Genomic DNA, 115,343 nt, shown 5'->3' on the forward strand with positions numbered 1-115,343 from the left:
CGCGGTGCGGACCGCCTGGTGATCGCCGGAATCGACGACCCGACCGGTATCGCGTTGGCCGGGCACGGGCCCGACCTGCCCGCCGCGCTGGACGGCGCCGATCCGGACGCACCCGTCGTACTGCTCGCCCATCAGCCGCGCCAGGTCGCCGATGCCGCGAAAGCCGGTGTGGCGCTACAGATCTCGGGGCATACGCACGGCGGTCAGATCTGGCCGTTCCACTATCTGGTCCGGTTGGAGCAGCCGGTGCTCGCCGGCCTGAGCAGGCACGGCGCGCACACCCAGCTCTACACCAGCCGCGGCACCGGCTTCTGGGGTCCGCAGTTGCGCCTCTTCGCGCCGAGTGAGATCACGGTATTGGTGTTGCGGACCGGGTAACCGGCTCGCGTAGGGTGGTCCGGTGATCCGAACAGCTGCGTTGGCACATGTCCGAAACCGCAGGCTGCTGCAGGCCCGGTCGATCGGCAAGCCGGTGTTCTATATGGCGGGCGGCAAGATCGATGCGGGCGAGACCCCGGAGCTCGCCCTGCGTCGCGAGGTGCGGGAGGAACTCGGCGTCGGCATCCTCGCCTTCGACCGGCTCGGTGTATTCGAGGCGCAGGCATACGGGCACGCGCCGGGAACACAGCTGCATATGACCTGTTTCACCGCCGAACTCGACGGCGATCCGCGGCCGTCGGCCGAGATCGCCGAACTGCGCTACTTCACCGGCGGCGAATACGCCGGGATGGACCATGTCGCGCCGGGATCGATGCTCGTCTTCCGTAAACTGCACGAACTCGGCCTGATCGACTGGTAGGCAGCGTTCTTCGGCGCGATCGCGCCGAAAGAGTCACCGGCCCCGGCGTTTATCTCGCCGGTCCATCCGGCGCGGCGGCGACGATTCCGGCGTTGACGCCGAATAGCGCCGGAATCGTCAGCGGTGTACCGCATTCCGGGCATGGATGGGCGCGGTAGAGCTCCCCCAGCGACCAGGCGAGCTCCGCCAGCCTGGCCCCGGCGGGGGTGTCGGCGCCGAGTGCGGCGGCGCACCGGCGGGCGGCGGTGATGAAGGCCTGGTCGGTATTCGAACTGATCAGGCCGACCCGCATCCATACATCGTCGCCGATTCGGAAGCGGTCGCGGCGGCCGTCGCGTTCGCGCAGGAGCAGGCCGACCTCCGTGAGGTAGCCCACCGCCTTCGAGATGGACGCGGGCGTAACCCGCAGTGCCGCGGCGAGTTCGGCGGCGGTGACGCTGTCGGCATCGGCGACGCAGAGCCGGGCGAATACGCGGGACGCCATGCGTGGCAGGCCCATTCGCATCAGGCGGGTGGAAAGCTCGGTCGTAAGTGCGGATATCGCGTCGTAGTGCTCGGCCGGGTCCGGGTGCCGGGTGTCGAGGTGCGGCGCGCGGCGGCGGGCCCGCTGACCGGTGGCCCGCTGCGCCGGTTCCGCGCGGTAGCTCCCCGGCCCGCCGTTGCGGGTGACCTCCCTGGTCACGGTCGAGGTCGGCCGATCGAGCTGACGGGCGATCTCGGCATAGCTGAGTCCCCGCGCGAGGCCGGCGCTGATCTGTCTGCGGTCGGCGTAAGCGAGGCGGCGTCCCGGCATGTTTGCTCCTGTCCTTCCGGACAAGAGTGGCATTCAACGACAGTCCATTGCAACAATTTCCGGGCCGAATTGCGTTAACCGACAACATCATTGCACCGATTCTCCGAGAAAAGCGCTGCCACCTGGATATTTGCAATCGGCTCACTTGCTGTGGAAATGAACGGTTCCTAGCGTGGTGTGATCAACCGCGAAGGGACTGCGAAATGACCGAATCATCCACCGACGCAATCGAATTGCCGGTTTCCCGGCGCACGGATCGCCCATTCGATCCACCCGAGGGGCTGGCCGAGATCCGTGAGCGAGCAACGCTCACCCGGATGCGCTTCCCGGACGGCCACCTCGGCTGGCTGGCCACCGGTCACGAGGTGGTGCGGGCCGTTGAGGTGGATGCGCGGTTCAGCGCCCGATACGAGCTGTTGCACGACCCGCTGCACGACGTCGACCTTTCGCAGGCCCCCGCCCCGCCGGGCGATTTCGGCGGAATGGACGCGCCGGAGCACACCCGGTTGCGGCGCATGCTGGCGATGAAGTTCACCGTCCGACGGATGCGATTGCTCACCGACCGGATCGAGCAGATCAGCACCGAATATCTGGATGCCATGGAAAAGCACGGTCCGCCAATCGATTTGGTGTCCGCCTTCGCTCAGCCGGTGCCCGCGCTGACGATCTGCGAGCTGTTGGGCGTACCCGTCGCCGATCAGGACTTCTTCCAGGAGCAGGTGAGCGCGGTGGTCGAACCGGAGTCGTTCGAGGCGATGGGCGCGGCCTGGAACCAGTTGGCCGCCTACATCGAGGCGCTGGTGGCCGCCAAGCGGGCCGCCCCCACCGACGATGTGCTGAGCGAGCTGGCCGCGCAGGATCTGACCGATGCCGAGCTCGGCGGCATCGGAACGTTCCTGCTCGGCGCCGGGCTGGACACCACCCGAAGCATGATCGCGCTGAGCACCTTTGCGCTGCTGGAGAATCCGGACCAGCTCGCGCTGTTGCGCGCCGAACCCGATATCGCCGACGCCGCGGTGGAGGAGCTGCTGCGCTACCTGACGATCGTGCACACCAGTGTGCGCGCCGCGCTGGTGGACGTCGAGCTGCACGGGCAGCTGATCAAGGCGGGGGAGTCCGTCGCGCTGTCATACAACGCCGCCAACCGCGACCCGAATCGGTTCCCGGATCCCGACACCCTCGACCTGCGCAGGCGGCCCGTCGGGCACCTCGCCTTCGGTCACGGCCCGCATCAGTGCCTCGGGCAGCAGCTGGCCCGGGTGGAGATGCGGGTCGCGTTGCCCGCCTTGGTATCCCGGTTCCCGACGCTGGCGCTGGCGTGTTCGCCCGCGGAGGTGCCGGTGCGCGAGGGAAATATCTTCGGGCTGCGCCGCCTGCCGGTCACCTGGTGAAGCGGGCGTTCACCCAGGCCAGGGCGTCGTCGAAGGAGGCATCGACGACGCCGCGGTGGTCGACGCCCGGATAGGTGCGGTATTCGACGGGCTGCCCGGTGGCCTTCAGTTGTGCCATCATGGCGTCGGTTCCCACCGGGAAGACGACGGTGTCGGCCCGGCCCTGGAGCACGAGCGCTGGAAGGCCGAATGTCAGTGTGCCAGGGTCGTTTTCATCGAGCACACGGAGTAGATCGGACATATCGGCATCCGGGGTGAATACCTCGCCGCCCGGCAGCCCGCCCCACTCGTCCGGCTCGCGCAACTGCCCGACGCAGCCGCGGTCGGCGAGCGGCAGCAGTGCCTGGGCGCGCGGGGTGAGGAAGCGGCCGGGGTCGAGGTCGGCGACGGTCTGCGCGCCGCGCACGAACAGCGGAACGAACGGTGTCGCGCCGCCGCCCGCGAGCGCGCCGAGCGCGCCGGAACTGCCGGCGGCGGTGGCCAATTGGCTCGCCCGCATGCCGAGCCCGATATGTGATGCGGGCGCCAGCGCCACCGCGCCGAGCAGGTGCATCCCCGGAACCCATTGCTGGGCACGGGCATCGGTGAAGATGGCGGCCTGCCCGCCCTGCGAATGGCCCATGGCGACCCAGCGGTCGCCGATATTCGGGTCGAGTTGCCTTGCGGCGGCGGCCATATCGGCGACCGCGCGCTGTTCGGTCTCGCCGATCAGGTAGCCGTGCGGTCCTGGGGTGCCCAGCCCCTGATAGTCCGTTTGGGCGACGGCGTATCCGGCGGCGATCCAGCGCGCCAGGGTCCGGCGCACCGGCGCGGTGTAATCGTGGGACGGAAAGTCGGGTCCGGTATCGCGCGACGGCGCGCAGATATCGGCGACCCCGGTGGTGCCGTGCGCCCAGGAGATCAGCGGCCAACCGCCCTCCGGCGCAACGCCTTCCGGCACCGCGACGGTGCCGGACACCGCGACCGTCCGGCCCTGCGCGTCCACGGATCGATACAGCACCAGGTAGTTTCGCGCACCCGGCAGCGCCGGATCACTGCTGAGGGGGCGTGACCAGATGATCGATCCATGGTCGCCCGCAACGAGATTCGCGGGCGGATCGTAGAACCCGTCGGCTGCCGGAGCCGCGCCCGGCGGCTCCGTGCCGGGTGCGGCTCCGGTCGGGGCGGCACAAACCAGCCCGGCGACTGTCGTCAGAGCGGCCGCTGCCGCCGTGCGCCTGGATTGCCGTCGTATCCGGCCCCGATCGTTCATCGTCGCAAGATACCCCGCGCGCGATGTTCCGGCGCGCGATGTCCCGGAGCTCAGGCCTGCGGGTGATGTCCCATGCGGTTCATCAGTTCGCGCATGTGCGCGTCGTAGTCGAACGGCTCGGTGCGTCGCCGCACATTCGTCAGCGTGCCGCGCACGACCGGCAGCGATGCGGTGGCGGGGTCGATGCCGAAGCCTGCGGCCCAGGTGATTTCGTCGTCGAAGGCGGCGTCGCCCGCCAGCTCGGCGGCAGCGAGTCCGGCGGGCACCGCGCCCCGGTCGCGCAACAGCCGCCACTGCGGCGCGGTCGCCACCAACATCCGCAAGGCGGGCAGTGTGGCGATCGACTCGAGGTCGGATACCTCGATCTTCGAGATATCCAGGCGTTGCAGCGACGGCAATGTCGCCAGCGGGCCGATGCGCACCGGCTCTTCCGTGCCGGAGGGGGTGATGTCCCACAGGGTCGGGTGGCCCGCCAGCGGCTCCAGCTCGATGCGCGGCCCGTGCATGACAACCCGTTCCAGCGGAACCGTGTGCGGTACGGACGACCGCACCGATTCGACGCGCAAGCGCAGCGCCCGCAGTAGGGGCAGCGCCGTCAGCTCGGCGGCGTCGAACGAGTCACCATCGACCGCGAGATCCTGCACGGCGGCCGGATCGGGAAGCCCGGCGACCGATTCGCCCGCGCGCAGGTACGCCTCATGCCGCCGATGGTAGGTGTGGTCGAAGTACGCTACCTCCGGCCCGCCAGGGCGCAGCGATTCGACTGTCCGCCGCAGCACCGCGAGAACGGATTCTTCCTGCCGGGAGGCGGGGTACCACCCATCGGGTTCGAACTTGATCACCTGCCCGGATACGCCCATCGGACCGGGGTCGAGGTCGACGGCCGCCACATCGCGGTCACGGCTGCCGATGATCACCCACTTCGGGCTGCGCGAGATCCGACGCACCACACCGTGCGGCCAGGATTCGAATACGACGTGATCGAACCCGGCGAACAGGGAATCCTTCCAAGCCCCGATGGTGCCGTAACCGTAATCCACGCCCGCCGTTTCGGTGTCGTCGTTCAGGTGGGCCGTGGCGACGGTAGCCAATGGCAGCAGCGCGGTGAATGTCAGCAGACCCCTGTCGTCGTATTCGTGGCTCACCACCCGATAAAGCGCGCGCAGGTCCTCCGGCAGTCGCAAACCGATCCGCGCCTCGGCCGCGGCGATCTCCGCTTCGGTGTTCCCGGTGCCCAGCTGGGGTGCGCTGCCCGATTGCCGAGTGCGCAGTTCCACGTACTCGCGGACCAGACCGGCCACGGTCGCGACCAACTCCGGATCGGTGGGCCGGTCGTCGGGGGCGGCGTCGGTGCTCGGGACCGGAATGGCGTGACCGGGATAGCGGTAGGTGGAGTCGAAGATCAGCTGCCGGGCGAAGTCCCACCCGAATTGGTTGTCGGAATGTGGTGTCTCGCAGCGGTATTGGAATTCGTAGCGGTCACCGGACAACCGCAGCCGCATCTGCGCCATATCGTTCGAACCCGCGCCCAGTTCGGCACGCACCGCAGCCGAAATGGCCGAGGTGTCCGGCAGCACCGGAGCCAGCGCGCCGACCACGTCGCGGTAGCTGACGCCGATACCGCTGTGCAGCTCCAGTGTTCCCGCTGTCGCGCCACTTTCCGCGAACTCGCGTGCCAGCTGCTCGACCTGTTCGGTCAATTCAGCCATGTTGTCCCACCCGTTGTATCGTGTCGCGGCCAACCCTAGCCACGACACCACGCAGACCGGGCTCCCTGCCATGGGAATACCGTTCGATGAATTTCGGTGCGGCACATCGTTTTATCGATACGAGGTCAGGTCGTGGCGCGGGTCGCCCGCCACGACGCGATCGATCCGAAGGTTTCCCGGTCTGCCAGGAAACCCTCCAGCGCGAAGGTCGCCGCGCCGAGGCTGGCCGGGTTGTGCGGCAGGGTGCACAGCTGCATGGTCACCGCCGCGAACGGATCGGTCATGGCGTGCCGGGCGGCGGCCCGGCGGGTCGCCGCCAGCAGCGGCTCGCCGAGCTGATTCGCGACGAGGTCGCCGAACACCATGGTGCGCGGGTTGAACAGGTTCACCAGATTAGCGACGGCCGCGCCCAGGTATTCGCCGGTCCGCTCGATCACCTCGCCCGCCACCGCGTCGTCGCGTGCCGCGGCCGTCGCGATGGCCGCGATGGTCAGCGCGTCGTCGCGGTCGAGCAGCGGGCTGGACGGCGCCACCTCGCGCAGGGTGCGCACGATACCCGGCGCGCCGACGTATGCCTCGACGCAACCTTTTCTGCCGCAACGGCATTCGCGCCCATCGAGGATCAGGTTGGTATGTCCCCATTCGCCCGCGCTGTTGGTGACGCCGCGATAGAGCCTGCCGTCGATGACGACGCCGATGCCGACACCCGCGCGCAGCGTGACGACGATCAGGTCGTCCACATCGCGGCCCGCGCCGAACCACAGCTGTGCGGCCGTGCTCGCCTTGAGCGGGTTGTCCAGATACAACGGATGCGAAACCCGTTGCTCCAGTAGCGTTTTGAATGGGACATTGCGCCAGTGCCAGTACGGCGAGAATACCGAGACGCCGCCCTCGGGCTCCACCAGGCCCGGCACGCTGAGCCCGATGCCGAGTACCCGGTCCGCCTCGGTGGCGGTGAGTTCGGCGGTGCCGCGCGCGATCAGGTCGGCGACATCCTCGGGTCGAGTCGCGGCCGGATCGATCGGGATCTCGACCGAGCGCAGCACCGACATCGCCAGGTCGTAGAGGTCGAAATGGATTGCGGTTTCGGCGATGTCGACGCCGAGCAGAGTGCCGCGGTCCGGATTGATGGCCAGCCGGGCGCGCGGCCTGCCGACGCCAGCCGCGTCGTGGCCGAGTTCGGCGAGCATCCCGACATCGAGCAGTTCGGCGATCATATTGCCGACCGTCGCGAACGAGAGCCCGGTGGTCCTGGTGATCTCCTGCCTGCTGGTGTGCCCGTCGGCGGCGTACACCGCCTGCAGCACGCTGAACCTGTTGCGCCTTCTGATATCCCGCGCGGTCAGCTGGTACACGGTCCGGCCAACTCCTTCCGCTGATCCTCGAGAACGCTACCGAGCGTATTTCTCCCAAGAGTATTTACAAGGGTTATCCGAAGTCATAATGTAACCCACGTCACTGCAATGCGCCGGAGGCCGCGGCCAGCGGAACAGGTGAACACACCCTGTTTGCCCGGCGAGAACGATGAGGAGCACGTCATGTCCTGGACCCACCGACGGCGTTGGACCAGCGCGGCCATTTGCGGAGTGTCGCTGGTGCTGGCCGCCACCGGCTGCTCATCGGGCAAGGATTCGGGCGGTCCGTCCACCGGGCCGCAGCACACCACCGGCAAGATCAGCCTCGTGTACGCCCAGAAGCAGGGCGACCAGGAGTACTTCATCGGCGAGGCCGATGGCGCCAAGGCCAAGGCGGCCGAACTCGGCGTCGACCTGAAGGTGGTGAACCTCGGCAACGACGCGAACAAGGCCGTCACCGAGGTGCAGAACGCGATCAACCAAAAGGCAAGCGGCGTAATCGTTGTCGTACCGGACCCGTCGGTGGGCCCGCAGGTCGCCCAGCTCACCAAGGCGGCGGGCGTCGCGCTGCTCACCTCCGATGACCAGGTCTGCACCAACGGTCCCGATCCGTCGTCCTGCGCCAAGGAGAATCTGGTGCCGCGCGTCGGATTCAGCGGCACCCAGATGGGCACCGAGGTCGGCACCCGCGCGGGCCAGGACTTCAAGAAGTACGGCTGGAAGCCGGAGGAGACGGCGATCGTGGACGCCTGGAAGCAGGACGTCACCGTCTGCACCGACCGAGTCAAGGCCAACGAGAAGGCATTTCGCGATGCCGCGGGCGTCGACGTGAGGGTGATCGAGGTCGGTACCGACAACACGCCGTCGGACGCGCAGAACAAGATCTCGGCCACCGTCGCGGGCAACCGGTCGGTGAAGAACTGGATCGTCATGGGCTGCAACGACGAAAACGTCAGCGGCGGCGTCTCCGCCATCCAGAACGCGGGCTACGGCGCGGACAATGTGCTCGGCGTCGGCCTCGGCGCCTACCTGGCCTGCAAGGAGTGGCGCGGCGGTAAGCCGACCGGCTTCAAGGCGGCACTGTTCATCAACGGCAAGGATGTCGGCGCGCTGTCGGTGCAGACCATCTACGACTACCTGAAGAACGGAAAAGCCATGCCGCAGGAGGCATTCGCGCCGACCAAGATGGTGGATGCGACGAACTGGCAGCAGGCGGGCGTGCAATGCAGCTGACCGGATTGCGGGTCGCCGGTCTGGACAAGAGCTTCGCGGGGGTGCCCGCGCTGCGCGAGGTGAGCCTGGAATTCCCGGCCGGCGCGGTGACCGCGCTGGTCGGGGAGAACGGTGCGGGTAAATCCACCCTCATCCGGATCATCGGCGGCGATCACCGCCCGGATGGCGGCCGGCTCGAACTCGACGGTGTGCCTTTCGAACCGGCCACTCCGGCCGACGCGCGCGCGGCCGGAGTGCGGGTGATCGCGCAGGAACCGGAGATCGTCCCGCACGTATCGGTGGCCGAGAACGTCTATATCGGCTCGCTGCCGCGGCGCGCCGGGCGCCTGCTCGACCGGGCGGCGCTGCGCGAGCGGATGCGCGCCGACCTGGCCCGCCTCGGCTTCGGCCGCGACCTGGACCCGGATACGATCGGCTCGAAACTCACTGCGGCGCGACGGCAATTGGTGGAAATCATGCGCGCGCTCAGCACCGACGCGCGGGTGATCGCATTCGACGAGCCGACCTCCTCGCTGTCCGACCACGAGACCGAATCGCTGTTCGCGCTGATCAACCGGCTGCGCGAACGCGGGGTCGCGGTGATCTACGTATCGCACCGGATGCGGGAGATCTTCCGCCTCGCGGACCGGGTCGCGGTGCTGCGCGACGGTGCGGTGGTCGGGGTGCGCGAAACCGCGGCGACCAGCGACCGGGAGATCGTGCGGATGATGGTCGGGCGCGATCTGTCGACCATGTTCGCGCGCAAGCAGACCGAGCCGGGCCGCGTCGTACTCGACGTCGACGGCGTCACCACCGACGATGTGCGCGATGTGAGCCTGCGGGTGCGCGCGGGCGAGGTGGTGGCGCTGGCCGGGCTGGTCGGCGCGGGCCGGTCGGAACTGGCCGGGGCGCTGGCTGGTGACCTGCCGATCCGGTCCGGTGAGGTGCGCGTCGACGGGAAACGGCTGCGGCTGCGCCAGCCGCGCGATGCGGTGCGGGCCGGTGTGGGTTACGCGCCGGAGGAGCGAAAGGCGCAGGCGCTGCTCATGTTTCGCGGCGTCCGCGACAACATCACGCTGGCCGTGCTCGACCGGCTGCGCCGCTGGCGGTTCGTGCGCCGCGGCGAGGAGCGCAGGCTGGCGGACGAATTCGTGCACACGCTGCGCATCCGCACGCCGTCGGTGGAACAGGAGGTGCGCAAACTGTCCGGCGGCAACCAGCAGAAGGTGGTGCTGGCCCGCTGGCTGGCCCGCAAACCCAAGGTGCTGATCCTCGATGAGCCGACCCGCGGCGTCGATATCGGCGCCAAGATCGAGATCTACCACGTCATCGAGGAATTGGCCGAAACGGGTATGGCGGTTCTGGTCATCTCCTCGGAACTGCCCGAAGTGCTCGGCCTCGCCGACCGGATCGTCGTCATGCAGGACGGCCGGGTCACCGGCGAGCTGGAGCGCGACCAGGCCAGCGAGGAGGCCATTCTCGCGCTGGCCATGGCCGGAGATCTGGCCGCCGCGACACCCGAAGGAAATCCATGACCGAGCAACAACTTTCGTTGACAACCAAGGCCGAACCCGTCGCGTCCCGGTCTGTGAACGCGCTGACGCCGCGGCGGGTGCTGCGGTTCATCGGCACCGGCAACCTGAGCCTGATCGGCGCGTTGGTGGTGATCGTCGCGATCTTCGCCTGGCTCAACGACGGCTACCTCGATCCGGCGAACCTGGCCGGAATCGGCGAGGCGGTCACCGTATTCGGACTGCTGGCCGTGGTGCAGACGGTGGTGATCATCTGTGGGGCACTGGATATTTCGGTCGGCTCGCAGGCCGGTGTCGCCTCGGTGATCAGCGCGATGGCGTTCACCGCCGGCGGGAGCAACGCCCTGCTCGGCATGCTGGCGGCGGTCGGCGTCGGGGTGGTGCTCGGCGCGGCGAACGGACTGGTCATCGTGTACGGGCGGGTGAATCCGGTGATCGCGACGCTGGCCACGCTGGCCGCGTACAAGGGTGTCGCGCAATTGATCTCGGGCGGTAAGGCGCAGGGCTTCGTCCTCGACAACGACGTATTCATCTTCCTGGCGCGCGGCAAGATCGCCGGGCTGCCGGTGCCGGTGGTGATACTCGCGGTGGTCGCGCTGGCCGTGCACGTGCTGCTGAAATACACCGACCTGGGCCGCAATATCTACGCGATCGGCGGTAACGACACCGCGGCCCGGCTGTCCGGTATCAACATCAACAAGTATCTGATCGCGGTGTACGTGCTGGCCGGTATCGTCGCGGCGATCGCCGGGATCATCCTGACCGCGCGCACCGGATCCGGCCAACCCGTCTCCGGCAGTGAGGGTTTGGAGCTGAAGTCGATCACCGCGGCCGCGCTCGGCGGTTGTGCGCTCAAGGGCGGCAAGGGGACGGTTGGTGGGACGCTGCTCGCGGTGGTGCTGCTCGGTGCGCTCGATAATGGGCTGAATGTTGTTGGTGTGAATACGTTTTGGCAGAACGTCGCACAGGGTGCGTTGCTGGTGGCCGCGGTGGTGATCCAGCAGCGGCGCAGCGGGGAGCGGGCGGTCGGGCTGCCGACGTAGGCGGTGGTGTCGTCGCACCCCCCGTCCAACTTATGTGCGGTTCCGGTGCGGGGCGCGAGGGCGGGTGTCCCACTTCGAAACGCCGCCCTGTGCCCGTCGAGCCGATCCGAGGAGCTATATGAAAGTACTTCGTGCACAACCATGTTCGCCGCTACCCGGGCGGCTCTGTGAGGGACCGGTCTGGGACGGTTCTCGGCTGCTGTGGGTCGATATCCGGGCAGGGCTGCTCCATCAGGGGATGCTCGACGGAGCCGATATACAGCTTGTCGAGACTCTGCGACTCGACGGGCCGGTGAGCGCGGTGCTGCCGTGCGTATCCGGATCGCTGCTCGTCATGGTGGGTGACCGGATCTGCCGCATTGTCGATGGTCTTGTGAAAGATATTGTGCCGCTGCCATTTCCGAATGACAGTGTCATCCGGCGGATGAACGACGCGAAGGTCGATCCGTGCGGACGGGTGTTCGCGGGTTCGATGTCCGAGGACGGAGTCATGGGCAGCGCGGCGCTCTATCGGCTGGATCCCGATGGGACGCTGAGCGTATCGCGGACGGGCGTGACGATATCCAACGGGCTCGGCTGGAGTCCGGACGGCGGCACCCTCTACTACACCGACAGCCCCACCCAGCGGGTCGAGGCATTCGACTACGACCTTGACAGTGGAACATTCGGCAACGGAAGGGTTTTCGCCGAATTCGCGGACGGCGATCCCGATGGGCTCACCGTCGACGCCGACGGCCGAGTCTGGGTCGCCGTCTGGGGTGCGGGACAGGTGCGCGCCTTCGATCCGGACGGTCGGCCGTATGCGGTGGTCGACGTCGGTCCGTCACAGGTGAGCAGCTGCACCTTCGCCGGACCGGACCTGGACAGGCTGGTAATCACCACGGCCGCGGAACAGAACGAACCGGAGGCCGGGCGTCTGTTCACCTGCCGACCGGGTAGCACCGGCCTGCCGATAACCCCATACGCCGACACAGGATTGGTGCCCGCCGATGACCGCTAGACCGATGGACCTGACCACACCGGTGATCGCGATCCTGCGCGCCGCCACCGCGAAGCGCTTCGCCGAGGCGACTGCGGCGCTGCACGAATCGGGCATCACCGCAGTCGAATTCACGCTGAACAGTCCGGGTGCACTCGACGCGCTGAAGGAATGTTCCGCAGCCGCCTACCCGGTCGGCGCGGGCACGGTGCTGACCGCGGCCGACGCCGGGCGTGCCGTCGACGCCGGTGCGGCCTTCCTGATCACGCCCGCCGTCATCGACGAGGTGATCGCGGAGGGCCGTCGCCTCGGTGTCCCGGTGATACCAGGTGCGTTGACCCCCACCGAGATTCACCACGCCTGGGTTGCCGGAGCCACCATGGTGAAAGTCTTCCCGGCCTCGGCCTTCGGGCCGAATTACCTGAAGGCGGTACGTGGGCCGCTGCCCGAAATCCCGCTCGTTCCCACCGGCGGCGTCGGAATCGCCGATGCCGGAACTTATCTCTCCGCCGGAGCCAGAGCGGTCGGCATGGGCTCCCCGCTCATCGGCGACGCGCTCGACGGCGGCGACCTGAATGCGTTGCGAGCCAGGGCATTCGAGCTGCGCGAGCGGCTGTAATGATTGCCGAATCATTTGTGCTGCAAGATATCTCGGTGTGCACCGCGACTATCCGTGATGCAGCGCCTCATGTCGGAGGCCGAGCACAATGAGCGCCGAACTGATTACGTTGGGAGAAGCGCTCGGTGTGGTCGCCGCGACCGAAGCGGGGCCGCTGGCTCCCGGTGCGGCGATGCGGATGGATTTCGCCGGAGCCGAGGCGACCGTCGCCATCGGAGTCAGCAGGCTCGGGCATACGAGCGCCTGGATCGGCCGGGTCGGTGCGGACGCCATAGGCACCATGGTGCTGGATCGGTTGCGTGCCGAGCGAGTTGATATTTCCGGCTGCCGGATCGAGCCCGATGTGCCGAGTGGGTTGATGCTGCGTGAGCGCCGCACCGCAGACCGGACCCGAGTCACCTACTACCGCAAGGGTTTCGCGGGATCACGCTTATCGCCGGACGATATCGATCCGGCCCGGATCGCCGCCGCGCGCGTGCTGCATCTGACCGGAATCACTCCGGCGCTCAGCGAAACCGCCCGATCGGCTGTGCATTTGGCGCTGGATGCGGCAGTGACCGCCGGTGTCACGGTTTCGCTCGATATCAACTATCGCGCCGCGCTGTGGTCGGCCGCCGACGCGTCGGCCGAACTCGGCGATCTTGTCGCCCACTCGAATATCGTCTTCGCCGGACCCGAGGAAGCCGCGCTGCTCGTACCCCGGCAGGCCCCAGCCGAGATGGCGAAAGCTCTTGCCGCACTGGGCCCTTCGCAAGTTGTGCTGAAGCTCGGCGCGGATGGCGCGCTCGCGTTGCCGGACGGCGAACCGATCGAGCAACCCGCCGTACCGGTCACCTGCGTCGACCCGGTCGGTGCGGGCGACGCCTTCGTCGCCGGATACCTCGCCGCTCTGCTGGACGGCGAATCCATAAGTGCGCGAATGCGTTCGGCGGCGACCTGCGGTGCGTTCGCGGTCGCGGGTGTCGGCGACTGGCAGGGTCTGCCGACCCGACAGGAATTCGGCCTGCTCGACGCGGCCGATATCGATCGATGAGAGGGGGCGCGATGGGTCGCCTGGCGGATCGGGTCGCGGTGGTCACCGGGGCCGCGTCGGGTATCGGCGCGGCGACGGCGCGCAGGCTGGCCGCCGAGGGCGCCGCGGTGGTGATCGCCGATATCGCCGAACCCGGCGGTAAAGAGGTCGCCGCGCAGATCAGGGCCGACGGGCTGCGCGCGGAATTCGTGCACTGCGACGTATCCGACGAGACGGCGTGGAGCGAGTTGCGGGACCGGGTGTCCGCCCTGTTCGGCCCGCTGGATCTGTTGTGCAGCAACGCATCCCGGCAGGCGACCGTGCCCGCGCACGCGCTGTCCACCCGGGCTTGGGACGACGGTATCGCGGTGAACCTGACCCCGCTGTTCCTCGGCGTGCGCACGTTCATCGACGATCTGCGCGTCCGGCGCGGCAATGTCGTGGCCATCTCCAGCGTGCACGCACAATTCGGGCTGCCCGGATATCCGGTGTACGCGGCGGCGAAGGGCGGTATCACCGCGCTCGTGCGGCAGCTGGCCGTCGAATACGGCCCGGAACGGGTGCGGTTCAACGCGATTCTGCCCGGGCCGATCCTCACCCCGGTCTGGGACGACGTGGACGCCGACGGCCGCGAACTCTCGGCGCGGGCCACCGCGCTGGACCGGCTCGGCAGGCCGGAGGAGGTGGCGGCCGCGGTCGCCTTCCTCGCCTCCGACGACGCCTCGTTCATCACCGGCGCGAATCTGGTCGTCGACGGCGGCTGGAGCGTGCGAAAGGAATCCAGATGAAAATCACCGCGCTCACCACGTATTTGGTCGCGCCGCGCTGGTGTTTCCTGCGTATCGATACCGACGAGGGCATCGCCGGTTGGGGCGAGCCGGTGATCGAGGGTCGCGCGCACACCGTCGCCGCGGCCGTCGACGAACTGGCCGATTACCTGGTCGGCCGGGATCCGCTGACCATCGAGGCGCACTGGCAGACGCTCACCAAGGGCGGTTTCTACCGGGGCGGTCCGATCCTGTCCAGTGCGGTCGCCGGCATCGATCAGGCGTTGTGGGATATCGCGGGCAAGGCGCTCGGCGTGCCGGTGTGGCAGCTGCTCGGCGGCGCGGTACGCGACCGGATCCGGGTGTACAGCTGGATCGGCGGCGACCGGCCGGACGCGGTCGCCGAGGCCGCGGTCGAGCGAAAACAGCAGGGCTTCACCGCGATCAAGATGAACGCGTCGGCCGAGCTGGAACCCATCGATACGCCACGCGCCACCCTCGGCATCGTCGAGCGGGTCGCCGCGGTGCGCGCGGCGGTCGGCGACGAATTCGATATCGCCGTAGATTTCCACGGCAGACTTTCGGTCGCGATGGCCCGCCGGGTGCTGCCGCTGCTCGAACCGTATCTGCCGTTCTTCGTCGAGGAACCGCTGGTGCCCGAGGTGAGTGAGCGGATCGGCGAAATAGCCTCGGCCACAAGCATTCCCATCGCCACGGGGGAGCGGCTGTATTCGCGGTGGGATTTCCGGCGGGTGCTCGACCAGGGCATCGCGGTGGTGCAGCCGGATCTTTCGCATGCGGGCGGCATCTCGGAGGTCCGCCGCATCGCCGCGGCGGCCGAGACCCGCGATATCGCGGTGGCCCCGCACTGCCCGCTCGGTCCGATCGCGCTGGCCGCCAGCCTGCAGGTGGGGTTCGCGACGCCCAATCTGCTCATTCAGGAGCAGAGCCTCGGCATCCACTACAACACCGGGTCCGACCTGCTGGACTATCTGGTCGACCCGGCCGTATTCGCCTACCGCGACGGTTATGTCGGGCTGCTGTCGGGTCCGGGTCTCGGGATCGAGATCGACGAGGACGCCGTGCGCCGGGCCGCTGGCCACCGCTGGCGCAATCCGGTGTGGCAGCGTCGGGACGGCTCGTTAGCCGAATGGTGATCAGCGGCAGTCCACGACATACGCGGTGGCGTTATCGGTACCGCCCGCGCTCAATGCGCTGTCCACCAACATATTCGCGGCGATGGCCGGGTTGACGGCGGTGGCGAGCACGGTTTTGATCTCGGCCATCGGGATGACCTTGGTGACCCCGTCGGTGCCGAGCAGGATGCGGCCGTGGCTGGAACCGGTGCTGGCCCGGCCGATGGTGTCCGGCCGGGCGGTGCGGGCCGAGGTGGTGACGAGATGGTTCATCCGGCGTCCCGCCGTGAGCCCGCGGGCGCGGAAGTATTCCGCGACAGTGTGATCCGTGGTGATCTGGTGCAGCACCCGGCCGTTCCAGCGGTAGGCGCGGCAGTCGCCGACCCAGGCGATATCGCAGGGTCCGTCCGGGCCGCCGGTCGCGGGCAGCACCGCGACCACCAGCACGCTGTCGGCCTCCGGCTGCGGGAACTCGCGCAGCAGTTCCCGTTGTGCGGCAAGGATTCCCGCATGCGCACCGGAATGCGCCGCCACCTCCGCCGCCACCGTCGCCGCGCTGCGCGCCGCTCTGGCCGAGAGCAGATGGTCGCCGACGCCGTCGGCGACCGCGAAGGCCGTGCGCCCGGTCCGCGGATCCGTCCGCGTCGCGGCCGCGTCGGCGTTGATGGCACGCATACCGCGTCGGCTCGCCGGTTCACCCGAGACGTGCGTGAGCATCAGCGGGTGCAGGATCAGGGTGGTTGCCGCGGTATGCACGCTGAACTCCTCTGGTCGAGCGCTGCCTGGTGCTGTTGATCAGCACGTGTTCAGTCAACCGCGAGTATCCGTGCACACCGGCAGAATTACCCGTGCGATTGCTGTGAACCCATCATCGGGCGAACTTCGCCACACCGTTCGGCATCCGAGTCCCAGCCGTGATCAAGCATTTGTTCTATATCGGCGGCGATACCCGCCAGATGCTCCGTTCTGCCGATGCTCGCGAACCAATCCCACAGCTCCAGCGCGTGATACAGCCGGTAGACGGCCACCCGGGCGGCCCAATCGGCGGGCAGTGGACCGTAACCCGCGAGCAGACCGGACCATTTCACCGGATCGCGGTGCATCGCATAGTAATCCGCCTTGGCCAGATCCATCAGCGGGTCGGCGGCCGTCGCGTTCTCCACATCGATCAGCCCGGTGAGCGCGGGTCCGTCCGGGCCGTCGACGACGAGCATATTGCCCTCGTGAACGTCGTTGTGGCACAGGCGCGGCGAATCGCAGGCCGCGAACACTCCGGCCCGCTCGTCCACGTACCGCCGCATGCGGTCGCGGATTCGCGCATCGCCGCCGAATTCGGCCAGCTTCTTGTCGAATTGGCGGGTCATGTACTCGGTGTTGGTCGGCACCGGATCGAGGATCCGGTCTGTGAGGTAGCCGTATCCGTCCTGCTCGATGGCGTGGATGGCCGACAGCACCGCGCCCAACTGTCGATATACCGCATATGTCGCGGTATCGCCGAATTCGCGACCGATCTCCGAGAACGGCTGTCCGGCAGCCAGTGTCAGCGCCAGCCGGGAGTGTTCGCGATCGACGTACAGCACCGAGGGAACCGAGGTGACGCCTCGACTTGCCAGCAGCCGGTACAGGTACACCTCTTTGGCGAGCCGATACCGCCACTGCGGCTCGTATGCCTTGACTATGAACGCCGGAAGTGGTCCGGTGCAGCGTATTTCGTAGACCGGACTCAAATCGCCTCCGGTCCGGGGCACGATCTCACGCAGGGTCTGCCCCGGCGACACCTGTTCGACGAGTTCCTGTGCGACGGCCGGATCCAGCATGTCGTCGAGGCTAGAACCGGGAAGTATGGTGCCGCCACGGAATTTTCGTGCCGCGTCCAGCACACGGCAAACCGATATCCGGCTCGGTGGCGGGCCGTGTTCAGCTGCTCGGTTGGTGAGTTTCGTTGGTGAGCAGCCGATTCCGCAGACGCTCGATAGTGGTGGGTGTGATGCCGACGGTCGAGGTGAGGTAGGCCGCGGCGGAACCGTATGTGGCGGTGAGGTCTTCGAGAACGAGCCGCATGACGGTCTCCGGTGCGCGGCCGTATCCCGGCCAGCGCAAGGTGCGGCCCGGATTGTTCGCCTTCCAGTTCGCGACGAAATGCGGTGCCGCCGCATCGGTCAGCGCGAAGTCGGCGATGATCTGATCCTCGGAGACGTCGAGCGCGGTGAGCACCAGCGCGGCGATCAGGCCGGTGCGGTCCTTGCCCGCCGCGCAGTGGAAGACGGTGGGGCCGTCGCCATCGGCGATGAGCTCGAACACCTTCCGTATCTCGACCACGCCGTCGGCGGCCACCTCGGCGAACCGGTCCGCGAGGTAGCGCCACGGATCGACCTCGGGATCGATTTCGGCCTGGTCGTATGGCCGGTGTTCGATGCTCAGATTGGCGTAGGTGAACAGTTCCGGCTGCGGCACCCGCCCCCTGGCCCCGATCTCCCACGGATACCGCAGATCGATCACGGTGCGAACGCCGAGCTTCCGGAACCGCTCCCAATCGTCACCGCGCAGCTTGCCGAGCGAATCGGACCGGTAGAGCTGCCCCCAGCGCACCGTCCGCCCGTCTCCGGCGCGATACCCGCCGAGATCACGGAAATTGTGCAGTCGCTCGAACTCGATGTGCCTGTTCATATTTCGCATAGCTTAGCTGGTGAGGATCGTTTTTCCGATTGCCGTGCGGGCCTCGAAGGCGCGATGCGCGGTCGCCGCCTCGGCCAACGGTAGAACCGCGCCGATGACGGGGGCGAGTTCGCCACGCACGGTCAATTCTTCGGCCAGGCGCGTCAGTTCGGGCCATCGTTGCGGGCGGTAGCCGAGGCTGAACGGGATCAGTGACGCACCTACCGGAAGCAGTTGCCGCGAGGTGATTTCGACCGGAGCGCCACTGGCCGAGCCGAAGATCACCATCCGCGCACGCGGGCCGGTGAGCAGGCTGTAGGCGTCGCGGGCGGTCTGCCCGCCGATGGTTTCGAACACCACCGACACCGGACCGACCTCTGCGGTCCAGCCCGGCTGTGTGTAGTCGACGGTCATATCGGCGCCGAGTTCGGCGGCCAGCTTCCGCTTCGCGGCGCCGCTCGCACCGGCCACGACTCGGGCGCCTGCCCGTTTTGCCAACTGCACCAACAGCGTTCCGATCCCGCCGCCTGCCGCCTCCACCAGAACCGTTTCCCCCGGTTCGATCTCGGCGGTTTCGATGACCCCGACCGCCGTCGCCCCCTGCCCGAGCAGTGCGAGTGCCTGGTGCTCGCCGATGCGGTCGTCCAGCGCGACAGCCGCCGCGGCCGGTACGACCACCAGTTCGGCATAGCTGCCGGAGCCGACGGTGCCGACGACCCGCTCGCCGATCCGATCCGGATCGACACCGGCGCCGACCGCGACCACCGTCCCGGCCACCTCGATACCCGGCGTATGCGGCAACGGCTGACCGAGCGGATCGGGAGCCACCCCGGCCCGCACCTGCACCTCGAAATAGTTGACGCCGGTGGCCACGGCCCGGACGAGGACCTCGCCCGCACCCGGCGCCGGATCGTCGACCTCCTCCACCTGCAGCACATCGGGGGCCCCGTACTTGTGATAGCGAACCGCGCGCACAACAACTCCTCCTCATGCGGACCGTTGGTCCGCTTAGTGTTCGCTATGATACGGACTATCAGTCCGCTTTTGTCAACTGGAGGGTCGCCGGAAATGCGCGCCGACGCAGAACGCAATCGCAATGCGATCCTCGCCGTCGCGGGACGCCTGATCTGCGACGACAAGCGCGACAACGTCTCGATGGACGACATCGCGGCGGCCGCCGGGGTCGGTAAGGGCACGCTGTTCCGGCGGTTCACCGATCGCGAGGGATTGATTCGTGCGCTGTTCGAGGACCGGACCGCTCGAGCCTGGGCGGCCGCGCGCGAACTCGCCGCGAACAAAGCCGTGCCGCCGGGGGAGCGGATATCGGCCTATGTGGCTGCGGTATTCGACCTCACCGCCGTCGAGTTGCGGCCGCTGATGCGCGCCCTGCCCGACGGCTGCCAGACGCAGACCTGGGCGCCGTGGCGCGCCTTGCTCGCGGACCTGATCGCCGAAGTCGACCCCGAGGCTGATGCCGAATTCCTCGCGCTGGCGATCTTCGCGGGCATGCGCCCCGAGATCACCGACACGGTCTCCCGGCAGCGCCACCGCGACGGTGTCCTGGCGCTGACCGCACGTGTCGTCGGCATCGAGCTGGGTTCCGTATCCCGATGAGGTGAATCGATCGGCCTCGCGTTCGGAGGCCGATCGAGCATCATGTCCGCCGTTGCTACTGCCCGAATCCGAAGGGCGCGTGGCCCGCTCGACCGGGGCAGGGTTTCATGGCAGCGGTTTGTAGGCGGCCGGGCGGGACAGCCAGGTGGCCTCGCCGCGAGTGAGGGTCGGCAGGAACTGCTGTGCCGCATGGACATTCCGGGCGGGCAGCGTGCCCCGGACCAGCCAGGTCGCCGACGTCGGCTGCGTGGTTTCGGTGATGGCCGCCGCCAGGGTGGTGAGGTGCGCGGTGACCGAAGCCAATGTGTCCGAGGGGATTTCGGTTTCGAAGGCGTGGTGCGGCTCCAGGATTCGGGTGCCCGCCAGATCGAGGGCGCGCAGCAGCACGATGCGGGTGAGGCCGCGGAAATCGGCGGCGGTGCTGACGGGCGGTGCGAAACCCGAATGGGTGAGGGTGACGAGGCAGTCGGTGACGGTGCGGCCGTGCGGGCCCGCGCGCAGGATGGCGTGCACGGTCTCCTCGATCGCGGTGTGGAAGGCGCGGGGCAGCGCGCCCAGTTCGGTCTCGTAGTCGAAACGGATGCCTTCGGCCGGTTCCACCCGCAGCCCGACGGTGGCCCAGAATCCGCACGGCCGCGGCGTGTGCCGATCCATCACCTCGGCGGCGGCGCCGACGCCGGTGACGCGCTCGATGTGTACCGGTTCGCTGAGTTCGAATTCGGCGGCTATCCCGAATTCGGCGGCGAGGGTGGCGGCGATGATCTGCTTCTGGATCTCGCCGTACAGCAGCACCGATGTCGTGCCGTCGGCTTCGGTGCGGATATGCAGCAGCGGATCCTGTTCGGACAGTTGCCGCAGCGCCAGGTGCAGCCGGGACGGCGTCCCCGTGCGCGGCCGGACCACCGTGCGCAGCGTCGGCTCGGCGAGATGTGCCACCGGCCTGCCCCGTTCGCCGTTCGATGCCAGTCGATCGCCGACCCGGACCTGCGGCCATCCGGTGATCTTGCCGATATTGCCCGCTGTCAGGCGTGTTCCGCCGCCGACGACTCGCAGCGAGGTGATGCGCCCCGCGTATTCGCCGCCGTCCGGGGCGGCCCGGCGCAGCGTCATCCGCTGACGGGCCGTCACGGTGCCCGAAAATAGCCGCAGATAAGCGATTTTCGCGCCGGACGCGGTGCGGTCGATCGCGAAGACCACCCCCTCCGGTGCCGCAGCCGGATCGTTCGGCCGTGGCAGCAGCAGGGTTTCGATGCCGTGCAGGAGTTCACGAATTCCGATGCCGTGCAGCGCGGAACCGAAGTAGACCGGGTACACCGCGCCGCGAGCGGTGAATTCGGCGGTTGCCGCGCCGAGTTCGGCGGCCGTCGGTGGAGGACCGTCGACCAGTCGGGACAGTAGCGAATCATCCAGCTCGGCAAGGGTTTCCGCGACTTCCAGTTGGAAGACTGTGTCGTCCGGCGACTTCGATCTCACCCTTACGTGTGCGGTGCCTGATTCGCGCACGGTTGTCAGCGGCAGCACGTGCCGGGTGAGTCCGGTCCGGATATCGTCGAGCAGACCGGTGACGCGCGCACCGGCCCGATCGATCTTGTTGACGAAAATCAGTACGGGCAAACCCATTTCGCGCAGCACCCGGAACAGCACCCGGGTGTGCGCCTGCACGCCCTCGACCGCCGAGATCACCAGCACCGCCGCGTCGAGCAACTCCAGCGCGCGATCCACCTCGGCGACGAAATCGGTATGCCCGGGTGTGTCGATCACATTCACCTGGGTTTCGCCGAGGCGGAACGAGGTGACCGCGGAGCGCACGGTGATGCCGCGCTGCCGCTCGATCGTCCCGGTATCAGTCTGTGTGGTACCCGCGTCGACACTGCCGAGCGCGGTGATCGCGCCGGTGTCGAACAGGAGTCGTTCGGTGAGACTGGTCTTACCCGCGTCCACGTGGGCCATGACGCCGATATTGAGCGTGCGCATAATTGTCGAATTCCTCGAAAATCACCATCCGATAAGGGATTTGGGGTGTTTCGAAGAATCGGCGCATCGGCTGCTCCACTCGTCAGGACAGGTCGCTGGCAGCCTGCCAGGGCATCGTCGTCATCCGCAACCGATTTTCGGGCCGCGTCCGACGGTCCGCTCGAGCCCGCTCGAACGGACCGTTCTGCCGGTCGGCCCAGATACCGCAGCAGCACCAACGTTTCGGGGTGCACGGCCAGCCTGGCCCCGGTCGGCGGCGATGAATCCGTCGTCCTGGAAGTCGAACAGCGGGCTGGTGAATCCGGGATCCGCCGCAGCGGCGAGCAGCCGAAACCTACGCGGGAACACCCATCAGTGCTGGCACGGCCCGGTGGGTACCGGTGTGCTGCCCTTCCAGCTCTCGCCCAACTGCTCCAGGACCTGGTGCACGTTCATCGCGTAGCCGATGTCTTTCTTGCTGTCGTCGGCGCCGAAGACCACGCCGAGCACCCGGCCATCGGTGTCGATGAGCGGCCCGCCCGAATTGCCTTGCCGGATAGCGCCGTTCACGGTGTAGATCTGGCGGGGCGCGGTGGCGCCGTGGTAGATGTCGGGCACATCCCTGATCTCGCGATCCCGGATCCGGGCCGCCGCCGCGGTGTAGGGCCCGCCCTCCGGATAGCCGAGCACCAGCGCGTCCGCAGCCGGGCCGAGCGGTGCGGATGCGATGGCGACCGGCGGCGCGGTGAGGCCGGGCACCGCGAGCACGGCGACATCGCGCTGCGGATCGAATACCACGACGGTCGCGGGGAGCGGACCGGCCGGGGTATCCACCGACGCCTCGGTCGCGCCCGCGACGACGTGTGCGTTGGTGAGCACCCGCTCCTGGCCGATGACGAATCCGGTGCCCGCCTGCCGCACGCCGCAGCCCGCCGCCAGGTCGCGCACCCGCAGCACACTGCCGCGCAGATCGGCCGCGGGCAACCGCAGCACCGATCCGTCGGGCGACAGCACGGAACGGGGCGTCTCGGCCGCCGACCACCCGTCCACCAGCCCGGATTCGCGCAGCGGACTCGCGAGCGCGTTCGGCAGCCCGGCCAGCCAGTACGGCGCGGCCTGGTCCACGGCCCGCACCGCGCGGGAACCGGTGAACGCGGCAACGACCGCCGGTTGCGCGGTGGTGATCAGCGATGCGGTGAGCAGCCACACGATGAGCGGAACGGCGACGGCGTAACCGCAGGCGCCGACGAGCGCGTTGAGGGTCCGTGCGCGGTGGTCGCGGACCAACTTGCTCAGGCGCATACCGAACCGGTCGCCGACGGCCTGCCCGATCGCGACGACCGCGATCATCAGCCCGAGCATGGTCAGCAAACGCCAGGTTCCCTGGGGTAGGTGCGGCAGCAGCGCCCTGGCGACGACCATGCCGATGAAGGCCCCGCCGAAGATGCCGAGCAGCCCGAGCGCGGCGCCGATCGCGCCACGCCGCCAGCCGAGGTATCCGGCGAATCCACTCGCCACCAGGATGGCGAGATCGAGCCAGTTCGCCGGTGTCACCGAGATTCTCCCGTCGCGAGATGGGCCGGACAACGTCCAGCGATCGAGATGCACAGCTCCGACCGCCAAGGTAGTTGCGGGTTCCGATCCCGGCAACATACCGGCGTAACGCATCGACCACCGCAGCCGGGCCCGATGGCGGAATCGGTGCGGCGTCGGCGTATTCGTGGCGGATTCGCCGCGGTGACGCTCGGTGGCTGTGACGACGGGGCGATGGTGGTTAGCGTGGGCGGTATGCGTACCGACTCAGACAACTGGGATATCAATTCCGGCGTCGGATCCACCGCCCTCTTCGTCGCCGCCGCCCGGGCGCTGGCCGCACGGCAGCCGGAACCGGTCGCCGTCGACCCGCTGGCCGACGTATTCCTGCACGCCGTCGGCGGGGAATGGGCCGAGTTGATCGACGCCCCCGAGCAGACGAGCGAACATCCGTTGCGCGGCAGCGAATTCGGCCGCAACTTCACCGACTATCAGGGCGCGCGCACCAGATATTTCGACGAGTACCTGCTCGCCGCGTGCGCCGACGGTATCCGTCAGGTGGTGATCCTGGCGGCGGGCCTCGATTCGCGCGCTTACCGGCTGCCGTGGCCGGACGGTGTGGTCGTCTACGAACTGGACCGGGCCGAGGTGCTCGATTTCAAGCGGCAGGTGCTCGACGCTGCGGGGCACAAGCCGCGCGCCGACCGCGTCGAGGTATCCGTCGATCTGCGCGGTGACTGGCTGTCCGCGTTGCGGGAGAACGGTTTCGACGCCGAACGGCCGACCGCCTGGCTGGTCGAGGGGCTGCTGATCTACGTGACGCCCGCGGCACAGGATCAGCTGTTCGAAACCATCGTCGCGGCCAGCGCGCCCGGCAGCCGCGCCGCCATCGAACAGATGGAGCCGCTGCCCGACGACGCCTACGCGACGATGCGGGACGCGGATCCGGTCGAAGGCGGCGGCGAGTGGGCAAGCCTGATCTACAACGAGCCCAGATCCGATGCGGCGCAATGGTTTCCCGAACACGGCTGGACCGCCGCCCGCACCGAGGTCGTCGACTATCTGCGGGCGGTCGGCAGGCCGGACGCGGCCGAGCCGTCCGAGGCCGGATTCGGCACGTCGCTGCTGAATCTGGTGACTGTTATCGCGCCCTGAGCCGGTGATGGCGGATGATCGACGGATGGTCACCGATATCGCCGCATTCGTCCGGGGACTGCCCAAGGCCGAATTGCATCTGCATTTGGAAGGGACGCTGGAGCCGGAGCTGAAATTCCGGCTCGCCGAGCGCAACGGGATGGAGCTGCCGGAGAAGTCGGTCGAGGAGGTGAAGGCCGCCTATCGCTTCCACGACCTGGCCTCGTTCCTGCGGGTCTACTATCCGGCCATGGCGGTGCTGCGGCGCGCACCGGATTTCCACGACCTGGCCTACGAATATCTGCTCCGGGCGCACACCAACGGCGTGCGGCATGTGGAGATGTTCTTCGATCCGCAGGCGCACACCGGCCGCGGCGTGCCGTTCGACACCGTGATCGGCGGCTACCGGTCGGCCATCGTGCGGGCGCGGCGCGAATTCGGGATATCCGCCGAACTGATCATGTGCTTTTTGCGGGATCATTCGGCCGAATACGCGATGGCGACGTTGCTGGAGGCATTGCCGTACCGGGATTGGATCGTCGGTGTCGGCCTGGATTCCGACGAACGCGGCAATCCGCCGCGCAAATTCGCGGCGGTTTTCGAACGGGCCAGGAGCGAGGGTTTCCTGCTGACGATGCACTGCGATATCGATCAACCCGATTCCATCGAACATATCCGGCAGGTGCTCACCGAAATCGAGGTGGACCGGATCGATCACGGCACCAATATCGTCGAGGACGACGAGCTGGTGGAATTGGCCAAGGCCAAGGGAATCGCGCTCACCTGCTGCCCGGTGTCGAATTCCTTCGTGACCGAACAGATGAAGGCCGCCGAGCTGGCCGATCTGCTGGATCGCGGCCTGACCGTCACCGTGAACAGCGACGATCCGGCCTACTTCGGCGCATACGTGAGCGACAACTATCTACGCCTGGCCGAGGCGGGCTTCGACCTCGACCAACTGATCGCGTTGGCGCGCAACTCGTTCCGCGCCGCCTGGCTCACTCCGGCGCGGCTGGACGGATATCTGCGCGAACTCGACGAGTACGTCAGCGCGAATCGCTGAGCGCGACCACGAGCTGATCGTGCTCGCCCGCCTCGGCGGCGGCCACCTGCTCGCCGCTGGGCAGCCACGCACCGCTGCGGCCGCAGCCGGGGCCGGACGGTCCCGGGCCCAAGCCGTTCGCGAGTACGACGAAAAGGCCGTTGTCGCGGGCCAATTGGCTATAGCGGGCGACCCGCTCCGCTGAGTCGTGGAACGAACTGGCCAGATACACGCGGCAGCCGTCGGCGGCCGCGCGGGCCGGGATGTCGGGGTGGCTGTTGTCGAAGCAGGTGGCCAGCGCGAAACGCACGCCGTCCAGCTCGAATCGGCCGTCGGCCGCACCCGCCACGAAGATATCGCCCTCGGCCTCGAACATATGCAATTTGTCGTACCGGGTGAGCAGGGCGCCGTCCGGGCCGTAGACGAATGTGCTTATGGTGCGGCCCGATTCGGCGACGGCCCGAGCCGGGGCGTTCACCGCCGCGGCAATACCCAACTCGCGGCAGGCGTTTCGCACACCGTCCAGCCGTGCGTCGTCGTGGTCGGCGATCAGCAGCGCCGGATCGGCGGCGATGGCCGCGAGGTCGTAATGGGTCAGCGCGAGCTCCGCGAAGACCACCAAATGGGTTCCGGTGTCGGCGGCCACGGTGAGCAGCGCGGCCATTCGGCCCGCGTTCGCCGCGATATCGCCCGGCACCGCTGCGAATTGTCCAGCGCCGATGAGCACAGCAAGATCATTTACTACCGCCGGGTGGTTGTCGAATCAGCGGGTTCAGCGCGGGCGGTGCGCCGACGCCGGAACATCGGGCCGGGTTTGCCACGGGTGCGGGCCGGTGAGTGGGCGATATTCGACGCCGAGCGCGTCGAGGCGCGGCAGGTGCTCGTCGCGCAGGCGGGGGAGGAATTCTTCGTAGTCGCGATTCTTTGGGCTCCAGGCTGTTTCGGCGACCGCGCACAGGCGGGGGAAGGCGGCGTAATCGATCCGGCGGACGGTGTCGAGGTGTTCACTCCAGATCTGGGCCTGGATGCCGAGGATGTGTGGACCGTCGAAAGCCGGTTCGTAGCGGTACATATCCTCGAGTGTGCGCAGGTACCCGACCGGGATCGGCTCGCCGGGATGGTCGGATTGCCGGTGGTCCAGATAGATTCGGTCCTCCGGGCACAGCACCACGTCGTGCCCGGCGGCCACGGCGCGGGCGGCGGCGGCCTCGTCCTGCCATGCGCCGATCACCATCGGCGGCAGCGCGCCGATCTCGAGCACCTCGTCCCAGCCGAGCGCGCGGCGGCCGCGTTCGGCCAGATACCGCGCGAGGTCGGCGACGAACAATCCGTGTTCGGTTGTCGCACCGGGCACTTCGTCACCGCCGATGCCGATGACCTCCGACGGGAAAATATCGAGCACATGATCGAAGACGCGACGGAAGAAGTCCCGCGCGTAATCGGTGGGCGCCAGCAGCGCGGTGCTGATCCCCCACGACGTCCAAACCTCCCACGGCTCTTCGGTTTCCGGACCGAGCTCCGGATACGCGGCGAGGGCGGCGCGGGCATGACCCGGCACATCGATCTCCGGGACGACGGTGACGGACCGTTCGGCCGCGTACGCGACGATCTCGCGCAGGTCGTCGGCGGTGTAGAAACCGCCGTGCGGGCGGCCGTCGCGTTGCGGGCCGTCGTGCCTGCCGACCATGGATTCGCGCCGCCACGAACCGATCTCGGTGAGCAGGGGCAGGCCGGGCACCTCGATGCGCCAGCCCTGGTCGTCGGTCAGGTGCAGGTGCAGCACGTTGAGCTTGTGCGCGCCGAGCAGGTCGACGAACCGCAACACCTCGGCCTTGGTGCGGAAGTTGCGCGCCACATCTAGCAGGCAGCCGCGCCAGCGGAAGCGCGGATGGTCATCGATCACACCGCACGGCAGCGTGCGTCGCGCGTCACGAATCGCGGCCGCGCGGAAGGCATCCGGGCCGATCAGCTGACGCAGGGTCTGGCGGGCGTAGTACTCGCCCGCGGCGTCGGCGGCGTCGATCGCGATACCTTCGGGGGTGAGCGTCAAACGGTACCCCTCTGCCGGAAGGGTTGTGTCGGTGCGTATTTCGGGTTCGACCGGCCACGGGCAGTCACCCGGCCGTCGCGTCACCGAAAACGGACGGGGGAGCAGTGTTTCGAAGCCCGGCATCAGCCCTTCACCGCCCCGTCCAGGCCGGACACCAGCTTTCGCTGCACCAGCACGAACAACACCAGCGCCGGAATGGTCATCAGCGTCGATGCCGCCATCACCGCGCCCCAGTCGGTGTCCTCGGGTTTGAAATAGACCAGGATCGCCTGTGGCAGCGTCTGATTCTCGGTTTTGGAGATGATGAACGTCTTGGCGAAAAGGAAGTCGTTCCAGGCGTGGATGAATGCGAGCACGCTCACCGACACCAGCCCGGGCAGCACCAGCGGCAGCAGGATCTGCCAGGTGAACCGAAGCCGGCTCGCCCCATCGAGTTTCGCCGCCTCCTCCAGTTCCACCGGCACCGCCGCGACGAATCCGCGCAGCAGCCAGATGGCAAGCGGCAGGCTGAACACCAAGTCCACCAGCATGATCGAACCGAGTTCGTTGAGCCCGAGCGCGGGCACGGCGCCGCCGATCGAGCGCATCAGGAAGAACAGCGGAATCGTCAGCGCCTCCACCGGAACCAGCTGCGCGACCAGGATCATCACCAGCAGCACCGTCCGGCCGCGGAACCGGAACCTGGTGAGCGCCACCGCGGACAGGAACGACAGCAGCAGCGACAGCGTCACCACCACCACGGCGACCAGCAGGCTGTTGAGGAAGTACCGGCCGAAGCCGTTCATCGAGAGCACCCGGCCGAAGCTGTCCCAGCTCGGGGCGAACGTCCACGGTTTCGGGTCGGCGGATTGGATCTCGCCCGCGGGTTTCACCGCCGAGAGCACCATCCAGTAGAGCGGGAAGGCCACCAGGCCGGCGATCACCACCGTGACGGCCTCGGTGATGAGGCGTCTCGACTTGTGCCGCACCGATTTACGAGTCGATATCAGGCCCATTTGGTACTCCTGCGCTGAGACCGGATGTAGAGGCCGGTGACGGACAACAGCAGCAGCGTCATCAAGACGCCGATCGCCGAGCCGAGCCCGTATTCCTGTCCGGCGAAGGCTTTTTGGTAGGCGTAGACGTTGAGCACCAGATTGCGCCCGGCGACGCCGCCGCCATTGGTCATCACATAGATCTGGGTGAAGACCTTGAAATCCCAGATGATCGACTGGATCGTCGCGATGAGCAGCAGCGGCCGCAGTATCGGCAGGATCACCGACCACGCGGTGCGCCACATCGACGCGCCGTCGAGCGCCGCGGCCTCCAGCACCTCCTCCGGAATCGCCTTGATACCCGCGTACATGGTGACCATGACGAACGGGAAGGAGCACCAGATCACCTCGGCCGCAACGACTCCGAACGCGCTGACGGTGCCGAACGTCCAGGAGTGCCCGCTCATCGACCCGAAGCCGAGCCCGGACAGTGCGGCGTTCACGACGCCGAAATCGGTGTCGAACAGGAAGAGCCAGACGTAGGAGCCCGCCATCGCCGGGGTGGCCCACGCGCCGAGCGCGGCGAGGAACAGCAGCATCCGCGGCAGCGGCCGCACCCTGGTGGCCAGCACCGCCAGCCCGGTCCCGACGACCAGCGAACCCAGCACGCACACCGCGCCGAAGACGAAGGTGTTGCCGACAACGGTCCAGAATTGCCGATCGCCCAAGAGCTCTCGGTAATTGCCGAGGCCGACGAATTCCAGCGGCGCGACGCCGACGGCCTGCTGCTGCCCGTAGTCGTAGAACGAGATGAGCACGATCTGGTAGATCGGATAGGCGAGCACGGCCACCAGCAGCAGCCCGGCCGGGGCCAGGTAGAGCCAGGCGGTGGCGGTGTCGCGGCTCGGCCTGCGCGGAATGAAATCGCGAATCGTCATGTGCGCCTACCGGAATGCCTTGTTCATCGCGGCGGCCGCGACCGAGAGCGCCGTCGCCGGATCCTTGGCCCCGGTGGCGATCTGCTGCACCGCGGTCGGCAGCACGTTCTGGCTGTCGATCCTGGACCACGCGGGCGTGCTCGGCACGAATTTCGTTCCGGCGCGCAGCGTTTCGACGAATGGCTGGAGGAACGGGTCGTGTTCGGCCAGCTTGTGCTGCACGCCCGCCAGCGTCGGCAGATTACCCATCGCCACGTACATTTTCTCCTGGTATTTCGCGCTCGCGAGCAGTTCGGCGAATTCGCGGGCCAGCCCGCGGTGTTTACTCGCCCGGAACACCCCGAGCAGGTTGCCGCCCGCGAAAGCCGGTGCGACCGAGCCGGGTTGGATTCCCGGCAGCGGGATAACCGCGTACTTGCCCTTGGCCGCGCCCTGATCGACGGCCTTGCGGTTGAAATCGCCGCCGATGGTCATGGCGGCCTTACCGCCCGCGAAAGCCTGCACGCTCTGTGTTCCGGTGAAATCGGCGCACTGTGCGGGCGGGCAGATATCGGGCCGGATCAGGTTGGTGTACTGGGTGATTCCGGCGGCGGCCCGGTCGGAGTTCACCCCCGCCTCCCACATGGTGCCGTCGTAGGTGGCCAGTTCGCCGCCGTGGGCCCAGAGGAACGGCAGCATCGCGTAGGTGTACTTGCCGCCCACCGAGATTCCGTACATATCCGGCTTGGCGGCGTGGATGCGATGCGCGATATCGGCCAGTTCGGCGAGCGTGGTCGGCGGCCGCAGACCCAGTTCGGCGAAGATATCGGTGCGGTAGTAGAGCGCGCGCACTCCGGTGTACCAGGGCAGGCCGTAGACCTTGCCGCCGAACTTCGCGGTGTCGAGCACCGAGGGGATGAGGTCGGAACCGTCTGGCCATGCCGCGATTTCGGTGCCCAGCTCGGCGAAGGCGCCCGTCGCCGCGTAGCCCGCGACGTCGGTGTTGCCGAATTCGGCGACATCGGGCGCGCTGGCCGGATCGATGAACGCCCCGGAGAACTTGTCCGCGCGCCCGGCCACCGGCACCCACTGCACGTCGACCTTGACATCGGGCCGGGTGGCGACGAATTCGGCCACGGCCTCCGCCAGCACCGCCTCCTTCGGGGCGCGATTGGCCTCGTCGAACAGCCAGACCCGGACGGTGCCGGTGCGTTCGTCGGCGCCCGCGCCCGTCGGATTCGATTGCACCGGAGCGCATCCGGTGAACAGGAAGAGCGCTGCGGCGGCCGCGAGCGCCTGTCGTCCGGCCCGGCGGAGCCGAAAACCTCGGTGCGGCATACCATTCCTCTGTATTGCAAAATATGCAATGCTAGTTGCGTTGTGTGCCACTGTGTTTAGCATCAAGACGGATCACATTCAAGGGGTGGGTGTGACGCACGGCGCATCCGATCCCGATCGACATAGCGAAATACCGCCACAAGAAATAGTTTCGACCGCAATACTTCCCGGTGAAGCTTCGGCTTCGATCCGAATCAGCAGCGAAGAGCGAGACCGATACATGACCGACCTGCAATTATTCGATCTGGGCGCGTTCACGACCCAGCACGGGGCCACGCTCCGCGACGCCTTCCTGGCCTACACCACCTACGGTGAACTGAACGCGGACAAGAGCAATGCCATCGTCTACCCGACCTGGTACTCCGGGCGGCACTGGGATAACGAATGGCTGATCGGCCCCGGCATGGCGCTGGATCCGGCACGGTACTTCATCATCGTGCCCAATATGCTCGGCAACGGGCTGTCGAGCTCGCCGAGCAATACGCCGGCGCCCTACGATCGCGCGCGCTTCCCCCAGATCACCGTCTACGACCAGGTCGCGGCCCAATACCGTTTGGTCACCGAGAAATTCGGCATCGAGCGGCTCGCGCTGGTGACCGGATGGTCGATGGGGGCTGGGCAGACGTATCAGTGGGCGGTGAGCCATCCGGAGATGGTCGAGCGGATCGCGCCGTTCTGTGGATCGGCGCGAACCAGCCTGCACAACAAGGTCTTTCTGGAGGGCGTCAAGGCCGCGCTGACCGCCGACGGCGCGTTCCAGAACGGTTGGTACCGGGACCTGCCGACCACCGGTCTGCGCGCCATGGCCCGGGTGTACGCGGGATGGGGCTTCTCCCAAGCCTTTTACTGGGAGCGGGAATACGAGAAGCTGGGTTACACGTCGCTGGAGGACTTCCTGATCGGCTTCTGGGAAGGCTTCTTCCTCGACGGACGCGATCCGAACAACCTGCTCACCATGTTGTGGACCTGGCAGAACGGCGATGTCGGCCGGACGCCCGGCTTCGACGGCGATACCGAGGCGGCGCTGGCGTCCATCCGGGCCACCGCGCTGGTGCTGCCCGCCGAGAAGGATCTGTACTTCCCGCCGGAGGACGAGGCGTGGGCGGTGAGCCATATGACGAATGCCGAACTTCGTGTGATTCCGGGTATTTGGGGGCACTTCGCCGGACACGGCAGCAACCCGGACGACACCGCCTTCATCGATTCCGGTCTGCGTGAGCTGCTCGACAAGCCGGGCGGGCTATCCTGAGCCGCGTCCGGCACCGCGCGCCGTGGTAGGCGATCCGCCTGCCACGGCGGCCGAAATCCAAGGGAGCGCCCATGTGTCGCCTGTTCGGTCTGTCCGCCGCACCGCACCGGGTGCGGGCCACCTTCTGGCTGCTGGACGCGCCGGACAGCCTGGAGACGCAGAGCCACAAGCAACCCGACGGCACCGGGCTCGGCACCTACCGCGCCGATGGGTCGGCGCGAGTGGAGAAGCAGCCGATCGCCGCGTACGAGGACGCCGCGTTCGCCCGGGAGGCCCGCTACCGGGAGTCGGCCACCTTCCTCGCACACGTCCGGCACGCCTCCACCGGCGGTCTCGACGTCCGTAACACCCATCCGTTCGAACAGCACGGCCGCCTCTTCGCGCACAACGGCGTGGTGCACGGGCTGGACGCGCTCGACGCCGAGCTGGGTGATTACCGGAAACTCGTTGGCGGCGAGACGGATTCGGAGCGAATCTTCGCCCTGATCACCCAGCGGGTGGATCGCAACAACGGGGATGTCACCACCGGGCTGGTCGACGCGGTGCGCTGGATCGCCGACAATATCCCGGTATACGCGTTGAACGTGCTGCTCATCACGCCGACCGACCTGTGGGCGCTGCGCTACCCGCAGACTCATCACCTGTATGTGCTGCAACGTCATTCGGGCGGCCACCACGGCGGCAGGCACCTCGACCACGCGAGCCGGACGCTGCGGGTGCGCAGCGCCGAGCTGGCGCAGCGCCATTCGGTGATCGTGGCCAGCGAACGGATGGACGAGAACCCGGCCTGGCGGGAACTGGCGCCCGGCGAACTGCTGCACGTCGACGGGCAGCTGCGGGTGGAATCCCGGATCGTGCTGGATTCCGCACCGCGCCATCTGCTTTCGCACGCCGACCTGAGCCCGCGGGCCGCGGCGTCGCAGGCGGCCGAGTAATCCCCGGCCGCCCTGCCCGGCTCAGCCGTTGGTCGGGAGCGCGATTATGGTGCGCAGCACGTCGATTCCCGCGGTGACGGCGGAACCGCCTGCGGCCCAGGTGGTGTCGGCGGGCTGCGTGGTCATCAGGACGACTACGTAGCGCAGCGGGTCGTTCTGCGGGCCGACGAGGCCGGTGGTGTCCAGCGTGGTGGACGAACCCAGCGTCATCCAGCCCTGTTTGACCGCCCAGGCAGTACCCGGCAATCCGTCCGGGATACCGAAGTACTGGTCGGTGCCGTCGGCGGCGATCTGGTCGGCGCCGGTGAGCGCGCCCACCAGTAGATCGCGGGACGGCTGCGGCACCGAGGTGGCGATGTAGCGGTAGATGTTCACCACATCGCTTGGGGTGGTGCGTGTTTCACCCCACTGCGTATCGTCGTCGGGCGCCTGGGTTCCGGTCAGGCCCATCAGATCGATCATCCGGTGCACGATATCGTCCGCACCGTTGGCATCCCACAGTTCGTCGGCGATATCGTCGTCGCTGGCCGCGAGCATCTGCCGCAGCTGCGCCGCGGTATCCGGATCCGGCTGCCACCCTTGGCTTTTCAGTACGTCGACGGCGATGAGCAGCTTGACCACCGACGCGGTGTAGAACTGCTGGTCCGTATTGAGCCCGGCGAGCGAGGCGCCCGTCTCCAGGTTCACCACGTCGACACCCACCTGCGTATTCGGTGAGGCGGCGGTGATCGCCGTCGCGATCTGCTGCCCGAGCGCATCCGGGGCTACCGAGGTCGCCGCGGACGCCGGGGTGGCGTCGGCGGCGACCGGAACGGCCGAAGGAACCGTGACGGCGCGTTGCGCGACCGCACCCGCGGGGCGATGCCCCTGCGCCATAGCCGTCGGAACCCCGATCACCATCGCGGTCGCGGCACCCGCCGCGATCGCACCCACCACCATCGGCCGCACCCGAAATCGCGCCGTGGGCGGCCGATTTCGCCGAACAAACGAACTCATACCTTATTTGATCGTCAGCAGTCTGTGAGTATCTCGAGAGGGGGATGCCAATTAGCTGTCGAACCGTGGCAGTTAGCTGTTGCCCGGCGTGTCATCCGGCGAGTCGCGGGCGAACTCAGGACAGTGGATTGTCGTAATCCGAGAGCTCGAAAGCCTTTTCGCCGCCGACGAAGTCGGTCTCGCGGTGGCGATCACGGCGGCCGGGGTGGTGCGCGTGGTCGTGTTCATCGGGCCAAGACTGTAGTGCGGCAGCGACATTGGCGCCAGCGATCGGCGAACGACCGAGGATGGCTACGTGAACGACCAGCCCGTGATCCGGTGGATCGTCACCGCGACGACGGGGCCCTGCGGCAGCTGCGCGCGATATTGCTCGTATTTTGCCGCGAGCAGGTTCAGCGCCTCGGTCCGTTGCACATGGTCGACGAGGATCTCGGCGCTGCCGTCGGCGCGGACCCACCACAGCCGCCGCCAGTCGTCGCTGTATTCGTCGGCCAGCACCGATACCGCCGGATTCGCCGCGATATTTCGCAGCCTGCGCAGGTCGGTGCCGCGTTTCGGCTTGTGGTCGACCGCGAAGTACAGCCGCTCGCCGTGTATCGCGAACACGATCGGGACCAGATGCGGTACGCCGTCGGCCGATGCGGTGGCCAGCCGGGCCACCCGGGCGGCGGCCAAGCGGGTACGGGCTGCTGCGGCGTCCACCCCGGCCACGTTAGCCGGTGATCAGAGCGCGATCCCCACCAAATGCCCGACGAAATAGGTGACGGCCATCGCGGCCGCGCCGCCGAGGGCGACCCGCACGGTGGCCCGCAGCACCGGCGCCCCACCCAGCCGCGCGCCGAGGCTGCCGGTGAGCAGCAGCGCGACCAGTACCGCAGCGACGGCGATCGGAATGCGGAACCCGGTGGGCGGCAACACGATTGCCAGCAGCGGTAGCAGCGCGCCGAGGGTGAAGGAGAGCGCCGAGGAGATCGCGGCATGCCAGGGGTTGGTGAGCTCGTTGGGGTCGATGCCGAGTTCGGCCTCGGCGTGCGCGGCGAAGGCATCGTGTTCGGTCAGCTCCTCGGCGACCAGGCGCGCGGTTTCGGCGGACAAGCCCTTGGCCTGGTAGATGGCGGCCAGCTCGGCCAGCTCCGCCTCGGGCTGTTCGCGTAGCTCGCGGCATTCGGTGGCGAGCAGGGCGCGCTCACTGTCGCGCTGGGTGCTGACCGACACGTATTCGCCGAGCGCCATCGACACCGCGCCCGCCACCAGCCCCGCGATGCCCGCGGTCAGGATCGGGCCGCGGGCGGTGGTGGCCGCGGCCACACCCACCACGATGCCCGCGACGGAAACGATGCCGTCGTTGGCGCCGAGCACCGCCGCGCGCAGCCAGTTGAGCCGTGTCGCCAGACCCGTCGCATGCGGTTCGTTGGGATGGATGGCTTCGGTTTGCGGTGCCATCGCGGTCAGGTCTGCGCTCATAAACCTAGAAAGTAACGAACTATCCAGCGCATCGCCAGCAATGAAAGGCTCACCGAAGTGAGGTAATGCGTTGCATAGGAAGGTATTTCGAACCTAACCTAATCGGTGCCGTTCAGGTAGGCCAGGACGGCGAGCACCCTGCGGTTGGTCTCGTCGGACTGCCCGATGCCGAGCTTGCCGAATATGTTGGCTATGTGTTTGCCGACCGCGCCCTCGCTGACATATAACCGGCCTGCGATCGCGGCATTGGAACAGCCCTCGGCCATCAGCGCGAGCACCTCGCGCTCGCGCGGCGTCAGCGCGGCCAGCGGTTCGTTACGCGCCGTGCTGGCAAGGAGTTTCGCGATCACCTCGGGATCCATCGCGGTGCCGCCCGCGGCGACCCGGCGCACCGCGTCGACGAACTGGTCGGCGTCGAAAACCCGATCCTTGAGCAAATAGCCGACACCGCCGGTGCCATCGGCCAGCAGCTCCCTGGCATAGAGCTGCTCGACATGCTGCGAGAGCACCAGCACCGGCAGGCCCGGCCGCTCCCGCCTGGCTCGCAGCGCGGCCTGCAGGCCCTCGTCGGTGAATGTCGGCGGCAGCCGCACGTCGACGACGGCCACATCCGGATTCGCGGTGCGCAGTGCGTGCTGCAACTCCGGCCCGGTGGCGACGGCCGCCGCGATCTCGAAGCCGTGCGCGGTGAGCAGATGGGTCAGGCCGTCGCGGAGGAGGAAGAGGTCCTCGGCGAGGACAACACGCACGGCACCTCCAGTGTCACCATCGTCGGCCCGCCGGCCGGGCTATCGATGGCCACCCTACCGTCGAAGCCGCCCAGCCTGCGCTCGAGCCCGCGCAGGCCGCTGCCTCGATTCGGATCCGCGCCGCCGCTGCCGTCGTCTGCGACGGTGACCCGCAGTCCGGAGCCGCTGTGCCGCATCGTGATCCGGATATGTCGCGGGTCGGCGTGGCGCACGGCATTGGTCAGCAGTTCGGCTACCGCGAAGTAGACGGCCGAATCGACCGGCGGATCGACGGTTCCATCCAGCGCCGCGTCGACCGTGACGGGCACCGGACAGTCGAGCGCCTGCGCCCGGATCGCGTCGACCAGACCGCGCTCGGCCAGCACCGGCGGATGGATGCCGCGCACCAGCCCGCGCAGTTCGGCCAGCGCCGCCACCGACGCGTTCCTGGCCTGTGCGACAAGGTTTTTCGCGGCATTCGGATCGCGGTAGATGAGCGCCTCCGCCGCGCCGAGGGTCATCCCGAGCGCGACCAGTCTGGCCTGCGCGCCGTCGTGCAGATCCCGCTCGATGCGGCGCAGTTCGGCGCCGAGCCGGGCGACCGCGTCGGCCCTGGTCTCGGTGAGCCGCTCCACTCGCGCGGTGAGCTGTTCGCGTTCGATGAGCAGCCGGGCGCGTGCGGTCGGCCGCAGCAGCAGCGTCAGCCAGCGGCCGTGCAGCCGTAGCAGTTTCGGCGCGATCGTCAGCCCGGCCGCCGCGAGCAGCAGCCCGGCGGGCACCGCGAGCCATACCGCGCCGAACAGTTCGCCGTAGCCGGGCGAGGGCGTCATGCCGAAGGGCACCTGGAGGGCGGGTAGCGCCAAACCCCAGATGCCGTAACCGATCAGCGCGGCGGGCAGCAGCGTCAGCGTGCCGACCAGCGGTTGGGCGGCCAGCCACAGCAGGTCGCGCCAGGTCGACGGGTCGTGCCAGAGTGCGCGGCCGCCGGCGGAGAATGCGGCCCACCACGCCGAAGTCGATTGGCGCGCCACGGATTCCCGCTCCGGCAGCCGCGGGGTGGTCAGATAGGGCGCGGGCAATTCGACGCCCGACCAGTGACCGCCCAACCGCCGGAACAGGTTCGGCAACCAGCGAGCCCAGGACACCACCCACATCGCGACCACCGGTCCGGTGAACACCGCCGCCAGCACGCAGATCAGCAACTGCGGCAACGCGATCAGCGAAAGCCCGCTCAGGACGACGCCACGGAACACCGAGAGCAGTCCCGCGCCGAACCAGCGCCGCCAAGCGCGGCCGCGGGCCAGCCCGGCCGGTGTCGGCGGGGCGAGCAGTAGCGCGCTCCAACGGCCGTGCCAGCGCAGGGTTCTCGGCGCGATGAACCAGCCGATCGCGACGCAGGCTACGGCGAGCGGGCCGAATATCAACGGCAACAGCATGATTGCGCCGATCCCGCAGGCGATCAGCGCGGCGGGCGACACCGCGAGCGCGCCGCCGACCACCGGGTCGGCGATGGTCCAGAGCAGGTCGCGCCAGGTCGCGGGATCGGTCCAGATCCGGCGCGACCGGGCGGCGAATGCGGCGGTGCGCCGCTCGAAATAGACGTGTTGGCTGCCCGCCACCCGGTAGAAGCCGTCGTCGTCCTGCTCGATCGGCTCCGGGGGCTGGTAGGGCGACGGGATCGGCACACCGGACCAATTCCGCGCGAGCCGCCGGGCCGATTCGGTCAGCCGCCTGCTGGTCGAGACAACCGGTGGCATGAGAAAGATCAGGCCGACACAGGCCCCGGCGATCGCCAGCGCATGCGCCACGAATGCCAGGAGCGCCAGCGGGCCGCGCGCGAACAGCGCGATACCGCGCGCTATCGCGATGAAATTGCCGCGCCCATGCCGCATCGTGTTGTCTCCTGGTCTGCCGGAAGTCCAGTCTGGACTACCCGATGGGTGCGGCACACTGGCCCTCGGTCCCGCGTGCGGGTAGGGCTGGCACCACCCCTAGGTCGGGCGGGTGCTCGGCAGCGCCGTCTTCATGTTGAGTTGCCGAGGGATCGGTACGTCAATGGTTGCGCGGCTACGGCCGCTGGATCGGTCCAGCTACGTGGATGCTTTGGCGTGTGCCCGGATGGGAGGAATCGGTGCGTCGGTTGGTGGTCGCGTCGCTACGACGACGGAATCGCCCCAGGTAGGCGCGTGGTGCGTCGGCAAGGGGTGTTCCGTTTCCGCGCTCTGGATACGCGTTGTTCCCGCGTAGGTTTCAGTTTCTCGCGCATGCAATAGCTTGCGCGGGACGCTGGTTGCTGTGCGTGAGCCGATTACTTACGTGTTCAAAGGTGAACAGAGCTTTCCGCACCCTGGCTTCGAACCGCGCATTCGTTGTACGGGGTGTGCCGCTGACAGAGATCGACTACACCCGGCTCCCGGATTGTGTCTTCTGCTGAAGTCTCTCATACGGAGTCTGGCCGTCGAGTCCGCCGTGGGGCCGGTGGTAGTTGTAATAGTCTTGCCACTCTTTGAGTTTCGCGTTGAAGATGTTCACGTCATCGATGACGACGCCGTCGAGTAGCCGGTAGAACTCTTCGGCATCGATGCGATGGGAGCGCTCCACCTTGCCGTTCAGGCGGGGCGTTCGGGGCTTGATGTAGACGTGGTTGATGCCCTTGTCCAGCACGTGCCAATGGAATCCTGACTGAAACTCCGCGCCGTTATCGGTTTGGATGGTCTCGACCACGAAGGGCAGCTGCGCCAGGACGTAGTCCAGGAACTGGATCGCGGTCTTCTGGTTGTTGCGCGGGTAGATCTTCAGAATCCGCAGGCGGGTGCAGTCGTCGATCGCGGTGAACTGGTAGAACTTTCCGCGCCGGCCAACCGGTTTCGCGGCGGCGGTGGTGCCGGTCTTGCCGGGCAGGGCCTCGACGAACTTGACGTCGATCTGAACGTGATGGCCGGGCCGCTGCTTCTCGTAGCGCTTCCAGCGACGGTCGTGCCGTTTATACCGTTGCGAGGCAGGCAGTCTGCCCATATCCAGGCGTTTGAGGATGCGCCAGACACCAGACTTGCTGATCTCGATGTCGTGGTAGCGCTGGAGGTACATCCGGATCTTCTCCGGCCCGAAGTGGTAGTTCTGCCGCAGGTGAATGATCTTCTCGACGACCTCGGCGCGGGTCGCGGTCGGGCTGGTCCGCGGCCGTCGCGACCGCTCACGCAGCCCGTCGACACCCTCGGTCTCGTAGCGATGCAGCCACGTGTAATACGTGGGTCGGCTGATCCCGAAGTACCGGCACGTCATCGCGACGTTGCCGGTGACCTCCTCGACATGACGAAGGACCGCCAGGCGCCTCCGCACCTCACGGTCCACCACAGGCTCACTCACCCGAATCTCCTTACGGCTCAAGGGATCCGGGTGTCAAGCATCTTCGTCAGTTTTATATTCGGTGTACGGGGTGTTCGGTTCGCGCCCGGGGTGCGGCTCGCTGTCTTAGCTTCTCGCGCTGGCTACTACGCGCGCGGGACGCTGAAACCTACTCGGCTAGCGTTGCTAGTTCGGCGGCGAGGGCTGGTCCGATCGGGACCACCAGGTCGGCGTTGCGGTCCGCCGGGGTGCCCGCGGAGTGTGGTCCGCCGACTCGGGTGGGCTCGTTGTAGGCCAGTTCGCGGTGCAGGCTCGCGAGTTGCCAGAGATCCCAATCGGGTTCGGGGTGTGCGGGCGCCGCGTGATCGATCATGGTCGACCGGATGACCAGACGGTCGCTCTCGGCGGGGAGTAGTAGCTCCAATGTCCTTGCCTGGCAGGGCCATTCGCACAGACCCGAGGTGATGACGTGCCAGTAGCCGCCGGTCGGTCCCGGACGCGGTACGGCCGAATTGCGGTGTTCGTGCCCGGCCAGCCACAGTACGACATTGCCGAAGCGGTGCAGGATCGCCTCGATATCGGCGGCCAAGTAGCGGGTTTCGTGACCTGGGGTGGCGTTGTCCAGCATGGCGATACCGTGATGGGAGGCGAGGATCACCACACGGTCCGGGTTGCCGGTGCGGACCGTCGCGCCGTCGGGGTCCAGATGCGCGGAATGGACCTCGGTGAGCCGGTCGATCAACCAATCCCGCTGCCGCGCACCGATACTGCCGGTGACGCCGCCTGCGGAATTGGTGGTGTCGAGCACGATCACCCGGATTCCGGGGATATCGTCGTAGCAGTAGTACGCCGTGACATCGGCGAGATTGTCCGGTGTGAAGCCGTGGCCGGGTGGCAAGGCCGGGCTGTCCAGGTGGGCGCGAATGTATTCCGCCGGGCTCACCAAGCGGCGATCGGCGCGGGCTTCGATGGGTAGTGCGGGGCCGCCGGACAGCGCGGTGGGGTCGGCAAGGTAGCGCGCCATCGGATCGTCTGGCAACTCTCCGGCAATATCGATCGGCCGCCGGTTTCCGGTCACCAGGCGCTGGAATTCCGGCGTCACCGGTGCGCGTCCCTGCGCCAGACAGTCGTGGTTGCCGAAGCAGGCCAGCCAGGGGATACCGAGACCGCGGGTCGGAAACGGAAGTGCCGCCGCCGCAAGCGCTCCCGGCGCGTCCGGGAACCCGTGCTCGCGTTTGTAGCGGTCGCGGGATTCCGGCTCCGGATTGTAGAAGTCGCCCGAGACCGTATGCGACGGATGGGTTTTCGGTTCGGCGGCGCCGAAGAGCGGATCGAATTCGGCGTCGCCGTCGAGCAGGGTGAGATATGCCAGCAGCTCGTTGTATTGAGCGTTGTCGGTGTTGTCGCCGGTGGTGATGACGAATGCCGTATCCGCGGCGGCGGTTTCGCGGATGGTCCGGATCATCGCCTCGAACGCCTGCGGCGCGACCAGCTCCTGCGGCCGGTACGCGGGGAACATCCCGTCCCAGCCGGGACGGCCGGCCAGCCGCTGCAGAAAGTCCAGGCGGCCAGGCGAAATCGGGTCGGCGAGTTGGAAATCGGTGAGATGGACGAAGCGCAGCAGCGTCGCGGCGGTACCGCGTTCCGGTGCCGCCGCCAGTTCGGTGCGCGGCACGTGCGCCTCGCCCGGACCGGTCGTCAGCTCACGGTAACCGCTGCCATCGGCCGGTGTCACGGTTCGGTCGCTGGTGGACATGCCGGTCAGCTCACCACCTTTTCCGGTGCGGCGGTGCGGGTTTCGGTGAGCTCCTCCAGCGTGCGGCCCTTGGTCTCCGGGGCCAGCGTTATCGCGATGGTCAGCCCGATCGCACCCGCGGCGACGAAGATCCAGAGCACATTGTGCAGGCCCCAGGCGTTGATGAGCGTCGGCAGCAGCAGGGTTCCGGTGATCGCGCCGATGCGCGAAACGGCGGTGCCGAGCCCGTTCGCGGTGGCGCGCACGGCGGTTGGGAACACCTCGCTCGGGTAGACCAGGTTCACTATGCCCGGACCGGAATTGGCGAACAGCACCGCGATCCCGAGCAGGATCACCAGCGCGGCGAGTCCGGGCGAGCGCAGCAGCGCCAGAATGGTGAGCGCGGTGAGCATGCCCGCGAATCCGGTGATGAGCAGCGGCCTGCGGCCGACCCGATCCACCAGCGCCACACCGGTGAACGCGCCCGCGACGCCGACCAACGCGATGATCAGCGATCCGGTGTAGCTGCCAGCGGTACTCGTGGTGACCTGCTTCAGAATGGTCGGCGTGTACAGCGTGATGCCGTAGTAGGCCAGTGTGTACATGAACCAGAATCCGCAGCAGAACAACGTCATTCGCAGCAGCGGCAGGGTGAGCAGCGTGCGCCACGTTGAATTGTGTTGTGCCGCTGCGTTGTCGGCGATGGTCGCCGCCGTTGCGGTGTCGCCGAGTTCGGTGAGTACCGCGCGAGCCTGGTCCGTATGTCCCCGCGCGGCAAGCCAGCGCGGCGATTCCGGGATGCTGCGCCGCATCCACAGCACGATCAGCGCGAAGATCGCACCGAGCAACAGCATTGCGCGCCAGGTGTATTCGCCGAGCGGCAGCAGCAGCAAAGCGAACAGATAGGTGCATGCCGCGCCGACGAACCAGGTGGCGCCGAGCCGGCACATGAGGCTGCCGCGGCGACGCGCGGGTGCGTATTCGGCGAGCAGTGAGGTGGAGATCGTGTAGTCCGCGCCGAGCGCGAGCCCGAGCAGGAACCGGCATACCAGCAACTGCCAGGCATCCTGGGTGAACGCGGCGAGCACCGCGAACGCGACGAAGCCGATCAGGTTCACCAGGTACATCTTCTTGCGGCCGAGCCGGTCGGTGAGCCTGCCGAAGACCAGCGCGCCGACGAACATGCCGATCACCGCCGACGCGGTGAGCGCGCCGGACATCAGCGAGGAGAGATGCCACTGCTTGGTGACGGTGGGCAAGGCGACCGCGATCACGGTGATGTCGTAGCCGTCGAGGAACATGCCGGCGGCCGAGAGCACGGTGACGCGGCGGTGGAAGGCGGTCAGATCCGTCGAGTCGAGGACGGAGAAGGCATCGCGCGACACGATGGCTGGTCCTAATCGTTCGTAGAAGTGGTACTAAAACGTTTTAGCAATGGCAGTGGCGTTGAGCCAGAGGGTAGCGCCCGATGTCGTCGAGTGTTCGGTACACGGTCATCTCGGTTCAGATTCCGTTCGCTAAGGTGTCCATTCGTGATAGCCGGGCGGGAACCGATCACCCAGCGAGATGTCGCGGCCTCGCTCGGCGTCTCCATCTCCGCGGTGAGCCTGGCGCTGTCCGGGCGGGCCGGGGTCAGCGACCGGCTGCGCGCGCAGATCCTCGCCCGCGCCGCCGAATTGGGCTATCGCCCCAACGTTTCCGCGGTTGCGCTGCGCACCAAGCGCACGAAGGTGCTCGGTCTGCTCATCCGCAATCTGCGCAACCCGCACTTCCTGGATGTGATCGACGGCTTCGACGAGACCTGCGCGCGCGCCGGATACGACGTGATGGTCGGTTCGTCGCGCTACGACCCGGATCGAGAACGCGAACTGCTCGACGCCTTCCAGGACCGCGCGGTGGACGGGCTGGCGGTGGCCCCGATCGGCGCGAGTCCGCAAGTGCGCGAATGGCATTCGGCGACCAAACGGCCGGTGGTGTTGCTCAACGCCGCCGAGCGCGGCGAGCGCGCGCCGATGAGCGTGCGCGCGGATCACCGCGCCGCCGTCGATTTCGCGGTGCGGCACCTGATCGGGCTGGGCCACCGGCGGCTGGCCATGCTGGTGGCGCCGCCGGACAAAGCACCGGATCCCGAACGCTGGCAACGCTTCCGGGAGCTGAGCGCGGAGTTGGGTTTCCGGGCGGACGCGGTGATCACCGAACTATCCGCTGCGGCAGCGCGTTCCGCCGCCGTGGCGGAGCTACGCCGCCCGCCGGGGGAGCGGCCCACCGCGTTCATCGCCAACAGCGACTACCTCGCGCACGCCGTCTACCTGGCCGCCGCCGATCTCGATTTGACCGTGCCGCACGATATTTCGGTGATCGGACACGACGACCTGCCGACCTCGGCGTCGCTCGCTCCGCCGCTGACCACCGTCGCGGTGAACCGCAGGGAGATCGGCGAGCGCGCGGCGACGCTGCTCATCGATGCGCTCGATGGGCGGACGCCGGAGACCACCGAGGTGATCGTCCCGGTCCGGCTGCGGGTCCGCTCGTCGACCGCGCCGCCCGCGGTGTGATCGTCAATTCTTCGGCAGCAGAGCGGGATCCGCGCCGAGCCCGCGCAACCGAGCCAGCACCGCGGTCCGCGCCAGCGCGAAGGTGTCTTCGTCGAGCAGGTGGGACCGCACGACCACCGCGCCGGTGAGCGCGTCTATTTCGTAGGAGAGCAATGCCGGATCGGTCTCGCTGTTCAGTTCGCCCGCCTGGATCGCCTGGCGAATCAGGTTGCGCGTCAACTCATCCCAGGTCCGCAGGTGGGTGCGCAGGCGGTCGCGCACCGGGCCGGGATGATCGTCGAATTCGGCCTGTGTCGTGACGAAGAAGCAGCGGCCGGGCAGCACCGGTTTCCGATAGAAGTCGAGCCGGTGCTCGGCCAGCGCCCACAGCGCGCGCACCCCGGTGCGGTCCGCGAGCGCGGGGCGGACCACCTGCTCGGCCCACTGCTCGGCGGCGTGGTCGACGGCGGCCAGCTGTAGTGCCTGCTTATCCGGCCAGTGCGTGAACAGCGCCGATTTGCTCACCGTCAGCCCGGACGCGAGCTGCGCCAGGCTGAGGCCGCCGAGTCCGTCGGTCGAGGCCAGGCGGACGGCCGCGTCCAGTACGGCGGTCCGGGTGCGTTCGCCGCGGATTCGGCGGCCGTCGGTCGGAGTGGGATCGGGCATGAGAGTAACCTAACATAAACTATCCGACTGGTCGGTCATATTCTTTGGCTATTCGATAACCGCATGATTGGAGGGCGACCGTGCCGACCATCCCGCCAACTACCACGCCGGAGTCGTGGTGGACAGTCTGGAACAGGCGATGTCGGAGCTGGCCGAGATGCTGGGCGGCCGCCGTTGTGCTGAGCGGCGACGCCGACCCCGGCGTTTTCTATCACCGGACGAGCGAGGGGCTGTATTTGGAGCTCGTCGAGATGGGCCGGGGCGGTCCGGGACTCGCGCACTATCTCAATTCTCCGAGCGCGGATCAGCTGCCGCTGAGATATTTGGTCAGAAGGGTAACTGCCGGTTGGCAGAAAATTGCAAAAAGGCCATGGGCGGTTGAGTCGCTTACGCTATCGTAGGTAACTCGATTACCCTTGACTTTCTCTTTACTTTCGAACGACGCGCGATCTGCGACTAACTCGATTCGAAGCTGTGATAATTGCGGCGTACGCCACATCGGGCGGCGTAAATCCTGGAATATTGCGAGCGTCTGTCAATTCGGATGGGTGCTCATAATCGCCTGTCGGACCGCCTTTTCGGCGATGTGGACGTGGCAATTCTCGAACTCGAATCCACTGTGTACGTAGCACTTTCGCGGCATCGGAACATATTTCATGCCGGATATCGCATGTATGCGAATAGTCCATTGTTAGCGAAAAGTTTGCTGGAAATCGACGGCCGAGAATGGCACGGAACGGGATTAATCGGACACCTGACCGGTATTGCGCAGAACGAGCACAAGTCTGGACGTTTGTTTCCAGCTGGCAGTACCGTCTCTGTTCCGCGGGGGATACCTGAAAACCGTCCAACGGCCTGTTTCATCCATTTTTGGATGACCGGGCGACACCTCGAAGCCGAACTATTCGGATAACGGGTGAGCAATTCGGATAAACAAGCGTGAAATGGAGTTCTCCGTGAAGGCCTTTTGCGTCATCGGGCTGATATATCTCGCTGCGCTCGAGCCGTGGCTGGAGGCGCGGGCGGTCCGCACCTTCATGGGTGAGTACGCGATACGGGACGACGCGCGCGTCCGGCTGTACCGCGAAGGCGTATTCCGCACCTGGTTCATTCTGGCGGTGATCGTCATCGCATTCGCCATCAACGGCACCTCGCTCACCCGGCTCGGGCTGGGCGGCTTCGACACCACGCTGTTCCACGAGCGCAGCCGTGGCGAACAGGTGCTCGGGCTGGTGCTCATCGCGGCATACATCTGCTATCTGCTCGGTCCCGTCGTACTTCCGCTGACCGGGCGCCGGGGACGGGATTTCATCGCCCGCAATATCGAATACGTCGTATTCATCACCCCCGCGACCGCGAAGGAACGGGTGTGGTGGGTGACGAACTCGTTCTCCACGCCCGCGGAGGAAATCATCTATCGCGGGTTCACCCTGTACGCGGTCGAAGTGCTGTGGCCGGGCGTGCCGTTCTGGTGGCTGGTGGTGCTCGGCGGCGGCGTGATCGAGGGTGCGCGCCACATTGTGCGGCCCGCGGTGGCGGCGCAGGTGGTGCTCGGCGCGACTTCCCTTGCGGTGCTGTACAAATTCACCGGTGCGCTGTGGCCGGTGTTGGCGGTCAAGCTGTTCCATGATCTGCGGGTGCTCGCCTTCCCGCTGACGCTGGCCAGGAAGAATATGGCGGCGCGCGGGCTGTCCGAGATCCCGGGCAAAACGTTGGACGACGAGCGGACCGAACGCGCCCTCGCCCAGGCGGGCGGCCCGGTCGAGGCGCGTCCATGACCACCGCGTCCGTCGAGCGGGGTGCGCCCAGCGCCGACGAGATCAGCGCCTTCCTCGCTCGCACCATCGCCGAACTGGCCGGAGTGCCGCCGGAGCAGGTGAGCGTTCGGGAAACCTTTGCCGCGCTGGGTCTTTCGTCGGCGTCCGCGGTCACCATGGTGGAGCGGGTCGGCGGTTGGCTCGGCCGCACCCTGCCACCGGATCTGGCCTGGCAGTACCCGACCATCAGGGAGATGGCCGAAGGTCTTGCCGCACAGCGGGATACGCCGGTCGGCCAGCACACCCGGGCGGCGTCGGGGGCCGCCCAGGAGCCGGTCGCGGTGATCGGCATCGGCTGCGTTGTCGCGGATCTGCGTGGGCCGCAACAGCTCTGGCAGGCGCTGTGCGACGGAACGGAACTGGTCGGCGCGACGCCGCCGTGGCGGGGCGGACCCGGCGGGTTCGGCTCCTTCCTGCCCGATCCGTACGCGTTCGACGCCAACCACTTCGGCATCTCCGCGGCAGAGGCGGCGCAGATGGATCCGCAGCAGCGCATCCTGCTGGAAACCGTCGCCGACGCATTCGACGACGCGGGCCTGCCCACCGAGCGGTTGGCGGGCAGCGCCACCGGGACGTTCGTCGGTATCGGCGCGGGCGATTACGGCCGCGAGCTGGCGGGCGCCGACGGCGCGGATATCAACGCGGTGACCGGCAACGCGGGCAGCATCGCCGCGAATCGCCTTGCCTACCTTTACGATCTGCGCGGGCCCAGCCTGAGCGTCGACACCGCCTGCTCGTCCTCGCTGGTCGCCGTGCATCTTGCGCTGCGCAGCCTGCACGACGGCGACTGCGAACTCGCCGTCGCGGCGGGGGTGAATCTCACCCTCGACCCCCGGGTCACCGATTCGCTCGCCGCGGCGGGCATGCTCGCGCCCGACGGCCGGTGCAAGACCTTCGATCGCCGCGCGGACGGCTATGTGCGCGGCGAAGGTTGCCTGGCAGTCGTTTTGAAGCCGCTGGCCGCGGCCGAGCGCGACGGCGACCGGGTGTACGCGGTGCTGCTCGGCAGCGCGGTGAACCAGGACGGCCGCACCAACGGGCTCACCGCGCCGAACTACCGCGCGCAGGTCGATGTGCTGCGGCGCGCCTACGAGCGGGCCGGTGTCGCGCCGGGCGCGGTCCAGTACATCGAGGCGCACGGCACCGGCACCGCGCTGGGCGATGCCATCGAGGCGCGGGCACTCGGCGCGGTGCTCACCGACGGACGCACGGAAGCCGATCGGGCACTGGTCGGTTCGGTGAAGACCATCTTCGGGCACCTCGAGGCGGCGGCGGGCATCGCCGGGCTGGTGAAGACGGTGCTCGCACTGCACCACGGTCAGGTGCCCGGCAATCGGAACTTCGAATCACCCAGCGCGCACATCGCTTTCGCGGATCTGCCGTTCGAGGTGCCGACCGCTCCGACGCCATGGCCCGGCGACGGTCCGGCGCTGGCCGGGGTGAGCTCGTTCGGATTCGGCGGCACCAACGCACATGTCGTCGCGACGGGCGTGGCGCGGCGGGAGCCGAAACGGTCGTCCGTCGCATCCGGTGGGCCGCACCTGTTCGCGCTGTCCGGCCGCAGCGAGACCGCCGCGCTCGCGGTCGCCGAATCGTGGCGTGAAATGCTGGACGACACAACGGATCTGGCCGAGTTGTCGGATACCTCGCTGGCGCACCGCACCCACCATCCGTTCCGGATCGCGGTGGTCGCGAGTGAACCCGCCGAATTGGACGACAAGCTGGCGGCGCTCACCGCAGGCGCGCTGCCGCCGGGCTGCGCGGCGGGGCGGGTGCCGCGCAGCGGGGCCGGACCCGTCGGATTCGTCTTCACCGGGCAGGGCAATCAGTGGATCGGCATGGGGCGCACGCTGATCCGGCGGCAGGCCGTCTTCCGTGACGCGCTGCTCGAGGTGGACAAGGAACTGCGGCCGCTGCTCGGGTGGTCGCCGTTCACCGTCCTGGACCGCGGTCGCGACGCCGACGAGCTCACCGATACCGGTGTGGCGCAACCCGTTCTGTTCGCGTTGCAGGTCGCGCTCGCGGCGCTGTGGCGCTCGCTCGGTATCGAACCGGCCGCGGTGGCCGGGCACAGCATGGGCGAGGTGGCCGCCGCGTATATGGCGGGTGCGCTCGACTTGCCCGCGGCGGCGGCGATAATCGCCGCGCGGGCGAAGGCGACCGCGTCCGCCCGCGGCAACGGCCGCATGGCCGTGGTGAATTGCCCGCTCGCCGAGCTGGATCCGCTGCCGGAGGGTGTGCACCTCGCGGGCGTGAACGCGGCGCGCTGGACGGTGCTCGCCGGTACGGATACCGCGATCGCCGCGCTGCTGGCCGGGTTGGAGCAGCGGCAGATCCTGGCCAGGCCGCTGCCGGGGCCGTACGCCTTCCATTCGCCGCTGATGCGGGACTGCGCGGCCGCTTTCGCCGCGGCGATGCCCGCGTTCACCGCGACGGCGAGCGCCGTCCCGTTCTATTCGACGGCGACCGGCGCGCTGCTGGACGGCGCGGCGCTGGACGGCCGGTACTGGGCCGACCAGGTGACCATGCCGGTGGCCTTCGCCGCGGCGATCGGCTCGATGATCGAGGCGGGCGTCACCGACTTCATCGAGATCGGGCCGCATCCGGTGCTCAGCGGCATGCTGAAGAATCTGCTGCGCCAACATGATCGGGCCGGGATCGCGGTGCCGTCGCTCACCAGGGATGTGGACGACCAGGCCGTGCTGCACGCCGCGCTCGGCGAGCTGCATGTGCGCGGACACGAGCTGCGCTGGTCCGCACTGCACCGCAGGGCGCCGCGCCGAGTGCCCCTTCCGCTGTATCCGTATGAGCGGTCGTCCTTCCGAATTGTGCAGGGACGCACCGAAATCGGACCCGCTCCCGAGCGTGCCGCGCGCACCGGGCTGTTCGCCGACGACGCCGATCTGGTGGCGCCGCGCAACGAATACGAGCAGGTGGTCGCCGAGATGTGGGCCGAAATGCTCGGCCTGGACCGGGTCGGCGTCTTCGAGAACTTCTTCCGGCTCGGCGGACATTCGTTGCTGGCAACGCAATTCGTGCGCACCATCCGCGAACGGTTCGAGATCGATATGCCACTGCGGCGCATGCTCACCGAGCCGACGGTCGCCCAGGTCGCGGCCACGCTCGAGCAGCTGATGGTCGAACAAGCGCAAGCCCTATTGGAGACCACCGATGAACTCACCGGCTAGCGAACTCGCCCTGGCCCGACTGCGCCAGCGCCGGGCCGCGGGCCCGGCGATCGCCACCATTGCGGCACGGACCGAATCCGGTCCGTATCCGGCCACCGCGGCCCAGCGCGGCATCCGGCTACACGAGCAACTGGCCGACAACCCGGCGCTCTACCACGTGCCCTTCGGCATTCGGATCTCCGGTCCGCTGGATGTCGTGGCGTTGAAAGCCGCGGCCGCCGACCTGATTCGGCAGCAGCACGCGTTGCGGACGGTCTTCGCCGACACCCCGGCCGGGCTGCGCGCGACCGTGGCGGACGTAGTGGATCCGGACTGGCGCGACCACGATCTGCGGCTGGTCCCGGAGTCGGCACGGCATGACGCCGTTGCCGAGCAACTGTCCGAATTCGCCCGCGCGCCTTTCGATCTCGCGGTCGGTCCGCCGGTGCGATGGACGCTGCTCCGGGTCGGCGGGCAGGAATGGGTGCTCGGCATCGTCGCCCATCACCTGGTGCTGGACGGAATCTCGATCGGACTGTTGATCGACCGGCTGTGGTCGGCGTACGACGCGCGGCGGGCCGGTACCGAACCCGAGATCGCGCCGCGCCGCCAATATGCGGACTACGCCACCTGGCTGGCCGAGAACCCCAGCGCCACACCCGCTCCGGCCTCCGTGCGGCGGCGCGCCGCACTCGTCGACGGTGTGCCCGCATTGGATGTGGCGACCAGGCCCCGGCCGCGGCGGGTGCGCAACGACGGTGCCCGGGTGCACACGGACTTCCCGCACGATCTCGCCGAATCGGTGCGAAAGTGCGCCGCCGCCAACGAGGTTCCGCCGTTCGTCTTCCTGCTGGCCTGCTACGAACTGGTGCTCGCCGCGCATACCGGACAGGACGAGTTCTGCGTCGGCATCCCGATGGCGGGGCGGCCGTACACCGAACTCGCCGACACCATCGGGCATTTCGTGAACACCGTGCCGATCCGGTCGGACCTCGCCGCGGCGCGGTCCTTCCGCGACCTGCTGCACCGCACCAGGGATACCGCGCTGGCCGCGTACGCCGACGAGACCATCCCGTTCGAGCGGGTCGTCGAAACAATCGGCGGGCCTTGGGATCCCGCGTTCAGCCCGGTGTTCCAGGTGCTGTTCGTGCAGCAGCGGTTGGACCGGCCCGCCCCGACCGGCGACGGGCTCACACTGGACTGGCAGCCCATCGAGACCGGGGCGACGCTGTACGACCTGGTGTTCCATCTGGCCGAAACCGGAAGCGGCTTCGCCTGCGAACTCACCTACAACACCGCGGTATTGGACGAGCCGGTCGCCATCGGACTGGTGCGCGACGTGCTGACCGTGGCACGCGCCGCGGCATGGGATCCGACCGCGGCGATCACCGAACTGACGGCCGAACTGCCGCGCCGGTACCTGTCCATTCATGTGCTCGAATCGCCGGACGGCACTGTCGCCGCGGGCATCGCGGCCGCGTTGGCCCGCGGCTCGGTACCCGCCCGGGTGACCGGCGGGTCCACCGCCGAGCTGCCGGACGACCAGGTCGACCTGCTGGTGGTGCGGGACGGCCGTGCCGACGTGGCCGAGCTGGTAAAGCGGTGCGCCGACGGCGGAATCGTCTGCCTGCTCGTGGGGCCGGCCGGTCAGGTGCGCACCCGGGGTGCGATGGCGGATACCAGGGTTGTCGAACTCGACGAGCGCACGGCGGCCGACGATTTCGCGACCGGCTGGCTGGTCGGGCGGCGGGTCGCCGAGCTGTCCGTCGGCGACAACCGGCTGGCGACCTGGGGTTTCGATCGATCGAACAACCGTGCCGCACAACCGATTCCGGAGGAACCGGAGCGCCAGGACGGGTTCGGTGCGCAGGCGGGTGGCTCGGAGGCGCCCGTCGGACCGCTGGAGCAGCGCCTCGCGGAGCTGTTCGCGCAGGCGCTCGACCTGCCCGAGGTCGGCAGGCACGACGATTTCTTCCTGCTCGGCGGCACCTCGCTGGGCGCGACCAGGGTGCTGGCCCAGCTGCTCGACGAATTCGCCGTCGCCGTCTCGCTGCGCGAGCTGTTCGAGCATCCGACGGTCGCGCAGGCCGCGCAGCTGCTGGAATCGGCTCCCGCGCAGAAGAATTCGCTGCCCGCGCTGCGTCCGGCGGTCCGGGCCGACGGCGATCTGCTTCCGGTGTCCTACGCCCAGGAGCGGCTCTGGTTCCTCGAGGCGCTGGATCCGGGCAACAGCACCCACATCATGCCGGGTGGGCTGCGGCTGCGGGGCGCGGTCGATATCGACGCGCTGGAGCTGGCGCTGTCCAGGGTGGAGAAGCGGCACGAGGTGCTACGCACCGTATATCGCACGACCGAGGATGGCGAGCTGCGCCAGCTGGTGCGGCCCGCGACGCCACGTCCGCTGCCGCACACCGATATCGGCGGGCTGCCCGCCGAGCGGGCCGCGCGCATCCAGGCCGACCTCACCGCCGCGGTCTACGCCGCGCCGTTCGATCTCGCCGAGGGCCCGGTGTGGCGGTATCACCTGCTGACCACCGGACCCGGCGCTCATCTGCTGCTCATCGCGCTGCACCACATCGCCTGCGACGGTTGGTCATTGGCGGTGCTGAGCCAAGAGGTCGCGGCGGTCTACCGGGCGGCGACGACGGGCGGCGAACTCGAATTGCCGCCGCTGCCGGTGCAATACCCGGATTACGCGGTGTGGCAGCGGGATATCGCTGGTCGGCTGGAGAACCAGCTGGACTATTGGCGCACCGAGCTCGCCGACCCGCCGGTGACCGAGCTGCCCGGTGACCGGCCGCGCCCGCCGCGCCGCAGCGGCCGGGGCGCGGTGGCGCGACGCACCATCGATCCCGCGGTGCAGGCCCAGGTGCGCGCACTCGCGGCCGAACTAGGCGTCACCGCTTTCGCGGTGCTGCTCGCCACCTTCTACCTGGTGCTGAATCGCTATACCCGGCAACGGGATCTGATCGTCGCCGCGCCGATCGCCGGGCGCACCAGGGCCGCGACCGAACCGCTCGTCGGCTGCTTCCTCAATACGCTGGCGCTGCGCGGCCGGGTGGATCCCGAGCGCAGCTGCCGGGACCTGATCGCCGAGGTGGGTCAGGTGGTGCTGGCGGCGCACGCCAACCAGGACGCGCCGTTCGAGAAGGTGATCGAGGCGCTGGTGCCCGACCGGGATCCGAGCCGGACACCGTTGGCGCAGATCATGTTCAACTATCTGAACACCCCGCCGCCCACCTACGACATGGCCGGGCTCGACGTCGAATTCGTCGACGCCCCGCGCAGTACGGCCAGGATGGACCTGGACCTCACCGTCGACGAGACCGGTGCCGCGGCCCGGCTGGAGCTCGAATACAGCACCGATATCTACGACGCGGCAACCGCTGACCGTCTGCTGCGGCACTACGCCGAGGCGTTGGCGCGGGTGGTCGCTCAGCCCGATCTGTTGGTCGGCGAGGTCGCGCTGGAGCAGCCGAATTCTGTCGCGGTGACACCGGATTGGCCGCTGCCCGGCACGCCGTCGGTGCCCGAACGCGGATCGGGCGAGCGGCTCACCGGCCGGCTGGCGCGGCACATCGCCGAACGGCCCGACGCCATCGCGCTGAGCGCGGGCGAGAACACCATCACCTACGCGGAACTCGGCGCACGCAGTGCGAATATGGCGGCGGCGCTGGCGAACGCGGTCGCACCCGGCGCCCGAGTCGCGCTGCTGTTCGACCACACGCCGGACAGTTTCGTCGCGGTCTGGGCGGTCCTGCGGGCCGGGCTGACCTATGTGCCGCTCGACCCGAGGGCGCCGCTCGCGCGGTTGCGAGAGATCATCGGTGAGGCGAAAGTCGCCGCGTTGCTGTGCGATCCGGCGCTTACGGAGCTCGCCGCCGCAGTGGCCGGTGAGTCCATCGCGGTGATCGCGGCGGTGCCCGCCGCGGCAACGGTTCCACCGGTGGTGCCCGAGGACGCCGAGATCGCCTACATCCTGCACACCTCCGGATCCACCGGCCGCCCGAAAGGCGTTGCGCAGAGCCGGGACAACGCGCTGTTCCACGCCGTCCGGTATGCGCGGCGATTGCGGCTCGGCCCGGACGACGTGATCGCGGGCAGCTCCCGCTACACCTTCGACGCCGGTGCGTTGCACTCGTTCGGCGCGGCCGTCGCGGGTGCGCGGCTGCATGTGCTAGATCCGCACGAGCACGATCCGGCCGGGCTGCGCGCCGCGATCGAGGCGGCGGGCATCACAGTATTGCACTGCACGCCAACGCTTTTCCGGTATCTGCTGAGCGATATCGACGAACCTTGGCTGCCCGCGACACTGCGCCTGGTCGCCTTCGGCGGCGAGGAGGTGGTGCGCGGCGACCTCCGCGATTTCGCCCGGCACTTCCCGGCCGAATGCCGATTGGTGAGCCTCTACGGGCCGTCCGAATGCTCTGTCGCGCTGCAACATCTGATCACGGCGGCGGACGCGGAACGCGACGGCGTGCCGATCGGTCATCCGGTGGCCGGTGTCGGCGTCGAGCTGGTGGACGAGAATGGCCGCCCCACCGAGGTTTACGGTGAGATCGCGCTGCGCGGCGAACATGTCGCGCTCGGCTACTGGCGGCGGCCGGAGCTGACCGAGGCGGCATTCGGCACCGGCCCGGACGGTGTGCGGTACTACCGCACCGGCGATCTCGCGCGGCGGCTGCCCGACGGCGAACTGGTATTCGCCGGACGCAAGGACCGGCAGGTCAAGATTCGCGGTCACCGGGTGGAACCCGGTGAGGCCGAGACCTTCCTGCGGTCGCATCCCACAGTGGGTGAGGCGGCCGTCGTACTGGACACCGCGGCGCCGGAACCGCGTCTGGTCGCGTACCTGACCCAGGACGGACCGCTCACCCCCGATCCGCGCGAGCTGTCGGCGTATCTGCGAACCCGGTTGCCGGACTACATGATTCCCTCGGCTTATCTGGTGCTCGACACCCTGCCGCGCGGGATGACCGGCAAACTCGACCGATCCGCGCTGCCGCCGATCGCGCCGCCCGAACCGCCCGTATGGTCGCCGCCGGGAACCGAATTGGAAAAGGCGGTGGCCGAGATCTGGGCTCAGGTGCTCGGCCGCGAGGTGGGGCTCGGCCAGAACTTCTTCGACCTCGGCGGGCATTCGCTGGCCCTGGCCAGGGTGCGTGGGCTGCTGGAGCGGCGGCTGAATGTCGAACTGGCGCTGACCGATCTGTTCGCCGCGCCGACCGTCGACGATCTCGCACGGCTGCTGTCCGGGCGGCTCGCACCCGCCGCGGAATCCGACCGCGGCCGGGAGCGCCGCGCCGCCATGGCCCGGCGCACCGCCGACCGCCGTCCGCGCGGCCGGGCCGATCGTGAAGGGAGCAGGCCATGACGGACGAACACGCATTCCGGATCGCCGTGGTCGGCATGGCCTGCCACTTCCCGGAGGCGGATACCGTCGAGCAGTACTGGCGGAACCTGTGCGCGGGCCGGGAGTCGTTGCGGCCCTTGGCCGCCGAGACCCGCCCGGTGCGGCCGCCCGCCGGCTACGTGCACGTCGGTGCGACGCTGTCCGATGTCGACCGCTTCGACGCCGATTTCTTCGGGATGAGCCCGCGCGAGGCGCAGCTGACCGATCCGCAGCACCGACTGTTCCTGCGCTGCGCCTGGGAGGCTTTCGAGGACGCGGGCTTCGTGCCCGGCGAAAATCCGTACCCCGTAGGCGTTTTCGCGGGCGCCGGCGTCAGCACCTATCTGCTGAACAACCTCATCGGGCACGGCGGGCTGTTCGAGACGCCGAGCACGCAGCTGCCCGTGCTGCACGGGAACGCATCGGATTACCTGGCCAGCAAGGTGTCCTACAAGCTGGACCTGACCGGGCCGAGCGTCGCGGTGCAGACCGCCTGCTCGACCTCGCTGGTCGCCATCCATCAGGCGGTGCAGGCGCTGCTCGACTTCCACTGCGATCTCGCCCTGGCGGGCGGGGCCAGCGTGCAGGTGCCGCACGAGACGGGATACGTCTACGAGGAAGGTTCGATCCTGTCCCCGGACGGACACTGCCGCGCATTCGACGCGGCGGCGGCCGGGACGGTGTTCGGTTCCGGCGCCGGTGCGGTGGTGCTGAAACGGCTCGACGACGCGCTCGCCGACGGGAACAACATCCACGCGGTGATCATCGGTTCGGCGGTGAACAACGACGGCGGCCGCAAGGTCGGCTATACCGCGCCGGGAATCACCGGGCAGCGCAACGTGATCCGGGAGGCGCTCGATGTCGCGGGTATCGCGGCGGAGAGCATCGGCTACGTCGAGGCGCACGGCACCGGCACCCGGCTCGGCGACCCGATCGAGATCGCCGCGCTCACCTCGGCCTACCGCGAGCACACCGAGGCCCGGCAGTTCTGCGCCATCGGCTCGGTGAAAACCAATGTCGGACACCTCAATTCGGCGGCGGGCGTGGCCGGATTCATCAAGGCGGTGCTGGCCGTGCGGGACGGAAAGATCCCGGCCAGCCTGCATTTCACCAGACCGAACCCGGAGATCGACTTCGCGAACAGCCCGTTCTTCGTCAATACCGAACTGCGGGACTGGCCCGACGAGCAGCGTCGCGCGGCGGTGAGCGCCTTCGGGATCGGCGGCACCAATGCGCATGTGATCCTGGAACGGCCGCCCGCGCGGGCGAATTCGGCCGACGCGGCCGGACCGCAGGCACTGCTCGTTTCCGCCCGTACCGCCGCCGAGGCGGACCGGCTCGCCGCCGACCTGGCCACCCACCTCCGCGATACGAAGCAGGAATTGCCGTCGATCGCGGACACTTTGGCCTACGGCCGACGCCGCTTCACGCATCGGCGGGTCGCCGTCGGCGCGACGGTTGCCGCGGCCGCGCAGGCATTGACCGAACCGATCGCGGGGCAGGCGCAGCCCGCGCCGGAACTGGTGTGGTTGTTCCCCGGACAGGGCATCACGCTCGGGGCGGGCTGGAACGAACTGGCCACCGCGGTGCCCGCATTCGGCGCGGGCCTACGCGAATGCGCCGAATTGCTGCGCGCGGAATCGGATTTCGATCTAGCGCGGGCGATCGGTGACGGCGGCGATACGGCGCGGGCTCAGGTCGCGCTGTTCGCGGTGGAATACGCCCTGGCCCACATGTGGCGCGAATTCGGTATCGCACCAAAGGAATTGATCGGTCACAGCCTGGGCGAACTGGTCTGCGCAACGGTCGCCGGTGTTTTCACACTGCCGGATGCGCTGCGGCTGGTGGTGGCGCGCGGCAGGCTCATGGCCGCCAGTCAGGACGGCGCGATGCTGACGGTGTCGCTCGGCGCGGCCGATATCGAAGACCGACTGCCGGAAGGCGTTTGGCTGGCCGCGGACAACTCGGCCACCAGGTGCGTCGTCGCCGGATCGCCCGAGGCGGTACAGCGGCTGGCGGGCGAGCTGGCGACGGAAAATGTCGCGACGGCCCTGCTTCCGGTGCGGCACGCCTTCCACACCCCGTATCTGCGGGATGCGGCGGCGCGCTTCGCCGAACTCGTCGCGTCCGTCCCCCGGCAGGCGCCGCGGATACCGTTCTGGTCCAACCACACCGGCGCGCCGATCACCGCCGATCAGGCCACCGATCCCGGCTATTGGGCCGCACAGATGACCGGCCCGGTGCGGTTCCGCGCCGCCGCGGCGGCGCTCGGCGCGCGACAGTCGGCCACCGTCGGACTCGAGGTGGGCCCGGGACGCACGCTGATCTCGTTCCTGCGCACCGCCGATCGATCGGCGACGACCGTTGCCAGCGGTACGGGTACCGGCGAGGCGGTGGTGGCGGCGGCCGGACGGCTGTGGGTCTGCGGCATAGACGTCGATTTCGCCGCCGTACACGGCCGCCCGCGCGCCGGATTCGTCAGCCTGCCGACGTATCCGTTCGCGCGGCAGCGGCACTGGATCGAGCCGCCGGACGCGCCGCGCCCGATAAACGCCGAATCGATTCCGGAGCCGATTGTCGAGGCGGCCGAGGCATTCGACGACTTCCCGCCGGAAGACGAACTGACGGAATCGATCCGGAGCGGCGTCGCCGAGGTGTGGCGCACCGCGTTGGGTGTCGACGATATCGACGAGCACGCGAATTTCTTCGAGGCGGGCGGGGATTCGCTGCTCGCCGTGCAGGTCGCGACCCGGTTGCGGGCCGTATTCCCGCTGGAACTGCCGCTCGGCGAGCTGTTCGCCAAGCCGACCATCGCCGCGATGACCGAGCGCATCGGCGATCACCTGATGCAGCGGCTGGAAGCAATGTCCGACGGCGAGGTCGAGCTGCTGCTCGCCGAGCCCGCGGAGGAACGGAACGACAATGGTTGAGCACGTGGACGCGCGGGCCTCCCGCCGAGAACTGTTGCGGCGCTGGGCGACCGGGATGATCGCCCGGCCCACCATCCCGCAGCGCCCGGACCGCTCGGTCGCCGATCTCTCGGCGGCGCAGCAGCGAATCTGGTTCCTGGAACAGCTGTTTCCGAATCGGGCCACCTACACCATGCCGCTGGCGCTGCGGCTGAAGGGCAGGCTCGACCTCAACGCGTTCCGGTGCGCGCTGACGCTGGTCGCGGGCGGGCAGGAGGCGCTGCGCACCGGCATCGAGTTGCGCGACGGTGTGCCGGTACAGGTGATAAACCCGGCAGGCCCGGTGCCGCTCACGGTGGTCGAGCCGTCCGAGCTGGATCCGGAACGGCCGGAGGCGGATGCGCTGGCCCGGGTGGAGGCATTCGGCCGCACCGTCTTCGAGCTGTCGGGCCCGCTGTTCGCGACGCTGCTCGTGCGCCTCGACGAGCACGACGCCTACTTCGCGGTGGCCATGCACCACATCATCTCCGACGGCTGGTCGCTCGGCGTCTTCGCCACCGAGCTGATGTCGGCATATGCCGACTATGTCGACGACCGGCCCCCGAGGGTGCGCGAATTGCCGGTGCAGTACGGCGATTTCACCACCTGGCTGCGCGAACGCGAACAGCGCGACCGCTTCGCGGGCGAGCTGGACTACTGGCGCGGCGTGCTCGGCGACGAACCGCCGCTGGTGACCTTCCATCCCGACCGGCCGCGGGCGGCCGAACCGCAGAACCGCGGCGCCCGAGTGCCGTTCACGATTCCGGCGGAGCTGCACCGTGATCTGGCGCGGCTGGCCGGATCGGTGCGGGCGGACGACCGGCCCGCGACCCTGTTCGTCGCGCTGCTGGCCGGATTCAAGGCCCTGCTGCGGTATTACACCGGCGCCGAGGACATCACCGTCGGCACCGCGATCGCGAATCGCACCGTGCCCGAGGTGGAATCGCTGATCGGTTTCTTCGTCAACGCGCTCGCGCTGCGCACCGATCTGTCCGGCGCGCCGACCTTCCGCGAGCTGCTCGCCCGCGAATTGCGGGTGGTATCGGCGGCTTTCGATCACCAGGAGGTGCCGTTCGACCTGGTGGTCGAGCAGGTGCGGCCGGATCGCGAGCTGAGCCACTCGCCGCTGTTCCGCACCGCGCTCGTCCTGCAGAACACCGGAATGCCGGAGCTGCGGGTGCCGGGTGTGCGCGCGGAATTCCTGGACGTGCATTCGGGGACAACGAAATTCGACGTGCTGGTGACGCTGCGGGCGGTGGACGACGAACTCGTCGGCGGCATCGAATACGACGTCGACCTCTACGACGAGTCGACGGTCACCGGGATCGCCCGGCATTTCCAGGCCCTGCTCGCCGCGGTGGTGGCCGAGCCGGATACACCGCTGCCGCGGCTCGATATCCTCGCGCCCGAGGAGCGGGAGCGGGCCGTCGCGGCCGCGCTACCGGTCGCAGAGGCGGCGGAACCGGCCGCGACGCTGCCCGAACTCTTCGCGGCGCAGGTGGCGCGGACGCCCGATGCGATCGCCCTCACGGATCGCGACCTGCGATTCAGCTACGCCGAACTCGACGCGGCGGCGGCTCGGCTCGCCGGGGCGTTGGTCGAAAACGGTGTCGTGCGCGGGGATTTCGTCGGCATCCACCTCGATCGGTCGGCCGATGTCGTGATCGCGATACTCGCGGTGCTGCGAGTCGGCGCGGCGTATGTGCCGCTGGATCCGATGTATCCGGCGGAGCGGGTCGAGTTCATGATCGCCGACTCCGGAGCCCGACTGATCATCACCGACGGCTCGTCGGCGCTGGAGGGGCGGCGGCTGCTGTTGATCGACGAAATCGACGAAGCCGTCGCGCCGCGGGAATTTTCGCCGCCTCGGCCCTCGGACGCCGCATACGTCATCTACACCTCCGGCTCGACCGGCGTGCCGAAAGGCGTTGTCATCGAGCACGCCAACGTGGTTCGGCTGTTCTCGAGCACTGCGGAACTGTTCGACTTCGGCCCGGACGACGTGTGGACGATGTTCCACTCCTACTCCTTCGACTTCTCGGTCTGGGAGCTGTGGGGCGCGCTGCTGCACGGCGGCAGGCTGGTCCTGGTACCCGGCGAAATAGGCCGCGCCACCGAACAATTCGCCGAACTGCTGATCCGTGAGCGGGTCACCGTGCTGAACCAGACGCCGTCGGCCTTCGTCCAGCTGCTGCGGACGTTGGACGGTGCGGCGGATCCGGCGATCCGGTGGGTGATCTTCGGCGGCGAGGCGCTGGACCCGGCGACCCTGCGGCCGTGGTTCGACCGCTACGGCGACCGCGCCCGGCTGGTGAATATGTACGGCATCACCGAAACCACGGTGCACGTCACCTATCGCGAGCTCACCCGAGCGGAGGTGGCCGAGGGCGTCGGCAGCTTGATCGGCGCGCCGCTGCCGGATCTCGGTGTGCTGCTGCTGGATTCGGCGGGCAACCCGGTGCCCGACGGCGTCGCGGGTGAAATGTACGTATGCGGCGCCGGTGTCGGCCGCGGCTATCTCGGCCGCGATGAGTTGACGGCCGAAAGATTCCTGCCCAGCCCGGTATTGGACGGTCGGCGGGTGTATCGGACCGGTGATCTCGCCCGCCGCCGCGCCGACGGCGAACTCGAATACCTGGGCCGGATCGATCAGCAGGTGAAGGTGCGCGGTTTCCGGATCGAACTCGGCGAGATCGAGGCCGCCATCGCGGCGCAGCCGGGTGTCGGCGAGGCGGTGGTGCTCGCCCGCACCGAGGGCGACAATGTCGCGCTCACCGCGTATCTCACGCCCGACGCGGCGTCGGTGGCCGCGCCGGAGGCGGATCAGGTCGCCGACTGGGCCGCCGTCTTCGACAGCACCTACGGACAGGAACGCGCCGAACTGGACGCCGATTTCAACATCACCGGCTGGAACAGCTCCTACACCAACGCCGAGATCCCGGAAGAACATATGCGGGAATGGGTGGAGGCGACCGTGGCCGCCGTGCGCGGCTTCGCGCCGCCGGACGCCCGCGCGCCCCGCCGGATCCTCGAAATCGGCTGCGGCACCGGCCTGCTGCTCTCCCGTCTGGCCCCGGACGCGGAGCACTACGACGCCACCGATCTGTCCGCATCAGCGGTCGAACAGGTGCGGACGAAGATCGTCGAACCCGCTGGGCTCGGCCACGTCCGCCTGTTCCAGTGCGCCGCGGACGAACTGCCCGACCTGGGCGCCCATTACGATCTGGTGCTGATCAATTCGGTGGTGCAGTACTTCCCGAGCGCCGAATACCTCACCCGCGTACTGGAATCCGCGGCCGACCTGCTGGCGCCCGGCGGTGTGCTGTACGTCGGCGACGTGCGGGACCTGACGCTGAACGCGGCCTTCCACGCCTCGGTGGCGGCGGCCGCCGCCCCGAACGCGCACTCCGCCGAATTGGCGGCCGCGACCAAGGCCGGTGTCGAGAATGATGCGGAATTGGTGTTGTCGCCCAAGTATTTCCACGATTTCGCCGCGGCACACGCCCGGTTCGCCTGCTGCCGGATCCGGCTCAAGCGCGGTGTGCATCTCAACGAGATGTCGCGGTTCCGCTACGACGCGGTGCTGCACGCCGACCTCGGGCGGTTGCCGGTGCGGCCGCAGGCGCTGAACGCCGGCACCAGCCCGGAGCTGCTCGCCGAACTGCTGGAGCGGGAGGCACCGGCGGCGGTGATCGTTCCGGATGTGATGGACGGCCGGGTGGCCGGACCCGTCGCGCTGGTCGAGGAATTCGGCCGCGGCCGCGTGAACGCCGCCCGGATCCGCGCCGTGCTGGCCGAATCCGGCGGCCGGAATCCGGAAGACTATCTGCGGCTCGCCGATCGGCTGCCGTATCGGGTGGAAGCGCTGCGCCGTCCCAGTGGCCGCTACGACGTCGTCGCCGCGCGCGCCGACAGCGGACCGGTGGCGATCCCGCGGCGGGAGACGGACTGGCTGCACGAGCCGGTGGTCTCGGATCCGTTGCGGGTCAAGGCGCGTGCCGATCTGGCGGTCGCGGTGCGGGCCCGGCTGGCCCGGCGACTGCCCCAGCACATGGTGCCATCGGCCGTGGTGGTTCTCGACGGTTTCCCGTTGACCCCCAATGGAAAACTGGACCGGCGCGCGCTGCCCGCGCCCACGGTGCGGCGGACGACGCTGGAGTACGAGCCGCCGCGTACCCCGCTGGAGCAGCGAGTGGCCGGTGTCTTCGCGCAGGTGCTCGGCGTGCCCCGGGTCGGGCGCACCGACAATTTCTTCGATCTCGGCGGGCATTCACTGTTGGCGGCCCAGTTGATCCTGCGGCTGAAAGAGACGTTCGCCGAGGATATTCCGCTCGGATCGGTATTCGCGCGGCCGACCGTCGCCGGTGTGGTCGCGCTGCTGTCCGGAACGGCGGAGGAGGCCGCCGCCATCGATCTGGCGGCGCAGGTGCGCGCCGGAATCGCGGCCTGGCCGGACGTCCCGATCCCGGCCGCCCGGGCGCGGACGGGCGAGGTGCTGCTCACCGGCGCGACCGGCTTCGTCGGCGCCTTCCTGCTGCGTGAGCTGTTGCGGCGCACCGATTCCCGGGTGCACTGCCTGGTGCGCGCGGAGACCGCGGACGCGGCGCTGGCGCGGCTTGTCGCGGCCTTCGAGGCATACGAACTGCCCATCGACGGCCTGGACCGGGTCATCCCGGTACTCGGCGAGCTCGGCGCACCGCGACTCGGCCTGTCCGAGAAGGAATTCCTGCTGCTCGGCCGCCGCGTCGACGGTATCTACCACAACGGCGCGCAGGTGAATTTCGCGCTGCCATACGATTCGCTGGCCGCGGCCAATGTCGCGGGTACGCAGGAGATCATCGCGCTGGCCCGGATCGCGGGTACGCCACTGCATTTCGTGTCCTCGCTGTACGTGCTCGGCCCCGGCGACGCGGCGGCGGGCGAGATCGGTGCGCCCGCGCTCGCCCGAGATCCGTCCCGGCTGGCGCTCGGCTACCTGCAGACGAAGTGGGTGGCCGAACGCCTGGTCTGCGCGGCCGGGGAGCGCGGGCTGCCGGTGAGCGTCTTCCGGCTCGGCCGCATCGCCGGGGACAGCGTCACCGGCGCCTGCCAGACCAGCGATTTCTTCTGGTTGCTGGTGAAGGCGAGCCAGGAGGCCGGGCTGGCGCCGGACGTCGACTTCGTCGTCGATCTGGCCCCGGCCGATTTCGCCGCCGCCGCCATGGTGGAGCTGGCCCGCGAAACCGAGCCGGGCGCCCACATCTACCACATCCGCAACCACGCGCCGGGTGCGTTCGCCGACGCGGTGGAATGGCTGCGCGCCGCGGGCTGGGAGCTGCGCACCGCCGACATCCCGGAATGGCGCGCGGCGATCACCGAATACGCCGCCACCGCACCGGATTCCGCCGCGCACCGGGTGCTGAGCCTGCTCGGCGGGCACGACGGCCTCGCTCCCGCACTGCGATTCGCGCCCGATCCGGCGCTGGCCCGGCTCGATGTGGCGTGCCCGCCCGTATCGCGAGAGCTGTTCGAGCGCTACCTGACCTACTTCCGCAAGATCGGATTTCTCGCGGAGCCGGCCCGACAGGAGGTCGAGGCATGACAACCCTGGTCGACGCGCTGCGCGAGCGCTGCGAGCGGAATCCGGGCGGTGAGGCGTACAGCTTCGTGAGTTATCCGGATTCGCGCGACACGCACGGACAGGTCGATTCGCTGACCTTCGCCGAAACCGACCGTGCCGCGCGGGCGTTCGCCGTGACGTTGAGCCAGCTCGCCCGGCCGGGGGATCGGGCGGTGCTGCTGCTGCCACCCGGACTGGATTACGTCACCGCGTTCTTCGGCTGCCTGTACGCCGGAGTCGTTGCCGTGCCGCTCTTTCCGCCGAGCGCGCACCAGAGCAACGATCGGCTCGACGCGGTATGTCTCGACGCGGACCCGGTCTGCCTGATCACCGCCGATGCCGACCTGCCCACGGTGTCCGCGTGGCTGGACGACGCGCCATCCGAGATCACCCGGCTGGTGCTGAATATCGCCGAGGTGGATCCCGGATTCGCCGACTCGTGGGCCCGGCCCGAACTCGGCGCGGAGGATATCGCCCTGCTGCAGTACACCTCCGGCTCCACCCGCACGCCCGCGGGTGTGATGGTGCCGCACCGTGGACTGCTGGCCAACGGCAGGCAGATCTATGAAATGTTCGACAGCGTCGGCATTTCGGCGGACGAGCCGCTCGCCTTCGTCAGCTGGCTGCCGCTGTTCCACGATATGGGCCTGATGGTCGGGGTGACGCTGCCCGTCGTCGGCGACGATCCGGTACTGCAGATGTCGCCGATGTCGTTCCTGCGCAGGCCGGAACGGTGGCTGCGGGCTATCGGCGGCCGGCCCGAGCAGACCATGTCGGCGGCGCCGAATATGGCCTACGAGCTGTGCACGCAGCGGATCAAGCCGGAGCAGCTCGAGGGCGTCGACCTGAGCCGCTGGCGATTCGGTCTGTGTGGTGCGGAACCGGTGCGCGCGAGCACGATTCGCCGGTTCCAGGAGACGTTCGCCGGAAACGGCCTGCCCGCCTCGACGGTGATCGCCGGATACGGGCTGGCCGAGGCGACGTTGATCGTCTCGGCGAACTGGCGCACCGAATCCGGGATCCGCATCCGCACCGTCGACCGGGACGCGCTCGCGAAAGGCATTGCCACCGAGGCCGTCAGCGGTGTGGAGGTGGTCGGCGCCGGATCGGTCGTACCCGATACCGACATGCTGATCGTCGATCCGGCCACCCACGAGCGGTTGCCGGAGGACCGGATCGGCGAGGTGTGGGTGCACGGACCCGCCGTCGCCGCAGGGTATTTCAATCGGCCCGCGGAAACGGCGCAGACCTTCCACGCCGAGCTCACGCCGCCCGACGGCAAACACTATATGCGCACCGGCGATCTCGGTTTCCTGCACGACGGCGAGCTGTATCCGACGAGCAGGCTGAAGGATCTGATCATCGTCGACGGCCGCAACCTGTATCCGCCGGATCTGGAAACCACGGCCGAGCAGGCGCATCCGCAGGTGCTGCCCGGACGCTGCTCGATCTTCTCGATCGAACAGGACGCGCAGGAGAAGGTGGTGGTGCTGGTGGAAACCCAGCGCGGCAGATCCGCCGAGGACGCGGCGGCGCAACTGCGTGATTCGGTGCGGCAGGCCATCTTCGATACGCATGCGGTGAGCGTGCACGAGGTGGTGCTGCTGGCACCCGGCGCCATTCCGCGTACCTCCAGCGGCAAGATCCAGCGGTCCGCGTCGCGCACCGCCTATCTCGACGGCACGTTGCGGAATGCGAGGGCGCGATGAACGGTACGGATCCCGCCGGACACGGCGACAAACTCACCTGCTTCACCGCGGCGCTGGCCAGCGCCCTGGTCGCGAGCGGCGAAAGCCGCTGGTGGCGGCCGCTGCTCGTGGACGGCCCGGCGCTCGCGGTGCGCCCGGCCGAGGAGGATCTGCTGCTGTTCGAGCATCACGCGGTGCCGCCGCTGCCCGCGCTCGGCTTCCGGATCGCGGGCTCGGACGACTGGGATATCGCCTACCCGGCGATCAGCGAGCAGGTGGACAGCTACGGCGCCGCCGTGCTGCTCGCCGACATCCATCATCTGCCGTGGCAGCGAGCGCACGGCAAATGGCATGCGCCGCACTGGCTTTCGGTGGTGGACAACGGGCAGATCCTGGTACTGGACGACCCGCTGAGCATGACAACCGAACTGGGACCGCAACTCGGCACCCGGGTACCCGTGCCGACCCCCGCCGACCTGCGTGAGTGGGCGGTGAGCATCGAACGCGCGGATACCGTTTCGCGGCTGCGGGAGCAGGCCGTCGCCGGCACGGCGGAGATCTACTCGGAGTGCCGCTACCGCTGGCTGGAGGCGGTCCCGGATATCGTCGCGCCCGCGCCGGACCCGGATCGCCTCGTCGGGCCCGACGCGCTAACCGCGCTGGCCGCCCGCTTCCGATTCGCCCGCACCGCAGCGGATTTCGCGCAGGTGGACGATCTGTGGCAGGCGCTGCGCCAGCGCGAACTGCTGGTCTGGGCGGCGGGTATCGACGACGCGGTGCTGGACGCGGCGGGGCGCGAGCACTGGCAGCGGGCCACCGACGAATGGCGCAAACTGCCGCCGCTGCTGTTGCACGCGCGGATGCGGGCCGCATCGGGCGGCACGGTCGATACCGGCCGCATCGTCGAAACACTCACGGCCCTGGCCGAATTCGAGGGAAGGCATCAGGCGTTCGCCGACCGACCGGAGGAGATGGGACATCATGCACTCCCGCTTGGCCACTGAGCTACGCGCCGACGCGGGCTATCCGGCCTGGGCCGAACGCGCGAAAGCCTTCGAGCGGCAACCGGATCCGGACGCGGCCGGGCGGCCACCGGTGCGGATCGCGCTGCTGGCCACCTTCGCCGCGGAATTCCTGGCCGATCTGCTGCCGCTGGCGGCGGCCCGCGCCGGATTGACCGCGCAGCTGCGCACCTTCCCCTTCGGGCAGCTGGAGCAGGTGCTGTTCGACAGCGAAAACGATTTGCGCGAGGGCGATTACGTGGTGCTCGCGGGCAGTCACCACGATCTCGTCGATACGGCGGAGGACAGTGTGCGCCGCTGGGTCGGTCTGTGGGAGGCCGCGGCCAGGCTCGGTGTGCGGGTGGTGCAGCTGGGTTTCGCGCCGCCGGTGCTCGACCCGTACCGGGGCGCGGCGCTGCGCACCCCGAGGTCGCGGTCCGCGCTGGTGCGTGAGGTGAACCGGCAGCTGGCCGAATATGCCGCGGGCCGTGTGCTTTTCGTCGATGTCGAACAGCTCGCCGCCCAGGTCGGCCTGCGCAACTGGGAGGACAGTCGTGGTTGGTATGCGATGCGCCAACCGTTCGCGGCCGACAGCCTGCCGTGGCTGGCCACCGCGATCGCGGACACGATCGCGGCCGACCGTGGGCTGTCGGCCCGCTGCGTGGTCGTCGATCTGGACGGCACGCTGTGGGGCGGTGTGCTCGGTGACGACGGCATCGCCGGTATCCGCGTCGGCGTCGGCGCGGAAGGTGAGGCGTTCGCCGACTTCCAGCGCTACCTGCGCGGGCTCACCGAACGCGGCGTACTGCTCGCGGTGGCCAGCAAGAACGATCGCGAGCTCGCGCTGGAGGCGCTCGCCGAGACGCCGGGGATGGTGTTGCGCCCGTCGGACTTCGCCTGCGTTGTCGCCGACTGGCGGCCGAAATCCGAACAGTTGAAGGAGATTTCGAGCAAGCTGCGACTGGGCCTGGCCAGCATGGTTTTCGTCGACGACAACCGGGCCGAATGTGAGCAGGTGGTGGCGGCGCATCCGCAGGTGCGTGCCATCTGCCTGCCGGTCGCGCCGTCGAAATTCCCGGCCGCGCTGGCCGCGGTGCCGTGGTTGCAGCCGGGCACGCTGTCGGCGGAGGATTTCGCTCGGCAACGCTCCTACCAGGCGCTGGCCGCCGCGGAAGAGCTGTCGGTCGGCAATTCGCTCGACGAATTCCTGGACGGTCTGGAGATGACCGCGGTGATCGAACCGATCGACGCCCGCACCCTGGACCGCGCCGCACAACTGATCGCGAAGACCAACCAGTTCAACCTGACCACCCGCAGGCACACCCAGGCCGAGGTGGGCCAATTGCGCACGGACGAGCGATGGTTCACCGCGACGCTGCGGCTGCGCGACCGCTTCGCCGACCACGGCATCGTCGGGGTGCTGCTCGCCGAACACATCGGCGACGGCGTCGAGATCGACACGCTGCTGTTGAGCTGCCGGGTGATCGGGCGCACAGCCGAGTCGAATCTACTTGCTGCCGTGTCACATTGGGCGATCGAGCGGGGCGCGCGCCACCTGACCGGCCGCTACGTGCCGACCGTGCGCAACGCGCTCGTCGCCGATCTGTACCCCCGGCTGGGTTTCGACACCGAACGGCGAACGCCCGAGGTGTCGGTATTCGGATACGACCTCACCTGCGGCCCCGTGCCCGCGAGTCCACATATACGAGAGGCGCAGCTACAACATGAGCACTGAACGCGTGATCGAGGATCTGCTCACCCTGTTCGCCGATGTGGTCGGCGATCCGGCCGTACACGGAATCGACACCGCGCGCGGCGATATGGACGTCTGGGATTCGCTGGCCCAGGTGCGGCTGGTGTACGCGGTGGAGCGACATTTCGGGGTCGAGTTGCCAGGGAATCTGCTCACCTCCGAGGTATCGCTCGCCGAGGTGGCCGCCGCTATATCCGCCGCACGGGAGGCGGATGTGTCATGACCACAAGGGTTTTCCGGCTCGTCGACAACGATATCGCCGCTTATGCGAGCGCGGTGGGCGATCGCAACCCGCTGCACGTCGACGGCGAATTCGGCAGGCGCTCGCCCTACGGCAGGCCCGTCGCGCACGGCGCGCTGGTGGTGACGCTCGCACTCGGCGCGCTCGCCGAATTGCTGGATCCGCGTACGGTGCACGAGATCCGGGTGATCTTCCGGCAGCCGACGCTGCCGGGCCGCCGCTACGAGATCGACTGGACGGTCTCGGACGGGCGGGCGCGCGGCCGGGTGCGGTTCGGTGATATCGAGGTCGTCGATATCCGGTGCGTGCTCGGCGCCGCGCTGCCGTGGTGCGGTCCGGCCGCGGTCGGCGCGGAGCTGCGGACCGAGCCGCGGGTGCTCGGACTGGGCCACCTGATCAGCCCATCGGGCGGCCCCGGGCGCGAACGTGGTTCGTACGCCATCGATTACCGGCAGGTGTCCGGACTGGTGGCCAGGGTGATCGGCGGCTGGATACCCGAACATCTGGCGACGGTGCTCGGCTGGGCCAGTTACTGGACCGGGATGTGCACGCCGGGGCGGGACGCGCTGCTCGTCGCGCTGACCATGCGGCTGCGCGGATCAGGCTGTGGCGCAATAAAATTCGAGACGCAGGAGCCGGAGGCCGACCGCGGCTCCGGACTGGTCACCGTGCGGGCGCGCAGCACGCGCGGCGCCGCCGCCGACATCACCGTGGAAAGCCTTATCCGCGAACCGGTTCCGGGACCGGACCCGGCGGAGCTGGCGGCGGTGCTGCCGCCGTCGCAGGATCTGGCCGGGCGGACCATTCTCGTGGTCGGCGGCAGCAGGGGGCTCGGCGCGGCGGTCTCGATCGGGCTGGCGAGCCAGGGCGCGCGAGTTCTGGTGAGCTGCACCCGCGTTTCGCATCCGCTGATGGAGGCGGCGAGCCGGTATTCGGGTCGGTTGGTGCCGGTGCTGGCCGATGTGAGCGACGGCTGGGCGCTGCAGACCGCGCTGCCGGACACCCCGCTCGACGGTGTCGTACTGCTGGCCGCACCCGCCATCCCGAACCTTTCGCTGGCGCCCGACGCCATCGAGCCCGCGGCCCAATTCATGGCCGCGAGCACCAGATTGGTCTTCGGGCCGCTGTCGGTGTGCGCGCCTCGGCTGCGGCCCGGCGCGACGGTGGTGCTGGTGTCGTCCGAAGCCGTCGTCGAACCGCCGCGCTGGTGGCCGCATTACGTCGCGGCCAAGGCCGCGCTGGAAGGCCTCGCGAAATACCTTGCGCACCACCATCACTGGAATGTCGTGGTGGCGCGCCCGCCCCGGCTGTGGACCGACCTGACGAATACGCCGGGCGGACGGGCCGCCAGCCATCCGATCGCGCCGGTCGCCGCCGAGATCGTCACCGCGTTCCGAGCGGAAGACGCGGGCACGGGAGAAGTTTCGATAATCGGGCCGGATACCCAGCCCTGGCCGTCGGTCGCTGAGGAGGTGCAAGATGCTGGAGATCTGCGGGCTCGTCAAGTCGTATGGTGAGCGAAAGGTGCTCGGCGGCATAGATATCGAGGTGGCGCCCGGCGAGGTGCTTGGACTGCTCGGGCCCAACGGCGCGGGCAAGACCACAACGGCGTCGATCGTCGCCGGACTGACCCCGGCGGATCGGGGCACGGTGCGGATCTCGGGCATCGACGTGCGGGAGCGGCCACGGCAGGCCCGGCGCAAATTGGGTTTGGCGCCACAGGAACTCGGCGTCTACCCGACGCTCACCGCGCGGGAGAACCTGATCTTCTTCGGACGGTTGATGGGTGTCGGGCGCGCGGATCTCGGTCCACGCGTCGCGGCGGTGGCCGAAAGTCTCGGCGTGAACGCGTTTCTCGATATCAAGGCCGAACACCTCTCGGGTGGTCAGCAGCGCAGGCTGCACACCGCGATGGCGCTGCTGCACGAGCCCGAGGTGTTATGGCTGGACGAGCCGACCGTCGGCGCCGACGTCAACGCCCGCCGCGATCTGCTCGCCGAGGTGCGCAGCCTGGCCGACCGCGGCGCGGCGGTGGTCTACGCGACGCACTACCTGCCGGAGCTGGAGGCGCTCGACGCGCGGGTGGTGATATTGCATCAGGGCCGGATCCTGGCGCAGGGGAGCGTCACCGAGCTGGTCGAGAAATACGCGAAAGCCGCTGTCAGCCTGGAGTTCTCGGATGCGATACCGAATTGCCTGAACAGTTTCCGGCAACTCGACGGCGCTGCCGCCGCCGGCGGCACCCGGCTGACCATTCCGACCGGAACGCCCGGTCAGCTGTTGGCTCACCTGTTCACCGTCCTCAACGGCGACACCGACCGGCTGCTCTCGGCCGAGGTGCACCACCCGGACCTGGAGAACGCGTACACGGCCATCATGGCCGCGGCGGCGGCCCCGGCGAAAACCGTTGTCACAGAAGGAACCGAACATGTTGCTGCATGATTCCGCGCTCGCCAGGGTGCGGGCGCTGTCCTGGGCGGATCTGCGGCGCATCCGCAACGATCCGGCCCAGCTGATGGTCATCACCGTGCTGCCCATCGGCATGATGGCCTTCCTGACCCCGGCGAACAAGGCGCAGCTGCGCTTCTCCGGCTACTTCAACGCCAACGGCGCCGAACAGTCCGGGCCGGGCACCATCGTGCTGTTCGCCTTCTTCATCACCACGCTGCTCGGCGCCTCGTTCTTCCGCGAACACGAGTGGGGGACCTGGGACAGGTTGCGCGCGGCGCCGGTGCGCGCGGCCGAGATCATCGTCGGAAAGTCCTTGCCCACACTGCTTTTCTCGGCGGTGCAGCTGACCATCCTGTGGGTGGTCGCGTTTCGGGTGTTCGATCTGCACAGCAAGGGGTCGATCGGGCCGATCGCGCTGCTCACCGCCGCCCTCGCCGTCGCGACCTGGGGGTTCGGCATCGCGCTTGTTTCGTTGTGCCGCACCATCGATCAGTTGTCGATCATGGCGCAGCTCGGGTCGCTCGCCCTCGGCGGGCTGGCGGGCACCATCACACCGAGGGCCACCCTGCCCGGATGGGCGCGGGCGCTCTCGCCGTACACACCGCAGTACTGGGCTTTGAAGGGCTATCAGGATGTCATCCTGCGCGGCGACGGCTTCGGCGCCGTCGTGACGCCCTGCCTGGTTCTGCTCGGCGTCGGCCTGGTCGGCGCGCTTCTGGCCGCATTTCGATTCCGATTGCGGCACACCAAGATTGGCCGGAGTTGATGACCGCGACAACCATCGCATATCCCGAAACCCACACCGACCGAGAATCATTGCCGCAGCGCGACGGTACACGCTGGGTGCGCCCCGCGCTGCTGCTCATCGCGGCGTTGGCCGCGATGAGCTATGCCTGGGGCATCCGGACCCAGCCGCCGGTCATGTTCTATGCCGCCGCCGCGCGGTCGATGTCCATGAGCTGGCACAACTTCTTCTTCGCCGCCTTCGACCCGGATGCCACGATCAGCATCGACAAACTTCCCGCCGCGTTCTGGGTGCAGGCGCTGTCGGTGCGGGTGTTCGGCCCGCACGACTGGGCCTACATCCTGCCGCAGGTGGTGGAGGGCGTGCTCACCGTGCTGGTGCTTTTTCGTGCCGTGCAACGGGTTTCGGGTCCCGCCGCGGGCCTGATCGCGGCGTTCGTACTGGCGGTGACACCCGCGACGGTGGCGCTGAATCGCGGCAACGTCCCGGATTCGCTGCTGATCCTGCTGCTGGTGCTGGCATTCGACCGGGTCGCCGTCGCGCTCACCTCGGGTCGCCTGCGCAATCTCGGATACGCCGGGATTCTCGTCGGTCTGGCATTCAACGCGAAGATGGTGCAGGCGTGGCTGGTGGTACCCGCCGTTGTGGCGGCCGTACTGTACACCGCGCCGAAAGCCGAACTGCGGCAGCGGATCACCGGTACCGCCTGGTTCGCCGGTAGCGCGGTCGCGGTGTCGCTGCTGTGGGTGGTGGTGGTTTCGGCGATACCGGCCGGCTCGCGGCCGTATGTCGATGGGAGTCGGCACAATTCGTTGTTCGAGCAGGTCTTTCTGTTCAATGCCGCGAATCGGGCGAACGATTCGTTCGGTGTCGGTGCGGGAAATATCGCGGTCGGGGACAGCGGGGTCGGGTACCGGAACATCTTGGTATTCGGTCCGGATCAGCGGATGGAGCATATTTTCGCGGGCGGGGGCGGGCGGGCGATCGGCTGGCTGGTGCCGCTCGCGCTGATCTGCCTGGTGGGCTTGGTCTTTCGAGCCCGAGGGCGGCGGACCCAGCCGCAGACGTCGGCGCTTGTGCTGTGGGGCGGCTCGCTGCTGGTGCATCTGGTTGTGTTCCAGGCCATCGGCACCGTATCGCCGTACTACCTTGTGTCGCTTACTCCTTCGATCGCCGCGCTGATCGGTATGGGGGCGGTGGGATTCCGGGAGCTGGCGGATCGGCCCGCGGTGCGTTGGGCGGGGATCGGGGCGGTGCTCGCCACGATCGGCTACGGTTGGTTGTTGCTCGCGCCCGCGCCTCGTGAAGTGCGTTGGGGGATCGGCATTTTCGCACTGTTGTGCGTCGGGGCGGGGGTGCTCGGCGGCCGGTGGCTGATCGCGCTGCTCATCGGTGCGCTGGCCGCGCCCGCGGCGGCATCTGTCGCGGTGACGGCCGATCGCTACGGACCCGTTGATACCCCGTTCGAGCCGCTGGCGGCGACCGTGGTCACCCAGCGGTACTCCAGGGATGCGGTGCATCAGGCGACGGAACTCCTTGCGTTCGTTGGTAATTCGTCCAGCTCCCGATACCCGGTGACCACCTACACCTCGGTGGTTGCCGCACCGTTCATTCTGGTGTCCGGCAAACAGATCGCGTCCATCGGCGGGTTCACCGGCACCGCTCCCGCCCCGACGGTCGATCAGATCGCCGACCGGGTCGCGGCGGGCGATATCGGGTTGGTGCTGGTCACCGAATCCGATGATGAACGGGTCGGCTGGATCCGGCACCACTGCGGGCGGCTACTCGGGAAGGGCGCGGTGACCGCATATCGCTGCACCCCGGCCGCCGCGCGCTGATGCTGTGCCGTCCGAGGCACCGTGCCCTGTCCTACGTTGACTCTTGGGCGTCGGTGGCAGCGAATCCGGCTGCGCCCGAGCGTATGTGGCATCGCCCGGCGGTGCCACATACGGTCGGACGTGACCTATACCGCGCTGCCGGTCGCAGGCGGATCGGGCCGATCCCAGTCGTGGTCGTGGCAGTGCGGCCGCCACCACTCGTGCTGAACCTGGCAGTGCCAGTGATACCAGTCGTCATAATCGACCAGCCGAACCGTCGGCTGAGCGGGTCCGCCATTCGGCCCGGGATCGGCGGCGGCCACTCCCGCCGTGGCCAGCAATGGCACGGCAATCACCGCCGCCGCAACAGCGACCCGAGCGGTTCGACCCCGTCGCGCTCCATTCTTCATATCGCTCACCTTCTCGCAAAGAGGTTGTGTACCAGGTGATCTCGGTCAGGCCCGCGCGCGGCTCAGCCGATCACACAGCCGATTCAACCGCGCCCGCCGACCCTCGCCCAGCCGCTGGCCGCCATCTTCAGCCGATCCTCAGCCCGGCGGGCGGTGAACACCGGTCGCAAGGTGCCGGATTCGTGTCGGCAGGTGAAGTCGTCTTCGCATTCCTGTCGACGGCTCGCCGTAAAGATGATTGCGAAGGCAGAGCCGATTGCTCATGAGCGCTGAGTTATCCGACCGGGTGCAGATGATCCGCGGAACTGGTCCGAATGTGCCGTCCGATAATCGCCAGCATTCCGTTGGCAAAGGGCTGATGGTTACTGACATGACCGAATCTTCCGTATCCTCGGCCCGGCTTGTGTTGGAGCGCATGTATCAGGCCGAGGCCGAGTACCTCGCGGCCGGTGGTCCCGGCATGGCTTCGTTCACTACGCTCGAGCCGTTCTTCGCGCCGAATGTTGTGTTGTGGCAGGCGGATTCGCTGCCTTACGGGGGAGCGTGGCGCGGCCACGAAGGTATGGAGCGGTTCTTTCTTGCCATGAGCGCGACGTGGGACCGCTTCGAGCTGCGCGAACAGGCGTTCCTGTCCGAGGCCGATCCGCTTGTCGTCCTGACTCATGTGCACGCCCGATCCCGCGCCAGCGGTCGTGAGCTGAATTTCCCTATCCTGCAAACGATCACCGTGGCCGATGGGAGGATCACCGAGATCCGGCCCTTCTACTGGGATACGGCGGTGATCGCCGACGCCTGTTCATCGTCTGTCGGCGAGGACAGACCCTAGCCACGTTCCGGAGTCTGGAAATTCGGTGGCATCGCCGGTTCGCGGGCGGTTGACTGCGCAGGCTGATTCCACTCGACACGCGTTCCCTGTTTCCACTCGAACGGCAGACGTTATTGGAGCTCCTGCGGTCACTGGACCCGGCCGACTGGGCGAAGCCGACCGTATGCCCCGGCTGGGATGTCCACGATGTGACGGCACATATCGTCAACGATTATCTGCGCCGAATCTCCGGCAGCCGGGACGAATACGGCGGCGCCGTATTCGAGGAGGGCGATACTTTGCCGACCTATCTCGCACGGGTGAACGGGGAGTTCGTCCGAGCGATGCGACAGTGCAGTCCGCAGTTGCTGATCGAGCTGCTGGACCACCTGGGCCCTCAGCTGGACTTCGTTTGGGCGGCAACAGAACTCGCGGGCCCCGCACATCTCGACGTATCGTGGGCGGGCCGGGGAACCAGTCCGGCCTGGCTCGATATCGCTCGTGAGTACACCGAATTCTGGGTGCATCAGCAGCAGATCCGCGATGCGGTGTCGCGCCCGGGCGCCGACGATGTGCTGATGATGCGTCCGGTGCTCATCACATTCCTGCACGCCCTGCCGTTCGCCTTACGCGATCGTGTTCGTCCGGCAGGGACGGTGGTGCGGTTCGAGGTCACCGGTCCGGCAGGCGGCCAATGGACGGCCGTATCCGACGGCGCCGGTTGGGATCTCGGCTCGACACCGGTGCCGCGACCCGCCGCGTCGCTACGGATGGACCAGGACACGCTCTGGCGGTTGGCCAGCCGCGGGCTCACCGTCGACGAGGCGCGTCAGCGCACCGAGCTGGACGGCGACCCCGAATTGGCCGACGCGGCAATGACATTGCTGGCTGTGGTCGCCTGAACCGGCACCGGCTCGTATCCGTCCCGTGCGGTGGGCGACGTGAAATCCGCTGTGTCAGTTCGTCAGTCCCGCGTCCCGGGCGAGTAACGCGGCCTGCACCCGGTTGGTTACCTCCAGCCCGAGCAGGATCCGGCTGACGTGCGCCTTCACCGTGCTCTCGCGCATGCGCAAATCGGCGGCGATTTCGGCGTTGGTGGCGCCGGCGCCGAGCAGGGTCAGGACATCTCGTTCGCGCGGGGTGAGGGCCGCGACGCGGGCGCGGGCGGCGGCGGTTCTTGGTTGGTCGGTGCGGTGGAATCGGTCGATCACCCGGCGCGCGGCGGCCGGATGCAGCATGGCGGATCCGTCGGCGACGAGGTGGACGGCGCGCAGGATTTCGGCGGGATCGGTGTCTTTGAGCAGGAAGCCGTCGGCACCGGCGGCGAGTGCGTCGTAGACGTATTCGTCGAGGTCGAAGGTGGTGAGGGTGATGATCCGGGGCGGCGTGGGCAGTGCGCGCAGGCGTCCGATCGCGGTGATGCCGTCCATTCGCGGCATCCGGACATCGACCAGTGCGACGTCGACGCGATGCGCGGCTGCCCGTTCCACGGCGGCGAGCCCGTCGGCGGCCTCCGCGACGACCTCGATCCGTGGGTCCGCGGCCAGCAGGTCGGTGAGGCCCAGCCGGACGAGCGCGTCGTCGTCGACGATCATGGCGCGAATCATGCGATATCCGGGTGCGGTATCCGGGCGCTGAGCAGCCATGCGGCCGAATCCGTAGGCCCGGCCTGTAATTCGCCGCCGAGCGCGGCGACCCGTGCGCGCAGGCCGATCAGGCCGTAACCCGATGGCACCGTTGTCGCGGGGCGCGCGCTCGCGCTGTTGCTCACCTCGACAACGGTAGTCGGCGGGCCGTAGGTGATGCGGACCGCGGCGGTGGCCTCGGGCGCATGTTTGCGGACGTTGGTCATCGCCTCCTGCACGAGTCGGGCGACGGCGAGGCGATGGGTCGCGGGCACTCGCTCGGGTTCGCCGTCGACATGCAATTCGATCAGCTGTCCGGCCGCGCGCCCCTCGTCGACCAGGTCGGCCACGTCGCGCAACGTCGGAGCCGGTGGTTTGGCGGGAATTTCGTCGTCGTGCAATGCGCCGAGCACGTCGCGCAGGTCGGCGAGCGCTTCGGTGGCGGCGGTGCGCAGCAGCGCGAGCCGCTCGCTGACCGGTTCGGGCAGATCGTCGCGCCTGGTCATCAGCGCGCCGGTGTGCAGGGCGATCAGGCTGAGCCGGTGGGCGAGCACATCGTGCATCTCCTCGGCCACCGCCGATCGTTCCGCGCTGCGCGCCGCGCGTTCCCGCAACGCGCGTTCGACGCGCAGATGGTCGACCTCGGCGGCCAGCGCGGCGACGCGGCGGCGGCGGTCGTTCACCAGCAGCCCGGTCACCGTTGCGATGAGCAGGAAAATCGTCGCGCCGTACTCCTGGATCGCCAACAGCGAATTATCGGGCCGCCACAGCGAATTGGCCGCGAGCGTGAGCCCGGCGCCGGTGAGCGCGGCGAGCAGCCTGCCCGCGGATGTCGCGTCGTACAGGGCGAGCAGCAGCGGCGTCAGCATCGGCACTCCCCAGAAGCCCGCCGTGGCGAGGGTGGCGGCGAGCGGCAGCCACCACGGTCGCCGCAGCAGCAGCGTGATACCGCACAGCACGGCCGCAGCCGTGAAGGGCGTCAGGTAGCCGCCCTGCGCGTTGATTGGGCCGTTGTGTACGGCCTCCGCCGTCACCGCGACGACGAGCACGGCACGGCCCAACCGAGTCCAGATTGCGCTGTCGTTCCAGCTCATCCGGGAATTCTAGGCGGGCGCCCCGCCCGCGCGCCGCCGACTTTCCGCCGCGCCGAACCCCTACTTTCGTCGGGGGTGGCGGTCGTGTAATGGCGGATTCGAAGGGGCGGCAACGATTTCTACCGTCGAATGCCGTGACTACCTCGAAATATCCACGCAGGCACCGCTTTTCCGAATATCTGGAATTCGTCGCCGAGGCGATCCTCGACCCACGCGCCACCGGTGCGATCGCGCCGAGCGGCCGGGCGCTCGCCCGGTTGCTGACCGAACCCGTACGGGCCGAACAGGATCGTCCGCTGCGCATACTCGAGGTGGGCGCAGGCACCGGCGCGGTGACTCGCGCACTGCTCCCGCTGCTGCGCGCCGACAGCGAGCTCGATATCGTCGAGGCCAATCCGCGGTTCGCCGAACTGTTGCGCGAACTCGCCGACGCGGCGGGTCCTCGGGTCCGGCTGCATCGGACTCTGGTGGAGGAGCTGGAAACCAGCCGACGCTACGATGTGATCGTCTCGGGTCTGCCGTTCACCAATTTCGAACCACACCAGGTGGATTCGATTATGGGCCGCTATTTCGAGCTGCTCCGGCCCGGCGGCGTGCTCACCTACTTCGCCTATCGCGGCACCGCGACGGCCCGCGGCCTGCTGTCCAGCCGGAGCGAGGCGCTGCGTCATCGCCGCGTCGAGGCGGTGCTCGACGGATATCGGCGGCGCTATGCGCTCGGATGCCGCACCGCGTGGTTGAATCTGCCGCCCGCCCGGGTGCACCGGTTGTGCCGTCCGGTGCACGCGGATATTCCGGTCGGCACCACGACCCGCACCGAGCGGTGAGTCATCGGCGCCGGGCCACGGCATCGGTGTAAAGCTCGGTGGTCAACTGATCCTCGGACACGCCCAGTTCGGACAGCACGGTCCGCAGATCGTCGAGCGCCGCCCGGAGGTCCTGCTCGGCTGCGTGCGTCTCCAATTCGAGGAATACGCCGTCGATTTCGGGAACGGTGACCAGCGATGCGAGTAATTCGCGCCCGGCCGCCACGAACCGGAAGTTCTCGCACCGCTTCGTCAACTCGATCGTCGGTTCGTAGCCGAGCCCGGCGATGATCCGCGCCATCGTTTCGCGCCCGCCGACCGTGACCTCGAATTCGGGTTTGGAACCGGTCGCGGCGTCGACGGCGGCGTCCTTGAACGTCAGCAGCTCGCGGGTTTCGTTCCCGGCGGTGACGGTTCGCAGCCGGAGTTCGCGATCCGCTTGTGCGAGTGCGCGATTCGCGGTATCGAAATAGGTGTCCCGATACGTCGCGTGTTCGGGGCGCGCTCGCTGCTCCAGTCCTGCGCGAACCGCGCCGGGATCGGTGAGCTTCGCCTTGACTTCCGCTTCGATCACGAGTTCCCTTTCCGGAGGGCTTGTTCCGATGGGAGATCAGTGCACTTCTCTTTCGTACGGGGGAAACTCGCAACATGACCCTCAGCTCGACTACACAGTCGATCATCGATCGCCTGGAGCTCGCCCCGCTTCCCGTCTGCAACGGCTATTTCCGGGAGACCTGGCGTGACGACCATTCGACCGTCATCTACTGGCTCATGCCCGCCACCCATCGCGCGGGTCTGCACAGCGCCGAATATCCGGAGATATATACCTATCACGCGGGCACGCCACTGCGTTTCACGCTGCTGCATCCGAATGGAGATCTGACCGAGGTCCTGCTCGGCCCCGATCCGGCCGCCGGCCATCATCCACATCTGATCGTCCCGCCGGGTGTTTGGCAGGCCGCCGACCCGACGGGCGAATACACCCTCGCCAGCGTCGTCGTCGCGCCACCGTTCCGCCCGGATATCGTCCGGACCGCCGACGCCGTCGAGCTGACGCGGCTGCATCCGCGGCATGCGGCGGCGATCCGGGCGCTGAGTTGAGCCGGTTCCGGCTCGGCTGGGGATCTTGATCCAGTTGAAACGCGCCCGCACATCCGTGAGCATGGGCCGTGGATCCGCTGGACACCACCCTCTGATCGGAGACCGATGGCGTACAGATTTGGCAGGATCAAACGGCGTACCGCACTCGGCGGGTTGTTCGCCGCCGCGGGTGTGGCCGGACTGGGCCTGCGCGCGCAGCGGGCCGGTGCGGCGCCGCGACGCGGCAGCCTCGACGACGTGCGACATGTCGTGATCCTGATGCAGGAGAACCGTTCGTTCGATCACTACTACGGGACGATGGCCGGCGCCAGGGGTTTCGGGGACCGGACCGCGCTGCGGTTGCTGCCCGGCGGCGCCGATCCGGCGAGTCAGGCGGTGGCCGAGGGCGTCGCGGCCGCGTCCAACGGCAGGCAGCCGGGCACCGGCGTCAGCGGATTGCCAACGGGCAGTAGCGGTTCGGTGCGCGGCGACGTGTTCGCGCAGCCGGACGCGCTCGGCGCGGGCTATCTGTTGCCGTTCCATCTGGACACCACACGCTTCGACGCCCAGGATGCGGGTGACCTCCCGCACGACTGGAACACCACCCATCAGGCGTGGGCCGACGGCGCGTACCACTCGTGGATCGCGGCCAAGTCGGAGATGACGATGGGTTATTTCACCGAGGCCGATATCCCGTTCCATCGTGCGCTCGCCCAAGCATTCACGTTGTGCGACAACTATTTCTGTTCGATCCAGGGCCCGACGACGCCGAACCGGTTGTACCACTGGACCGGAACGATCGATCCGGGCGGAACCCTCGGCGGCCCGGCGACTTTCAACCCGGCCGACTATAAACCCGTGTACCGATGGACGACCTATCCGGAGCGGTTGCAGCAGGCCGGTATCTCCTGGCAGGTGTTCGCCAACGACCGCGCGGGCGATACCGACGCGATATTCCTCGGCGACTACGGCGACAATCCGCTGTGGCTGTTCCAGGCCTATCACGACGCGCTGGCCTCGACGGATCCGGCGGTGCGCCAGCTGGCCGAGCGCGCCAACGTCACCGGCACCTGGAAACCGGCCGACGGCGCCGACGGCAAGAATGTGGATTACGTTCTGGAACAGTTCATTTCGGCGTGCGCCACGAATACGCTGCCGCAGGTGTCGTGGGTGGTCGCGCCGATGGGATATACCGAGCATCCGGCGGCCCGGCCGGTGGACGGCGCGGTCTATGTGCAGCGGGTGCTGAAAGCGTTGTGGGACAACCCGAAACTGTGGGAGTCGACCGTCGTACTGATCAACTACGACGAAAACGACGGTCTCTTCGACCATCTCGTCCCACCGACGCCGCCGCCCGGCACACCGGATGAATTCCTGCCCGCCAACCAACCCGGCGGCGGCACCGAGCTGCCGCAGCTGGCGGCAAGCGGGGTAACGGAATTGGTCGGCAAAACCGGGTCCGCCGAATTCAGACCGGCGTGGGGTCGGCCGACGCCGATCGGGCTCGGCCCGCGGGTTCCGCTGCTGGTGATCTCCCCGTGGAGCCGGGGCGGCTGGGTGAATTCCCAAGTGTTCGACCACACTTCGGTACTGCGCTTCCTAGAGGCGTGGACCGGCGTGCGTGAACCCAATATCTCGGATTGGCGCCGCGCCGTCTGCGGCGACCTGACCAGCTGCTTCGACTTCCGCACCACCGACACCACCATTCCGCTGCTGCCCGATACGGCCGCGCTGCGCGCGGAGGCGGATCGAACCCAGCCGTCGCTGCCCAAACCGGTGCCGCCCGCGCCGGACGACCAGGAGATGCCGGTACCCGATCCGGGCACCGCCAAGGCCCGCCCGCTGCCGTATCAGCCGGTGGCGTGGGCCGACACCACCGCGACCCCGCTCAGCCTGATGCTCGCCAACCAGGGTGCGGCGGCGCTCCAATTCCAGTGCTACGCATACCATCCCGGTGCGGACGCACCGGTCCGCCAGGTGCTGGCCACCGCGGGCGGTACCGCGACCGCGCGCATTCCGTTCACCGACGCGTACGACGTCGCGGTGCACGGTCCGAACGGATTCCTGTTCGAGGCCGCAGGAGATAATTCGGCGGCCGACCTCACCGTATCCGCGGTCGTCGGCGGAACCGCATCGAACCCGAATTTCACTGTGACGATGCGTAATTCGGGACAGAAACCGATCGATATCACGATCGCGGGCGTCGGTGTGACCGTCGCGCCGGGCGAGGCCGCCGACCACACCGTCGCCGACACCGACGGCTGGTACGACGTCACCCTGACACTGCCCGCCCGCCCCAACTGGCGTCGCCGCTTCACCGGCCACCTGGAGAACGGCCGCCCCAGCCGCACGGGCTGAGCCGGTGTTGCCCTGCCCGGGCATGATCGAAAACCTGCCTACCATGGTCGGGTGAGCGTGCCTACGAGTTCGTTGGTGACGGTGGCGGCCGATCTCGACTCGGTGACCACCGTCGGGTACGAGGACGATCCGGCGGCGGCCGGACTCGATCCCGGTGCGGTGGCGGCGGTGTGGGCCTCGGTGCAGGACTGGTATCGGATGGGTACCACACCCGCCATCCAGGTGTGCCTGCGGCGCAGCGGAAATGTGGTGCTGAACCGGGCGATCGGGCACGGCTGGGGCAATGCGCCCACCGATGGACCCGATGCCGAACGCGTCCCGCTGACGCCGGATATGCCGCTGTGCGGATTCTCGACGGCCAAGGGTGTCGCGGCGGCGGTGCTGTACATGCTGATCGAGGACGGTGCGTTCGCGCCCGATGAGCCGGTGTGCCGCTACATTCCGGAATTCGCCGCGAACGGCAAGGCCGCGATCACCATCGGCGACGTGTTGTCGCATTCGGCGGGTGTGCCGTTCCTCACCGCGCCGCACCGCGGATTCGACGTGGTGGTGGACGAGGAGCTCGCGGTGCGGGCCCTCGCCGACCTGAAGCCGAGTTGGGGGCCCGGCCGTTTTCGGGTCTATCACGCGCTCACCAGCGGCTTGATCCAGCGGCTGCTGGTGAAGCGGGCCACCGGCCGAGCTATGCGGGACCATCTACGTGAACGGGTGCTCGACCCGCTCGGCTTCCGCTGGACGAATTTCGGTGTCCGCCCCGGCGACGTGGATCTGGTGGTGCCGAGCGTGAAGACCGGACCGCGCCCGTCGCGGCTGTCGGCGCTGTTGGCGCGCAAGGCTTTGGGCGGGCGGATGGACAGCAGGACGGATGCCGATGCCACCAAGGCATTCCTCACCGCCGAGCTGCCGTCGGGCAATCTCGTCACCACCGCGAACGAACTGTCCCGCTTCTACGAAATCCTTTGCCGCGGCGGTGAACTCGACGGGGTGCGGATGATGAGTGCGGCGACGCTGCGCCGGGCGATCGAACCCGCCGACCGGATGCCCGGCCTGGCCGGACGGGTCAGCCGCGCCGGATACGAATTGGGCGGGCGCCGTTCCAAATTCGGCGCACATACCGAAAACCATTTCGGCCGAAGCGGTCTGACCACCCAGTACGGCTGGGCCGACCCGGCCCGCGAGCTGTCCGGCGCGATCCTGACCAGCGGTAAGGCGACGATCGACGGCGACCGGCCGTGGCGGTTGTGCGCCCGGATCTCCGCGGCCTTCCCGCCGCTGGACCCGGCCGCGCGCCGTTTCGTGGTGTGATGTCCGGCACGGTCCAGGCAAGCGGCCGCGATCTATGTGTGTACGGCATAGGCGCACCATAAACGGCATTCACGAATAACCCACCCGGCCGCTAATGTCGCGATATGTGAGAGCCGCGAACCGCTACCCCGAGATCGCCTTCGGCCCGGCCGCCATGGAGCACCAGCGACGCACCGGAAGCTACGTGGATTACGGCGCGCAACTGGAGCCGGGTCGGATCGCGGAGCGGGATATCCCGCTCGACACCCGCCGCGCCGGTTTCGTGCGCGCCGCCGATTCGTTCTTCCTCGCCACCGCGACACCGGGCGGGTGGCCCTATATCCAGCATCGCGGCGGTCCGAAAGGTTTTGCGCAGGTGCTGGATTCGTCGACGATCGGATTCGCCGACCTCACCGGCAACCAGCAGTACGTCACCGTCGGCAACCTGGCCGACAATCCTCGGGTCGCGATGTTCTTCGTGGATTATCCGCTGCGCCAACGGCTGAAGCTGTTCGGGCTGGCCCGGGTGGTGGAACGCGACGAGGATCCGGACCTGCTGCAACGCCTGCTCACCATCGGCTCCACGAGTATTCGGAGCAGGGCGGAGCGTTCGATCCTGGTGACGGTCGAGGGCTACGACTGGAACTGCAGCAGGCATATTCACCCCCGCTACGACAAGCAGCGGCTCGACGAGGCCGTCGCGCTGGAGCGGGCCGCCGCGGCCGGACAGGCCGCCGAGATCGAGCGGTTGCGCGCCGAAAATGCCACGCTGCGTGCGGAATTGGCGCGTCGCGCGGAGTGAGGATCACCCCGGGGTGATCACCGTCCGCCGAACGCCTCGCTCAACCACCAGGCCCCGCCGTCGCTCGCGATTTTCGCATCCAGCAGCAGCGGCCGATCACGCTGTCCGGCAAGCCATTCCGGGACGATGCCGAGATCGGTGACGGTGCGGACGGTCGCCGCGTCGAATCCGGCACCGCGGGCCAGCGCCGCGATATCGGTATCCGGGAAGGTGACCGTGTCCAGATCGGCGTCGGTGAAGTGGTGCACCTCCGCACCGTAGGCGTGATCGTTGTAGACCACGGCGAGTAGTGGAATACCGAGGCGCACAACGGTTTCCAGTTCGGCGGCGCTCATGAGCGCGCCACCGTCGCCCAATGCCGCGACGGCCAGCCGGTCGGGCCGGGCCAGCGCCGCCCCGATCGCGGTCGCCAGGCCGAGGCCGATCGATTGGAAACCCTGGGTGAAGCAGAAACCGAAGTGGTCCGGCACGTCGAGGTAGGCGCTCGGATAGCCCATGAAATTGCCGGAATCGACCGCGACGACGCGTTCGGCGGGCAGTAGCTCGTTCAATGCGGCGGTGAGCGTGCGCGGGTCGATCCGGTCGGCGGTGGACAGATCCGTATACAGTACACCGCGCTGACCCCGCGCGAGCAGCGCGGCCACCTCGGGCGTGCGGTAGCCGGTGCGGGGCGCGCACTCGCCCAACACATCTCGCGCGGTCGCGCCGACATCGCCGGGCACGCCGAGGTGCACCGGCCGATGCGCGCCGAGCGCCGCCGGATCCGAATCCACTTGGGCCACCCGGGTTTCCGGTCCGATGAGGCCGCCGTTCCTGGTGGTCCACCTGGTGAGCGCGCAACCCCAGCCGACGATCAGGTCGGCGTTCTCGATCAGCTCCGCGGCGGTCGCGGAGGCGAATCCACCGGATATGCCGATGTTCCACCGATCGTCGTGAAAAAGTCCGTGCGCGACGGCGGAGGTGGCGAGCAGCGCACCCGTGGCTTCGGCGAGTGCGCGCAGTTCGGCCGGGTACGGCCGGGCGCCGCGTCCGGCGAGGAACACCGGCCGCCGCGAATCGGCGAGCAGTGCGGCCAATTCCGCGACCGCCGCGGCGGCGGGGCGCATCGGCGGCGGCGGTTCGGGTAACCGGATCGGGCGCGGCGGCGCGGCTGGGGCCGACTGCACGTCCAGCGGCAATCGCAGCACCACGCAATGGCGTTCGTCGCGGGCGGTGCGGTAGGCGCGGACGGTGTCGGCGACGGCGCTGCCCGCATGGTGGACGCGTTCGGTGACCGTGCCGACCGCCCGGGCCGCGGCGTCCTGATCGATCCGGAAATTCGACAGGGTGGCCGCATCCGGGGTGTCGGCGGCGAGGACGAGCAGCGGCGTCCGGCTCTTGGCGGCCTCGGCGATTCCGGTGAGCGCGTTGGTGAATCCGGGGCCCTGATGCAGCGATACGGCCGCGACCGTCCCGCTCATCCGCGCGTACGCGTCGGCCATGGTGGTCGCGCCGCATTCGTGGCGTGCGGCGATATATCGAACACCGTTGGCCCGCAACGCATTTGTCACGGCGAAATTGCCGCTGCCGACCACGCCGAACGCCTGCGCGAGCCCGAGTTCGGCCAATACCGCCCCGACCACTTCGGCGACCGTCGGCATGGCTACCGGCCGACCAGCGCGAGAACCCGTGCGGGACTGCCGGATCCGCCGACGATCGGCAGCGGGCAGACGATCAAACCGGCGCCGGTCGTCGGTAGGCGATCCAGGTTGCGCAGCTGGGTCAGCCCGAATTTGCCGGCGCCGAGCAGGAAATGGTGGCAGGGGAAGGGCGGGTCGAATCCGGCCGCGGCGCCGGCGTCGGTGCCGACCGTCTCCACCCCCATTCCGACAATCGCTTGTGCGGCCAGCCATTCGGCGCATGCGACCGAGATTCCCGGTGTGTGCGAGCCGGATTCGTCGGTGTTGAGGAAGGCGTCCGGATCGTCGGCGCGCTCGGCCCAGCCGGTGCGCAGCAGCAGCCAACCGCCCGAGGGCAGCGGGCCGTGCCGATCCTGCCAGGATCGCAGGTCGCCCACCTCGAGCAGAAAGTCCGGATTGTCCGCGACCCGCTCGCCGACATCGACCACCACCGCCGGGGCGAACAAGGCGCGCAATGGCACATTGGCCGCGTCGACGCCGTCGCGCCCGGTGATCCAGTGCACCGGCGCGTCCAGGTGGGTCCCGGTGTGTTCACCGGTGTGGATATTGTTCCAGTACCAGGCGGGCCCCGGCGCGTCGTAGGCGCTGATCCGTTCGAGATCGAACGGGATGGTGTTCGAAAACGGCTGTGGCAGTTGAAGAATCGGGGTGCGGCGGTGCAGTGGCGCCGTGAGGTCGACGATCTCGGTCGATCCGTCGGCGACCGCGGCCAACAACGCCCCGACAGCAGTCATGGCGTCCAGCATATCGGCTGCGGGATATCCCGGAGGCCGGTTGCTCACAGCCGGTCCGCCTACGCCGTGAGGTCGGCGAAATGTCTCCGGCACCGACCGCAACGAGGTCGCCACCGGACACTAACGGCACGGAAACCGACCGGTGTTGTCCTTTATTCATGGGTATCACCTCTTGGTTCAAGGCCAGAACGGTCACCCTGGACGAGCCCACCACGATCTACCAGCAGATCGGTGGCCACGAGGCGCTCGAAGCGGTGGTCGACGACTTCTATGTCCGGGTGCTCGCCGACGGACAATTGGCGCCGTTCTTCAGCGGCACGAATATGCCCCGGCTCAAGGGCCGTCAGGTGGAATTCTTCGCCGCCGCGCTCGGTGGGCCCGACCCGTACACCGGTGCGCCGATGAAACAGATCCATCAGGGTCGCGGCATCACGATGGACCATTTCAACCTGGTCGCGGGCCATCTCACCGATGCGCTGTCGGATGCGGGCGTGCCGCCGGAATTGGTCGCCGAGATCATCGGCGCCGTCGCGCCGCTCGCCGACGATATCGCGTCGGGTTCGGCGAGCTGAACTAGCTCAGGCGACGTCCGGCAGCGGCCACCGATCGATCCGATCGAGGGGTAGCCACGCCTCGGGTTCGTCCGGGTCGAACGGCCGCAGCCGGGCCAGCCTGGCGCGCGCCGCCTCCCAATAGCGCTCGGCCAACGGCTGATGCGGCGGCCGCAGGTTCATGGATTCCGCGAGCCAGCCGGTGGCCTGCCGCAGCACCTCGGCCTCGGTGACCTCGGTCTCGTCACCCAGCAGGAGGCTGCCGTACGGCGGGGCGACGACAACCGCGGAGCCTAGGTGCTGCAGGCAGCGCGCGGTGCCGAGCTCATGGTCCAATTCCCGGTAGCCCGCCAGCGCCCACTGCCAGTAGCGCAGCCCCCGGCGTGGTTCGCCGCGCGCCCACAGCAGCACGCCGAGCGTCTCGTGCACCTGCGCCCGCCCCGCCGGATCGCGGCCGTCCGAGGTGAGCGATTCCGCCAGCTGCAGACAATGCTGTGCGGTGTCGAGCTGCCACTGCCGCAGGTGCACCTCGGCGAGGTCGATCAGCACGCAGACCCGGCCCGGGATGTCGGTGTGCGGCACCTGCCGCCACGCCGTATCCAGATACCGTTGCGCGACAACCAGTTCCGGAGACGGTTCGGCGAGCTCGCGCAGCGCGGATCGTAACGCCCGGCGGGCGCGCAGCGCGACCGAGTACCGGTGCAACGGCGAGACGAGCGATTTCACCTCGGCCGTGCCGTTGCGTATCTCGGCGAGTTCCCGCTCGACGACACATTCGGTTTCGGCGGCGAGGCGCGAAAGTGTCTGTGCCACACCATATTCCGCCTCGTCCCAGCCCTTTCGGGCGAACCATATATCCAGTGCGTCGGCGATCCTGGACAATTCGGGGACCAGTAGCCGGGCGATTTCGGGATCCATTCCGGCGCAGGCCAGTACGAGTTGGCACAGGCCGATCCCCTCGGTGTCGAACCACCGCTGCGCGCCGGGGCTCAGCGCGGTGGAATCCAGCGCGACCGACCATTGTGTCGCCCGATCCGCGTAGTGGCGGACCAGGGTCGGCAGGGCGGCCGCCCACGCCGGATCCGCTTGCACCTCTTCGGTTTCCGGGAGTAGGGGCACGCGGGCCAGCCGCACCTGATCCTGCACGCCGCGCACCAGGATGCTGTCCTCGACCAGCTTGGTGAGCACTTCTCCGGGTGTCCGGTTGTCGATGGGCGCGTCGGGCACCCGGGCCGGCGCGGCCAGCGCCGCCGCGACCACCTCGTACAGTGCGGCCGTTTCGAAGGTGCGAAAGTCCAGATCCCGCAGGATCGCCGCGATCAGGTTGTACGGCAGATCCGGAGCCAGCTCCGGCGCTTCGGGTTCGAACTGTGCGGCGCGGGCCCGCACCAGCAGGCCCGGTTGCACCAGATCGGCGGTGGTGTTGGTGATGCGCAGCAGTTCCGCGCGCCGCCGCAGTTCGGTCACCTTCACCCACAGTGCGTACGCGGCGCCGAAGACGATGAGGAATACGGCCACCCCACTCAGCCAGCCGGCGACCGGGGCCAGCAGATGGCTCGCGCCCACCCAGCCCTCGAGCAGCTTCGACCCGATCTCCAGGATCATCGAGGTGGAGATCACCCACGCGATACCCAGAAAGCCTTGCCAGACCGACGATTTCGCCAGTACCGAGGCCGCCGACTCGGGTGACGGCGGACGCGGATCGCGCTGCGGCTCAGGGCCGTTCATCGCAGCACACCTCCGGTCAGACCGGGCACCAGGAAGCGACGCCAGGTGAGCAGCACCAGCACCACCGGCGGGATGGCGCTGAGCAGCGCCCCGGCCGCCAAATGCGCCGCGCCCTCGTTGAATTGGCGCGCCTCGCCCCACAGCAGCAGCGACCACGGGCTGATATCGGCCCCGCTCACCAGCAGCCCGACGAAGAAATCGTTCCACACCTGGACCAGCTCGAGCACCGCCACCGCACCGAGCGCCCGCCCCGCGGTGGTCCGGATCCGCTGGAACACCATGGCCGGAACGGTGCGCCCGCGCAGCGCGTCGGGGTCGGGCGCGTCGGCGGGCGCGAGCAGCGCGGTGCGCAGGATGAGCGTGGAGATCGGCAGGCCGATCGCGGCGTGCGTGACGATGAGCGGCAGCGAGGTGCCGGTGAGCCCGAGGTGTTCGATGGCGCCGCGGATGGGCCCGACATACACCTGTGCGGGCATCACGGTCAGTACGACCAAGGCGGCCACCACGATTCGCGACCGCCGTCGATCCGGATCGAGCGAGGCGGCATAGTAGGCGGCCGGCACCGCCGCGGTCACCAGCAGGCAGGTCGCCACCCCGGCCACGAGCGCGGTCTTGCGCAGCGACCGCCACATCTCGCGGTCGTGCCAGATGCTCGTGTCGCCGGTGAACGCGGGTCCGTCGAGCCCGGCCCAGCCGATCACGATCAGCACCAGGACCGGCGCGAGGAAGAATACGGCGATGGCCGTCACCCGCAGCAGCGGCCGGGCGCCCTGCAGGAACCGCTTCGCACCGGATATCCCCGGGCTGAGCCGGACCTGCACCGGAACCGCGGCGGCCAGCGGCCGCGGTCGCACGCCCTGCGGCCCGTGCGACTGCGAGAGCCAGGCCGCCAGCCCGATGAGCACCGCGAGCGGTAGCGAAAATGCCGCGGCCGCACCGGGATCGGCGCCGTCGGTGGTGAGCCGCCACCAGTGCACCGTCGCGCTGTCCAGCGAATACTGCCGGGAGCCCGGCACCGCGACCAGTACGACGTCGAAGATGCGCGCCGCGGCCACCCCGACGACCAGCCCGAACACCCACAGCATCGGCCGCAGCAGCTGATAGAGACCACGGATGGTCGGCGTGCCGTCCGGGCCCCTGACGTACGCGGCCTGTACCGGATCGGCCTCGATCGCGGTGATCGCCGACCGGAAGAGCACGAAAAGCGCACCGGCCCAGGTCCATCCGAATGCGGCGGCGAGCAGCACGGCGTACAGCAGCCACTGCGCCTGCACCCGCATCGTCTGCGTGACAAGGACATTCACCAGATCCACCGGCACTGCGAAGATCAGGCGGAAGGCCAGTCCGGCCGCGAAGGCCGCGATCCCGAACGGAACGATCAACGGCCACCACGGAATCCACGTTCGCCGGAAGCGGCGCGCGGCGAGCAGCGCAAGCCCCAGGATCGCCATCGCGACCACCACGCCCGCCGTGGTTCTGGCGTAGGCCAGGAATCCGTCCGTGCCGAGCACCAGCGCGAGCAGCCAGATCGCGACGGCGGCCCCCAGCCCGCCCGCCATACCCGCGGCCACCCGCCGCGGCCTGTTCCAGCGCGAGAGCGCGGCAGGCAGATATCGCCGCCATGCCGTCCTGATCGCAACGGCGACAACGACTATCACCACACACCAGAGGACGACCGTCCAGCGGGCGCGCGTCGCGTCGAGCACCGTCGCGCCGAGCGGGATCACCAGCACCACGATGAGCGCCGCGGCGGGCAGCAGCATGATCCAGGCCAGCCGGTCCCACAGATTCCAGCCCGGCACCAGCGGGCCTGCCATCCGCCGCGGCGCCAGCTCGACGGTCAGTCCGTTGGCATCGAATTCGCCTGCCGTCATGCGGAACTCCGTTCGAACCGGTCGAGTTCGGCGATGGCCCAGTCGATCTGGTCGGGCAGCCGGTCGACCTGTCCGTCGCCGATCTCGATCAGGAATTGGGTGAGGATGCGCCACAGCCCGTCTCGTCTGCCGACGGTGCCGACCAGGTCGGCGAGATCGAATTCGGTCCAGGAGTCCAGCCAGGTGAGCATCTCGGGCTCCAGTGCCGCGACCATGCTCGAAACCCGGATCGGCGTGCGTAGATTCGGGGCCAGGAAGCCGCCTTCGTCTTTCAGCCACGGCAGCGGGGCCAGCGGATCGGCGAGCGCGGCCACCACCTGCCCAGCCTCCTCCCGCGCGGCGGCGGTGACCGTGATGACGTCGCCGCCCGCGATCAGCGGACGGTGGAAACCCGGTGCGACCGGCGGGAATTGCATGACGCCGACGCAGTCCGCCGGTCGCCCGGTGCGCTGTAGACAGCGGCGCACCACCGGTTCGGCGAAGTCCGGCGCCACCACCAGCGCGGCCCGGCGCAGCTCGAAGACATCGCGGACCGCGTCCGGGAATTGGCGGGTCAGGGTTTGGGCGACGCCGCCGGGAAATGCGTACTTATTGCTCCAGATCCGGCCGAGCATGGCCAGGGTGGCCCGCACCGAGCCGCGATCCCAGGTACGCGCCCACGATCCCTGGCCGGGTCCGGCCAAATCCTCGTAGTCCCATGGCGATCCGTTCAACATCAGCGAGACGTCGAACAGCACGTTCGAGAACATATTCGCCAGCACCCAGCCGTCGGCGGCGCCGAGGGCGAGTAGCCGGGGTTTGCCGCGGGCGGAGAAATCCTCCTCCATCCGCCGCGGCCAATCCGCGAGCGTCCAGCCGCGCGGTTCGTCGGCCGGTTCGCGGCCGAAGGCGTAGCGGTCGTACCAGACCATGGATTTGTTCGCGGCCTTGAACGGCACCCCGTATGGTTTGCCGTTGTGCCACAGCAGGTTCCGCCATTCATCGGCGTACCGCCAGCCGTCGGTGTCCAGCCACAGCCGCTCGTCGACGGGGCGCAGCACGCTGTCGGCGAGTTGGCGGACCCGGCCCGCCTCGGGCAACAGCACGATATCCGGCGCCGAGCTGCCGCGGGCGTCGAGCGCGAGATCGATATCGTCGCCGAGCGGCAGCACCTCGACGACACCGTCGATCCGCCTGTCCCGCAGTACCTTACGGAAGGCCGCGAGCTCGTAACCGCTCCACGGCACCGCGATTCGCACCATCCCCGGCTCGCCGGTGAGCAAACCTGATCCACACGCGGAGGCCAGCGGCAGGACCAGACCCGCCTGTAGCAGAGCTCTCCGTGGAACCACGGCTCCCCCGAAAAGGTTTGTGCGCTAAGCCATCACCGGTGCTCGGGAGTGTACCCGTGGGCGTGTCGGGTTAACCGTAAAACCGTTCAGTTCGCTGCGTTACCCAGACGGTCCCCAGTTCGCCGCGGTCGAATGCGGGTGCGCGGGCGTCTATCAGCTCATATCTGTGGTCCGGCCGCTCGAATCGCGTTGCATTTTACGCAATCTCAGTTGCACCCCTTGCTAAGATGTCGTGACTTGGGTCATTCTGACGCGCAATATTCGATTGGGCGGAAGGACAGGCCGTGCGGAACGGTGACATTGGACGGCGGCAGTTCCTCGGAATACTCGGCGGGGCACTGAGTGTCGGGGCGGGCGTGGCCGCGGGCGTGCTCACACCGCCCCCGGCCCGTGCGGTCGACGGAATGCTGGCCTATCTGGGCTGTTACACGTCGGCGGGCGCGGGCGGCCGCGGGATAGGCGTCGCCGCAGTGGATCCGGCGACCGGCGGATTGACCATCGCGGACACCGTCGACGGGGTCGCGGACCCGTCCTTCCTCGCCCTCTCGCCCGACGGCCGATACCTCTACGCGGTCGACGAAAGCACCGGTGCGGGAAGGGCAACCGCGCTCTGCCTGGACACCGACCGCCCGACGGTACTGAATACCGTTGCGGTGCAGGGCAACGGGCCGACACACCTGTGCGTGACGCCGGACGGTCGCTGGGTGCTCACCGCCAACTACGACTCCGGCAGCGTCAGCATGCTCGCCGTGGCGGAGGACGGGCGGCTCGGCGCGGTCACCGATGTCGCGCAACACAGTGGCAGCGGCCCGGATCCGGAGCGCCAGGAGGGGCCGCACGCGCATCAGGTGCTGGTGGATCCGTCCGGGCAATGGGTGCTCGCCGTCGACCTCGGCGTCGACTCGGTCTACGTCTACCGGCTCACCGACGGCAAACTGACCCGGCACGCGCAGGTCGCCATGACGCCGGGCAGCGGTCCCCGGCATCTGGCGTTCCATCCGGACGGCCGCCGCGCCTACCTCGCCAACGAACTGAATTCGACTGTCACCGTTTGTGATTGGTCACCGGAAACGGGTGAGCTGCGCCCGGGTGATTCGGTAGTCGCCGACTCGGACACCGGCGGTGACCGCAACTATCCGTCCGAGCCGGTCATCTCGCCCGACGGGCGCTTCCTCTACCTGGCCAACCGCGGCCACGACAATATCGCGACCTTCGCCCTCCTCGGCGCCGCCCCGGTCCTGCTGACCACCACCCCCTGCGGCGGAAAGTTCCCGCGCCACTTGACATTGAGCCCCGACGCCCGCCGCCTCTACGCCGCGAACCAGAAATCCGATTCGGTCACCTGGCTCGACCTCGACCCCATCACCGGCATCCCCGGCCCGTCCTCCGGAACCCTGCAAACCCCCGCCGCCACCTGCGTGGTGTTCCGCTGACCCGCTCGGTTCAGCGCAGTTTGGCGACGCAGTACACGCGGGGGAGGGCCAGGCCGCCGGGGGTGAAGGTGAAGGAGCTGGTCGCGCCGTGGACGTTATCGCATTGGCTGCTCTGCATGACCACTTTGAGCACCCGGTACTTCGCGTCGCCCGCACCGCAGCCGGTGATCTCGAGGTTGGGTTTGATCGTCGTATCCCGTAGGCAGTCACCGGCTTTGGCGTTCTCCAGTGCCCGTGCCGGATCGACCTCCTTGTGCGCGAGGCAGAAGATCAGGTCCGGGCCGAGCTTGGGCAGTTTGGTGCCGTTGCCGATCTGTTTGAGTTCCCAGGTGTAGGTGACCTCCGTGCCCGCGACGCCGTCACAGGCGAGATTGGTCAACCCGCCGTCCTTGCGTTCGAGCACCTTGTAGATCGTCCGTGAGTCGGTGCACGGGAATTTGTGCACCGGCGGCGCACTGGAATCGGTGAGGCAGTCGCCCTTGCGCGCGGTATTGCTGGCCTGTTGCGGATCGGCGCCCTTATCGCCGAGGCAGACCTGCCGCGAGTCGTTGTAGTAGGTGTATGTGACGCCCGCGACGTCCTTGCAGGTGTATTCGGACCCGCTGAGTTTCTTCAGCACAACATATTTGGCCTGCGCCGACGAGCAATCGACCTTCGTGAAATCGTCGCCGCTCTGCTGTACGCAGTCGCCCTGGTCGACCGATTTCGCGGCCGAATCGCCCGAGCAGCCGCTGACGACCAACGCCAGGCACGACAAGACGGCCGCGATCCAATACCGCACGATTTCCTCCCCCTCCGCATGCGCGGACTCAGCAATGCCCCGGCATTGAACCATGATCGAATGCGGGCTGGCCAATCCGACGGCGCCGCACCCGCGAAATGTCCTGCACCCCTTGGCATCGCGCGAACCCGGTCGCGGCGATCGGTAGTGTCGGACAGTGTGCACAGCTGGCTACGCCGAAAGTTCGGTGACGTAGGGCGATTCGACCGTGCGGTGGAGGGTGCGGTCGGCAGGTTGCCCGCATCCCGGTTGGATCCGGCGCTGCTGCTGCTCACCCGCTCCGCGGATTTCGGCGCGCTCTGGCTGGTGATCGCCGCGCTGCTCGCCGCGCGGGAGGGCGCCACTCGCCGGGGCGCGGCGCGCGGCGTCGTCTCGCTCGCCGCGGCGAGCCTCACCGTCAATGTGGGGCTGAAAACGCTTGTCGGCCGCCGCCGTCCGGCCGCGGATCCGCTGCCGATGCATCGACGGCTGGTTCCGGCGCCGTCCTCGTCGTCGTTCCCGTCGGGGCACAGCGCGTGCTCGGCGGCGTTCGCGACCGCCGTCGCGCTCGAAAGTCCGCGTGCCGCAATGATTGTCGCGCCGCTGGCGGCCACCGTCGCCTATTCGCGGGTGCATACCGGCGTGCACTGGAGCTCGGATGTGCTCGTCGGCGCGGCGATCGGCTCCGGTATCGCGTTGGCCACCAGGCGCTGGTGGCCGGTCCGTGAATCGGATGAGGCCCAGGCGGCCCCCGTCCCCGGCGCGCCGTCGCTGGTGGACGGCAAAGGGCTTGTGGTGCTGGTGAATCCGGCCGCGGGTGATCCCGGCCATGACCCGACCGCCGAGATCGCCGCCGCGCTGCCCGCGGCCACCGTGCTGCGCACCGAGCCGGATCGCGACGCCGCCGAACAGTTGGAGCATGCGCTGGCCCGTGCGACCGAACCGGTGCGGGCGGTCGGCGCGGCGGGCGGTGACGGCACGGTCGCGGCGGTGGCCGCGGTGGCGCTGCGGCATGGGCTGCCGCTCGCGGTCATTCCGGCGGGCACGCTGAACCATTTCGCCCGCGACCTCGGCGTATACGATCTGCGCGAGGTGATCGATGCGACGGGTGCGGGCGAGGCGGTGGCGGTCGATATCGCCCGCGTCGATCTGGATGACGAAACAGGCTCGCGCACAAGATATTTGATCAATACCGCGAGCCTCGGCGCATATCCGGAGCTGGTGCGGCTGCGAGAGCGGTGGCAGGCGCGCTGGGGTAAGTGGCCCGCCTTCGTCGCCGCGCTCGTCGTGACGCTGCGGCGGACCGAACCGATCCGGATCCGGGTGGACGGGCGTTGGCGGACCGTGTGGTTCCTGTTCGTCGGCAACGGTCCGTATCACCCGCACGGCGCGATACCGGCCTTTCGTGACCGCCTCGACGCGGGCGTACTCGACGTGCGCTGGCTGCGCGCCGATCTGCGCTGGTCCCGCATCCGTGCGGTGCTGGCCCTACTGCTTGCGGCGATCGGCCGCAGCGAGGTGTACGGCGAGCGGCAAATCGGCGAGCTGTTCGTCGAACTGCCCGCGCCGGAGGCCGTGGCCACCGACGGCGAGGTCGCGGGCAAGGCCACCCGCCTGCGTTTCGGCGGGGCGGGCCGGATCACCGTCTACCGTCGCGACGAGACCAATCCGCGCTGGGCGGGCCGCGACCGGCCGCACAATCGGCGCGGACCGTGGCGGCGCGGCGCCGTGTGAGGTTCGGGCGCACCGGGCACCCAGGCGATCTAAAGCGACCGTCCAGTAAACCGGGAAGGGACCGGCGCGACACGGCCGTTGTGCACCGAATTCGGCCGCAATTGCCGAAGATGTAGGCTCCGATCTCGAGATTCCGTGGGGGATCGGCGAATACATGGCATGACCCCGAAGCAGGTTCCGTCGCGATGACAGATAACCGGCCACCGAGCGAGCCGGACCGGTATCGCGATCTGTTCCAAGACTATTCGCCCACCGTCTATCGCTACGCGCTACGCGCCTTCCGCGGCGATACGGATATGGCGAACGAGATCGTCCAGCAGGTCTTCCTCGCCGTATGGCAGCAGTTCGATCGCGACTTCCGGGGCAGGCCGGACGATCGGGTGCTCCCGCTCATCATGCGGATGGCGCATTGCCGCGTGAAAGACGTTTGGCGACAGGACCGGCGCCGCCCGATCCCGATCGGCCGCTACCTCGACGACGCCGTTCCGGTCTTCGCCCGTGGTCCCGAATTCGGCAACCCGCTGGACCGGGTGCTCACCGAACAGGAATTGGCGCGGCTGTGGCAGATCCTGATGCGCGAGCTCACCGAAAGCGAGTACCGGATCGCCCTGCTGTCATGGGATCTCGGGCTTTCCGATGCCGAGATCGCGCGCGACCTCGGCCGCAGCCTGTCCACGGTGTATTCGCACAAGAGCAACGCGCGCAAGAAGATTCAGGCGATCGTCAACCACGAGACACACCGTATCGAATTCGATGACGACCGGTCGGGGGAGCCGCCGACGGAGCCGGGCAACGGAGGAGAGGTGTCAGCATGAACACCGAAACAGCTAGCGCGACAACGAGAACGATCACCATCGGGCGGGTGTTCCGGGAACTGGACAGCTATCTCGCCGAAAGTGATCCGGCTTTCCACTATGACGTCGCGGCCGGATTCGCGCGATTACGGCGTGGTATGGGCGGCGTCACCGATCCGGTGCTGCGCGCGGTGATCGGCGAATACCGCGGCTTCCTCACGATCACCGAACTGCGGATCACCGGCCCGAAGTCGAGCTTGTTCGCCGCGCGGCTCGCCGACGACGCCGGCGGTGAGCGGTGGGCGCTGAGCTGGCTGCCGGGGCGGGCCTTCACCCGGGAGCAGGCGATCTGCGCCATGATCGTCGACGAGATCCTGGTGGTCCACGAACTCGACAGCACGACAACGCTGCGGGTGATCGCCGAATTGGCCGGAACCATCGGCATTCCGGTGGAGCAGGTCCTCGCCCGTCTCGCCAACGCGAAACTGGCCGAGGTCCAACCCCGCTGGGCGCACCCGGAATTCGCGTGATCATTCCGCGAGTTCGGCGATCAGCTCGGCGGCGACCGCTGCCGCGGTCCGGATGAACGCGGCCACCAGCGGACGGGTGTCCCCGGTGCGGCAGGCCACCGCGAGCACCGAGGGCGCGACGTCGAGCAGCGGACGGGTGACGACGCCCGCCCAGGGGAAGAAGCGGGAAATCGAGGCGACCGAGACCGCGACGGCATTGCCGTTACCCACCGCGGCGAGCAGATCCTCGACCGTCGCGACCTGTGCGCCGATCGTCGGTGGGCCGTCGCGATATTCGGCGAGGGTGTTGTAGTCACGGGTGGCCTGGTCCCGGTTGTCCACCCACCACGCGAACGGTTCCTTGGCCAATTCCGCGGGCGGGACGGCGGGCAGCGCCGCCAAGGGATGATCGGCGGGGAGCAGCGCGATGCGCTCCTCGGTGAGCAGCGGCGTCACCTCGACCCCGTCGGGTGCGGGCAGCCACAGCAATCCGGCATCGGCCGCGCCGGAGATCAGGCCCGCACTCCAGTCGTCGAATTCGACGCGGCCGACGGTGACCGCGACGTGCGGATATTCGGCGGAGAACGCGCGAAGCACGCGCGGGGTGATATCCAATCCGGTGACACCGCGTACGCCGATGACGAATTCGGCGCGCTGACCGGATTCGGTCTCCCTGGTGTCGGAGATCGCCGCGCCGACCGTTTCGAGGATCGCGGGCACCCGGTTCAGCAGCGTCCGCCCGGCCTCGGTGAGCGTCACCTGCCGGGTGTTGCGCAGGAAAAGCGTTGCGCCGATCCGGGTTTCGAGCTGTTTGATCTGATTGCTCAGCGCCTGCTGACTCAGGTGCAGTCGCGCGGCGGCCCTGGTGAAATTCAGCTCGGTCGCCAGCACATGGAAGGCACGCAGATGCCGCAGTTCCACGTCCACAACTGCGGATTGTAGATCCGACAGCGGATCGGTGTTTCTGTTCTCCGTGTACTGCCCCGACCATGGATGCTGGCCGGTTTCGGATAGCGGAGGACGGACGGTGCACCGGGAACGCGGCAGCGAGTTGGGGCAGTATCCGCCGATCGCGGAGTGGGCGTTCGGCTGCCTGATGGTCTGGCATCAGCTCGCCGAGACCACGGGCGGGATGCTGGCCGCGGCGGAGGTGCTGATGCCGAAAGGCGGTGAGCCGCCGGTACACGTGCATTCGCGGGAGGACGAAATGTGCCACATCCTGGACGGCGCGGTGACCGTTCGCCGCGGCCCGGCCTGGTTCGATGCCGGGCCGGGCACGTCGGTGTGGTTGCCACGCGGGATTCCGCACGGGTTCGCGGTGCGCGGCGCGACGGTGCGAATGCTGCGGCTGTATACCCCGGCGGGTGTGGAGAAGGCGCTGCGGACGTTCGGGACGGCGGCGACCGACCGGGCGCTGCCGCCGGCGTGGCTGGCCGCGCCCGCCGCGGCCGAGGTGGCGGCCGAATTCGCGCGATACGGTGTGACGGTGCTCGGTGTGAATCGATCGGAGGGGTGAATATGTCTGTGCCACAGGCAATTTCGGTTCCACAAGTGAATATTCTCGGGCCGCTGCTGATCACCGGGTCCGGCAGTGCCGTGGACCGGCCGTTGGAGCGCGCGGTGCTGGTGCGGCTGGCGCTGGCGGACGGTGCGCCGGTGCCGGACCGGCGGCTGGCCGCCGACCTGTGGGGTGACGGTGAACTCAACCGTCCCATCGAGCGGCTGCGCGTGCTGGTGTCCCGCTTGCGCTCCGCGCTCGGACCGCATCGGGGTGCGGTGCAGCGGACGCAGGCCGGGTACCGCACCACCCTTCCGGTGGGCGATCTGCGTGCGGCGGAGACGGCGGCCGAGCGGATGTACGCGGCGCGGCGAGCCGGGCAGCCCGCCGTGGTCCGGGCCGCCGCCGATACGGCGCTGCGGCTCTGGCGCGGGCCGGCGCTGGCCGATCTGCTGTGGGCGCCGTTCGCGGCGGCGGAGGCGGACCGGTTGGCGCGGTGGCGGCTGGAGTTGGCGGTCGCCGGGCTGGAGGCCGCGCTGTGCCTCGGGTCCGGATCCGAATTGCTCAGGGAGTTCGGGATTTTGGCCGGTGAGTATCCGTTGCATGAGCCGCTGGCCCGGTTGCACGCCGCGGCGCTCTACCGGGCGGGCAGCCAGCTCGACGCGCTCGACCGGTTGCGCGCGCTGCGGCGCGGACTCACCGAACAGTTCGGGGTCGAGCCTGCGCCGGAGACCGGCGAACTGGAGCTGCGCATCCTGCGGCACGATCCGGCACTGCGCCCACCGGACGAAAAGTCTTCTTGCGCAGTGGTTCCCATCATCAGGCTGGGCCGGGGGCATCCCGAGCGGGCGTCGGTGCGGCAGCGGGGATTCCGTCCTCCTGTCGGCACCGCCGTCCGGTAGCACTGGATCGCTCGCGCGCGACGCCCGCGTACATCGAGACTTCCGCGTCCAGCCGTCGAGTCGTGGATCGGGCGCGGCCGCCATCGATGCGGGGTGGCCGCATCGTCCCGCCATGGGGGAGGATCGAAGGAACCTCGGGAGGGCGATGGAACTCGACTATGCGGCAACGGCATTGGGCGCGGCGGGTCTCGGCGGCGGGTCGGCGGCCGAGCTGACCGATATCGGCCGGTTGGGCCGGTACTGGGCGCGCACCGTGTGGGCGGCGCCGGACGGTCGGCTGCGGGACGCGTTCTGCCGCACCGTCTCCGGATTCGCGGCGGACCGGCGTGCGGACGTGGCGGGCTATCTGGCCGGTGACATTCGATTCGACGATATCGTCCGCATATTCATCGAATGTCTGCCGGAATACGCGGGTGCGCTCGATCCGGTGCGCTGCCGTGCCGAACTCCAGCCGGGCGCCCGCGCGGTGACCGCGACCGTCGACGCCACGTTGTCCGGCTGCGCGCTGCCCCGAGAACCGTTGCGCATCTTGGGTTATGGCGCCGACTCCAGCGAATTCGAATACGATATCGCCCGCGTGCACGGTGCGTCCGGCCACCGGATCCACCGCTTCGATCCGTATGCGTCGCCGCGCGCGGACATCATCGATCTCGATGCGGCCCAGCTGAATCGACTGTCCGACGACCTGGATCTGGTGACGGCGCGCTGGGTGCTGCATCACGTCGAACCCGCGCAGCGCTGGGCGCCGCTCATCGCATGCCTGTCCGGTCTGGCCGACGGTGGGCATTTCGTGCTGGTCGAGCAGGGGGATTTCGCCGACCGGGATGATCCGCGCCGCCCGCGGCGGCTGTACCGGCTGTTGACCGCGGCGATCGACGCGATCGCCAATTACGGCATGCGCCCGTCCTGGTTCACCGACAACGGACCCGATTTCGGTGCCGCCTTTCATGTGGATTATCTGGATGCCACTGATTTGCGGACAATCGAATCCGGATTCTCCGGCCACCGGGTGCGCCGCACGGTATATCCGATACGCGACGGCGAGCGCTGCGGAGAGACCGTGATCGTTTATCACCTCGGACATTGATATCGGCATTTGCCAGTTTGTTACCTGTTCGATGCGTGTCGCGCTTCGCATTCGGGTTCCGGTGGTGAAATATGGACGCCCGGATCCGCTGGGCAGACCGTGATTGTTCTCGAATCAACTGGTGGCCGAGGTGCGGTACCGTTCGACGCACCGCGGTCGCCGATATGGATATCGGAGGACGGCATCATGGAATTCTTCACCGGTGTGCGTCCGGGACGTCGGCGCCGATATATGCGCCGTGCGGTCCCGCTGGCGATCGCCGTCGGCGCACTGGTCATCGGGGCCGAATTCGCGTCACCTCGGCACGCCGACGACATCCCGGTCGCGGGGACCTCGATTTCGGCGGGTGGTGCGCCCGCGGAGCCGGATATCTCCGCTCCGCCACCGGGCGGGCCGCCACCGCTGCCGCCGTGGCTGCAGCTGCCATTCGGAATCGAGTTGCCGCACTTCGACTTTCCACCGCCCGCGGCGATGCCGTTGCCGCCGCCCGGGCCGCCACCGGGTTTTCCGACGCTGCCGCCCGGTCCGCCGCCCGGGCTGCCACCTGGGTTGCCGCCCGGGCCGCCCGTCGGGTTGCCGGTCCCGCCGCCGGAACTTCTGCCGCCGGGTCCGCCGCCGGCGCCGGTGGTCAAATCGGCTCGGGAGATCGCCTTCGAGGTCGCTCACGAGAAGATCGGTTCGGATTACGTCTACGGCGCGACGGGTCCCGATGCCTTCGATTGCTCGGGCCTGGTGCAGTGGGCGTATCGGCAAGCGGGAGTTGATATTCCGCGCACCAGCTACGAACAGCGCTACGCGGGCGACGGCGTGCCGGTGGACGAGATATTGCCGGGCGACATGGTGTCCTACTACGGCGGCAGCCATTCGGCGATCTACGCCGGTAACGGGCGGGTGATCCATGCCTCGACCGAGGGTGTCGGCGTGATCGAGTCGCCGCTGTTCTCGATGCCGATCGCGGGTGTGCGCCGGTTCTGAAACCGGATAGCCGAGACGGCCGGATGCCCCCTGGCGGTCGCCAGGGGGCATCGGGATCAGTACGGGATCGGTTTGTTCGCCTCGGCCCAGGCCCGCTCGGCCTCGGTGCCCGCGCCGGGCGGCCACAGCCCGGCGATCTTCCACAGGTCCCTCGGCGACTCGTTAGTGTGGAATTCCCAGTGCAATCCGCGATCTCGGGTGTAGGGCACCATGATCGAATCGAGTCGGTCGGTGGAACGCCTGCGCATGTCCGGGTCGTCCAGGTGGCGGGCCAGGTGCTCGACGACGATGCGCACGGTGTCGCCCGCCTGCTCACCGCCGACGAAGAAGCCGGACTCCGGGATCTCCTGGAACAGCACGACGACGTAGAACGCCGGCAGGCCGAAACTCGTGTACAGGTCCGTGATGTCGCGCGCGAAAGCTTGTTTGTCGCTGTCGGAGTAGACATTCGCGGGGTGGTAGATATGCCAAAGTGGCATCGGTTCGCCTTCTCTCTTGTCAGGACTGCCGGGAGTGAAAAGTGCGGTGGCTCAGCGCCGGACGGGCAGCGCCAGATCGGCGACCGGGCCGGACAGCGCCGCCTTGACCCGCCGGGTGAGTTCGTCGACGAGCACCTCCTGCGCGCCGGCCTCGACGCCGTCGAATACCGTGGCGGCGACCTGGGCCGGATCGATCTTCGCCACCGCGAGCGCCTTGACCATGTCGGTGTCGGCGAAGCCGAGGTGCACCCCGACCACCTGAGTTCGCTGCTGCGCCAATTCGATGCGCAGCGAATTGGTGAGCGACCAGAACGCCGCCTTCGAGGCGCCGTATGCCGCCGCGCCCGCACTCCACGACAGCACCGAATGGATATCCACCAGCGCGCCACCGCCATTGGCCGCCAATATCGGCGCGAAGGCCTGGGCGACGCGCAGCGGGCCGAAGACGTTCGTCTCGAAAGTGGCCACCACGTCGGCCATTTCGGCCTCCAGCAACGGTGACGGGCGCAGCACGCCCGCATTGTTGACGACGACGGCGACGTCCGTGGCCTGGGCCGCGACGGCCGCGACGGAATCCGGGTCGGTCACCTCGAGCGCCAGCGGTACGACGCGCGGGTCGTCGCTCGGTTCCGGTGCGCGCGCGGTGGCATAGACCTTGGTCGCGCCGCGGCGCAGCAGTTCCGCGACGAATGCCCGTCCGAGACCGCGTTGCCCGCCGGTCACCAGCGCGATCGTGCCATCGATGGTGGTCATGACTGCCCAATCATTCGTAGGGGTGGGGCTGCCGCCCTCGGTCGTAGGGGTGGGTCTGCCGCCCCTGAGCGATTTAGATTATGCTCATCATCTAAAGAATTGCGCAAGACTGAACCCGATCGCACGCACCCCGGCGCGCGATCCGACGGAAGGAGTCCACATGGCGCGAGCTTCGAAGGCCGAGGCGCAATCGCATCGCAGAGAGGTCGTCGACGCGGCCGCGGCGCAGGTGCGGGCCCGCGGTGCGAACGGGGTGACGGTGCCGGAGGTGATGGCCGCCGCCGGACTCACCCACGGCGGTTTCTACCGGCACTTCCGCTCCAAGGACGACCTGATCGCGCAGGCGTGCACCGCCGCGTACGTCGAGAAGATCGGGGAGATGGAGCGGATCATGGCGGCCGCCCCCGACGCGGCGGCGGCGCGCCGGACCTTCATCGAGCGATATTTGTCCGTCGAACACCGCGACACCGCGGCCCGCGGCTGCGGAATCGCCGCGCTCGCCGGTGATGTGGCGCGCGCCGAATCCGACAGCGCGCTGCGCCGGGCCTACCGCGACGGCATCCGGAATATGATCGGCAAACTCGGCGAATTCGGCGATCGCCCCGCCGACGCCGCCGAACTGGAACACGAGGTGCTGGTGGAGGTTTCGGTGCTGGCCGGCGCGCTGATGCTGGCGCGGGCCAGCGCAGGCGATCCGGTCTCCGAGCGAATCCTGGCCGCCGCCAAGGATTTTCTGCTCGGCGAGTGATTCGCTGAACAAGTTCCGATGGCGTCGGCTAATTTGCAGACCATGAAGTCGCGCTCGGGCGCCGCGATCGGCGCCGCCGTTGCCCTCCTATCCGGTCTCGTCGCGGGCGCGGGTTCCGCGTCGGCGACGCCCTCCGCACCCGTCGTGTGGTGCGATTTCGCGCCTACCCCGGACAATCCGGCGGCGCGCCCGGTGCTCGCGCCGCCGCCGCTCGCACCGACCATCGGCACCATCGACATCACCTTCCGGTTCGACGGCGGACCCGTCACGGTGCGATTGAACCGCGCCGGCGCGGCGCCCTGCGCCGTGCAGAATATGACCAGCCTTGTGCTGCAACACTTCTACGATCGGAGCCGGTGCTGGCGGCTGACCGACAGCACCCGGCTCGGCGTGCTGCAGTGCGGCGATATCTACGAGGTGGAGAAGGGCGGGCCCGGCTACAAGTTCCCGGACGAGGTGGACGGCACCGAAACCTATGAGCGCGGCACCGTCGCGATGGGCAATCAGGGTCCGGGCACCAACGGCAGCGAATTCTTCATCGTGCACTCGTTCGCGCATATCCCGGCGAACTATTCGGTACTCGGCACGGTCGTCAGCGGGATGGACGTCCTGGACCGCATGGTGGCGGCGGGCATCGTCCCGACCGAACGCGGTCCGCGCGACGGGGTGCCCGCGCAGCCGGTCACCATCACCACCGCAACCGTGGGATAGATATCAGGCGGCCGCGCTGGGCAATCGCGGTCTCTATCGCGTTGCGGCGGCCGCTGTTTCGCGCTCGGGCGTGTTCGCGAACCAGGTGCGGTAGAACAGCGCCACCAGTGCGGCCAGCGCGCCGAGGATCGCCGCACCGGACGGAACCGGATGTGCCGCAATCGTTTCGGCGAGGAAGCGGATGCACAGCAGCAGGCAGCCGAACAGCGCCGCGCCCGCGGTGACGATCCGCATCCGCGCCCGGTCCCAGCCGCGATCCGGATCGCGCAGCGCGGATTCGACGGTCAGGCACAGCGTCGCGCCGACGACGAGGTCGATGCCGTAGTGCGCGCCGAGCCCGAGCGTCGCGATCAGCGTGCACACCAGCCAGAACGCGCCGCCCCAGCGCAACCACAGCGGACCGCGCCGGGAATGGATGAACAGCGAAAGCGCCCACGCCGTATGCAGCGACGGCATGCAGTTGCGCGGCGTTATCGCGTCGAACAGCAGCGGTCCGAGCGAATCCGGCTGCGCCGGAACCACATCCGGCCAGGCGTCGGCGATCTCGAAACCGTTGCCGAGCGTCCCGTACGCGAGAATCGGCCCCACCACCGGGAAGACGACGTAGAAGATCGGCCCGATCAGGCCCAGGGTGAGGAAGGTGCGCACCAGGTAGTGCCGCGGCCAGCGCGCCTTGGTGACATTGCGCAGCTGCCAGGCCGCGACGACGATCGCCGCCATCGGCAGCTCGAAGTAGACCCAGCGCACCACGCCCGTCGCCACCGGTCCCGCCGCGTCCAGCGCCTGTCCGACCAACCACGACGGGTTGCCGAGCGCGCGGTCGGTGAGTTGCACATAGGGGTCGAGCACCTGTGGGCAGGCCCACGCCGTGATATCGAGCCAGATCTCGCTCACCTTCGTCGCGAAGATCAGCAGCGCGCCGAAGGCGATGGTGCGCAGCGCGGTTCGCCGCCGCGGCCCATCCCACCGGAATACGGCGATCAGCACGAGCGCGGTGAGCGCGATGGTCGGGCCGTTGCCGACGGTGAACGGCCTGCCCTCGAACGTCCGGACGAGCACGAAGATCAGATCGATGGCCACCGCGGCGGCGAGCGCGCCGATCCGGGCCCTGGTGGTGACCCCGACCAGCGCGAGCAGGAATCCGGCCCACGGTGTCGTCGCCGATTTGGGCACCCCGGCGTAATCGCGCAACAGGCTGGTCAGCGGGCCGAGCGCGTGGATGTGCGCGGCCATCAGCTCGCCGCCGACCAGCGCGATCAGCGCGGCGGCCAGCCCGCCCCAGACGACGACCGGCCGGAACCGATCACTTCGCGAACCGTCGACATCCGCACCATCGGCCGCTGAAGTCGATCTCCCCGGCATCCCGTCCACAAGCATCGGTACATCGTAAATACGGTATGAACAGCACGTGTATACGCGGTAAGTGGGGGCAGGGCGAATCGACCCCGCAGCGGCCGGTTCGCCCTGGTTCCGGCAAGGTGAACGACGTGGCAGATGAACAGAGTTCCGGCGCGCTGTCCGGCATCGTCGTCGCCGATTTCGGCCGGGTACTCGCGGCGCCCTACGCGACCATGCTGCTGGCCGATCTCGGCGCGGAGGTGATCAAGGTCGAGCGACCGGGAACCGGGGACGACACCCGCGCGTGGGGTCCGCCGTTCGCCGACGGCACGGCCACCTATTACCTCTCGGTGAACCGGAACAAGAAATCGGTCACCCTGGATCTGCGCGACCCGGCCGATCTGCGTTATGCGCGGGAGCTGGTGCGACGCGCCGATGTGCTGTTCGAGAACTTCCGGCCCGGCACGATGGCGAAGTACGGGCTGGACTATCCGCGGGCCAGGGAACTGAACCCGCGTCTGGTCTACTGCTCGGTTTCGGCGTTCGGTCCGGGCGCTGGCGCGGACCGTGCGGGATACGACCTGCTGGTGCAGGCGGTGGGCGGGTTGATGAGCGTCACCGGGCCGGAACCGGGCGTGCCGACGAAAACCGGTGTGGCGCTTGTGGATGTGCTCGCCGGGCTGCACGCGACCGTCGGTGTGCTCGCCGCGCTGCGCGAACGGGACCGCACCGGCGCCGGTCAGCTGGTGGAGGTGAACCTGCTGTCGAGTCTGTTGTCCGGCATGGTGAATCAGAGCGCCGGATACGCGCTGGCCGGGGTGGTGCCTGGCATCCTCGGCAACCGGCATCCGTCGATCGCGCCGTACCAGGTGTTCGATACCGCCGACCGGCCGCTCGCGCTCGCCGTCGGCAACGACGGCCAGTTCGCCGCCCTGTGCCGCGCACTCGGCGTAGCGGAGTTGGCGACCGATGATCGGTTCGCGGACAACACTTCCCGGGTGCGCTACGCCGACGAACTCGCCGACCGGCTCGGTGCCATCCTGGTCACCGAGCCCGCCGCGCACTGGGATGCGCTGCTGACCCCGCTCGGCGTGCCGTGCGGGCCCGTCAATGATCTGGCGGGCGCCTTCGAACTCGCCGACCGCCTCGGTCTCGGACCGCGCGCGAAGGTGGAGTCCGATCCGGCGTTTTCGGTGGTCGCCGATCCGATCACGTTGTCGCGCAACCCTGTTCGCTATCGCAGCCGCCCACCGGCGCTGGGCGCCGACGCCGCCGATGTGCGGGCCTGGCTGGACGGGCCCGTGCGGTAGCGTCACTACCGCACGGCCGAATTCCGTTGCGCGATCTGGATATAGACGCTCGCCCGCCATCATGGTCAACTAAACGATATGCGGGTATTCGATTACGTCATCGTTGGCGGTGGGCACAATGCGCTGGTCGCGGCGGCCTACCTGAGTCGAGCCGGATACGAGGTCGTGGTCGTCGAACGCAACGACCGGGTCGGCGGATACGTGCACAGCGCGGAACTCGCGCCCGGAGTGGTGTACGACCCGTTCGCCTCGGCGGTGCCGCTGTTCGTCGGCGGCCCGGTGTGGCCGGACCTCGGCGCCGAGTTGGCGAAGCAGGGTCTGGTGATCCTGCACACCGAACATCCCACGGGGATCTCGCTGGAGGACGGTACGACCGCGATCCTCCCGCAGGATTCCGCCGCGCTCACCGAGGAGGCCGAGCGGTTGCATCCGGGCGACGGGGCGGCCGTGGCCGCGATCATGTCGGCGCTCGGTCCGGCGACCGGCGACGTGCTCGGGTTGCTGTGTCAGGATCTGACCTCCGCGCAGGCCCGCGCCACCATTGCGCGGCTGGTACGCGACGGCGAGGGCTGGTCCGGGGTGGCCGCGCTCGCCCTCGACACGGCCCGTTCCGCCGTCGCCGAATTCGGATCCCCGGCCATGCGAAGCCTTTTCGGTTCATGGCCGACGCACGGGGGCAAAGGCCCGGACGATGCGGGCGGCGCGCTGTGGACCACGCTCTTCCCCGCCGGATTCGCCGTATCGGGTATGCCGATTCCGCAGGGCGGCGTCGGCAAGCTCGCCGACGCGCTCGGCGGGCTCGTCACGGCCGAGGGCGGAATCTTGCACACCGGCGCGACCGTCACCCGGATCCGGGTCGAGGGCGGACGCGCGGTCGGCGCCGAATTGTCCGACGGCACCGGGTATCGGGCCCGGCTCGGCGTGATCGCCTCGGTGAATCCGGACCAGTTGTACGAGGGTTTGCTCGCGGAAACCGAAGTGCCCGAACATATCCGGGCGCAGGCACGGCGATACCGCTACGGCAGCGGCATCTTTCAGCTGCATCTGGCCGTCGCGGGACCGCTGCCATGGCCGGACAAACGGTTCGAGCGGATCGGCCAACCCTTCCTCACCGATTCGCTCGACGGATTATCCCTGCACGTCGCGCAGGCGCGGGCGGGTCTGCTGCCCGCATGGCCGACGATGACCATCGACTGCCCGACCGCACACGACCCGACCAGGGCGCCCGCCGGCACCTCCGTGGTCCGCCTCCAGGTCACCGATGTGCCGCCGCGGCCGCGCGGTGACGCCGCGGGCCGGATCGATACCGACGGCACCTGGAATGCCGACGTGACAAACCGTTTCGCCGATCGGGTGCTCGAGGTCGCCGAACGGCACCTGCCCGGGCTGACCGCCTCGGTGCTCGCCAGGGCGACCGTCACCCCGGCCACCCTCGCCGCGTACAACCCCAACAGCGGCCACGGCGATCCGTACAGCGGCGCACAGGATCTCGCGCAGAGTTTCGCGCTGCGCCCGATAGCGGCCGCGCCCGGTCACCGCACGTTCATACCGAATCTCCATGTCGTCGGCGCGGGAACCTGGCCGGGCGCGGGCATATCCGGTAGCTCCGGGTACATCGTCGCCAAAGAGATTCTGGCGCGGTGAATCACTGATCTCCGTCAGCGAAACGTCCCATGGCCGTAGTCTTTTCGCGGAGACGGTCCGGGAAGCCCGGACCCAGCCGTGCCGACATCTCGCCGTGGCGCAGCGGTTCGCGGCAGTGGGCGCACACCACCTCGGCATGGGTGTCGTGGTCACAGGCGTTGTGGTGCAGGGTGATCGGCGCGCCCGCCGGGGCCAGCCAGCGGTCGCCCCACCGCATCATGGCGGTGATGACGGGGAAGAAGTCGCGGCCCTTGTCGGTGAGCCGGTATTCGTAGCGCACCGGACGCTGCTGATACGGCACTCGTTCGAGCATCTGCTCGTCGACCAGGCGCGCCAGACGCTGGGCGAGGATATTCCTGCTCAGCCCGAGTACCTTCTCGAAATCATCGAAACGTGTTGTACCGTAGAATGATTCGCGCAGAATCAGCGGCGTCCACCAGTCGCCGAGCAGGTCGACGGTGCGGGCCACCGAACACGGCCAGTTCGCGAACGTCGTGCGTTTCATGCGTCGATGGTCTCCAGCCTGGCGGGCACGTACTTGTGCCACGGGGTGCCGACCCATTCGTCGCGGGAGTCCGCCGCGGTCAGCTCGTTCGGCGCGACACCGGTGGTCACGGCGCTGCCGTCGGCGGCGACGACGGTGAGCCCCAAGCCGTTCGGCAGGGACAGATGTCCGGCGCGCATCCGGTCGGTGGGCTCGACGCGGACCTCCGTGCTGCCGCGGCCGGTGGTCAGCCGCACCCGGTCGCCGGCGGACAGGCCGAGCCGTCGCGCGTCGGCGGCACTGATGCGCAACGCGCCGCCGTCGTCGCGCTTGCGCCACTCGGGATCCCGGATGATGGTGTTCGCGGTGAACGCCCGGCGCTCACCGGCGGCGAGCACGAACGGCCATTCGCCGGAATCGTCCGGCGGCTCGGGCAGATTCGCGACGACATCGAGCAGCTCCGGAATATTCAGCTGAATCCTGTTGTCGCGCAACCTGTTCCACGTCTCGTCGTAGTCGTCCTCGGTGATCACCACGCCGTGCGAGCCGGTGAGTATCGCCTCGAACAGACGCTCACCGGCGGCGAGACCCGTACCGTAGCCCGCGCGTTCGACGCTGTGCGGGAATTTGCGCACGCAGTTGTACGCGGCGAGCCATAGCAGTGCCGCCGCCGCGGCATCGTCGGGCAATGTCGGCCCGAGCGTCCGATACAGCAGCACCGGAGCGTATTTCGCCTTGTTCCGGTCGGCCATGATGCCGAGGAACGCCATGGCGAACGCCTCCCGCCCCTGTTCGAGCGCGGCGCGCAGGGGAGCGTAATCGTCCTCGGAGAGCGCACCCGCCGCCTCGACCAGTCGGGCATGGATCTCCGGCTCCGGCAGTACGCCCTCGGGTGCGGGCAGCACGGGATGGCGCAGATGGAAGATGTTGCGCGGGAAGTCGAAATTGAAGAAGGTGGCCTCGTACTTCTCGAATTGCGTCGGCGCGGGCAACACGTAGTGGGCCAGCCGCGCGGTCTCCGTCATCGCCACGTCGACGACGACCAGCAGCTCCAGTTCCGCGAGCGCCGCCCGCATCCGTGCCGAATCGGCAAGGGAATGCGCGGGATTGGCGCTCTCGACGAACATCGCGCGATACCGGTCCGGATGATCGGTGAGTATCTCCTCGCTGATCACATTGCACGGCACCAGTCCGCTGACGATCGGCGCGCCCACCACCGGGCTCTTCGGACCGGCGCCCACCGGATGGCCGCGGTCGAAACCGATATTCGACAGCCCAGTGAACGCGTATTGGGTGCCGGGCTTGGCCAGATTGCCGGTGAGCAGCCACACCAGTTTCTCGACATAGCTCACCACCGTCGAGTACCGGTTCATCTGCACGCCGAGATCCTCCAGCGCGGCGACGGAGGCGGCGCGGCCGATCCGGTGTGTCGCCGCGGTAACCAGGTCCAGCTCGACATCGGCTATGGCGCAGTACTTTTCGATCGGCACCGCACGCAGCACCGCCAATACCTCGGCGACGCCGTCGGCGTGTTCGGCCAGCCATTGCGCGTCGATCAGGTTGTCGCGCACCAGGATCGCCGCCATCGCGGTGAGCAGGTACACATCGGTGCCCGGCCGCAGCTGCAGATGGTAGTCGGCCAGTTCGGCGGTTTCGGTGCGCACCGGATCCAGCACCACCATCGACCGTGCCGGGTCGCGGGCGATCTCCTTCAACACCGTGCGGGCGCGCGGAAAGCCGTGCGACTGATAGGGGTTCTTGCCGACGAACAGCGCGACCTCGGCATGTTCGACATCGGCGCGCACCGGATGCCCGGCCATCCGCGCACCGACCCAGAAATCGCCGGTCTTCTCCTGGGCCAGCGCGCTGGAGCGGTAGCGGATCCCGAAGGCGGCCATGGTGGCGGTGGCGTACGCGCCGCCGAGGTGATTGCCCTGCCCGCCGCCGCCGTAGTAGAACACCGATGCGCCGCCGTGCCGCTCGCCGATCTCGAGCAGTCGCGCCGTCACCTCGGAAATCGCTGTGTCCCAGTCGATTTCCTCGAAGGTGCCGTCCGTGCGGCGGCGCAGCGGCGCGGTGATCCTGCCGGTGCGGCCGTTCTGATAGTGATCGAGCCGCAGCGCCTTGTTGCAGGTGTAGCCGGCCGAGGCCGGATGCAGCTTGTCGCCGCGGATCTTCTCGAAGGATCTGCCGTCGGGGCCGAGCAGGACCTGGATACCGCAATTGCACTCGCAGAGGATGCAGGCCGTCGGCTGCCATTCCGTCATGGATGAAGGGTAGCCGGGTCAGTTCACTAGCGCTACCCACTTCGTGGAATCGGTTGAGCCGCGAGGTGCGAGCGGGTTTACCGGCGCGCCGCCCGGGTATCGCCCGGTCGGCGGTTCACGGGGGATTCGGTCCTGATCGTGGCGCTCGTCATGCCGCAGAGATTTGTGCAAACTTGGAGCAATCATTGTGCTGCTCGCTTCGACGATGGGACGGTCAGATGTTCGAAGGTGTCGGACAGAAGTCGGCGATCGCGCTGTTGGACCGCGCCGCCCGATGGCAGGCGCCGATGGCGGCGCGATACGTGGATCGGCTGCGCCGGATGTACCCTGCCGACACCGCGGACCGGCTGGCGCGTCGGCTGGAACGCCGCTACCTGTGGACCGTGACGGCCAGCGGCGTCGCGGTCGGCGTCATCGCGGCGGTGCCCGGTGTCGGCACGTTGGCCGGGCTGGTGGCGACGGGTATCGAGGCCGCGTTCTTCCTCGATGTGTCGGCGCTGTTCACGATCGCGACGGCCGCCGCGTACGGCGTCGCGCCGGATAAGCGGCACCGGCGCGAACTGGTGCTCGGCGTCGTGCTCGGCGAGGGCGGTATGGGACTGGCCGAGAAGAATGCGGCGGGTTCGGCGCGCAACTGGTCCGGGTGGCTGGCCGACCGCATTCCGGGTCTGCGCCGGATGGACGATTCGTTCGCCAAGCGCTACCTCGTGCAGTTCCTGGCCAAACGCGGTGTGCTGATCTTCGGCCGGGTGCTGCCCGCCGGACTCGGCGCGATCATCGGCGGCGTCGGCAACCGGGCGCTCGGCCGCGTCGTGATCGCCAACGCCCGGAGCGCCGTCGAGCGGGCGGCGCTGGGAGATTCGGCGGATCCCGCGCTGGAATCGGTATCGCGACAGCATGATTCGGCTGCTTCGGACTCGGTATGACCCCACAGGTCTTGTGCGCGTAGGTTGTTCCCCGAAATGGGGCGTATCCGGCGAACGGCGGGGCGATCATGGTCGGTATGCCGAACTCGATACGCATCCGTCCCGCCGAATTATTCGCCACCGGCCTGCTCGCCGCGTCGAGGCGTGGGGTGCGGGTGCGGATGGAGTCGGTGCGGCGCCCCGAGTTCACCGACCAGCGGCTGCGCGAATTGCATGCGATGGCAAACCGATTGGCGGCCGAGGAATTCGATCACTTCGCGGTCCATGCGCGGACCAACGAGGTGGTGCATGTTTTCCGGCGGGCGGATACGGGGGAGATCGTCGGCTTCCAGTTCTGGGGGTCGATGCCTGCGTCCCGGCCCGGCGGCCGCATCATCACCGGCGGCAAATTGCGGATGGATCCGGCGTTCCGGAACCGGGGACTGCATCTGGTCTCGGGGCTGATCTTCCTGCTGCAACACCGGATTCGGCATCCGCGCACCCGCTACTATCGGGCCTCGTTGGCGAGCCTGTTCGGGTTCGTCTCGCTCACCGGGGCGATCGCCGAGTACGAACTGTTCGATCCGGCACGCACGACCGGCGACGCGGGCGCCATCCGCGATGCGGTGCTCGCCTGGGCCGAACGCAACCACTACGAGTTCCGGCCCGAGACGGGTCTGTTCTTCGTCGACATCTTCACGACACCGGAAACGCTGGCCCAGTACCCGGACTCCTTCTTCGAAAAACCCGCCGCACGGGCTTATATCGCCAAGAACCCCGACTTCCGCACCAACGGTTGCTATCTCGCGTTCTGGTTTCGCATCACCCCGAAAAATGTTGCCGCGCTGAGTAAAGCGATCGCTCGCAAGCTGTGACCGCCGCACGGTCATGCGGTCGGAAAACCCTATGGCGCAGCGGTTTCGGGTACCGTAGTTCGGTTCTCGGCCGACGGATGGCGAATCAACCTGTGGCACAAGTGGTTACCGTGCGGGATCGCGCACGAGCCGCCCGCCTCCGTCGAACTGCGGCCGCCGGTCGCCGAGCTCGGTCTCGTCCGTGGAGCTCATCTCGGCTCACCGGATTTCGAGTGCCGCCCGGATCGCCTTGCCGAGCGATTCGGTGGTGCCGGTGCCGCCCATATCGGGGGTGAGCGCGCTACCGCCTCGAGCGAGCACGGATTCGATCGCGGCGAGTACGGCGGCGGCCGCGGTGTGCTCGCCGAGATGATCGAGCATCATCGACGCGCTCCAGATCTGGCCGATCGGATTGGCGATGCCGCGGCCCGCGATATCGGGGGCCGAACCGTGCACCGGTTCGAACAGGCTGGGAAAGCGGCGTTCCGGGTTGATATTTCCGCTCGGCGCGATACCGATCGTGCCCGTGCACGCGGGCCCGAGATCGGAGAGGATATCGCCGAAGAGATTGCTGGCCACCACCACGTCGAACCAGTCCGGATGCAGGACGAAATTCGCGGTCAGGATATCGATGTGGTATTTGTCCACCGTGATATCCGGATAGGCCGCGGACATTTCGGTCACCCGCTCGTCCCAGTAGGGCATGGTGATGGAAATCCCATTGCTCTTCGTCGCCGAGGTCAGATGTTTGCGCGGGCGGCGGGCGGCCAATTCGAAGGCATACTTCAGGATGCGGTCGACCCCGGTTCTGGTCATCACCGTTTCCTGTAGGACGGTTTCGCGTTCGGTGCCTTCGAAGATGCGCCCGCCGATGCTGGAGTATTCGCCCTCCGTATTCTCCCGCACCACATAGAAATCGATATCGCCGGGCGCGCGCCCGGCCAGCGGGCTTGCGACGCCGGGCAGCAGTCGCACCGGGCGCAGGTTCGCGTACTGGTCGAAATGCCGCCGGAACTGCAGCAGGCTGCCCCACAGCGAGATGTGGTCCGGCACAACCTCGGGCCAGCCGACGGCGCCGAAGAAGATCGCGTCGAACCGCTTCAATTCATCGAACCAGCCGTCCGGCAGCATTTTTCCGTGCGCGGTGTAGTAGTCGGCGCAGGCATAGTCGAAATATTCGATATCGACGGTGAAATCGTAGGCCGCCGCCGCGGCCCGCAATATCCGGATTCCCTCCGGGACAACCTCTTTCCCGATACCGTCGCCGGGAATGACGGCGATTCGGTGCTTCGTCCCCATCGCTGCGGACCTCCTTGCTGACGAGCCGCGTGCTTTGTTGTCGGCTGGCCCACAACGGTAGGCTCCGATCGCCGGCGGGCGATAGTACCGAGAGCGCAAGAGACTCTTTCCCGAGCGGAAACAATCGACAGGAGGATCGCGTGCGCGGTGGTTTGAGCGACGACGTACTGTTTTTCGATATCGTCGCCCGCTCGCGCAGCCTGACCGAGGCCGCGCGCGAATTCGGCGTCTCGGTGTCGGCGGTGAGCAAGCGGCTCGCGCAGATCGAATCCCGGCTCGGCGTCCCGCTGATCCAGCGCACCACCCGCAGGCTGTCGCTGACGCCCGAGGGCGAACGTTATGCCGCGGGCGCGGCGCGGATCGCGGCCGAACTGGAACAGCTGGAGGATTCGGTGGCCGAGCAGCACGGCGAGCTGCGCGGCCGGTTGCACGTGCGGTCGACCATCGGGATCGGGCGGGCCCATATCGCCGATCTGGTGGCCGAATTCGTCGGTGCCCACCCGCAGTTGCAGATCGACCTGGAGTTGTCGTCGGCGCCGCTCAATATCGCTGGCACCGGATTCGATATCGATATCCATGTCGGCGCGCTGCCCGATTCCCGGCTCACCGCCACCCGGCTCTGCCGCAACCGCCGGATCGTCTGTGCCGCACCGGAATATCTGCGCGAGCACGGCGCTCCCGCGACGACGGCGGAGCTGGACCGGCACAACTGCATCGTGCTGCGCGAGAACGAAAGCGACTATGCCCTTTGGCGTTTCGTCGAAACCGGCGGAAAGGTAAGCGCGGTCCGGGTGACCGGCAATCTGGTGAGCAACGACGGGGACGTGATCGTCGGCTGGTGTCGGGAGGGCCGCGGGCTGATCATGCGCTCGCTGTGGCATGTCGGGCCGCTGCTACGGGCGGGCGCACTGGTGCAAGTGCTGCCCGAGATCGATACGCCCAGCGCCGATATCTACGCCACCTACGCCGCCGGGCCCGCCGTCCCGCGCCGCACGCGCGCCTTGCTCGACCACCTCGGGCGCGGCCTCGCGGCCCGAATCGACCAGTCCTGAACCGGATTTCGCGGCCCGAGTTCAGGCGGGTTGGATCTCCAGCGCTCGCTCGCGCAGTTCGCGCAGGGTGCGGCTGAGGATGCGGGAGATATGCATCTGCGAAAGGCCGAGCCGCTCGGCGATCTGCGTCTGTGTCTGCGATTCGCCGAAGCGCAGTTCCAGCACCCTGCGTTCGCGTTCGGGCAGTTCGGCGATGAGCGGGGCGACGGCTATCGCGTCCTCCACCAGCTCGTAGTTGGGGTCGACGGTGGCCAGCGGGTCCTGGTGGAACGCGGCCGCCGCGTCGTCGCCGCCGTCGGTTCCGGCGTCGATGGAGTCGCAGGTGTAGCCGTTGGCGGCGATCAGCGCCTGGGTGATCTCCTCGTGATCGGTGCCGAGCTCGGCGGCGAGGTCGGTCGCCGTGGGCTGGCGGCCCAGCCGCTGCGCCAATTCCGGTGTGACGGAAGCGATCCGCTGCTGCAACTCCTTGAGTCGGCGCGGCACCCGCACCGCCCAGCCGCTGTCGCGGAAGTATCTGCGGACCTCGCCCATCACGGTCGGTACCGCGAACGAGAGGAAGCTGTTGC

95 protein-coding genes (2 of these 95 cut by a window edge) are annotated in these 115,343 nt (G+C 68.4%); 53 read left to right on the forward strand and 42 right to left on the reverse strand.

All coding sequences use genetic code 11. The features are described 5' to 3' along the window. Both LGY53_RS19410 and LGY53_RS19415 read left to right on the forward strand, forming a co-directional pair. Positions 1-378, forward strand: partial view of a metallophosphoesterase gene (locus LGY53_RS19410; protein WP_225728088.1) — the 3' portion only. The gene continues 747 nt to the left of window position 1, outside the view; the window shows 378 of its 1,125 coding nt (coding positions 748-1,125); the start codon falls outside the window, past its left edge; its stop codon occupies positions 376-378. A gap of 22 nt (positions 379-400) precedes the next feature. Continuing rightward, entirely contained in the window at positions 401-799 is a 399-nt protein-coding gene (locus LGY53_RS19415; RefSeq protein WP_167475591.1) for an NUDIX domain-containing protein, read from the forward strand. Positions 800-848: 49 nt separating this feature from the next. On the opposite strand, the gene LGY53_RS19420 is transcribed toward LGY53_RS19415, so the two are convergent. Then, positions 849-1,592: a helix-turn-helix domain-containing protein gene (locus LGY53_RS19420; protein WP_225728089.1), complete on the reverse strand. Its 744-nt coding sequence runs from the start codon at positions 1,590-1,592 to the stop codon at positions 849-851. Positions 1,593-1,795: 203 nt separating this feature from the next. Here LGY53_RS19420 and LGY53_RS19425 point away from each other — a divergent pair, with 203 nt between their 5' ends. Next, positions 1,796-2,983 (forward strand): cytochrome P450, encoded by a 1,188-nt coding sequence (locus tag LGY53_RS19425; RefSeq protein ID WP_225728090.1) that lies wholly within the window; start codon positions 1,796-1,798, stop codon positions 2,981-2,983. Here the strand turns inward: LGY53_RS19425 and LGY53_RS19430 are convergent. The 3 genes from LGY53_RS19430 to LGY53_RS19440 all read right to left on the reverse strand — a co-directional run bounded on the left by LGY53_RS19430 (position 2,973) and on the right by LGY53_RS19440 (position 7,299). Next, positions 2,973-4,235, reverse strand: a complete 1,263-nt coding sequence (locus LGY53_RS19430; protein WP_225728091.1) for a S9 family peptidase — start codon at positions 4,233-4,235, stop codon at positions 2,973-2,975. The genes LGY53_RS19425 and LGY53_RS19430 overlap by 11 nt on opposite strands. Before the next feature lie 50 nt (positions 4,236-4,285). Beyond that, a complete protein-coding gene (locus LGY53_RS19435) occupies positions 4,286-5,944 on the reverse strand; it encodes an SMI1/KNR4 family protein (protein WP_225728092.1) in 1,659 nt (552 codons plus the stop codon). Between the two features lie 125 nt (positions 5,945-6,069). Further along, complete coding sequence (locus LGY53_RS19440; RefSeq protein ID WP_225728093.1) at positions 6,070-7,299, reverse strand: ROK family protein; 1,230 nt, start codon at positions 7,297-7,299, stop codon at positions 6,070-6,072. Positions 7,300-7,482: 183 nt separating this feature from the next. Between LGY53_RS19440 and LGY53_RS19445 the strand changes: the two genes are divergently transcribed. The 8 genes from LGY53_RS19445 to dgoD all read left to right on the forward strand — a co-directional run bounded on the left by LGY53_RS19445 (position 7,483) and on the right by dgoD (position 15,620). Then, positions 7,483-8,532: a substrate-binding domain-containing protein gene (locus LGY53_RS19445; RefSeq protein WP_225728094.1), complete on the forward strand. Its 1,050-nt coding sequence runs from the start codon at positions 7,483-7,485 to the stop codon at positions 8,530-8,532. Next, positions 8,523-10,046 (forward strand): sugar ABC transporter ATP-binding protein, encoded by a 1,524-nt coding sequence (locus LGY53_RS19450; RefSeq protein ID WP_225728095.1) that lies wholly within the window; start codon positions 8,523-8,525, stop codon positions 10,044-10,046. The genes LGY53_RS19445 and LGY53_RS19450 overlap by 10 nt, the downstream gene beginning before the upstream one ends. Then, positions 10,043-11,086, forward strand: coding sequence for an ABC transporter permease (locus LGY53_RS19455; RefSeq protein ID WP_225728096.1), 1,044 nt, complete (start codon positions 10,043-10,045; stop codon positions 11,084-11,086). The genes LGY53_RS19450 and LGY53_RS19455 overlap by 4 nt, the downstream gene beginning before the upstream one ends. Positions 11,087-11,204: 118 nt before the next feature. After that, the gene (locus tag LGY53_RS19460) at positions 11,205-12,086 is read left to right on the forward strand and encodes an SMP-30/gluconolactonase/LRE family protein (protein WP_225728097.1); all 882 of its coding nucleotides are present in this window, start codon (positions 11,205-11,207) and stop codon (positions 12,084-12,086) included. Then, positions 12,076-12,684 (forward strand): bifunctional 4-hydroxy-2-oxoglutarate aldolase/2-dehydro-3-deoxy-phosphogluconate aldolase, encoded by a 609-nt coding sequence (locus LGY53_RS19465; protein ID WP_225728098.1) that lies wholly within the window; start codon positions 12,076-12,078, stop codon positions 12,682-12,684. The genes LGY53_RS19460 and LGY53_RS19465 overlap by 11 nt, the downstream gene beginning before the upstream one ends. Positions 12,685-12,772: 88 nt before the next feature. Next, the gene (locus tag LGY53_RS19470; protein WP_225728099.1) at positions 12,773-13,717 is read left to right on the forward strand and encodes a sugar kinase; all 945 of its coding nucleotides are present in this window, start codon (positions 12,773-12,775) and stop codon (positions 13,715-13,717) included. A gap of 11 nt (positions 13,718-13,728) precedes the next feature. Continuing rightward, the gene (locus LGY53_RS19475) at positions 13,729-14,484 is read left to right on the forward strand and encodes an SDR family NAD(P)-dependent oxidoreductase (protein WP_225728100.1); all 756 of its coding nucleotides are present in this window, start codon (positions 13,729-13,731) and stop codon (positions 14,482-14,484) included. Further along, a complete protein-coding gene (dgoD, locus tag LGY53_RS19480) occupies positions 14,481-15,620 on the forward strand; it encodes a galactonate dehydratase (protein ID WP_225728101.1) in 1,140 nt (379 codons plus the stop codon). Before LGY53_RS19475 ends, dgoD begins: the two co-directional genes overlap by 4 nt. Here the strand turns inward: dgoD and LGY53_RS19485 are convergent, their stop codons facing one another. The 4 genes from LGY53_RS19485 to LGY53_RS19500 form a co-directional block, all read right to left on the reverse strand. Further along, on the reverse strand, positions 15,621-16,355 hold the full coding sequence (locus LGY53_RS19485) for a PP2C family serine/threonine-protein phosphatase (RefSeq protein ID WP_225728102.1): 735 nt from the start codon (positions 16,353-16,355) through the stop codon (positions 15,621-15,623). It lies immediately after the preceding gene. A gap of 86 nt (positions 16,356-16,441) precedes the next feature. Then, entirely contained in the window at positions 16,442-17,416 is a 975-nt protein-coding gene (locus LGY53_RS19490; RefSeq protein ID WP_225728103.1) for a phosphotransferase family protein, read from the reverse strand. Between the two features lie 100 nt (positions 17,417-17,516). Continuing rightward, entirely contained in the window at positions 17,517-18,266 is a 750-nt protein-coding gene (locus LGY53_RS19495; RefSeq protein ID WP_225728104.1) for a tyrosine-protein phosphatase, read from the reverse strand. Positions 18,267-18,278: 12 nt separating this feature from the next. Then, on the reverse strand, positions 18,279-19,229 hold the full coding sequence (locus tag LGY53_RS19500) for a zinc-binding dehydrogenase (protein ID WP_225728105.1): 951 nt from the start codon (positions 19,227-19,229) through the stop codon (positions 18,279-18,281). A gap of 93 nt (positions 19,230-19,322) precedes the next feature. On the opposite strand from LGY53_RS19500, the gene LGY53_RS19505 reads away from it, so the two are divergent. Beyond that, entirely contained in the window at positions 19,323-19,868 is a 546-nt protein-coding gene (locus LGY53_RS19505; protein ID WP_225728106.1) for a TetR/AcrR family transcriptional regulator, read from the forward strand. Positions 19,869-19,973: 105 nt separating this feature from the next. Here the strand turns inward: LGY53_RS19505 and LGY53_RS19510 are convergent, their stop codons facing one another. Continuing rightward, entirely contained in the window at positions 19,974-21,842 is a 1,869-nt protein-coding gene (locus LGY53_RS19510) for a translation factor GTPase family protein (protein WP_225728107.1), read from the reverse strand. A gap of 351 nt (positions 21,843-22,193) precedes the next feature. Beyond that, entirely contained in the window at positions 22,194-23,375 is a 1,182-nt protein-coding gene (locus tag LGY53_RS19515) for a MarP family serine protease (protein ID WP_225728108.1), read from the reverse strand. Between the two features lie 234 nt (positions 23,376-23,609). Here LGY53_RS19515 and LGY53_RS19520 point away from each other — a divergent pair, with 234 nt between their 5' ends. Together LGY53_RS19520 and add are read left to right on the forward strand one after the other, a co-directional pair. Further along, positions 23,610-24,509, forward strand: a complete 900-nt coding sequence (locus LGY53_RS19520; RefSeq protein ID WP_225728109.1) for an SAM-dependent methyltransferase — start codon at positions 23,610-23,612, stop codon at positions 24,507-24,509. Positions 24,510-24,534: 25 nt separating this feature from the next. Further along, complete coding sequence (gene add / locus LGY53_RS19525) at positions 24,535-25,551, forward strand: adenosine deaminase (protein WP_225728110.1); 1,017 nt, start codon at positions 24,535-24,537, stop codon at positions 25,549-25,551. Here add and LGY53_RS19530 read toward each other — a convergent pair. The 5 genes from LGY53_RS19530 to LGY53_RS19550 are packed head-to-tail and all read right to left on the reverse strand — an operon-like array spanning position 25,535 to position 30,809. After that, complete coding sequence (locus tag LGY53_RS19530; RefSeq protein ID WP_225728111.1) at positions 25,535-26,257, reverse strand: carbon-nitrogen hydrolase family protein; 723 nt, start codon at positions 26,255-26,257, stop codon at positions 25,535-25,537. The two genes, add and LGY53_RS19530, sit on opposite strands and share 17 nt — an antisense overlap. A 45-nt stretch (positions 26,258-26,302) precedes the next feature. Further along, positions 26,303-27,703 carry a beta-N-acetylhexosaminidase gene (locus tag LGY53_RS19535; protein WP_225728112.1) on the reverse strand — a complete coding sequence of 467 codons (1,401 nt, stop codon included), beginning with the start codon at positions 27,701-27,703 and terminating at the stop codon, positions 26,303-26,305. Next, positions 27,703-28,575, reverse strand: coding sequence for a carbohydrate ABC transporter permease (locus LGY53_RS19540; RefSeq protein ID WP_225728113.1), 873 nt, complete (start codon positions 28,573-28,575; stop codon positions 27,703-27,705). The genes LGY53_RS19535 and LGY53_RS19540 overlap by 1 nt, the downstream gene beginning before the upstream one ends. Further along, complete coding sequence (locus LGY53_RS19545; RefSeq protein WP_225728114.1) at positions 28,566-29,492, reverse strand: carbohydrate ABC transporter permease; 927 nt, start codon at positions 29,490-29,492, stop codon at positions 28,566-28,568. The genes LGY53_RS19540 and LGY53_RS19545 overlap by 10 nt, the downstream gene beginning before the upstream one ends. A 6-nt stretch (positions 29,493-29,498) precedes the next feature. Next, positions 29,499-30,809 carry an extracellular solute-binding protein gene (locus LGY53_RS19550; RefSeq protein ID WP_225728115.1) on the reverse strand — a complete coding sequence of 437 codons (1,311 nt, stop codon included), beginning with the start codon at positions 30,807-30,809 and terminating at the stop codon, positions 29,499-29,501. Positions 30,810-31,029: 220 nt separating this feature from the next. Here LGY53_RS19550 and LGY53_RS19555 point away from each other — a divergent pair, with 220 nt between their 5' ends. Both LGY53_RS19555 and LGY53_RS19560 read left to right on the forward strand, forming a co-directional pair. Then, the gene (locus LGY53_RS19555) at positions 31,030-32,058 is read left to right on the forward strand and encodes an alpha/beta fold hydrolase (protein WP_225728116.1); all 1,029 of its coding nucleotides are present in this window, start codon (positions 31,030-31,032) and stop codon (positions 32,056-32,058) included. Positions 32,059-32,129: 71 nt separating this feature from the next. Further along, positions 32,130-32,993 carry a class II glutamine amidotransferase gene (locus LGY53_RS19560; protein ID WP_225728117.1) on the forward strand — a complete coding sequence of 288 codons (864 nt, stop codon included), beginning with the start codon at positions 32,130-32,132 and terminating at the stop codon, positions 32,991-32,993. A gap of 21 nt (positions 32,994-33,014) precedes the next feature. Here LGY53_RS19560 and LGY53_RS19565 read toward each other — a convergent pair whose 3' ends face one another. From LGY53_RS19565 to LGY53_RS19600, 8 genes are all read right to left on the reverse strand, one after another. Continuing rightward, positions 33,015-33,932 (reverse strand): class A beta-lactamase-related serine hydrolase, encoded by a 918-nt coding sequence (locus tag LGY53_RS19565; protein WP_225728118.1) that lies wholly within the window; start codon positions 33,930-33,932, stop codon positions 33,015-33,017. 348 nt (positions 33,933-34,280) lie between these two features. After that, the gene (locus tag LGY53_RS19570; protein ID WP_225728119.1) at positions 34,281-34,691 is read right to left on the reverse strand and encodes a TIGR03668 family PPOX class F420-dependent oxidoreductase; all 411 of its coding nucleotides are present in this window, start codon (positions 34,689-34,691) and stop codon (positions 34,281-34,283) included. Positions 34,692-34,712: 21 nt separating this feature from the next. Then, entirely contained in the window at positions 34,713-35,453 is a 741-nt protein-coding gene (locus LGY53_RS19575) for a VIT family protein (protein ID WP_374111203.1), read from the reverse strand. Positions 35,454-35,551: 98 nt separating this feature from the next. Further along, on the reverse strand, positions 35,552-36,202 hold the full coding sequence (locus LGY53_RS19580; RefSeq protein ID WP_225728120.1) for a response regulator transcription factor: 651 nt from the start codon (positions 36,200-36,202) through the stop codon (positions 35,552-35,554). After that, on the reverse strand, positions 36,154-38,073 hold the full coding sequence (locus LGY53_RS19585; protein WP_225728121.1) for a sensor domain-containing protein: 1,920 nt from the start codon (positions 38,071-38,073) through the stop codon (positions 36,154-36,156). The genes LGY53_RS19580 and LGY53_RS19585 overlap by 49 nt, the downstream gene beginning before the upstream one ends. Before the next feature lie 508 nt (positions 38,074-38,581). Then, entirely contained in the window at positions 38,582-39,535 is a 954-nt protein-coding gene (locus tag LGY53_RS19590) for an IS481 family transposase (protein WP_225728335.1), read from the reverse strand. Positions 39,536-39,695: 160 nt separating this feature from the next. Next, complete coding sequence (locus tag LGY53_RS19595; protein WP_225728122.1) at positions 39,696-41,282, reverse strand: metallophosphoesterase; 1,587 nt, start codon at positions 41,280-41,282, stop codon at positions 39,696-39,698. Positions 41,283-41,287: 5 nt separating this feature from the next. Then, positions 41,288-42,646: an MFS transporter gene (locus LGY53_RS19600; protein ID WP_225728123.1), complete on the reverse strand. Its 1,359-nt coding sequence runs from the start codon at positions 42,644-42,646 to the stop codon at positions 41,288-41,290. A gap of 147 nt (positions 42,647-42,793) precedes the next feature. Between LGY53_RS19600 and LGY53_RS19605 the strand changes: the two genes are divergently transcribed. Next, on the forward strand, positions 42,794-43,816 hold the full coding sequence (locus tag LGY53_RS19605) for a LacI family DNA-binding transcriptional regulator (protein ID WP_225728124.1): 1,023 nt from the start codon (positions 42,794-42,796) through the stop codon (positions 43,814-43,816). A 3-nt stretch (positions 43,817-43,819) separates the two neighbouring features. Here the strand turns inward: LGY53_RS19605 and LGY53_RS19610 are convergent, their stop codons facing one another. Continuing rightward, on the reverse strand, positions 43,820-44,461 hold the full coding sequence (locus tag LGY53_RS19610; RefSeq protein ID WP_225728125.1) for a TetR/AcrR family transcriptional regulator: 642 nt from the start codon (positions 44,459-44,461) through the stop codon (positions 43,820-43,822). 944 nt (positions 44,462-45,405) lie between these two features. On the opposite strand from LGY53_RS19610, the gene LGY53_RS19615 reads away from it, so the two are divergent. The 13 genes from LGY53_RS19615 to LGY53_RS19675 are packed head-to-tail and all read left to right on the forward strand — an operon-like array spanning position 45,406 to position 73,101. After that, positions 45,406-46,239, forward strand: a complete 834-nt coding sequence (locus LGY53_RS19615) for a type II CAAX prenyl endopeptidase Rce1 family protein (RefSeq protein WP_225728126.1) — start codon at positions 45,406-45,408, stop codon at positions 46,237-46,239. Continuing rightward, the gene (locus tag LGY53_RS19620; RefSeq protein ID WP_225728127.1) at positions 46,236-49,466 is read left to right on the forward strand and encodes a type I polyketide synthase; all 3,231 of its coding nucleotides are present in this window, start codon (positions 46,236-46,238) and stop codon (positions 49,464-49,466) included. Before LGY53_RS19615 ends, LGY53_RS19620 begins: the two co-directional genes overlap by 4 nt. Then, positions 49,450-54,819 (forward strand): non-ribosomal peptide synthetase, encoded by a 5,370-nt coding sequence (locus LGY53_RS19625; protein ID WP_225728128.1) that lies wholly within the window; start codon positions 49,450-49,452, stop codon positions 54,817-54,819. The genes LGY53_RS19620 and LGY53_RS19625 overlap by 17 nt, the downstream gene beginning before the upstream one ends. Continuing rightward, positions 54,816-57,767 carry a type I polyketide synthase gene (locus tag LGY53_RS19630; protein WP_225728129.1) on the forward strand — a complete coding sequence of 984 codons (2,952 nt, stop codon included), beginning with the start codon at positions 54,816-54,818 and terminating at the stop codon, positions 57,765-57,767. Before LGY53_RS19625 ends, LGY53_RS19630 begins: the two co-directional genes overlap by 4 nt. Continuing rightward, positions 57,760-63,366, forward strand: coding sequence for a non-ribosomal peptide synthetase (locus LGY53_RS19635; protein WP_225728130.1), 5,607 nt, complete (start codon positions 57,760-57,762; stop codon positions 63,364-63,366). The genes LGY53_RS19630 and LGY53_RS19635 overlap by 8 nt, the downstream gene beginning before the upstream one ends. Beyond that, positions 63,363-65,093, forward strand: coding sequence for a fatty acyl-AMP ligase (locus LGY53_RS19640; RefSeq protein WP_225728131.1), 1,731 nt, complete (start codon positions 63,363-63,365; stop codon positions 65,091-65,093). Before LGY53_RS19635 ends, LGY53_RS19640 begins: the two co-directional genes overlap by 4 nt. After that, on the forward strand, positions 65,090-66,076 hold the full coding sequence (locus LGY53_RS19645) for a hypothetical protein (RefSeq protein ID WP_225728132.1): 987 nt from the start codon (positions 65,090-65,092) through the stop codon (positions 66,074-66,076). Before LGY53_RS19640 ends, LGY53_RS19645 begins: the two co-directional genes overlap by 4 nt. After that, the gene (locus tag LGY53_RS19650) at positions 66,054-67,808 is read left to right on the forward strand and encodes an HAD family hydrolase (RefSeq protein ID WP_225728133.1); all 1,755 of its coding nucleotides are present in this window, start codon (positions 66,054-66,056) and stop codon (positions 67,806-67,808) included. Before LGY53_RS19645 ends, LGY53_RS19650 begins: the two co-directional genes overlap by 23 nt. After that, the gene (locus LGY53_RS19655; protein ID WP_225728134.1) at positions 67,798-68,049 is read left to right on the forward strand and encodes an acyl carrier protein; all 252 of its coding nucleotides are present in this window, start codon (positions 67,798-67,800) and stop codon (positions 68,047-68,049) included. The genes LGY53_RS19650 and LGY53_RS19655 overlap by 11 nt, the downstream gene beginning before the upstream one ends. Then, positions 68,046-69,584 (forward strand): SDR family NAD(P)-dependent oxidoreductase, encoded by a 1,539-nt coding sequence (locus tag LGY53_RS19660; protein WP_225728135.1) that lies wholly within the window; start codon positions 68,046-68,048, stop codon positions 69,582-69,584. Before LGY53_RS19655 ends, LGY53_RS19660 begins: the two co-directional genes overlap by 4 nt. Further along, entirely contained in the window at positions 69,547-70,509 is a 963-nt protein-coding gene (locus tag LGY53_RS19665) for an ATP-binding cassette domain-containing protein (protein WP_225728136.1), read from the forward strand. Before LGY53_RS19660 ends, LGY53_RS19665 begins: the two co-directional genes overlap by 38 nt. Beyond that, positions 70,496-71,284 (forward strand): ABC transporter permease, encoded by a 789-nt coding sequence (locus LGY53_RS19670; protein ID WP_225728137.1) that lies wholly within the window; start codon positions 70,496-70,498, stop codon positions 71,282-71,284. The genes LGY53_RS19665 and LGY53_RS19670 overlap by 14 nt, the downstream gene beginning before the upstream one ends. Beyond that, entirely contained in the window at positions 71,284-73,101 is a 1,818-nt protein-coding gene (locus LGY53_RS19675) for a glycosyltransferase family 39 protein (RefSeq protein ID WP_225728138.1), read from the forward strand. The genes LGY53_RS19670 and LGY53_RS19675 overlap by 1 nt, the downstream gene beginning before the upstream one ends. 125 nt (positions 73,102-73,226) lie before the next feature. On the opposite strand, the gene LGY53_RS19680 is transcribed toward LGY53_RS19675, so the two are convergent. Next, positions 73,227-73,427 carry a hypothetical protein gene (locus tag LGY53_RS19680; RefSeq protein WP_225728139.1) on the reverse strand — a complete coding sequence of 67 codons (201 nt, stop codon included), beginning with the start codon at positions 73,425-73,427 and terminating at the stop codon, positions 73,227-73,229. 433 nt (positions 73,428-73,860) lie between these two features. On the opposite strand from LGY53_RS19680, the gene LGY53_RS19685 reads away from it, so the two are divergent. Further along, complete coding sequence (locus LGY53_RS19685; RefSeq protein ID WP_225728140.1) at positions 73,861-74,316, forward strand: nuclear transport factor 2 family protein; 456 nt, start codon at positions 73,861-73,863, stop codon at positions 74,314-74,316. A gap of 86 nt (positions 74,317-74,402) precedes the next feature. Then, positions 74,403-75,197: a maleylpyruvate isomerase family mycothiol-dependent enzyme gene (locus LGY53_RS19690; RefSeq protein ID WP_255664069.1), complete on the forward strand. Its 795-nt coding sequence runs from the start codon at positions 74,403-74,405 to the stop codon at positions 75,195-75,197. 54 nt (positions 75,198-75,251) lie between these two features. Here the strand turns inward: LGY53_RS19690 and LGY53_RS19695 are convergent, their stop codons facing one another. Continuing rightward, a complete protein-coding gene (locus tag LGY53_RS19695; protein WP_225728142.1) occupies positions 75,252-75,941 on the reverse strand; it encodes a response regulator transcription factor in 690 nt (229 codons plus the stop codon). After that, positions 75,899-77,014: a sensor histidine kinase gene (locus LGY53_RS19700; RefSeq protein WP_225728143.1), complete on the reverse strand. Its 1,116-nt coding sequence runs from the start codon at positions 77,012-77,014 to the stop codon at positions 75,899-75,901. The genes LGY53_RS19695 and LGY53_RS19700 overlap by 43 nt, the downstream gene beginning before the upstream one ends. Positions 77,015-77,148: 134 nt before the next feature. Here LGY53_RS19700 and LGY53_RS19705 point away from each other — a divergent pair, with 134 nt between their 5' ends. After that, positions 77,149-77,841, forward strand: coding sequence for a methyltransferase domain-containing protein (locus LGY53_RS19705; protein WP_225728144.1), 693 nt, complete (start codon positions 77,149-77,151; stop codon positions 77,839-77,841). Between the two features lies 1 nt (position 77,842). Here LGY53_RS19705 and cyaB read toward each other — a convergent pair whose 3' ends face one another. After that, complete coding sequence (cyaB, locus tag LGY53_RS19710) at positions 77,843-78,394, reverse strand: class IV adenylate cyclase (RefSeq protein ID WP_225728145.1); 552 nt, start codon at positions 78,392-78,394, stop codon at positions 77,843-77,845. A gap of 74 nt (positions 78,395-78,468) precedes the next feature. On the opposite strand from cyaB, the gene LGY53_RS19715 reads away from it, so the two are divergent. The 4 genes from LGY53_RS19715 to LGY53_RS19730 all read left to right on the forward strand — a co-directional run bounded on the left by LGY53_RS19715 (position 78,469) and on the right by LGY53_RS19730 (position 83,344). Further along, entirely contained in the window at positions 78,469-78,921 is a 453-nt protein-coding gene (locus LGY53_RS19715) for a cupin domain-containing protein (protein WP_225728146.1), read from the forward strand. Between the two features lie 105 nt (positions 78,922-79,026). Further along, a complete protein-coding gene (locus LGY53_RS19720) occupies positions 79,027-81,258 on the forward strand; it encodes a phosphocholine-specific phospholipase C (RefSeq protein WP_225728147.1) in 2,232 nt (743 codons plus the stop codon). A 51-nt stretch (positions 81,259-81,309) separates the two neighbouring features. Beyond that, positions 81,310-82,563: a serine hydrolase gene (locus tag LGY53_RS19725; protein ID WP_225728148.1), complete on the forward strand. Its 1,254-nt coding sequence runs from the start codon at positions 81,310-81,312 to the stop codon at positions 82,561-82,563. 106 nt (positions 82,564-82,669) lie between these two features. After that, positions 82,670-83,344 (forward strand): pyridoxamine 5'-phosphate oxidase family protein, encoded by a 675-nt coding sequence (locus tag LGY53_RS19730; protein WP_225728149.1) that lies wholly within the window; start codon positions 82,670-82,672, stop codon positions 83,342-83,344. Between the two features lie 17 nt (positions 83,345-83,361). On the opposite strand, the gene LGY53_RS19735 is transcribed toward LGY53_RS19730, so the two are convergent. Next, positions 83,362-84,984: a thiamine pyrophosphate-binding protein gene (locus tag LGY53_RS19735; protein WP_225728150.1), complete on the reverse strand. Its 1,623-nt coding sequence runs from the start codon at positions 84,982-84,984 to the stop codon at positions 83,362-83,364. Between the two features lie 2 nt (positions 84,985-84,986). After that, on the reverse strand, positions 84,987-85,757 hold the full coding sequence (locus LGY53_RS19740) for a cyclase family protein (RefSeq protein WP_225728151.1): 771 nt from the start codon (positions 85,755-85,757) through the stop codon (positions 84,987-84,989). A gap of 158 nt (positions 85,758-85,915) precedes the next feature. Here LGY53_RS19740 and LGY53_RS19745 point away from each other — a divergent pair, with 158 nt between their 5' ends. Next, a complete protein-coding gene (locus tag LGY53_RS19745; RefSeq protein ID WP_225728152.1) occupies positions 85,916-86,329 on the forward strand; it encodes a group 1 truncated hemoglobin in 414 nt (137 codons plus the stop codon). Between the two features lie 6 nt (positions 86,330-86,335). On the opposite strand, the gene LGY53_RS19750 is transcribed toward LGY53_RS19745, so the two are convergent. The 3 genes from LGY53_RS19750 to LGY53_RS19760 are packed head-to-tail and all read right to left on the reverse strand — an operon-like array spanning position 86,336 to position 91,241. Then, complete coding sequence (locus LGY53_RS19750; RefSeq protein ID WP_225728153.1) at positions 86,336-88,036, reverse strand: hypothetical protein; 1,701 nt, start codon at positions 88,034-88,036, stop codon at positions 86,336-86,338. Next, positions 88,033-89,910 carry a hypothetical protein gene (locus LGY53_RS19755; protein ID WP_225728154.1) on the reverse strand — a complete coding sequence of 626 codons (1,878 nt, stop codon included), beginning with the start codon at positions 89,908-89,910 and terminating at the stop codon, positions 88,033-88,035. The genes LGY53_RS19750 and LGY53_RS19755 overlap by 4 nt, the downstream gene beginning before the upstream one ends. Beyond that, entirely contained in the window at positions 89,907-91,241 is a 1,335-nt protein-coding gene (locus tag LGY53_RS19760) for an ABC transporter substrate-binding protein (protein ID WP_225728155.1), read from the reverse strand. Before LGY53_RS19760 ends, LGY53_RS19755 begins: the two co-directional genes overlap by 4 nt. Positions 91,242-91,525: 284 nt before the next feature. On the opposite strand from LGY53_RS19760, the gene LGY53_RS19765 reads away from it, so the two are divergent. Then, positions 91,526-92,674, forward strand: a complete 1,149-nt coding sequence (locus tag LGY53_RS19765) for a lactonase family protein (protein ID WP_225728156.1) — start codon at positions 91,526-91,528, stop codon at positions 92,672-92,674. A 10-nt stretch (positions 92,675-92,684) separates the two neighbouring features. Here the strand turns inward: LGY53_RS19765 and LGY53_RS19770 are convergent, their stop codons facing one another. Next, positions 92,685-93,455 (reverse strand): hypothetical protein, encoded by a 771-nt coding sequence (locus LGY53_RS19770; RefSeq protein ID WP_225728157.1) that lies wholly within the window; start codon positions 93,453-93,455, stop codon positions 92,685-92,687. 159 nt (positions 93,456-93,614) lie between these two features. Here LGY53_RS19770 and LGY53_RS19775 point away from each other — a divergent pair, with 159 nt between their 5' ends. From LGY53_RS19775 to LGY53_RS19785, 3 genes are all read left to right on the forward strand, one after another. After that, complete coding sequence (locus LGY53_RS19775) at positions 93,615-95,168, forward strand: phosphatase PAP2 family protein (RefSeq protein WP_225728158.1); 1,554 nt, start codon at positions 93,615-93,617, stop codon at positions 95,166-95,168. A gap of 185 nt (positions 95,169-95,353) precedes the next feature. Continuing rightward, positions 95,354-95,983, forward strand: coding sequence for an RNA polymerase sigma factor (locus LGY53_RS19780; protein ID WP_225728159.1), 630 nt, complete (start codon positions 95,354-95,356; stop codon positions 95,981-95,983). After that, positions 95,980-96,492: a hypothetical protein gene (locus LGY53_RS19785; RefSeq protein WP_225728160.1), complete on the forward strand. Its 513-nt coding sequence runs from the start codon at positions 95,980-95,982 to the stop codon at positions 96,490-96,492. The genes LGY53_RS19780 and LGY53_RS19785 overlap by 4 nt, the downstream gene beginning before the upstream one ends. On the opposite strand, the gene LGY53_RS19790 is transcribed toward LGY53_RS19785, so the two are convergent. Beyond that, positions 96,493-97,398, reverse strand: coding sequence for a LysR family transcriptional regulator (locus LGY53_RS19790; RefSeq protein ID WP_225728161.1), 906 nt, complete (start codon positions 97,396-97,398; stop codon positions 96,493-96,495). Positions 97,399-97,498: 100 nt separating this feature from the next. Between LGY53_RS19790 and LGY53_RS19795 the strand changes: the two genes are divergently transcribed. From LGY53_RS19795 to LGY53_RS19810, 4 genes are all read left to right on the forward strand, one after another. After that, positions 97,499-97,987 carry a cupin domain-containing protein gene (locus tag LGY53_RS19795; RefSeq protein ID WP_225728162.1) on the forward strand — a complete coding sequence of 163 codons (489 nt, stop codon included), beginning with the start codon at positions 97,499-97,501 and terminating at the stop codon, positions 97,985-97,987. A gap of 35 nt (positions 97,988-98,022) precedes the next feature. Further along, entirely contained in the window at positions 98,023-98,871 is an 849-nt protein-coding gene (locus LGY53_RS19800) for an AfsR/SARP family transcriptional regulator (RefSeq protein WP_225728163.1), read from the forward strand. 145 nt (positions 98,872-99,016) lie between these two features. Continuing rightward, positions 99,017-99,958, forward strand: coding sequence for a hypothetical protein (locus tag LGY53_RS19805; protein ID WP_225728164.1), 942 nt, complete (start codon positions 99,017-99,019; stop codon positions 99,956-99,958). A 186-nt stretch (positions 99,959-100,144) separates the two neighbouring features. Next, entirely contained in the window at positions 100,145-100,933 is a 789-nt protein-coding gene (locus tag LGY53_RS19810; protein WP_225728165.1) for a C40 family peptidase, read from the forward strand. 56 nt (positions 100,934-100,989) lie between these two features. Here LGY53_RS19810 and LGY53_RS19815 read toward each other — a convergent pair whose 3' ends face one another. Then, positions 100,990-101,412, reverse strand: a complete 423-nt coding sequence (locus LGY53_RS19815) for a tautomerase family protein (protein WP_225728166.1) — start codon at positions 101,410-101,412, stop codon at positions 100,990-100,992. Positions 101,413-101,463: 51 nt separating this feature from the next. After that, on the reverse strand, positions 101,464-102,165 hold the full coding sequence (locus LGY53_RS19820; RefSeq protein ID WP_225728167.1) for an SDR family oxidoreductase: 702 nt from the start codon (positions 102,163-102,165) through the stop codon (positions 101,464-101,466). 160 nt (positions 102,166-102,325) lie between these two features. Between LGY53_RS19820 and LGY53_RS19825 the strand changes: the two genes are divergently transcribed. Continuing rightward, on the forward strand, positions 102,326-102,913 hold the full coding sequence (locus LGY53_RS19825) for a TetR/AcrR family transcriptional regulator (protein WP_225728168.1): 588 nt from the start codon (positions 102,326-102,328) through the stop codon (positions 102,911-102,913). A gap of 42 nt (positions 102,914-102,955) precedes the next feature. Continuing rightward, entirely contained in the window at positions 102,956-103,624 is a 669-nt protein-coding gene (locus LGY53_RS19830; RefSeq protein WP_225728169.1) for a peptidylprolyl isomerase, read from the forward strand. A gap of 33 nt (positions 103,625-103,657) precedes the next feature. Here the strand turns inward: LGY53_RS19830 and LGY53_RS19835 are convergent, their stop codons facing one another. Then, entirely contained in the window at positions 103,658-105,001 is a 1,344-nt protein-coding gene (locus LGY53_RS19835) for a phosphatase PAP2 family protein (protein ID WP_225728170.1), read from the reverse strand. Between the two features lie 110 nt (positions 105,002-105,111). Between LGY53_RS19835 and LGY53_RS19840 the strand changes: the two genes are divergently transcribed. Both LGY53_RS19840 and LGY53_RS19845 read left to right on the forward strand, forming a co-directional pair. Beyond that, a complete protein-coding gene (locus tag LGY53_RS19840; RefSeq protein WP_225728171.1) occupies positions 105,112-106,272 on the forward strand; it encodes a CaiB/BaiF CoA-transferase family protein in 1,161 nt (386 codons plus the stop codon). Between the two features lie 78 nt (positions 106,273-106,350). Continuing rightward, positions 106,351-107,916 carry an NAD(P)/FAD-dependent oxidoreductase gene (locus LGY53_RS19845; RefSeq protein ID WP_225728172.1) on the forward strand — a complete coding sequence of 522 codons (1,566 nt, stop codon included), beginning with the start codon at positions 106,351-106,353 and terminating at the stop codon, positions 107,914-107,916. Between the two features lies 1 nt (position 107,917). On the opposite strand, the gene LGY53_RS19850 is transcribed toward LGY53_RS19845, so the two are convergent. Continuing rightward, on the reverse strand, positions 107,918-108,421 hold the full coding sequence (locus LGY53_RS19850) for a helix-turn-helix domain-containing protein (protein WP_225728173.1): 504 nt from the start codon (positions 108,419-108,421) through the stop codon (positions 107,918-107,920). After that, positions 108,418-110,667 carry a molybdopterin-dependent oxidoreductase gene (locus LGY53_RS19855; protein ID WP_225728174.1) on the reverse strand — a complete coding sequence of 750 codons (2,250 nt, stop codon included), beginning with the start codon at positions 110,665-110,667 and terminating at the stop codon, positions 108,418-108,420. The genes LGY53_RS19850 and LGY53_RS19855 overlap by 4 nt, the downstream gene beginning before the upstream one ends. 218 nt (positions 110,668-110,885) lie before the next feature. On the opposite strand from LGY53_RS19855, the gene LGY53_RS19860 reads away from it, so the two are divergent. Then, positions 110,886-111,593, forward strand: coding sequence for a hypothetical protein (locus LGY53_RS19860; protein ID WP_225728175.1), 708 nt, complete (start codon positions 110,886-110,888; stop codon positions 111,591-111,593). Between the two features lie 77 nt (positions 111,594-111,670). Beyond that, complete coding sequence (locus tag LGY53_RS19865; protein ID WP_225728176.1) at positions 111,671-112,447, forward strand: hypothetical protein; 777 nt, start codon at positions 111,671-111,673, stop codon at positions 112,445-112,447. Between the two features lie 198 nt (positions 112,448-112,645). On the opposite strand, the gene LGY53_RS19870 is transcribed toward LGY53_RS19865, so the two are convergent. After that, entirely contained in the window at positions 112,646-113,725 is a 1,080-nt protein-coding gene (locus LGY53_RS19870) for a tartrate dehydrogenase (protein ID WP_225728177.1), read from the reverse strand. Between the two features lie 140 nt (positions 113,726-113,865). Here LGY53_RS19870 and LGY53_RS19875 point away from each other — a divergent pair, with 140 nt between their 5' ends. Then, complete coding sequence (locus tag LGY53_RS19875) at positions 113,866-114,777, forward strand: LysR family transcriptional regulator (RefSeq protein WP_225728178.1); 912 nt, start codon at positions 113,866-113,868, stop codon at positions 114,775-114,777. A 21-nt stretch (positions 114,778-114,798) separates the two neighbouring features. Here LGY53_RS19875 and LGY53_RS19880 read toward each other — a convergent pair whose 3' ends face one another. Further along, positions 114,799-115,343, reverse strand: the 3' portion of a protein-coding gene (locus LGY53_RS19880; protein WP_225728179.1) for a SigB/SigF/SigG family RNA polymerase sigma factor. 280 nt of this gene lie beyond the right edge of the window; only the last 545 of its 825 coding nucleotides appear in the window; its start codon lies beyond the right edge, outside the window; its stop codon occupies positions 114,799-114,801.

It is taken from the genome of Nocardia sp. JCM 34519.1 (genome assembly GCF_020361265.1).
GTDB lineage: Bacteria > Actinomycetota > Actinomycetes > Mycobacteriales > Mycobacteriaceae > Nocardia > Nocardia arthritidis_A.

What these genes read in the sequence shown, in the direction of transcription:
- LGY53_RS19420 (WP_225728089.1), bottom strand. Translation starts at nt 1,592, where the DNA reads ATGCCGGGACGCCGCCTCGCTTACGCCGACCGCAGACAGATCAGCGCC.
- LGY53_RS19425 (WP_225728090.1), top strand. Translation starts at nt 1,796, where the DNA reads ATGACCGAATCATCCACCGACGCAATCGAATTGCCGGTTTCCCGGCGC.
- LGY53_RS19430 (WP_225728091.1), bottom strand. Translation starts at nt 4,235, where the DNA reads ATGAACGATCGGGGCCGGATACGACGGCAATCCAGGCGCACGGCGGCA.
- LGY53_RS19435 (WP_225728092.1), bottom strand. Translation starts at nt 5,944, where the DNA reads ATGGCTGAATTGACCGAACAGGTCGAGCAGCTGGCACGCGAGTTCGCG.
- LGY53_RS19445 (WP_225728094.1), top strand. Translation starts at nt 7,483, where the DNA reads ATGTCCTGGACCCACCGACGGCGTTGGACCAGCGCGGCCATTTGCGGA.
- LGY53_RS19450 (WP_225728095.1), top strand. Translation starts at nt 8,523, where the DNA reads ATGCAGCTGACCGGATTGCGGGTCGCCGGTCTGGACAAGAGCTTCGCG.
- LGY53_RS19455 (WP_225728096.1), top strand. Translation starts at nt 10,043, where the DNA reads ATGACCGAGCAACAACTTTCGTTGACAACCAAGGCCGAACCCGTCGCG.
- LGY53_RS19460 (WP_225728097.1), top strand. Translation starts at nt 11,205, where the DNA reads ATGAAAGTACTTCGTGCACAACCATGTTCGCCGCTACCCGGGCGGCTC.
- LGY53_RS19465 (WP_225728098.1), top strand. Translation starts at nt 12,076, where the DNA reads ATGACCGCTAGACCGATGGACCTGACCACACCGGTGATCGCGATCCTG.
- LGY53_RS19470 (WP_225728099.1), top strand. Translation starts at nt 12,773, where the DNA reads ATGAGCGCCGAACTGATTACGTTGGGAGAAGCGCTCGGTGTGGTCGCC.
- LGY53_RS19475 (WP_225728100.1), top strand. Translation starts at nt 13,729, where the DNA reads ATGGGTCGCCTGGCGGATCGGGTCGCGGTGGTCACCGGGGCCGCGTCG.
- dgoD (WP_225728101.1), top strand. Translation starts at nt 14,481, where the DNA reads ATGAAAATCACCGCGCTCACCACGTATTTGGTCGCGCCGCGCTGGTGT.
- LGY53_RS19490 (WP_225728103.1), bottom strand. Translation starts at nt 17,416, where the DNA reads ATGCTGGATCCGGCCGTCGCACAGGAACTCGTCGAACAGGTGTCGCCG.
- LGY53_RS19495 (WP_225728104.1), bottom strand. Translation starts at nt 18,266, where the DNA reads ATGAACAGGCACATCGAGTTCGAGCGACTGCACAATTTCCGTGATCTC.
- LGY53_RS19505 (WP_225728106.1), top strand. Translation starts at nt 19,323, where the DNA reads ATGCGCGCCGACGCAGAACGCAATCGCAATGCGATCCTCGCCGTCGCG.
- LGY53_RS19510 (WP_225728107.1), bottom strand. Translation starts at nt 21,842, where the DNA reads ATGCGCACGCTCAATATCGGCGTCATGGCCCACGTGGACGCGGGTAAG.
- LGY53_RS19520 (WP_225728109.1), top strand. Translation starts at nt 23,610, where the DNA reads ATGCGTACCGACTCAGACAACTGGGATATCAATTCCGGCGTCGGATCC.
- add (WP_225728110.1), top strand. Translation starts at nt 24,535, where the DNA reads ATGGTCACCGATATCGCCGCATTCGTCCGGGGACTGCCCAAGGCCGAA.
- LGY53_RS19535 (WP_225728112.1), bottom strand. Translation starts at nt 27,703, where the DNA reads ATGCCGGGCTTCGAAACACTGCTCCCCCGTCCGTTTTCGGTGACGCGA.
- LGY53_RS19540 (WP_225728113.1), bottom strand. Translation starts at nt 28,575, where the DNA reads ATGGGCCTGATATCGACTCGTAAATCGGTGCGGCACAAGTCGAGACGC.
- LGY53_RS19545 (WP_225728114.1), bottom strand. Translation starts at nt 29,492, where the DNA reads ATGACGATTCGCGATTTCATTCCGCGCAGGCCGAGCCGCGACACCGCC.
- LGY53_RS19550 (WP_225728115.1), bottom strand. Translation starts at nt 30,809, where the DNA reads ATGCCGCACCGAGGTTTTCGGCTCCGCCGGGCCGGACGACAGGCGCTC.
- LGY53_RS19555 (WP_225728116.1), top strand. Translation starts at nt 31,030, where the DNA reads ATGACCGACCTGCAATTATTCGATCTGGGCGCGTTCACGACCCAGCAC.
- LGY53_RS19560 (WP_225728117.1), top strand. Translation starts at nt 32,130, where the DNA reads ATGTGTCGCCTGTTCGGTCTGTCCGCCGCACCGCACCGGGTGCGGGCC.
- LGY53_RS19565 (WP_225728118.1), bottom strand. Translation starts at nt 33,932, where the DNA reads ATGGTGGTGGGTGCGATCGCGGCGGGTGCCGCGACCGCGATGGTGATC.
- LGY53_RS19575 (WP_374111203.1), bottom strand. Translation starts at nt 35,453, where the DNA reads ATGAGCGCAGACCTGACCGCGATGGCACCGCAAACCGAAGCCATCCAT.
- LGY53_RS19585 (WP_225728121.1), bottom strand. Translation starts at nt 38,073, where the DNA reads ATGCGGCATGGGCGCGGCAATTTCATCGCGATAGCGCGCGGTATCGCG.
- LGY53_RS19595 (WP_225728122.1), bottom strand. Translation starts at nt 41,282, where the DNA reads ATGTCCACCAGCGACCGAACCGTGACACCGGCCGATGGCAGCGGTTAC.
- LGY53_RS19610 (WP_225728125.1), bottom strand. Translation starts at nt 44,461, where the DNA reads ATGCCCGATCCCACTCCGACCGACGGCCGCCGAATCCGCGGCGAACGC.
- LGY53_RS19615 (WP_225728126.1), top strand. Translation starts at nt 45,406, where the DNA reads ATGGAGTTCTCCGTGAAGGCCTTTTGCGTCATCGGGCTGATATATCTC.
- LGY53_RS19620 (WP_225728127.1), top strand. Translation starts at nt 46,236, where the DNA reads ATGACCACCGCGTCCGTCGAGCGGGGTGCGCCCAGCGCCGACGAGATC.
- LGY53_RS19625 (WP_225728128.1), top strand. Translation starts at nt 49,450, where the DNA reads ATGAACTCACCGGCTAGCGAACTCGCCCTGGCCCGACTGCGCCAGCGC.
- LGY53_RS19630 (WP_225728129.1), top strand. Translation starts at nt 54,816, where the DNA reads ATGACGGACGAACACGCATTCCGGATCGCCGTGGTCGGCATGGCCTGC.
- LGY53_RS19635 (WP_225728130.1), top strand. Translation starts at nt 57,760, where the DNA reads ATGGTTGAGCACGTGGACGCGCGGGCCTCCCGCCGAGAACTGTTGCGG.
- LGY53_RS19640 (WP_225728131.1), top strand. Translation starts at nt 63,363, where the DNA reads ATGACAACCCTGGTCGACGCGCTGCGCGAGCGCTGCGAGCGGAATCCG.
- LGY53_RS19645 (WP_225728132.1), top strand. Translation starts at nt 65,090, where the DNA reads ATGAACGGTACGGATCCCGCCGGACACGGCGACAAACTCACCTGCTTC.
- LGY53_RS19650 (WP_225728133.1), top strand. Translation starts at nt 66,054, where the DNA reads ATGCACTCCCGCTTGGCCACTGAGCTACGCGCCGACGCGGGCTATCCG.
- LGY53_RS19655 (WP_225728134.1), top strand. Translation starts at nt 67,798, where the DNA reads ATGAGCACTGAACGCGTGATCGAGGATCTGCTCACCCTGTTCGCCGAT.
- LGY53_RS19660 (WP_225728135.1), top strand. Translation starts at nt 68,046, where the DNA reads ATGACCACAAGGGTTTTCCGGCTCGTCGACAACGATATCGCCGCTTAT.
- LGY53_RS19665 (WP_225728136.1), top strand. Translation starts at nt 69,547, where the DNA reads ATGCTGGAGATCTGCGGGCTCGTCAAGTCGTATGGTGAGCGAAAGGTG.
- LGY53_RS19670 (WP_225728137.1), top strand. Translation starts at nt 70,496, where the DNA reads ATGTTGCTGCATGATTCCGCGCTCGCCAGGGTGCGGGCGCTGTCCTGG.
- LGY53_RS19675 (WP_225728138.1), top strand. Translation starts at nt 71,284, where the DNA reads ATGACCGCGACAACCATCGCATATCCCGAAACCCACACCGACCGAGAA.
- LGY53_RS19685 (WP_225728140.1), top strand. Translation starts at nt 73,861, where the DNA reads ATGACCGAATCTTCCGTATCCTCGGCCCGGCTTGTGTTGGAGCGCATG.
- LGY53_RS19695 (WP_225728142.1), bottom strand. Translation starts at nt 75,941, where the DNA reads ATGGCTGCTCAGCGCCCGGATACCGCACCCGGATATCGCATGATTCGC.
- LGY53_RS19700 (WP_225728143.1), bottom strand. Translation starts at nt 77,014, where the DNA reads ATGAGCTGGAACGACAGCGCAATCTGGACTCGGTTGGGCCGTGCCGTG.
- LGY53_RS19715 (WP_225728146.1), top strand. Translation starts at nt 78,469, where the DNA reads ATGACCCTCAGCTCGACTACACAGTCGATCATCGATCGCCTGGAGCTC.
- LGY53_RS19720 (WP_225728147.1), top strand. Translation starts at nt 79,027, where the DNA reads ATGGCGTACAGATTTGGCAGGATCAAACGGCGTACCGCACTCGGCGGG.
- LGY53_RS19735 (WP_225728150.1), bottom strand. Translation starts at nt 84,984, where the DNA reads ATGCCGACGGTCGCCGAAGTGGTCGGGGCGGTATTGGCCGAACTCGGG.
- LGY53_RS19740 (WP_225728151.1), bottom strand. Translation starts at nt 85,757, where the DNA reads ATGACTGCTGTCGGGGCGTTGTTGGCCGCGGTCGCCGACGGATCGACC.
- LGY53_RS19745 (WP_225728152.1), top strand. Translation starts at nt 85,916, where the DNA reads ATGGGTATCACCTCTTGGTTCAAGGCCAGAACGGTCACCCTGGACGAG.
- LGY53_RS19750 (WP_225728153.1), bottom strand. Translation starts at nt 88,036, where the DNA reads ATGAACGGCCCTGAGCCGCAGCGCGATCCGCGTCCGCCGTCACCCGAG.
- LGY53_RS19755 (WP_225728154.1), bottom strand. Translation starts at nt 89,910, where the DNA reads ATGACGGCAGGCGAATTCGATGCCAACGGACTGACCGTCGAGCTGGCG.
- LGY53_RS19780 (WP_225728159.1), top strand. Translation starts at nt 95,354, where the DNA reads ATGACAGATAACCGGCCACCGAGCGAGCCGGACCGGTATCGCGATCTG.
- LGY53_RS19785 (WP_225728160.1), top strand. Translation starts at nt 95,980, where the DNA reads ATGAACACCGAAACAGCTAGCGCGACAACGAGAACGATCACCATCGGG.
- LGY53_RS19805 (WP_225728164.1), top strand. Translation starts at nt 99,017, where the DNA reads ATGGAACTCGACTATGCGGCAACGGCATTGGGCGCGGCGGGTCTCGGC.
- LGY53_RS19810 (WP_225728165.1), top strand. Translation starts at nt 100,145, where the DNA reads ATGGAATTCTTCACCGGTGTGCGTCCGGGACGTCGGCGCCGATATATG.
- LGY53_RS19815 (WP_225728166.1), bottom strand. Translation starts at nt 101,412, where the DNA reads ATGCCACTTTGGCATATCTACCACCCCGCGAATGTCTACTCCGACAGC.
- LGY53_RS19820 (WP_225728167.1), bottom strand. Translation starts at nt 102,165, where the DNA reads ATGACCACCATCGATGGCACGATCGCGCTGGTGACCGGCGGGCAACGC.
- LGY53_RS19825 (WP_225728168.1), top strand. Translation starts at nt 102,326, where the DNA reads ATGGCGCGAGCTTCGAAGGCCGAGGCGCAATCGCATCGCAGAGAGGTC.
- LGY53_RS19830 (WP_225728169.1), top strand. Translation starts at nt 102,956, where the DNA reads ATGAAGTCGCGCTCGGGCGCCGCGATCGGCGCCGCCGTTGCCCTCCTA.
- LGY53_RS19835 (WP_225728170.1), bottom strand. Translation starts at nt 105,001, where the DNA reads ATGCTTGTGGACGGGATGCCGGGGAGATCGACTTCAGCGGCCGATGGT.
- LGY53_RS19845 (WP_225728172.1), top strand. Translation starts at nt 106,351, where the DNA reads ATGCGGGTATTCGATTACGTCATCGTTGGCGGTGGGCACAATGCGCTG.
- LGY53_RS19850 (WP_225728173.1), bottom strand. Translation starts at nt 108,421, where the DNA reads ATGAAACGCACGACGTTCGCGAACTGGCCGTGTTCGGTGGCCCGCACC.
- LGY53_RS19855 (WP_225728174.1), bottom strand. Translation starts at nt 110,667, where the DNA reads ATGACGGAATGGCAGCCGACGGCCTGCATCCTCTGCGAGTGCAATTGC.
- LGY53_RS19860 (WP_225728175.1), top strand. Translation starts at nt 110,886, where the DNA reads ATGTTCGAAGGTGTCGGACAGAAGTCGGCGATCGCGCTGTTGGACCGC.
- LGY53_RS19865 (WP_225728176.1), top strand. Translation starts at nt 111,671, where the DNA reads ATGCCGAACTCGATACGCATCCGTCCCGCCGAATTATTCGCCACCGGC.
- LGY53_RS19870 (WP_225728177.1), bottom strand. Translation starts at nt 113,725, where the DNA reads ATGGGGACGAAGCACCGAATCGCCGTCATTCCCGGCGACGGTATCGGG.